The sequence below is a fragment of the Labrys sp. LIt4 genome, assembly GCF_017813775.1.
Classification (GTDB): Bacteria; Pseudomonadota; Alphaproteobacteria; order Rhizobiales; family Labraceae; genus Labrys; species Labrys okinawensis_A.
This window is the reverse complement of record NZ_JAGIPY010000004.1, coordinates 57,672-169,999: the sequence shown is the minus strand read 5'-3', so window position 1 is coordinate 169,999 and position 112,328 is coordinate 57,672. Positions and strand designations below refer to the sequence as shown.

Genomic DNA, 112,328 nt, shown 5'->3' with positions numbered 1-112,328 from the left:
GAATCGTAGTCGGTGATGGTGACCTTGACGTTGTATTTCTGCTCGAACTTCTTGATCATCTCCGGGCTGGTGTAATTGCCCCAGTTGAAGATGTTGAGCGCGCCCTCCGCGCTGGCGAGGCTCGTGGATGCGAGCAGCGCCAGGGCGGCAGCTGTGGCCGTCGATTTCCAGTTCATTCCTGTCTCCCGTTGCAAAGCCGGGGCACCGGCTTGAGCTCTTTTGCCCCAACCTGGTTGGTGATAGGGCAGCGGACGAGGTTCGATCCCCGCCCCGCCGCCGTCTCAGTCTTTCTTCCTGCTGATGAAGAAGAAAATCGTGACGATGACGACGGAGAGGAGGAGGAAGACCGTCGACAGCGCGTTGACTTCGGGTGTGACGCCGCGGCGCAGCTGGCCGAGCATGTAGGTCGGCAGCGTATCCTGGCCGCCGGACTTGACGAATTCGGTGATCACCACGTCGTCGAGCGAGGTGACGAAGGCCAGCATCAGGCCTGCGAGGATGCCGGGCCAGAGCAACGGCAGAGTCACCCTCCGGAAGGCCTGCCATGGCGTGGCATAGAGATCGGCAGCGGCGCGCTCCAGCGTGAGGTCCATGCCCTCCAGGCGGGCCCGGATCGGCAGATAGGCAAAGGGCACGCAGAAGGCGGTGTGGGCGGCGATCAGATAGGCCAGCCCATCATAACCGGTGACGATCTTGATGCGCGAAAAGAAGATCAGCAGCGCCACGCCCGTGACGATCTCGGGCACCATCAGCGGTTGGTTGATGGCCGAATAGGTGAAGGTGAGGCCGGGATAGGCTTCGGTGCGCGTGGTCGCGAGCGCTGCCATGGTGGCGCAGACGGTGGAGAGCACTGCGGCGATGGTGGCGATCTGGAAGGAGCGCAAGGTGGCGTCGACCACCTGGTCGTTGTTCCAGGCGGCCACGAACCATTTCAGCGAGAAGCCGCCCCAGGTGGAGACCGACGTCGCTTCATTGAAGGCATAGATCACCATCACCACGATCGGCAGATAGAGCAGCACGAAGCAGACGAGCGCGATGGTGGTGAAGCCGGGCTGGCGGCGGATGGAGAAGGGCTCAGCCATGTTTCACCCCCGAGCCGCCGGTGTTGCGCACATAGACCAGCAGCGCCACCATCACGATCGCCATCACCGTGATGGAGAGCGAGGCGCCCAGCGGCCAGTTGCGGCCCTGGCCAAACTGCAGCTCGATCAGGTTGGACAGCATCATGTTCTTGCCGCCGCCGAGCAGGTTCGGCGTGACATAGGCACCGAGCGCCGGGATGAACACCAGGATGGAGCCGGCGACGATGCCGGGCTTGGTCAGTGGAATGATGATGCGGCGGAGCACCTGGAAGCGGCTGGCATAGAGATCATAGCCCGCCTCGACCAGGCGAAAGTCGAATTTCTCCATGCTGGCATAGATCGGCAGCACCATCAGCGGCAGATAGACATTGATCATGCCGGCCAGGATGGCGGTATCGGTATAGAGGATCTGCAGCGGCGCCGAGATCACGCCGAGCTTGATCAGCACCGCGTTGAACAGGCCTTCGTTGCGGATGATCTGCTGCACGGCGAAAGTGCGGATCAGAAGGTTGGTCCAGAACGGAATGGTGATCAGGAACAGCCAGAGGTCGCGCCGGTGGGCCGGCCGCGTCGAGATGAAATAGGCGGTGGGAAAGCCGAGCGCCAATGTGGCCAGCGTGGTCATCAGCGCCAGCTTCACCGAACGCCAGAAGATGGTGAGATGGGCGCCGGCCAGCGACAGCGTGTCGTCGAACATGTCGCGTTCGAAGAACACCGAGGTCCAGGCCTCGGTGGAGAAGTTCCATTTCACATCGCCATAGGGGCCGGGTTCCAGGAAGGAATAGACCAGCACGATCAGGAGCGGGCCGGTGGCCGCGAGCAGAATCACCAGCAAAGCGGGGGTGGAGAGCAGCCAGCGATTGCGGATTTCATTCCGCCGGGCCTTGGATGCGATTTCGGCGGCCTCTGTCATCAGTCCCTCAACACCCGGGCTGTGCCTTCGGCGAAGGTGACGCCGGCGCGCTGGCCCGGCTGGAAGTTCTCGTTCGAGCCGGCGGAAGCGTGATGGCCCGCGGCCTGGGCGCTGGTATTCTGCCGGCGCACGGTGAAGCGGGGGCCGTGGTCGAGACGCAGGTGAAAATGCGTATCGGTACCGAGATAGACGACATTCTCCACCGTGCCGGCCAGGAGTGCGCCCTCGGCGCCGGTGAGCTGGGCATGTTCGGGGCGGACCACCAGCCAGGTCTTGTCGGCGGGCTGGTGCCCGTCGCTGAGGCCGGCGCGGATCTCACGTCCCGAGGGCAGTTTGACGCGGGCCTGGGCACCGTCGCGGCCGAGAAAATCGGTCTCTATGAAATTGGTCTCGCCGATGAACTCGGCGACGAAGCGCTCGGCCGGCGTGTCATAGATGTCGCGTGGGGCGCCCACCTGCAGGATCCGCCCCGACGACATCACCGCGATACGGTCCGACATGGCCAGGGCTTCCTCCTGGTCATGGGTGACGAAGATGAAGGTGATGCCGGTCTCGTGCTGCAGGCGCTTCAATTCGAGCTGCATTTCCTTGCGCAGCTTGTAGTCGAGGGCCGACAGGGGTTCGTCGAGCAGCAGCACCTTGGGCTGGGGCGCCAGGGCGCGGGCGAGGGCGACGCGCTGCTGCTGGCCGCCGGAGATCTGGCTGGTCTTGCGGTCGGCGAGGTGCTCCATGCGCACCAGGCGCAGCATCTGGGCGACGCGGGCGCCGATTTCGGATTTAGGCTTGCCGAGCATCTCCAGACCGAAGCCGATATTCTCGGCCACCGACATGTGCGGGAAGAGCGCATAGCTCTGGAATACTGTGTTCACTGGCCGCTTGAAGGGCGGCAGACCGGCAATATCCTCGCCATAGAGCAGGATCTGCCCGGATGTGGGAAAGTCGAACCCGGCGATCAGGCGCAGCAGCGTGGTCTTGCCGCAGCCCGACGGCCCGAGCAGGGTGAAGAACTCATTCTGGCGAATGGATACGCTTACCGTATCCAGAGCGACGAAGGCATTATCGCCAGCGCCGAAAACCTTCCGCACATCGCGAACTTCGATTGAATTGACAACCGTTCCGTCCGGCACGCACAACCCCTCATCTGCCATGGCTCGCGGCCAGGCTCGTCTCGGTTCATTTTTCTTGGCTTTTGATAATGTGATCACAATATCCGGCAGTTTGCAACGGTAGGATATGCAGGATTTTTAGGCGATCCCTGCGGCGCAAAGCAGCGATCGCGCGGCATTTTTGACCGTTCCCCTACGCAAATGCCGGATGGGCTGCTAAGGCAGGGCGGAAAACGGGATTTTCAGACGAATGAAAAAAGTTGACGCTCAGCTGCGGGATAAAGCCACCGGAGCGCCGCCGCGCTTCGTGCTGGCCTCCAAATCCGCCATTCGCGGCGATATGCTGCGAGCAGCCGGGCTCGCGATCGAGACCATCCCGGCGTCGATCGACGAGCGCGGCTTCGAACGTCGGTGGCAGGCGGACAATCTGGCTCCCGACCGGGTCGCCGAGGCGCTTGCCCGCGAGAAGGCCCTCGCCGTTTCCCGAGCCGAGCCGGGTGCCGTGGTGATTGGTGCCGATCAGACCATGGCCATGGGCGAGCAGCGCTTTTCAAAGGTGGCGACGTTGGCACAGGCCCGCGACAAGCTCCTCGCCTTGCGGGGACGGCGCCACGAACTCCATGCCGCCTATGCGCTGGCACGGGACGGCGAAGTCATCGCCAGCGGGGCTGCCAGCGCCCGCTTGACCATGCGCAACTTCTCCGATGCCTTTCTCGACGACTATCTGGACCGCGCGGGCAAGGGCATCCTGGGCAGCGTCGGTTGCTACCAGCTCGAAGGATTGGGCGTGACCCTGTTCGAGGCGATCGAGGGCGATTATTTCACCATTCTCGGCCTTCCCCTGCTGCCTTTGCTCGCCGCGCTGCGCGAGCGGGGCCTTGCGACTGCCTGAATCTTTACAGGACATGCCATGAAACGCGCCTTCGTCGTCGGCTATCCCATCGCCCATTCGCGTTCGCCGCTGATTCACGGCTTCTGGCTGAAAGAACTCGGCATTCAGGGCAGCTATGAGCGCATCGCCGTGGAACCGGCGGCTTTCGAGACCTTCGTCACGACTCTGGCCGACCGGGGCTTCGTCGGCGGAAACGTGACGGTGCCGCACAAGGAGGCGGCCTTCCGCCTCGCGAGCGTGGACGATCCTGTCGCGCGCGATCTCGAAGCCGCCAACACGCTCTGGTTCGAAGCCGGCAAGCTCAAGGGCATGAATACCGACGTGGCGGGCTTTCTGGCCAATCTCGACCAGGAAGCGCCGGGCTGGGGCGATAGTCTGCGGCGGGCGGTGGTGCTCGGCGCCGGCGGCGCGTCCCGAGCCATTCTCCATGGCCTCATCCAGCGTGGCGCCGGCGAGATCCTGCTGATCAATCGCACGGTGGAGCGCGCCGAGGCCCTGGCTCGCCATTTCGGCCAGAAGGTGAAGGCCCTGGCCTGGGATCAGGCCGAGGCTGCCCTCGAGGGGGCCGATCTCCTGGTCAACACCACTTCGCTCGGCATGAAGGGCCAGCCGCCGCTCGAGCTCGACCTCTCGCGCCTGCCCCGATCGGCGCTGGTGACCGACATCGTTTATGTGCCGCTGGAGACGCCGCTGCTCGCCGCGGCCCGGCGGGCCGGGCTCGCCACGGTGGACGGGCTCGGCATGCTCCTGCACCAGGCCGTTCCCGGCTTCGAGCGCTGGTTCGGCGCCAGGCCCGAGGTGACTCCGCAATTGCGGGCGCTGGTGCTGGCGGACATCGAGGCGAAAGCGTAGGATTTTTGGGGCGTAGGCGTTGCTGGTGATCTCTGCCAGTGCCCCAATGTGATCACGATGCGGGTGGACGCCCGTCCCCCTGGAGGCGATGATGACCTTCATCCTTGGCTTGACCGGCTCGATCGGCATGGGCAAGTCGGCGACGGCGGCGATGTTCCGGGCGCGCGGCATTCCCGTGCATGACGCCGATGCCACGGTCCACCGCCTCTATGCCGGCCCCGCCGTGGCAGCCGTCGAGGCCGCCTTTCCGGGGGTGACGGTGAAGGGCGCGATCGACCGCGCCAAGCTCGGCCGGCAGGTATTCGGCAATGCCGAGGCGATGCGAACGCTCGAGACCATCGTGCATCCTCTCGTGCATGCCGCCGAGCAGGATTTCCTCGCCGCGGCCCGCGCCAAGGGCGCGAACCTCGCCGTGCTCGACATACCCTTGCTCTTCGAAACCGGCGGCGAACGGCGCTGCAGGGCGGTCGCGGTGGTTTCGGCGCCTGCCCGCATCCAGCGCGAGCGCGTGATGGCGCGCCCCGGCATGGACGAGGAGCGCTTCGCCATGATACTGGCTCGCCAGGTGCCGGATGTGGAAAAGCGCCGCCGCGCCCATTTCATCATCGATTCGAGCAGGGGTCTCGACTTTGCCCAGAGTCAGGTGGATGCCATAATCGCGGCCCTGTCCTCCACCGCCTGAGGCGATGAGTGAGAAATGGTCATCTGCAGCGTCGCTTCGCTTGCCAAGACGAAAGTCTTGGCTACGCTCTCTCCTCCCATCTGACCATTTTTGACCTCATCAAATTCCAAACCATAGCTGACGACGGACCCTAAATGCGTGAGATCATCCTCGATACCGAAACCACCGGCCTCGATCCCAATGAGGGGCACAGGCTGGTCGAAATCGGCTGTGTGGAGATGATCGACCGCAATCCCACCGGCGCCACCTGGCACAAATATTTCAACCCCGAGCGCGACATGCCGGTGGAAGCCTTCAACGTGCATGGGCTTTCCGCCGAATTCCTCTCCGACAAGCCGCTCTTCGCCGAACTTGCCCAGGAATTCATCGATTTCGTCGGCGATGCCCATCTCGTCATCCACAATGCCGGCTTCGACATGCGATTCCTCAATGCGGAGCTGAAGCGGGTCAACCTGGCGGCCCTGGCGATGGATCGGGTCATCGACACCCTGGCCATGGCGCGGCGCAAGCATCCCGGAGCACGGGCGTCGCTCGACGAGCTCTGCCAGCGCTACGGCATCGATAATTCCAAGCGCGTCAAGCACGGCGCCTTGCTCGACGCCGAGATCCTGGCCGAGGTCTATATCGAGTTGACCGGCGGGCGCCAGACGGCGCTCAGCCTTGCTTCGGCTTCCGCCGCCATCATCGCCCGCGCGGGCGGCATCACGGTCAGGCCCCGCCCCAAGGCGCTGCCCTCGCGCATCCGGGCCGAGGAACTGGCCGCCCACGAGGCCTTCATTGCCAGCCTGGGCGAGAACGCCCTGTGGAAGAAATATGCCGATTAGCAGGGCCGCGGGAAAATCGATCCAAAGAGCGGCCTGTCATCGACCCTCGACGGCAAACAGCGCGTAGCCCGAGCCCTCGCGACCATTGCGGCGGACGGCCAGGCGCCCGCTGTCGGCCGACCATGCCGCTTCCGTAGCGAGCCCCGGGACGGGGGTGCCGATCAGGCGACGACCTGTCCGGATATCCCAAACCTGCAGGATGCCATCCTCCGCGACCGGATGCAGGATCAGGGACAAACGGCGCCCGTCCGGCGACAGCAGCAGCCAGTTGGTCGAAATCTGTTGCTTGGCGATGCCGAGATCATGGCTCGATCTGTGGCCGTCCGCCTGCACGAATTCGATCAAGCCCTTGTCGGGGCGGACCACCGCCGTGGTGCCGTCGGGCGTATTCACCGGCATGTCGCCGGAGCCGAAAGCCCTGTTCCAATTCACCTGGCTCCGGCCGATCTTTTCTCCCCCGATCGACCATGCGCCGGTGAAAAGCCGGAAGCGCTGGTTGTCCGGGTCGAACTGGCCGAAACCGGATCGGCTTACGGGAATGTCGTCCATCGGTTTTTCCCAGCCGGGATCGCCACCCGCCAGAGGCATGAGCTTGAGGGTCGCCGCGACCTGGTCCGCGGCGGCCGCCTTGCCCGGCCGCGGCGCGGCCATCGCGGCGTGGCGGCCATTCCAGGAGAGCAGAATGGCGCCGCTGAGGCGGCCTTCCTCGAATTCGCCGAGCGGGGTGCGGTTGAGGACCGAACCCGATTCGGCGGACACTTCAAGCAAAGTGTAGCGCTGGGGAATGACGCCGGCGGCAGTGGCCGGCTGGGTTTCGGTCATCGCCAGGGCCAGGCGATCGGTATCGCCCTCGAACGCCATGGCCGGATTGTTGAGGCTTGCGCCATCGAACAGATGCGGAAATTCATGGGCGACGATGCAGCCGCTGCGGCGGAGCCAGACATCGAGCAGACCGCAGCCGCGCAATTGCTGGCCGATGAGGTAAATGCCGCCGCCAAGAAGCACGGCCGCGGCAAGGCATCCGACGATCAGTCGCCGCATTCCCAAGCCAATTCCTCCTGTATCCGGTCCTTGCCGCGGAGCGAGGCCGGACGATCGATATCCGATCATAGCGCCGCTTCGGGATTGGCGCTTGTTTCACAAGATACCGGGCGGCGCTTCGAGTGTGCGCCGCCGGTCCTGTCCAGGAGAGTTTCTCGGTCCGGCGGCGATCAGGCCTGACCGACGGTCGGCTGGCTCTGGGCGAGGCGGTTGCGATAGAGCGCCACGAAATCGATCGGGTCGATCATAAGGGGCGGGAAGCCGCCATTGCGGGTGCAGTCGGCAATGATCTGGCGCGCAAAGGGGAAGAGCAGGCGCGGACCTTCGATCATCACCATCGCGTGGATGTTCTCTTCGGGGATGCCGCCGAGGCGGATCACCGCGCCATAGAGCAGCTCGAACTTGAACAGGGTGTTGGCGCCTTCGCCGGCGCCTCCTTCGATCGACAGCTCGACTTCATAGTCGGCGCCGCCCAGCGGCTTGCCGTTGACGTTGACGGTGAGCTGGATCTGCGGCGAGTTCTGCAGGTTGCCGAGCGAGCGCGGCGCGTTGGGATTCTCGAAGGAGAGGTCCTTGATATATTGCGCCAGCACGTTGAGGGAGGGCTGGATTTCCTGCGCCTCTTCGGGGCCGTTCTGCTGTTCGTTCGCCATGTCAGGTTCCTTATGGGTGTGCAGCCCTTGGGCCGAAGGAAAAAGCGTTCCGGGGCATCTCGTGGCTCGGCAAGGCCGCCGAGCCGGGCAACGACGCATCGGAACAAAGGGCTAGGGCAAGGCGCATTCCGGCTCGGACACACCATACTCTAGGAATCACAATCCAGCGTCAGCCCGATCGTGACTGGCCGCTGAGCCAGCGCGCGGGTACCACGCCAGCGCCGTGGCGACAAGGGGAGCCCTGCACTTGCGTTCCTGGAGGAACGCGTCGCGCCTGCCCGTTTTCAGGTCACGATTGGCGCAGGGCGTCGTCGATCTCGGCTTTGGTCGGGATCGACGACTGGGCGCCAGGCCGGGTGCAGGCCAGGGAACCGCTGGCGGCGCCGCGTGCCAGGGCGATCTCGAAGCCGAGGCCCTGGTCGAGCGCGGCGGCATAGGCGCCTGTGAAACTGTCGCCGGCGGCGGTGGTGTCGACGGGCGTCACCTTGAGGGCCGGCGCCGCGTGGCGCGCGCCCTTGCTCCAGCCGACCACGCCTTCGGCGCCCAGCGTGACGATGCCGGCGCAGCCGAAACGCTCGCTGATCACACGGGTGGCCTCGACCGGATCGGTCGCTTCGATGCCGGCAGCCTTGGCGACCACCAGGGCTTCGTGCTCGTTGACGACGAGATCGTCGACCAGCCGGAGAATCTCCTCGGGGAGCGGGCCGGCCGGCGCCACGTTGAAGACAATGCGGGCGCCGCGCGACTTGGCATGCTTGATCGCGGCGAAATTCTCGGAGTCGCGGATCTCGCGCTGCAGCAGCACGATGTCGCCCTCGGCGAGGTCGAAAGCTTCCAGCTGTTCGGCGCGCGTGGCCTGGTTGGCGCCGGAGGCGACGACGATGGCGTTCTCGGCCTTCTCGTCCACCGTGATCAGGGCGACGCAGGTCGGTTTGTCGACCGGCAGCACCGGCGCGACATCGACACCGGCTTCGCGCATCACCGAAAGGGCTAGATCGGCAAAACCATCATTGCCCCGGGAGCCGATGATGGCCGTCTTCGAACCGGCGCGTGCCGCCGACACCGCCTGATTGGCACCCTTGCCGCCGGGCACCATGAAATAGCCTTCGCACAGGACGGTTTCGCCGGGGTGAGGGATGTGGCTGACATTGGTGACCAGGTCCACGCCAAGCGAACCGAACACGACGATCATAGGGCGGTTTCCTCGATTGTTTTGGAAAGCATAACGTGAAAGGCGGGGCGCGCAACTCGGCCTTGACGGGAGAGGTTCAGGCCGTGCGCTCGCCGTTGAGCGCCCGGATCGCGGCCGTGAGGGCAGCTGCGCGCTCGCCGACTTCGGCGGCGCCGCGGCCGGCGGCATAGAGGTCCGAACCCACGCCGAAACCGTCGACGCCGACGGCGAGATAGGGCGGAATGGTCTGGGGCGAGACGCCGCCGACCACCAGCAGCTTGGTGCTGCGCGGCAGCACGGCGCGCATGGCCTTGACGGCTGCCGGCGAAGCCATCTCGGCCGGGAACAGCTTCAACGCGTCGGCTCCCGCATCCAACGCGGCGAAAGCCTCTGTCGGTGTGAAGAAGCCAGGAAGGGACAGCAGGCCGCGCGCCTTGCTGGCCCGGATCACCTCGACATTGGTGTTGGGCGAGACGATTACCGTGCCGCCCGCCTCGGCGACCCCGGCGACATCCTCGACGGTGAGCACGGTGCCCGCACCCACCAAGGCGCGCCCTGCGAGGCTGCGGGCGAGTAGGCCGATGGAGGTGAGGGGATCGGGCGAGTTGAGCGGCACTTCCAGGATACGGATGCCGGCGGCGACGATCGCCTCGGCGATGGCTTCCACCTCATCCGGCTTGACCCCGCGCAGAATGGCGACCAGCGGCATCTGCGCCAGGGCGGAGGCGAGTGTGAGGCTCATGGTTTGTCCTTGTCGTTGGTTCAGGAGGCCGGCTATCAGCGAGCCGCGGCCAGGGTGGAAAGACCATCGAGGAAAGCACGTTCGGGCGCGATGATCTCGATGGCGCTGCCGCGGGCTCTCAGCGCCGAAACATAGCGCTTGGCCAGCACGCCGTCAGCGACCAGAGTCACGAGATGGTCGGCGCCATAGCGCTTGAAGGCGCCCTCGATCTCGGCATTGATCAGCAGGCCGGAGAGATAGGGGCCAACTTTCTCGCCGCTCATCTCTCCGGCGAGCACGCGGGTACGGGCCTGGAACAGGCGGTTCAGCAGGCCACGCTCGTCGGTGGCCGCCTCCAGGCCGTCGTCGAAGCCGGTGAGATCCTCGGGCTCGGCGGCGAGGCGGGCGAGCAGGCTGTGCTGGCGATAGAGGGCATAGGTCTCGCCGGTCATGAAAGTGGCAAAGCCGGTGATGACGCCGTCCTCCACCCGCGCCCATTTGGAGTGGGTGCCGGGCAGGCAGACCAGGCCGTTGCGGACATCGGTGCCGAAGATCAGCGTTTCCTCGCCGCGCATCACATCCGGACCCGTTTCATCGTGTGCGATCACACCGGGAACGATCGAAATCCGGTCGTCGATCCGCAGCAGCGCCTCGGCCAGGCTCTTGGGCGAAGCGGGACAGGGAGCATAGGCAGCCTCCGCCCAGCCATTGCGGGCGCCGACCATGCCGGCCATCAGCACCGGAGCATCGGGGCTCGCCTTCATCCAGGCGCCGCAATGGCGCTCCAGCACGCCCGCGAAACCCCCGGCCGGGACGGTCGACATGCCGTCCTCCGCCGAGACGCGGTCGAGCACCTTGCCGGCACTATCGAGGCGATAGGCCCGGAAACGGCTGGTACCCCAATCCACGGCAATGAGTTCAGAAGTCATGCTGGTCCAATCCGGTTGAGCGCCAGGTGGCGAAATGCAGTTCATCTGAGCCGAAAGCACTCCGATTTGTCATGGCCGGGCTCGACCCGGCAATCCCGCCCCCACCAGGTGAGGGCATGATAGAGGGATAGCCGGGTCAGGCCCGGCCATGACAAAGGTCGTGCAAACTCGGCTGACGCACAGGCGAACCGCATTGCGCTTACATGCGCGTCCACCGGCCGCCGCGCAAGTCTCGGCTCAATGCCAGCCACCATCCACGATGATCTGCTGGTTGGTCATGCCCGAGGATTGCTCCGAGGCGAGGAAGAGCACCGCCTTGGCGATGTCGTCGGGCACCAGCTTGCGCTTGAGCACCTGGTTGCGCGCGATCGCTTCCTCGCCCGCCTCGTCGACCCAGAGCGCGAGCTGGCGTTCCGTCATGATCCAGCCGGGAATGACGCAATTGACGCGGATATTGTCCTTGCCGAATTCACGGGCCAGCACGCGGGTCAAGCCGTAGGCCGCCGATTTGGCGGTGGCATAGGCGCTCAGATCCTCCGAGCCCATCAGCCAGGAACCGGAACCGAGATTGACGATGGTGCCGCCGCCGGCGGCGATCATGTCGGGGATCGCGGCCTGGGCGGCGAAGAAGGCGTGCTTGAGGTTGACGGCGATACGGTCGTCGAAATAGTCCGGCGTCACCTCGAAGAATTTGTGGCGCTGGTCATGGGCGGCATTGTTGACCAGCACGGTGACCGGGCCGAGCGTGGCGCTGATATCGGCGATGGCGTCCTTCAAGGCCTCGATGTCAGTGATGTCGGCCTTTTTGAACAGGACGGTGGCGCCGCCTTGGTTGAGTTCGTCCGCCAGCGCCTGGGACGGCTTTTCGGCAATATCGATGAAGCCTACCTTGGCGCCCTGGTCGGCGAACAGCCTGACGGTGGCGGCGCCGATGCCCTGCCCGCCGCCGGTGATGACGACAGTGCGGCCTTTCAAATCTGGATAAATGGCATTCGCCATCCCTGGGACTCCCTGATGCTTCTCGGTCTGAACGTGGATTCGTCCTACATATTGCGCGGTTCGCGTGCGCCGTCCAGCGCATGTCGAAAGTCACGGCCCCGGTGCAGAGGCGGTCTTGCGCCGGGGACGCTGACAAAGGCGTTTGGAACGGTTAAGTAGGGCATCAATGATAGATCTGCAGCCCCGGCGCCCCAGGCCGGGCGCCCGTGCTCAAAGGTATCCCATGAACTGGATCGCCAACGTTGTTCCGCCACGCATCAAGGACTTCTTCTCGCGTCGCGACACGCCCGAGAATCTCTGGATCAAGGATCCCGAGACGGGACAGATGGTCTTTCACAAGGACCTGGAGCAGAACAACTACGTCATTCCAGCCTCGAATTATCACATGCGCATGACGGCGACGCAGCGTCTCAAGCTGATGTTCGACGATGGCAAGTGGGAAGACATCGCGCTTCCCGAGGTCGTACCCGATCCGCTCAAGTTCAAGGACGAGAAGCGCTATGTCGACCGCCTGAAGGATGCCCGCACCAAGACCGGCATGCAGGATGCGGTGAAGCTCGGCGCCGGTACGATCGACGGCCTGCCGGCCGTGATTGCCGTGCAGGATTTCGACTTCATGGGTGGCTCGCTCGGCATGGCGGCGGGCGAGGCGGTGGTCAAGGGCCTGCTCACGGCGGCCGACCGCGGCGTCCCCTTCATCATGTTCGCCTCGTCCGGCGGCGCCCGCATGCAGGAAGGCATTCTGTCTCTCATGCAGATGGCGCGCGCCACGGTGGCGATCCAGCGTTTCCGGGAAACCAAGAAGCCCTATATCGTGGTGCTGACCAACCCGACCACCGGCGGCGTCACCGCCTCCTATGCCATGCTCGGCGACGTGCAGCTGGCCGAGCCCGGCGCCCTGATCGGCTTCGCCGGCCCGCGCGTCATCGAACAGACCATCCGCGAAAAACTGCCCGAGGGCTTCCAGCGCTCCGAATATCTCCAGGAGCACGGCATGGTCGACATGGTCGTGCACCGCAACGAGATGAAAGCCACGGTGGCGCGCATCTGCCGCCTGCTGACCAAAACCCCGCCCAAGGAGATCCCGGCGGAAGCCGCCTGATCTTCCAGGAAGGCCAAGCCTTTCCTCAGGCGCGTTTCCGGGTGCACGGCATCTTGCCCGTGCCCTGGACATGCGGCGTTTGCAGGATCGGAAGAACGGGCAAGATGCCCGTGCACCCGGAGCAGGTTGCTGGATTGACTCCCTCGCCCATGACTGTTATTTCTGTTTTTACAGAAATAGGATAAATCATGCGCCTGCTCGACTACCCCGAAGCCAAGACCTTCGTGCTCCATTGGGGCGAGATGGGCACCTATTGGGGGGTCAACCGCTCGGTGGCGCAGGTGCATGCGCTGCTCTATCTGTCCGACAGGCCTGTCGACGCGGAAACCATCGTCGGGGAACTCGGCCTCGCCCGCTCCAACGTTTCCACAGCCCTCAAGGAATTGCAGGGCTACAACATCGTCCGCCGCGTGCATGTCGAGGGTGACCGGCGCGATCATTTCGTCGCGGAGACCGATCTTTGGGAGATGCTGATGCGCATCGCCATCGAACGCAAGCGGCGCGAGATCGACCCTACCATCCAATTGCTCGGCGAGCTTTCGCAAAAGCTGCAGCGCGACGGCAACGCCCCCGCCCATATCCGCGAGCGCGTGACACGCCTGCACGAATTCATGTCCACCCTGAGCGGCTGGTACGAGCAGGTCCGTGTCCTGCCCAAGCCGACGCTGGTCACGCTGATGAAACTGGGCGGCAAGGTCGCCCGCTTCATTCCCGGAAGAGCCAAGGAGTAGATCGGCAAGACGGGAAACCGGCTCCAATTCTTGTTCGCCATAATATTTCTGAAAATTCAGAAATAACGGATATAACGATAGGAAACGACATGACCGAGATCGTCTACCTGCTCTACCTCGTCATCACCATCGGCATCACCGTCTGGGTGGCGCGCACCTTGTCGCGCAGCGGGCTGGTCTTCCTGATCCAATGCTTCGGCCAGAACGAGACCCTGGCCCGTTCCACCAATCACCTGCTGATCGTCGGCTTCTATCTGGTCAATATTGGCTTCATCACCCTGACCCTCAGCCTGGGCGATGAACCGACCACCGTCACCGGCGCGATGCGCTTCCTGAGCGGCAAGGTGGGCCTCGCCGTGCTGGTGCTCGGCGCCATGCATTTCTTCAACATGGGCGCGATCGCCCAGTTCGGCCGCAAGGTGAATGGCTGGCTCGGAGAAGCACAGCGGCCGGCTGCTCGGGCTGCGCCGTCCGCCGCCGAAGCGGCACCCCTGCCTTGAAAGGAGGCGGCGATGCGCCACAGACCCGAGCAGAACCGCTATGGCGGGGTAAGTCTTGGGTGCTTTGCCGCAGGTCCGCTGGCGTTCATCGTCTTCGTGGTCCTGGGGTCCGATAATCTCAGGGAACTGGCCTTTACGCCGGAGGCCCGGTCCACCTTGACGTTCTTGGTATTGCTCGCCTTCGTTGTCGGACCCCTCACTGCGTTCCCATTCGCATTGCTCGGAACCACGGCACTGATGGAACTAGGCCAGCGCCATGCGCTCGTTCGCCGGCCGCTCGTCTGGACGGTGACAGGAGCGGTGATGGCAGGGGTTCCCGCCTTCATCGCGGCCGGAGAGGAGCCGGCCCTTTATCTGGCTCTCGCCTTTGCCTGCGCAGTCGTCGCGCGCATCTCCGCCGGGGCGTCGAATGGCAGGAGCCGCGAGAAATCCCGCTTGGGCAGCAAGGGGCGTGGCTGGCTTGGAGCCAAGCGGGCCGAGGTCGGCGGCCAATGATGAAACAATGCCTGCTCCACAACGGGCAGATCCGAGATCCCCATTGCAGTCTGATCGGAAAGGATGGTCGCCATGCTTGCCGCACTTGTCCTCCTCTGCCTGGTTTGCGCCGCCATCTTCCTGCTGAAGCGCCCTGGTAGCAGGCGCCCCTACTTCCCCGGTATCGCGCTCGGCGCGGTTGCCGCGGGCCCCGCTTTCCTCCTCGGATTGGGCCTGGGCGCATTGAGCTGGCGGCCCGAACGGACCGTTCCGCTCGATTTCGATCCGGATCTGCTGCCGGCCTTGATGGGGTTGATGCTGGCCGCCGTCATCGTCGGCGGCATCATTGCCGTCCCGCTCGCCATGCTGGGAGCGATGGCGCTGTCGGGACTCGGCCAGGACAATATCGGGCTGCGTCACCCGGCATTCTGGGCGTTGACGGGGGCGTTCGCTGCCGCAGGCCCCGCTGCCTGTATCGGCGTTGGAGACGCGGTGTTTCTCACCGCCTTCGCGTTTACCGGTGCGGTGGTTGCTTCGATCTGTCGCTGGCGTACCTCCTGGGTGACATAATGGCGTGCGAAAAAAGGGTCTGGCCCGCTGCCGGGGGAAAAGGTAAGGCTGACAATTCGCCATTTCCTCCCGGTTCTATCCGAACCAGGTCAATTCGAGGCCCTACCGCCGTCATGACGCAGTCCGACGCCTATCTCTCCCGCTTCATGGCGCTGCATCCGAAAAAGATCGATCTCTCGCTCGACCGGATCGAGAGGCTGCTGGCCAAGCTCGGCCATCCCGAGCGGCGGGTGCCGCCGGTGATCCATGTCGCCGGCACGAATGGCAAGGGCTCGACCATCGCCTTCCTGCGCGCGGCGCTGGAAGCGGCCGGCTATGGCGTGCATGTCTATACCTCGCCGCACCTCGTGCATTTCCACGAGCGCATCCGCCTGGCCCGGCCCACGGGGGAAGCCGGTGGCGGCACGCTGGTGAGCGAGGACAAGCTCATCGAGGCTTTCGAAGCCTGCGAGCAGGCCAATGACGGCGCGCCGATCACCTTCTTCGAAATCACCACGGCGGCCGCCTTCAAGCTCTTCGCCGAGAATCCGGCCGATGTTCTCTTGCTGGAGGTGGGGCTGGGGGGGCGCATGGACACCACCAACGTCATCGACAAGCCGCTCCTCAGCGTGATCACCTCGATCTCGCATGACCATGCCGATTTTCTCGGCAACGATATCGAGGGCATCGCCCGCGAGAAGGCCGGCATCCTCAAGCGCGGTGCGCCGGGCGTGATCTATCCGCAGATCGACGCTGTCAGGGCCGTGATCGAGAGCGTGGCGGCCAAAGTCGGCGCACCGCTGGTGATCGGCGGCCAGGATTTCGACATACATGAAGAGAACGGCCGCCTGGTCTACCAGGACGAGCGGGGCCTGCTCGATCTGCCCTTGCCGCGTCTTGCCGGGCGGCACCAGCATCGCAATGCCGGTCTTGCCATCGCCGCGCTGCGCAACCAGGGCTTGTTCACCGTCGAGGACGCCCATTTCGAAAAGGCGATGCAGGCGGTGGAATGGCCCGCCCGCCTGCAGCGCATCGCCCAGGGTGCCATTCCGGCCCTGCTGCCGGTGGGCTCCGAGATCTGGCTCGACGGCAGCCACAATGTCGATGGCGGCCGCGTGCTGGCCGAGGCCCTCGCCGAGCTGGAGGAGCGCCATTCCCGGCCCTTGGTGCTGGTGACGGGCATGCTGACCACCAAGGATTCCGACGGCTTTCTGCACAATTTCGCCGGCCTCGCCCGCGAGGTGCACACGGTGCCGATCGAGCACAGCGCGGCCGCCCGTTCACCCGAGGCCGTGGCCGAAGCCGCCCGCCAGGCCGGGCTCGCCGCCCGCGCCCATGGCAGCCTTCGGGCCGCCCTCGAGGCGATTGCCAGCGAAGCCTTCCCTGTGGCGCCCCGCGTGGTGCTCACCGGCTCGCTCTATCTCGCCGGCGAGATCCTGGCCTTCAACGGCACGACCCCGAAATAGATTCGATGGTGCTTTGCTGCCGAGAGGTGCGCCTGGGGCTCAGTTCCTGTCGGCATTGGCGAGGATGATCTCGCGCCAGATGCGGGTCGGGGTCACCCAGGCGTCGGCTGCGTTGTATTTGCCCGAATAGATCACGGCGGCGATGCCGGCGTCGGGCATCAGCCACAGCCGTTGGCCGCCATTGCCGAATCCGGCGATCCAGGGATGCTCGCCGCCGGGCAGGGCGCTCGTCATCGCCGCACCGATGAACCACAGCCGGCCATAGGCCAGCCCGTCGCCGGTTGGTATGACCGGCTTGAAGGAAGCCTCGATCCAGTCCTGCGATACGACCCTGCTGCCGTTCCAGAGGCCTTTGGCGAGGAGGAGCTCGCCGATCCGCAGCAGGTCGGAAGCGCGCAAGCGCAGGCCCGAGGCGGCCGAGGCGACGCCGTCGTCACCGCAAATCCATTCGAAGCTGCCAATGCCGAGCGGATCGAACAACGCTTCCCTGGCGAATTCAGGCAGGGTCTTGCCGGTTCCCCGCCGGATCAGCTCGCCGACCAGGGCTACGCTGCCGCCGGAATAGATCCAGCGCGTGCCGGGTTCCGCGACCACGGGTCGGTCGAGGACGAAGCGGTAGCGATCCAGCGCCCTTTCCATGGCGATCTCGCTGTTCAGCGGATCGGTATAGGGCCGCTCCTCGTCCCATTCGAGGCCGAGCGTCATGGTGAGGGCATGCTCGATCCGCAGCTTTTGCCGATCGGGTGCGGCAAGCAGGTCGGGATATTCCGGAAAATGCGGCAGCAAGGGTGCGTCCGGCGGCGGCACCAGCTTGCGATCGAGAGCGACGCCATAGAGCAGGCCGACGACGCTCTTGGTGACCGAGCGCAGATCGTGCAGCGTCTCCGGCCCGAAAGCGACCTCCCCGAGCGGCCGCCCCCAACTTTCGTCCAGCCCGGCCTGGTAATGTTCGAGAACGATGCGGCCGGCATGGCTGGCGAGGACCGCATGCAGGTCGCGCAGGAGGCCGGAGGCGATGCCTGCGGCGAGCTTGCCCGACATGGTCAGCCTGCCGTTGATGGTTCTTGGCGGAACGTCCGTCGAGCTCATGGCGGCTGGTTTCCTCTTCCCGAAGTTGCGAGCGTCCCGCCCCGATTCAGTCCGGTCTGACGATGCTGCGCAAGGGGCTGCCCGCCGCAGCGATGCGCGCGACGCCTTCGGCCAGGCCCTCGACCATCACGGTCATGGTATGGCCGGTGGCGTGGATCATGGTCTCGCCGTCGCGGACCATGGCGACATGGCCCTTCCAGAACAGGAGGTCGCCGCGCCGCATCTGCGAGAGGGGGCCGGCGGGGTCGAGCCTTACGCCCGGCAGCTCGCGTTCCTGCATGTCGCTGTCGCGCGGGCAGGCCAAACCACAGGCATGGCGTGCCGTCTGCACCAGCGCCGAACAATCGAGGCCGAGGCTCGATTTGCCGCCCCACAGATAGGGCACGCCGAGGAAACGCTCGGCGACCGCGACCGGATCGCTGTCATTGACGTCGATGGGCCTGGCATGGGCGGCGAAGACGAAGCCCCAATCCGCGAGGCGGAGGAATTGCCCTTCGCTGGCGGCCGCGCAAAGCGCGGAACCATGGCTCAGCGCCAGCATCACCGGTGCCTTGATCGACGGCACGGGGTAGACGAAGCTGCGCAGCGCGCTGATGCGATGGGTAGCCGGGCGCGGGGCCGCCAGCGCATTGGCGGACAGCCAACCGACATAACCGTCCCGGCCGGCCTGGCCCCAAGCCCAGCCCTCCATCTCGTCATAGACGGTGAAGGTCTCGCCGAAGAGCAGTTCGGTATCGATGGAGGCGGAAAAATCCGGTTCGGGCCGCAGCGGCACCGCCGTCTCGATCACGCGGCGTTCGCTGCCCTGGACATAGCGCGGCGCGGCGACGATGCCGCGCAGCGAGGCGGCGGCGAGATCCGGCCGGGCCGGGGTGATGCGACGGTCATGGGCAGTCAAAGAGGTCGGTCCTTGAATTGGGGTATGTCTTCAATGGAACAGCTCGGCGGGGGCTGCAAGCTCTTCGCCGCGGCTCCTCGGTTGTCTCAGATCGGATAGGGCCGAATTGGAGGGCCGACGCCTTGCCCCCAAGCCGTCTCGCGCCGGGCAAAAACGCGGATCACCATCATTCGACCCGGCACGCCGGGCGGGCCGCCTCCTTCACCGCGGCAGGTCCCGGCCGAGAGCAACCAGAATATCACCCAGTTTCTCGACATAGAGCGCGCCGTCCACCGTGCGCTGGATGATGACATTGCGCCGGTCGAACTCGTCGCGTCGCCGCGCGGTGAGCTTGAGCTTGGCAAGGCTGTCGAGGGCACGGGTGATCACCGGCTTGGTGACATTGAGCTTGGCTGCGAGACCGCGCACGGTGTGCGGCGGCGCCTCGAGATAGACGGTGAGCAGGATGGCGAGCTGCCGGCTCGACAGATCGGGCTGGGCATCGCGCACCAAAGTCAGCATGACGTCATGCCAGAGCCGCAACGCCTGCGCCGGCCGCATCTCCACCGCCATCGCCCTCTGTGCCTCCCCGCTGCTGGAAATTGGAGGGATCAGGATAGCGGTACAATCACGCAGATTGGGTTAATTCCATGCGAGGGCAGGAGTTGGCTTGAAATTTTATGCCGTTTAAATTCAACGCCGAGACTGTCCTTGGCCTTTAGAAGTACGCCTATCGTCTCCAAAATTAAAGATCCCTCAATAGATATCCTAATCAGGATTAGTAATCAAAATTAAGCCGTTTGAAAATTTATGCCGGCAAGGGAGCTTGTTTGTTTTAAAAGTAAACTAGATGGTATATCAATTCAAAGAATTGCCGTATTGCTCTTTCGAATATATCGATATATTCATCAACGCATTATGCGGTTGCGGGATGCGAGCCTCACGGCGCTCAGGAAAAGCCCATAGGAATTCATAATGCGAAGGAAAGACACGAGTGAATCAGCAGGGTCATGATCAATGCATATTGGAACTATATGCAAAGGAGCATGTATAGCTTTAGAAAGGTGTTATCGAACGGTAATCCAATGATATTCGAGCGTGATCGTGGAACGAGGTAATTGATATGCGTGGGATGTATAGGGACAAAGAGAGCCGGGAATCGATTAGGCAAAGATGGGCAACAGCCGATGTGCCAGGGTATATGCGTGCTGAGGTCGCGCCTTTGGTGCCACTCATCCCTCGTGCTGCAAAGCTCGTGGCATTGGACATTGGGGCAAACAAGGGCTTCTGGTCCAAGGCGTTTTTGAAGAGCTTTCCAGGAGCTGTCAGTCACATCTACATGATTGACCCGAGTCCCGAAAATGTCAGTGAGCTGGAGAACAAAAAAGACAATCTAATATTCTCGCCCGAAGATTTTCGGTTGCTGTCGGCACATAATTTCGCCGCTGGTGCAACTAATGGCGCTGCGACGCTTTATACCAATGAGGATGGCTCCCCGTTAGGATCACTCTATCCTCATAAAGTCAGCGGCCAAGCGGGCGCTAATATGGGAGTTATCCTGGACACGAAGATTTCAACAGCAGTCAAGACGGTAGATGATTTTATTGCTGAGCAAGGCATCTCACATGTCGATATAATGAAGATGGATACAGAGGGGCATGAATTTGACATTCTTACCGGATCTATTCAAGCACTCAAAAATCAAAAAATTGATTGTTTATTTTGGGAATTCGGAATGCATCAGGTTGAAAGCCGGCATTTCTTTATTGATTTCTATGAGTATTTGAATGATCTAAATTATGATCTATATTTTATCAAAAATGGCGCTGCGCAGATAATAAAAAAATATTCATATGCGTATGAAAATTTTACGACCAATTTTAATTTTGCTGCAACTCGTCGATCAGCTGTCCCGGAATGGTTTTCGGAAGAGAAATACCTCTCTGATCATCCAGATGTAAAAGCTTCTGTGGAGGCAAAGACAATACCATCCGGGCTTCATCACTGGCTTCATTATGGTAGAAATGAAGGACGGCGGCTTCGTCGCTAAGCTCGTACCCAACAGCTCTTTGCTTACGGACGATCCAAACCTGGATCGTCCGTAAGCCTAATGGCACTGGATAATTATGGTTTTCCTCTAAACAAACCTGTGTACCCGAAAATTCCAAAGAAATCGAATTCCTCTTTGGGCAGGTCGTCTCGAACGCTTTGATAGGCGCTATATCCACTCAATTCCGGGCAAATTGCGTGGATCGTTGCAGTCGTGAAATAGACAAAATGCTCCCGGAAGTGTCATGCTCGCCAAGTTCTAACAAACGCCCAGTACATGCTCGTAATTGTGGGAATGATTGATAAATACAAATGAAAAACGCTTATCTGCACCTGCGAAGTTTTTAACGAATTGCGTTCCTTCTTCTACAAAAAACTGATGGATTTCTCGATCCGGGACTTGTCTAAGCTTAAATCCGATCTTTGCCTCTGCGACACTCAACGGGTTCAGGTCGCACATCGCTATAGATCTCAACCGTCCGCTATTGAAAATGGCATTCGCCGTTATTGTTGTAGAAAGTCCCTCATAAGTTCCAATTTCAAGAATTTTGTCAGCAAAATATGCAAGCTCATAAAGCTTAAGTGCATCGGCGGGAAATAACCAGCCTTCAATCCCGATATCAATTAAATGATATGTATGCCTATTGCATCGATTAGCCAGGAATGATAGCCGTTGATGAATTTTCCCGGGAAAGGCTAAGTTTTCTTGTACGGCATCCGTAGTCGTAGATCTTCCGCGTTATCTGTAAGATAACTGAAGTTAAATGAGAAATCTTGAAGCATAATGAAACTCTTATTTAATCCATACATGCCATAACTAGGTTGTTTTTCCAAAAATGGCAACCTCCGTGTGTTAGTTGATCGGAGCTCCAGAATTTACTTCACCTTTTGGCGTTTTTCGAATATCGTGAGCCAATTCGGACTTTGTGCCTGTGGTGGCCATCAGCGAGAGGCCAGAACATAATTCCTCAATACTCGCTCGAGAACGAGTCCTCCTACCAAGGAAATGAGCCCGACTGCAATCGTATAGGGCTTGTCCAAAACGAGTTGACCATAGCCTGTATAATAAGCTGAGCGCATCCATTCCACTGTCTGAAGCGCGGGATTATAGGCCAGCATTGAACGATATGGTTCTGGGACCGTATCGGCAACGAAGACGACACCCGATGAGGCCCAGACTCCGATAATGAGCAGAGAATAGCCCGTCATCCACATTGGCACGGCGGCGACGATGACGCTGTTGATCACGCCCATACCACAGCCGAGTAGAATAGCTGCTCCTAAAGCACAGAAAGCTGTAGTAAAATCTTGCGGCACGATAGGAACATCGAAAGTTATTCCGAGAAAAATCATAAATATTATTACGAAAGCTGACGACAGTATTTCAAGAATTGCGCCCGCGATAAGAACGTCAAGCGTTCTCACACCGGGGAGGCTCAATAGCGGCCTGGTTGATACGAGATTCACCATCATGAAGCGAGAAAGGTATGAAAATACCATAAACGGTATCGTGCCAGTAGCAATGAACAAGACAACGCTTTCTCCATAGGGAGCTGCACGCCCTGTGATGGAAAAAATGGCGATAAGAAGCAGGATGTGGGAGATTGGCCAGCCCACCGCCACGATGTATCCAAGGCCGTGCCCGAAAAAACGCGTCCTGATATTTCTGAGAATGACCGCTGCCATGACGCGCCGCTGGCGCTTGAACGCAGCCACTAAGGTCGTAGAGGAAGTGTGAGTCAGATCCACTTTGAAATTCCATCCTGTGGCGGGCGATATAGCCTCTACGACGCTTCCTATATATTAGGCATAGCCGACGAATGATGAAACGGCGCGAAGCCACATTCCAGAGAGGTTGTTCGAACCTTGTGGGGATATGAGTATCATGTTGCTGTCGAGCGTCGCGATAAATTTCCCTTGAAGACGCGATCATCAACCCTGTACCGCTCTTGCCTGCTATGCAGCGGGTAAGAGCGGTACAGGGTATTAACGCGGCTCAATCGGCACCAGCCTGCTCAACCCCAGCAGATCCTCCAGCACCGCTCCTGCACCCAGCAGCGCTGCCTCGCCCCGTGGCCGGCCGATGAGCTGGACGCCCACGGGGCGGCCGTCAGTGGTGAAGCCGGCAGGCAAAGCGAGGGAGGGGCAGGAGGTCATGGTGACGACACTGGCGATCTTGAGCCAGTCGACATAGTTCTCGAACACCGTGCCTTCCACTTCGCGGACCCAGCGCTGCTCGATGGCGAGCGGCGGGGTGCAGGCGGCCGGAGCGATCAGCACGTCATAGCGTGAGAAGAAGGCGGCGATATCGTCATAGAGCCTGCTGCGGCGGAGCATGGCGTCGCCGATCGTATCGGCATCGAGGGAGCGGCCCTTTTCGATGTTCCAGATCACGTCGGGCTTGAGCTCGCTGCGGCGGGTCTCGAGCAGGTCGCGCATGCCGGCGGCGTAGGAGAGGGCGCGCAGCGTCTGGAAGGCTTCCGGCACGCCGGCAAAGTCGGGACAGGCCTCCTCGACGATCGAGCCGGCTTCCTCCAGGCGTCTTGCAGCAGCCTCGGCGATCGCCCGCGCCTCGCGATGCACCGGGGTGACGCCGAGATCGGGCGAGAAGGCGACGCGCCTGGGCGCCTGCCGGCGGCGGGCGCTCTCGCGAAAGCCGACGGCCGGTTCCTCCAGCGACAGCGGGTCCCCGATGTGCCAGCCGGCCATGGCGTCGAGCATCAGGCCGACATCCTCGACCGTGCGCGCCATCGGGCCGTTGACCGGCAGGGTCTCGAACTTGATGCCGTCCGGGCCGCTGGCAACCCGGCCGGGCGAGGGGCGCAGCCCGACCACCGAGCAGAAGCTGGCGGGGGTGCGCAGCGAGCCGCCGAGATCCGAGCCGGTCGCCAGCCAGACCTGCCCGGTGGCGAGTGCTACCGCCGATCCGCCCGAGGAGCCGCCCGCGTTGAGACTGGTGTTCCAGGGGTTGAGGGTATCGCCGAACACGGCATTGAACGTATTGGCGCCGGCGCCGAATTCGGGCGTGTTGCTCTTGCCGATGGTGATGGCGCCGCGAGCCTCCAGGCGCTCGACCATGATGTCGGAACGCTCGGGTATGTGATCCCTGTAGATCTGCGAGCCATAGGTCGTGCGCACGCCGGCGACGTCGTTGAGATCCTTGACGGCGAGCGGCAGGCCGCCGAGCCAGTGCGGGTCTTCGCTGGCCGGGGTGGCCATCAGGCGGCGGGCCTGGTCACGCGCCCGCTCGGGGCAGAGCGTGACCATGGCGTTGACCTTGCCGTCCACCGCCTCGATGCGGGCGAGCGAGGCCTCGACGAGATCGAGCGGGCTGACTTCGCGCCGCTTGAGGCGCTCGACGACCTCGCAGGCGGTGAGGCGAATCAGGTCGTCGGCATTGCTCATGGCACAAGTTCCCGAAGGGCTGGACTGGCTTTGGTTCGAGCCGGCTATGCTGCCGGCTCCGGTCGGTCTGTCGGCTGGCTTCAGCCGAACCGCGCCTTGAGATAGGCATAAAGCGCGCGGGCGCCCATCACCTCGGCTCCCTCGGGTCGGCCGGGCTTGGCGGAGGGCGTCCAGGCGAAGATGTCGAGATGCACATAGGCCCCGGCCTTCTCGACGAAGCGGTTGAGGAAGAGGGCGGCGGTGATCGCGCCGGCAAAGCCGCCCCCGGGGGCGTTGTTGAGATCGGCCACTTTCGAATCCAGCATGGCGTCATAGGGCGGCCAGAGCGGCAGGCGCCAGAGCGGATCGTTCTCGCTGGCGGCGTGGGCCAGGAGATCGGTTGCCACCTTTTCGTCGCGGCAGAACAGGGGCGGCAGGTCGGGGCCGAGGGCGACGCGGGCGGCGCCCGTCAGTGTGGCCATATCGACGATCAGCTCCGGTGCTTCCTCGTCGGCCAAGGCAAGGGCATCGGCCAGCACGAGGCGGCCCTCGGCGTCGGTATTGCCGATCTCCACGCTCAGCCCCTTGCGCGAGGCCAGGATGTCGCTGGGTCGGAAGGCATCGCCGGAAATCGAATTCTCGACGGCCGGGATCAGCACGCGTAGGCGCAGCTTGAGGCCGGCGGCCATGATCATGCTGGCGCAGGCGAGCACCGAGGCCGCCCCGCCCATGTCCTTCTTCATCAGGAGCATGCTGGCCGATGGCTTGATGTCGAGGCCGCCGGTGTCGAAGATCACGCCCTTGCCGACCAGCGTCACCTTGGGATGGGCGGCGTCGCCCCACGTCAGGTCGATCAGCCTCGGCGCACGGGAGGAGGCCCGGCCGACGGCATGGATCATCGGGAAATTCTCGGCCAGCAGTGCCTCGCCGATCACGACCCGGAACGCCGCGCCATGCCGCTCGGCCAGGGCGCGTGCCGCCTCGGCCAGTTCCGCCGGCCCGAGATCATTGGCCGGCGTGTTGACGAGATCGCGCCCGAGCGCCACGGCCTCGGCGATCGACAGGATCTCCTCGCGGTCGATACCATCGGGCGCGATCAGCCGTACAGCCTTGATATCGTTGCGCTTGTAGCGGGCGAAACGGTAGAGGCTCAACACCCAGCCGAGGGCGGCGAGCCGGTCGTCATGGCTGGCATTGGCGAATCGATAGGTGCCGACCGGCAGCACAGTGGCGAGCTTGCCGGGCAGGAAGCCGTCGCGATGGCGGGTCGATTCGCCCTCGAGGCCGAAGATCACCCCGGAGAGGCTGCCGTCAGGCCCCGGCAGAACGAGGTGGCGGCCGGGGCTTGCCTCGAAGCCATTGGCGGCGATCCAGTCCCGCTGTGCCTGCGGCAGGCGCTCCAGCACCGCGCCGGCGGTCTCCTTGGTGGCGAACCAGATCGGAACAGCCTCTTCGGCGGCGGCAACCAGATGCTCGGACATGATGGAACTTTCACGGTTCGGGGAAGATCTCGTCGATGCGCCCGCTCAGCCGGTAGGAGAGGAGGCCGATCCACTCGCGCACGGCGAGGTTCACCTGGCGCAGCCCGTCGCTCATCGCATAGAAGGGCCGCAGGCCATCCTGCGGGCCCGCCGTGCGATAATTGACGGGATAGGCCATTACATCGAAGCCGGCCTTGCGAAACAAGGCCATCGAGCGCGGCATGTGGTAGCCGGAGGTGACCAGCAGATAGGTCTCGCCAGGCCTGGGCTTGAGAAGGTCGTAGGTGAAGACGGCATTCTCATAGGTGTCGCGCGAACGGTTCTCGAACAGCATGCGCTCGTCTGGAATGCCGAAGCTGCGGAAAAGCTGCCGTGAGGCGTCCGCCTCGGTGATGTCGCCCCAGATCTGGCCGGCGAGCGAGCCGACGCCGCCGGTGAAGATGATGCGGGCATCGGGAAACTGGCGCGAGAGGCTGGCAACGGCGGTCATCCGCTCGGCCGAATCGGTGAGGGCGGTCTCATGCCGCGTGGTGGAGATGTGGGTGTCGACCGCGCCGCCCAGCACGATGATGCCGGCGATCCTGGTCTGCGGCGCGACCGCAGCCTGCGGGAAACGCTCCTCCAGCGGCTGGATCAGCCAATTGCCGAGGGGAGACCAGCCCATCACTGCAAAGGCGATAAGCGCAAAGCCCATCAGGAAGCGGCCGAAGCGCTGTGCGCGGCGGATGAAGCTCAGGAGCAGACCGAGAAGGCCGAGCACCAGGGCCGCGTTTGAGGGCAGGATCAGGAAGCCCAGGGTCTTGGCGAGATAATAGAACATGGGAAGCGATGTCAGGGTGGCAGGCTTGCGCTCCCTTACGCCGCATCGGCCTTCAGGAAGCGCTGGTCGGCGAGATCGAGCTGACGGCGCAGGCGCACGATGGTGAGGCTGTCGTCGACGGCGCAATTGTCATGGCTGAGCAGTTCGCCCTTGCGGATCGGCTTGGTGACGCGGGCCCGCTCGGCCAGGCCCAGCGGCAGCAGCCGCTCCCGCCTGGCATCGGCCCAGCGCATCGACCAGCCGCGATAATCATATTCGCCGATGCGGCCGAGCACAGTGCCGGGAGCGAGGTCGCGCTTAGCCACCGCCGCGGTCTCGGCCACGGGATGGTCGAGCGGCTGCAGGTCGGCGGTGCCGTAGAGCACGGCGCGGGCGGCGGTGAGCGGTGTCTCCAGGCTGGTGAGATGGTAGGGCCGGTGCAGGGTGAAGAAGGGGCCCTTGCCGACATGCAGGTCGGTCATGCGCTCGAGCACGCGCGGATGATTGGGCTCGACCACGCAGAACACACCCGGTGCCACGCCCTTGCCGATGGTGTAGTCGACGCAGCCGCGCTTGGAGAGCACGCCGCCATGGCTGACCGGGATCAGCACCTCGGCGAGTTCTTCCTTGCTGGCCCGCGGCCCATGCAGGCCGGGCTTGTCCGGCTCGAGGCCGGTGGCATTGGCGAGGGCCACCATTTCCACCATGGTCTTGGAGCCGTCGACGAATTCCACCAGCACGCGCGGGTTCATGTCGCGCGCCGTGGCCTCGGCGACATAGTCGTCGGGCACCGCATCGAAATTCAGGGCGTTGTTCTTGCCCTTGCCGGCGGCGACCACCGTCATGCCGAGGGTGCGGGCGAAACAGACCAGTTCGAGCGCGGCGGCAGGTTCGTCCCCTGCGGCACCGGTATAGATCACGCCGGCCTTCTCCGCCTCGGCCTTGAAATAGCGGCCGATGGTGATGTCGGCCTCGACATTGAGCATGACGATATGTTTGCCGTGTCGGATGGCGGCCTCCGCCACGATCGCCCCGGATTCGGGATGGCCGGTGGCGTCGATGATCACCTCGATGCGGCCGGCGGCAGCCAGTGCCTCCAAATCGGTGGTGATGGCGATGCGCCCGGTCTCGATGGCCCGGTCGATCGCCGAGGCATTGGCGACCTCGACGAGCTCGTCGGGCCGGTGGCCGGCGCTCAGGGCGGCCGCGATGGCGTTCTGCGGGCGCGAACGCACGGCGACGGCGCCGATGCGGATGCCCTGCATCAGCGCGATCTGCACGATGAGGTCGGTGCCCATCTGGCCGGCCCCGACCAGGCCGATGGTAACGGGGCCCTTGTCGCGGGCACGTTCCATCAGATCGGCAGCAAAAGAGGGGTTCATCGGGGGCTCCGCAATCTTATCATGCACCGTCTAACCACCAAATCGTGGCGCTGCAAAGGGAAATGGCCATGTCCTTTTGGTGCAAAGAGTCGCCTTTCTGGATGAAGGACGGCCCCTGGAGCAAAGCGCGTTGAGACGGAAACACTGGTTTGCCCTCACTCCTTGGCTCGACGCGTCTTTGCGTTTCCTGGCGATTCCGCCAGATCGCAAAACGCTATGGCGCTAAGCACCGAAGCGTTCCGCGCGGTAGGGCGACGGATCGATGAAGGGTTCTTCGCCAGTCATGATCTCGGCCAGGAGCCGGCCCGTGACGGGCCCGAGGGTGAAGCCGAGATGCTGGTGGCCGAAGGCCAGCCAGAGGTTGTCGTGGCGTGGTGCCTTGCCGATGATCGGGCGCGAATCGGGGAAGATCGGCCGCGAGCCCATCCAGGGCTCGGCCTCGGCGCGTTCGCCGAGCGGGAAGAGCTTGCGGGCGAGTTTTTCCGTGCGCTCGACCTGCACGGGCGTGCGCGGGGCATCGCGCCGCGCGAATTCGGCGCCGGTGGTCAGGCGGATGCCGCGCGCCATCGGGGTGATGACGAAGCCGCCCTGTTCGTCCAGCACCGGGCGGCTGAGGCCGGCATTGCCCTCGGTGCGGTAATGCATGTGGTAGCCGCGCTTCACCGCGAGCGGGAGGCGATAGCCGAGCGGGGAAAGCAGGTCCATCGACCAGGGACCGAGCGCGACGACGGCCTCGCGCGCCTCGACCGGACCGTCTGCCGTGGCGAGGCTCCAGCCGGAAGGCCCCGGACGCAGGCTTCGGGCGTCCCCGGTCAGGACCTGCCCCCCGAGCGCCTCGAAATAGCCGGCATAGGCCTTGGTGACGCCGCCGGGATCGGAGACGCTGTGCGGATCCTGCCAATGCACCGCCGCGGTGAAATCGGCCCGAAGATTGGGTTCAAGCGCCGAAGCTTCACCAGGTGTCAGCGCCTTCACCTGGTAGCCGAACTCGGCGGCGAGGGGAAATTCCCGTTTCTCGGCTTCAAAAGCCTTCTCGCTCCGATAGACTTTGAGCCAGCCCGTGTCGCGGAACAGGCCATCGGCGCCGGCCTTGGCCGCCAGGGCGCGGTGCTCGGCCAGGGTGGCGCTGAGCAGAGGCTGCATGAGCCGGGCGGTGGCGAGGAGGCGGTCGGGTGCGGAGTTGCGCCAATAGGCGAGCAGCCAGGGTGCCAGGGCCGGCAGGGCCGACCAATGATAGTTGGCGCCGGGATAGCGCTTGAGCACGACATCAGCGAGGGCGGAAAGGCTGCGCGGGAAGGCGACGGGTAGCAGGGCGGAGCGCTCGACCACACCGCTATTGCCGTAGGAGGTTTCCTCGCCCGGGCCGCGCCGGTCGACCAGCACGACGGAGCGGCCGCGCTGTTGCAGATGCGCGGCGATCGAAGTGCCGACGATGCCGGCGCCGAGAACCACGACGTCGTGGCGCATGGAAAACCCCGTTTGTGCTGAAAAGAACTTTGGTATCGCATGCGGTTCGGTTGGAGCGGCCCGCCGTCAGCCGAGCCTGCGCCCGTTCTCGTCCAGCAGCAAGATGTCCTGGGGCGCGATGGTCAGCGCGACGGTCTCGCCGTCATGCCAGACCCTGTCCTCGATGGTCGCATTGGCTTGCAGCCTCAGGCCATCGAGGTCGAGGATATAGGCGGCCGTGCCGCCGAGATAGGAAGCGGCGACGATGGTGGCGCGCAATTCGCCGGCATGGCCGCCGGGCGGGCCGAGCCGGATGCGCTGGGCGCGCACCACGCCGGTCGCCGTCGCGCCGGCGCGTGCCGTCGCCGGCGCGATGGCGACCAGTTGCACGCCATTGTCGAGGTGCAGGGCAAGGCGGCCCTCGGATACGCCCATGATCCTGCCCTCGATCAGGTTCGACTGACCGAGGAAGCTGGCGACAAAACGGGTATCGGGAAGCTTGTAGACCTGCTCGGGCGTGCCCTGCTGCTCGACCACGCCCTTGTTCATCACCACGATGTGGTCGGACATCGCCAGGGCTTCTTCCTGGTCGTGGGTGACGAAGATCGAGGTGATGCCGATCTCGCGCTGGATGATCTTGAGTTCGGTGCGCATTTCCTCGCGCAGATGGGCGTCGAGTGCCGAAAGCGGTTCGTCGAGCAGGAGCACGTCCGGCTCGATCACGATGGCACGGGCGAGTGCGATACGCTGCTGCTGGCCGCCGGAGAGTTCGGAGGGCAGCTTGCGCTCGACGCCGGGCAGGCGGACCATGTCGAGGGCGCGCTTGACCTTGGCGGCGATGGTGGCCTTGTCGGCACCGCGATATTTCAAGCCGAAGGCGATATTGTCGTACACGTTCTTGTGCGGAAACAGGGCGTAGTTCTGGAACACCAGGCCGATATTGCGCTTATGGATCGGCATGGTGTCGATGCGCTTGCCCGCCACCACGATCTCGCCGGCCGTCGGCTGCACCAGGCCGGCGATCGAGCGCAGGATCGTGGTCTTGCCGCAGCCGGACGGGCCGAGCAGGGTGACGAAGTCGCCCTTGCGAATGGAGAGGTTGACGTTCTTGACGGCAACGAAATCGCCATAGGCCAGATTGACATTGGTGAGTTCCACGGCCGTCGGCTTGGTCATCAGTTACGCTCTCGTTCTTGACACCGGCTGCGAATGCAGCCGGGCCGGCGAAGCTCGCCGGCCCGGAGTTCAAAGGGCGATCAAGCACCCTTGGCGATGCGGTCCCAGGTCTTGGTCCACTCGTCGGTGTGCTTGTCCCAATAGGCGGCGTCGGCGAAGGTCAGCGAGGCCATCTTGCCGGTGGGGTCGAAGGCCGGCAGAGCCTTGACCTTGTCGGTCAGCTTCACCTTGGTGGGATCGAGCGCGGGCGGATAGCTCTGTCCTTCCGCCACGGCGATCATCACCTCGGGCTGCAGCATGAAGTTGAGCAGTTCCTCGCATTCGGCCATCGGGGCGCCCTTGAGCACCAAGAGGTCCTCCATCCAGGCATAGGAGCCGGGCGGATCGAGATAGCCGATCGGCGCGCCCTGGGCCTGCAGGGCGGCGACGCGTCCCGACCAGGCGTCGGTGACCACCACCTCGCCCTTGGAAAGCAGGTCCATCAGCTCGGCGCCCGACGACCAGTATTTCTTGGCGAGGTCGCGCTGCTCGCGGACCTTGTCCCAGACGGCATCGATGTCCTTGATGGCATTGGGGTCCTGCCCCAGGGCGAGCGCCGCATACCAGACGCGGGTGATCATGTTGCCATAGCCGCCGATCTTGTCCTTGTATTTGGGATCGAACAGCAGCTGAACGCCCTTCTCCTTGGCTTCGGCCTCGGAGATCACCTTGGTGTTGTAGGCGATGCCGGTGGTGCCGTAGTCGTAGGGGACGCAGGACAGGTCCGGCGAGATCTTGCGGAACGGCTCGTACATCACCTGCATGATGTTGGCCATGTTGGGGATGTTGGCTTCGTTGAGCTTGGTGGTCAGCCCGGCATCGACATAGCGCTTGTAATATTCGACCCCGGAGGAATGGATCACCTGGAACTCGCCGGGCGAAGCGGTCTTGACCTTGGTGATGATCTCGTTCTCGTCGCCGAAGGTGCCCTGCACCACATTGTTGCCGGTCTTGGCCGTGTAGGGCTTGAAGGCGTATTTATCCATCGCCTCCTGCACGCTGCCGCCCCAGCCGTCGAAGCGCACGTCCTTGGCGGCGGCGAGTGCCGAGCCGCCCCATTTCAGATTGATGCCGGCAGCGGCGGCCGCCGCCGCGGTGAGGCCGAGGAAGGTGCGCCGGCTCATGCCGCCATCGAGATAGCGCTCCTTAAGGCGCTCCAGGCGCCTGGTCTGCGACATTTTCATTGGTTCGGTTCCCCTCCTCATGGTGGTTTCAACGGATGCCGCGGGCGAGATAGCGGGCAAGGCCGCCGCCGATCAGCGGCACGCCCACGGTCAGCAGGATCATCAACGCGCCAAGGGCGTTGATCTCCGGGCTGATGGACACTTTCAGCATCGACAGGATCTGAGTCGGCATGGTCTCGACGCCCGAGGGGCGCCAGAACAGGCTGGCGGTGACGTTGTCGAAGGAAATGGTGAAGACGAGCAGCAGGCTGGCGATCACCGCCGGCATCAAGAGCGGCAGGGTGATCTCGCGGAAGGTGTGAAAGCGGTTGGCGCCGAGCGACAGGGCCGCCTCCTCATAGACCCGCCTGATACCCACCAGCCGCGACTGCACCACCAGGATGACATAGGGCAGCGCCAGCATGATGTGGCCGAGCACCAGCAGCACAAGCGTGCGCGGCTGCTGGGCCCAGCGCATCAGGAGCAGCAGGCCGACGCCGAGCACCGTCTCCGGCACCAGGGCCGGGGCGATCAGCAGCGTGTTGATGAACTGTTTGCCCGGAAAGTCGTAGCGCACCAGTGCCATCGCCCCCATGATGCCGAGCACCGTGCAGATCACCGCGGTGATCAGGGCGACCCAGAGCGAGGTCTTGAAGGCGCGGATCACCGCCTCGTTCTCCATCAGCTTGCCGTACCAGCGCAGGCTGAAGCCGGTCATCGGGAAGCCGCCGAACTGCGAATCGTTGAAGGAAAGGATCACCACCACCAGGATCGGCGCGAACATGAAGATGTAGACCAGGACGGTGAACACTTTCACCGCCCGCCAGGACCAGTCCTTTTCCGCGCCGGGCAGGTCGCTCATTGGCTCAACCCCTTGAAGATGCGCGACAGGCCCATATAGCGGCTGTAGATCGCGGCCACGATGCCGAGCAGCACCAGCAGCACGAGGGAGAGCGTCGAGCCGAGCGGCCAGTTCAGCTGCGTCATGATGGTGTCGTAGATCAGATTGCCGAACAGGGCGTCGCGGGTCGAACCCAGAACTTGCGGGGTGACGTAGCTGCCCGCCGCCAGCACGAAGCAGAGCAGGAGGCCGGCCATCAGGCCAGGCAGGGACAGCGGCAGCACCACCTCCCGGAAGGCCTGGCCCTGGGTGCAGCCGAGCGTGCGCGCCGCCGAGATCAGATTGCGGTCGATGCCCTCGAGGCTGACATAGATGTTGAGGATCATATAGGGCAGCAGGAAATGGATCATGCCCATGATCACTGAGCCCTGGGTGTAGAGCATGCGCAGCGGCTCGGAGATCAGGCCGAGCTTCATCAGCACCACGTTGATGATGCCCTGTTCGCCCAGGATGTGGATCCAGGAGAAGGTCCGGATGGTGAAGCTGATCCAGAAGGGCACGATCAACAGGAGCAGCAGCAGCCATTTGTGCCGCGTGCGCGTCATCGCGATGAAATAGGCCGGCGGATAGCCGAGCAGTGCGCAGAGGATGGCGGTGATCGCCGCCACCTTCACCGTCTTCCACAGGAAGAGGTGATAGAAGCTGTCGGTGAAGAATTCGTGCCAGTTCGCGGTGGTGAAGACCTGTTTCTCCACCCCGGCCGTGACAAACTCATAGAAGCTGTACACCGTCATGATGACGATGGGGACCACCATCAGCACGGTGAGGACGATCAGGGCCGGGGAGAGCAGATACCAGGGGCGCAGCCGGTCGCGTGCAGAAAGCTGCTGGCCTGCCATCATGTCCCCACGCTGTTCCCTGGAAGTAATATTTGTTTCGTTCAGGGTGGATCTTCTCTAGGCATGTGTCAATTGCCGGACAATCAAATCCGGCCGTGAACGCCCCCGCCATGAGGCTCGTCCGATGCTGCTGTCCGACTATCTCGCCCAAGCGGTGCCGCCCGGCCTGCCGGGATTGAAACCCTTCATCAAGATGCATGGCCTCAGGAACCATTTCGTCATTTTCGACCAGCGCGTGCATCCACGCGCCTTGCCGGTGGCCGATATCGTGCGGCTGTGCGACGTCGAGGCCGGGGTTGGGGCCGAGCAGGTGCTCACCATCGAGGCGCCGACGCCGGCGGGTACGGCGGGGGGAAGCTATGCCCGCATGCGCATCTTCAACATAGACGGGCGTGAGGCCGGGGCTTGCGGCAACGCCACCCGCTGCGTCGCCCATATCCTGCTGGAAGAAAGCGGGAGGGATGAACTGGTGCTGGAGAGGGGCGGGGGCCTGCTGGCTTGTCGCCGGGCCGGCCCCATGGCCGTGGCCGTGACGTTCGGGCCGATCGTGATGGGATGGGAGCAGATTCCGCTCGCCCGCGAGGCCAACACCGCCCATCTGCCGCTCGCCAGCGGGCCGCTCCGCGATGGCCTTGCCCTGAATATCGGCAATCCGCACGCGGTGTTCTTCGTTAGGGACCTCGATGCCGTCGATGTCAGGGCGGTGGCGCCGGTGATCCAGAACGATCCGCTATTTCCGGAGGGGGTCAATGTCGGCGTGGCCGAGGTGGTGGATTCAGCCACGCTGCGCCTGAAAGTCTGGGAGCGGCCGGGCATCCTGACGAAAGCCTGCGGCACCGGCGCCTGCGTCGCCGCTTATGCCGCGCGCCTGCGTGGGCTCGTCGACGGCAACAGCATCACCGTGCATCTGGCGGGCGGAGCCCTCTCCGTCGAACTGCTGCCGGACGGGTACGCCGTGATGACCGGGCCGGTGGCTCTGTGCTGCCTCGGCTATGCATAGGTTCCAGGGAGCGCGGACGTCCTCGTCCGCTCTTGGAAACGCCGCGCTTGGGGATCAGAGGGAGCGGACGAGGACGTCCGCGCTCCCGGGGAAAACCGGCTGGCGACGGCTTACCCCTCAAGCATGGCGCAGGCGCGAGCTGAGGCCTGAAATCTCGATGACGGTGGCCGCCACGGCCCCCTCGGCGCGGGGCCGAGGCGGCGGCATGCGCGTGCCGATGGTGAACATCACGGCGCTGGCCGCGGCGAAGGCGGCGAAGGTCAGGAACATGCCGGCGCCCCCGAAGGCGCCGAGCATCACGCCGCCGATCGCCGGACCGAAGAAATTGCCGATGGTCGAGAAGGAATGGGCGCCGAAATAGCTGCCCCGGTTGCGGGCATTGCAGATACCGTCGACCAGCAGATATTCGGACGGCACCACCAGGATCTCGCCGATGGTGAACAGCACCATGAAGAGCGCGAAACCGCTGAAGCCGGTGGAGGCCAGGAAGCCGAGTTCGCTGGCCAGGATGAGGACGCAGCCCAGCACCATGGCGTGGAGGGCGCCGACCTTTTCTATCAACCGGCGGGCGAACAGATTGCCGGCGAGCACCACCATTCCGTTGATCGAAAGGAGATAGGCGAAGAGATCCACGCCGCCTTCCAGCGTGGCGCTGAGATAGGGCGCCAGGGTGGCTGACCATTGGCCGTAGACGGCGATCAGCAGCGTGCCGCCGCCGACGAAGAAGGTCAGGCGCGGATCGCGGATCGCGGCGCGGATGCTGGCGATGATGGAGACGCGTTCCTCCGTTGCCTCGCTCCCGGCGGCTTTCGGTTCCGCCGGCACACCGACCAGATGCAGCGCGAAGGCGAAGGCGGCGTAGATGCAGCCGGCCAGCGTGAACAGCAGGCTGAAGGCGGTGCCGGCGGCCACTCCGATCAGCGGGCCGACGGCCCAGCCGGCATTCACCGCCATATAGCGCCAGGAGAAATATTTGAGGCGCAGCTCCGGCGGGCAGATGTCGCTCATCAAGGCGCGCGAGATCGGCTCATAGACCGCGATGGAAATGGCGGCGACGATCTGGGCGGCGCAGAAGGCGGTGACGGATTGCGCAAATCCCATGCCGATCAGCGAAAGGGCCGTCAGCACCAGCATCAGGACCAGCATGAATTGCCGACCGACGCGATCCGACAGCGATCCGGCGACCGGAGCGGCGATGGCGCCGAGGAGCGGGCCGGTGCCGAGCAGGACGCCGATGGCGGCCGGTCCAAGCCCAAAGGATTGCTGCAGTTTCACCGCCAGGAAGGACAGACTCATCGCCCGGGCGACATTGACGAGGCCCGATCCGGCGACCAGGAAATAAACGAAGCGCAGGCGGCGCGAATCGGGATTCATCTGACAAATCCGAGGGATCGGGAAGGCCATACTATGATCGGAGTGCGGACTTCCAGTCCGCTCTTCCGTCACGTCTTGAAGAAGGCGCGGATCTGCGCCAGGAACTGCGCCGGCGGGCCCGGCTGCGCATAGACGGCTGCCGCTTCGTCGCGGGCGAGGAAGGCCTGGCCCCGGCGAACGGCGGCCTCGAATGCCTCCGCCAGGCCGGGTTCGGCGGCGAGAACGGGATCGAGATCCTCCTTGCGAAGTTCGAAGACGATGCAGCGGGTCAGCGCCAGAATCGTGCCCGGATTGGGGGCGCCGGTAATCACGCCGAGCTCGCCGAAGTGATCGCCCGGCCCCAGACGTCCCACCACATGCGAATGGTCGCGGATGGTGCGGCTCGCTTCCAGCACGCCGGAGGCAACCACGATCAGGGAGGATAGGGACCCGCCTTGCGATGCCAGCGTCGCCATCGCTTCGAGATTGCGCTTGATCATTTTCGTGGACAGATCTGTCCGCTGCTTCGGCGAGAGTTCGCGGAAGAGCGGAATGTCGCCAAGGAGCTGTTCGGGCGGCAAGGTCTCCAGTGGACCGAGATTGACCTGGACCGGCCCGATCGGGGTCGACATCGCGCCTGGATTGACCAGCCGGATGCCGTGATAATGAAATTGCCGCAGCACCTGGCCGAGCAGGGCACTCTTGACCTTGCCGAGATGGTCGGTATGCGCCACCGAAAAGCTGATGTCGTAGCTGTTGGTGCGGGCGCCGATCCGCGCCAGCGAAGTTCCCGGAGCGGGACTGGCGAGCACCTGCGCCGTCAGCAGGGCCGCATGGCGCAGATATTCCAGCACGAGGTCCGGCCGGGCCGTGGAATCGCAGGCAACCTGGATCGAATCGTCGCGCCGGGTGCTCGGCCGGCTGCGATTGATCACGCGCGACTTGGAGATCAGGCTGTTGGGGATGGTGACGATGTCGTTGCCGTCGGTGCGTACATGGATGGAGCGCCAGTTGATCTGGACGATCACGCCCTCGAAGGAGCCGTCTATGGTGATGCGGTCGCCGACCACATAGGGGTGCTCGATGCCGACAGCGATGCCGGCGAAGACATCGGCCAAGGTGTTCTGCAGCGCCAGGGCGAGCACCACGGCGATGATGCCGGAGGTGGCCAGGAGGGCGCGGACCGGCAGGTCGAACACGAAATTGACGGTGGCCAGCACGGCCGCGACATAAGTGAGGCCGGCCAGCAGGTCGGAAGCGATCTTGGGCTGGCTCGATTCGCGCTTTTGCCAGAGGATCAGCGGCAGGATGCCGACTGTCAGCCGCGCGCCCAGCAGCCACCACAGGGCGATCAGGCCACGCTGCCAGGTGGCGATGCGCGTGTCGGCGTCGAGCACCGGTGCGGCCGGCATGCCGCCGACCCGCAGGATCAGCAGGGTGAACAGGCAGAACAGCCCCGCGGCGACGCCGATACGCAGCCAGGCTGGCTGCCAGCCGATCCGCCAGTTGAGGATGATCACGGCGGCGAGGACCGTGGCGAGGATCAGTTCGGAAAACAGCGACAACGGAGCCACGCAGCTGGACGAAAGGGCGGCATGATTGCATCACTCCGCGCTGCATGCCAGAGCGGGAATGCGGCAGGGCCATGAGGAAGCCAAACATGGCAAACATCCGGCTCCTCGGCGCTTGCCCGACTGGTCACACAGGAAGGAACGGCCTTGGAACTGAAATGGCTTGAGGATTTCCTGAGCTTGGCTGAGACGCGCAGCTTTTCGCGCTCGGCGGCGGACCGCAACATCACCCAATCGGCCTTCAGCCGGCGCATAAGGGCGCTCGAGGTCTGGCTCGGCACAGAGCTCTTGGACCGCAGTACCTTTCCGATCACTCTGACCGCCGACGGCAGGCAGTTCCGCGAGACGGCGGAGGAAACGGTGCGCCTGCTCACCCTCAGCCGTTCGCAGTTCCGCAGCCGCCAGGAGGGCAGCAACCTGCCGGTTCTGGCCGTCACGGCGCTGCATGCCCTCTGCCTGACCTTCCTGCCGGGCTGGCTCACCGAAATCCGGCGCAAGGTCGGCCCGTTGAGGAGCCGGGTGCTGCCGGAGAATTTCCACACCTGCATCCAGGCCCTGGTGGAAGGGGGCTATGATGTCCTGCTCACCTTCCATCATCCCAATATCTCGGTGCCGCTCGATCCGGAGCGCTTCGCCTTTCTCACGGTGGGGCGCGACAGCCTGGTCGCGGTGGCGGCGCGCCCGGAACGCCGCAGCTGGCCGGCCGGCGACGACCGGGTGCCGCTCCTGCACTACTCGCGCGGTTCTTTTCTGGGCCTGCTCGCCGCCATCGCGCAGGCCCGCGAGGGCGCACCGGCGACCTATCTCGCCCATACCAATGAGGGCTCGATGGCCGAGGCCTTGAAGTTCATGGCGCTGGACGGCCATGGTGTGGCCTGGCTGCCGCGCAGCCTGGTTGCCGACGAGATCGCCGAGGGTTCCCTGACGGTGATCGCGCCGGAAATGCCGATGGATATCCGGCTCTACCGAAGCGCGGACCGCTCCCGGCCGTTCGTCGACCGTGTCTGGAGTGCGGCAACGGGGGCTTCCGGCTGAAGGTTATGCAGATTTGGAATAGGCTTTGCCGCGATAGCATTGGCGGGGAGTCCCGCTCAGGCGTATGAGCCTTTCCAGCCCGGCGGAACGGAGCCGGCAAAACAAGATCTGCCTCGTTCCGCTCCGCTCTTTCACCATTCACTGACGCGCGCCTGCGCGCCGCGCTGCAACTCGCCATGGCCTGGGGAGACCCTGGCGCATGGCCGGAGGAAACCTGCCTTGTCCGAGACCGCATTCCGCCTCGAGCACGATCTGCTGGGAGACCGCGAAGTGCCCGCGCACGCCTATTATGGCGTTCATACCCTGCGGGCCGTCGAGAATTTCCCGATCAGCGGCCAGACGCTCGCGACCTGCCCGGACCTGATCCGGGCCCTGGCCTCGATCAAGCAGGCGGCGGCGCTGGCCAATCGCGAACTCGGCCTGCTCGACGACAAGCGCACCGCCGCCATCGTGGCGGCCTGCGAGGAGATCAGGGCCGGGGCGCTGCACGACCAGTTCGTGGTCGATCTCATCCAGGGCGGTGCCGGTACTTCCACCAACATGAATGCCAATGAGGTGATCGCCAACCGGGCGCTCGAACTCCTCGGCCATCGGCGCGGCGATTATGGCCGGCTGCACCCCAACGAGCACGTCAATATGGGGCAGAGCACCAATGACGTCTATCCGACCTCGCTGAAGATCGCGGCCTGGTTCGGCATCGGCCGGCTGATCGAGGCGATGGGAGTTCTGCGCCGCGCCTTCGAGGCCAAGGCGGAGGAATTCGCCGACATCATCAAGATGGGCCGCACGCAGCTACAGGACGCCGTGCCGATGACGCTGGGCCAGGAATTCGGCACCTATGGGCTGATGCTGGCCGAGGACGAGGCGCGGCTCGCCGAGGCGGCCGGCCTGATTCGCGAGATCAACATGGGCGCCACCGCGATCGGCACCGGCATCACCGCCCACCCGCTCTATGCCGGTATCGTCTGCAGGCGCCTGGCCGAGATCACCGGCATCGACCTGATCACCGCGCCCAATCTGGTCGAGGCCACGCAGGACTGCGGTGCCTTCGTGCAGCTTTCGGGCGTGCTCAAGCGCGTCGCCGTGAAGCTCTCCAAGACCTGCAACGATCTGCGCCTGCTCTCCAGCGGACCCCGGGCCGGGCTCAACGAGATCAACCTGCCGGCGCGCCAGGCCGGCTCCTCGATCATGCCGGGCAAGGTCAATCCGGTGATTCCGGAAGTGGTCAACCAGGTCGCCTTCGAGGTGATCGGCAACGACGTCACCATTTCCTTCGCGGCCGAGGCCGGGCAGCTCCAGCTCAACGCCTTCGAGCCGATCATCGCCTACAGCCTGTTCCGCAGTGTCGAACATCTGCGTGCCGCCTGCCTGACGCTGGAAAAGAATTGCATTACCGGCATCACCGCCAATCGCGAGCGCCTGCGTGCCGGCGTCGAGCAGTCGATCGGCATCGTCACGGCCCTCAATCCCTATATCGGCTACCGCCATGCCACCGAAGTGGCGATGGAGGCGCATGCCACCGGGCGCGGTGTCTACGAGCTCGTGCTGGAGAAAGGGCTGATGCCGCGCGAACGGCTCGATGCCGTGCTGCGGCCGGAGAACCTCACCCGGCCGCAGCCCTTGGAGATGAAGCTGGAGCCGTGATTGTCAAGGTCTGCCGGCATCAGCCGTTCAGCGTCTTCTGCATGAAGACGAGGTCGAGCCAGCGCCCGAATTTCTGGCCGACTTCGGGCATGCGCGCCGTTTCGGCGAAGCCGAAGCGCCGGTGCAGGGCGAGCGAGGGCTCGTTCCCGGCCTCGATGCCGCCCAGCATGACATGCTTGCCGGCATCGCGGGCCGTGCCGATCAGGGCGTCCAGCAGGGCGGCTCCGGCGCCCTGGCGGCGTGCCGCCCCGGCGACATAGATCGAGTGCTCGACCGTGTGGCAATAGCCGTCGAAAGGTCGCCAGTCGCCATAGCTGGCATAGCCGATCGCTGTCCCCTCGGCGTCGGCGACGAGGATGGGATAGCCCTGGCTCCTGCGCATCTCGAACCAGGCCCGGCGGTTGTCGAGGTCGACGGTGTTCCAGTTCCAGATCGCCGTCGAGTTCAGTACGGCGTCATTATAGATGGCGAGGATATCGGGCAGGTCGTCCGGGGTGGCGGGGCGGATGATCATCGATCCAAATCTTTCCAGAACAGGGTGGTGTCGCAATAGCCGCCCTGCGGCCAGAGCGCATAGCGCGGGATGACGCCGGCCTTCTGCCAGCCGAGCCTGTGATAGAGCCGCTCGGCCGAAGAGCCGGTGGCGGTGTCGAGGCAGAGCACGATGCGTCCTTTCGCCCGGGCGCTCTCCTCCAGGGCAGCCATCAGTGCGCCGGCGATGCCGAGATTGCGGCCGCGCCGATGCACCATCAGTTTCTGCACGTCGGCGCGATGGGGCTGGTTCGGGCGGTTTTCCGGGCTCAGCAGCACGGTGCCGACCGGCTGGCCGTCAAGATAGGCGACATGCAGCAGCGTGCTGCCCTCGGCCACCCGTGCGGCGACGCCGCGCCAGAAGGCCTCGGCTTCCTCACGGGGGAGCGGCAGCATGAAGCCGATGGAGGCATCCCCCTCGACGCAGTCGATCAGGATCTCCGCCAAGGCGGGAACGAGCGCCTCGGCCTGTTCGGGGGTTGCGATGGCGATATGAAGGGCGGTCATCGGGAAACCTGTCGCGAGGGGCAGAGCATGACGCAGTAATGCGCCGGCCCATCGCCCGGATTGTGGAACATCACGAGCTTGTCGAGGCGCATATGCAGACAGTCGCCCGTCTGGAGCGGAAAGGTTTCGCCATCGACCGTCATGGTGAGGCTGCCCGATTGCAGCCAGACCAGCTGATCGAAGGGCGTCGCCTGCGGTTCGAAGGGAATCAGGGCACCGGCGGGGAGCTCGACCTCGACAAGGTCGAGGATGCCATTGGCCGTGGCGGGTGAAACGGAGCGGCGCAGATAGCCGGTGGCCGGATCGCGCCAGAGCGGCTGCTCGGCCCGGCGCGCCAGCGGCGAGGCGGCAGGCTGGGCTGTCGCGAACAGGGTCGACAGGCTCACGCCGAGGCCGCCGGCGAGGCGGGCCAGCAATTGGGCGGTGGCACTCGACTCGCCGCGCTCGATGCGCGAGATCATGGCACGGCTGACGCCGCTGGCCGCGGCGAGCTGATCGATGGTCAGGTGCATCCGGCCACGCAACGCCTTGATGCGGCCGCCCAGCTCCCTGTCGATGGCGGTATCGGTCGATTCCATAATGTGAGATTATTTATCCAGTATAGTGGAGTCAAGGCGGAAGAGCCTGTTGCGGATCGTCCGGGACGCGCCTAAACCTTCGTTCGTTTTCTTAAGCAACAAATTGGACCTGCCATGCCTGCCATGACGGAGACCATTCCCGCCCTCAGCCTGCGCGCGCTCGATGATCTTGCCGCCGTTGTGAAGGCCCTTCCTGCCGAGGCTGCCGACGGCCTGATCGAAGCACTCGCCACGGCGGGCCGCATCGCCATCTACGGCGCGGGCCGCGAGGGACTGCAGATGCGCGGCCTCGCCATGCGCCTGTTCCATCTCGGGCTCGACGTCCATGTCGTCGCCGACATGACCGTGCCGCCGATCGGTCCGGGTGACCTCCTCTTCGTGTCGTCCGGGCCCGGCGCTTCCAATGTCGGCGATGCCTTGATCGGCGTAGCCCGCACGGCCGGCGCCCAGGTTGCGGTGGTCACGGCCCAGCCCGAGGCGCGCACGCCCAAGCTCGCCGACATCGTCTTCACCATTCCAGCCCAGACCATGGCGGATGACCGGGGCGGCGGGGTTTCGGTGCTGCCGATGGGCTCGCTGTTCGAGACGGCGCAGATGCTGGTGTTCGAGATCATCGTGCTGAAGCTTCGTGATCGTCTCGGCGAAACCGCCGAGACGATGCGGGCGCGTCACACCAATCTGGAGTAACGCCGTCAAGCCGCCGGCGAGGCCTGGTCCTTGAGAAAAGCAGTGACGGCGTCTGAAAAACCATAGCCGTCGAAGGCGGGAAGCGGCACGCCGTGCTCGATCAGGGCCCGTGCGCAGCCGACATAGTCCTGCGGTACGGTGCCGGCGATATCCTCCGCCTGGCTGGCATAGGAGAGCGTGCCGATGACGTTGGCGCCGAAGCCATGCTCGGTGCGCCAGTCGGCTCCCTCCTCCAGGAGCAGGCGCAGCATGGCGGCATCGCCCTGGAACATCGCCTTGTTCAGGGCCGTCGCCGACCATTCATGCTCCTTCACCTCGCGGGGCCAGCCCAAAGCGAGCATGACGCGAACGGCCTCGATCGCACCATTGCCGGCCAGCAAGGGCAGGGTCCGTAACTGCCTCTCGCTGAGGCGGGCAAGAATGTCGGGCTCTCTGGCGAGGATTTTGGCGGCTGCCGCCCGGTCTGCCCTCGTGCAGGCCGCGACGAAGGCCTCTTCCTGCGTGAGGTCCTCGTGAACACCCAGCGCCTCCAGCATCTCGACCACGTCAGTGCGGCCCTGCTCCTGGGCAAAGCGATAGAGGCTCATGCCGTCATCGTTGGTCGCGCGCGGGTCGGCGCCCGCGTCCAGCAAGGCCCGGACATGGGCGCTGGAGCGTCCGCGCAGGATGGCATGGTGGATCCAGGCCCGTTCGTTGGCGTCGCCGCCATGGGCGAGCAGCAGCCGGAGCGTGTCGAGCTTGTCGAAATCGAGCACGCGGCCCAGCGCATTGGTGCCGGTGACGCGCGCCCCGGCCGCGAGCAGCAGGCGCGTGCAGGTGTCGCTCGGGCCTTCGACAGAATGATAGAGCGATTCATTGTCGTCGGGATTGGCGCCGGCCTTGAGCAGCAGCCGGGTCATCGCCTCGTCATGGGTGCGGCCGGCTGCGCCATAGAGCACCGAAAGCGGTGAATCCGGCCAGCGCGGATCCGTCCAGCTGGCGTTGACGTCGGCGCCATGGGCGAGCAGCAGGCGGGCGCAGGCGAGTAGCGGCTCCCTGAAGCCGGGTTCCCGGATCAGGCCGGAGTGGGTGACGCCGATCAGCGGCGGCATGGCGAGGGGGCCGCCGCTGCGGTTCACGAAGGCCGGGTCTTCGGCGATCGAGGCCCTGAGCCGGACCTCGTCGCCGGTAATGCAGGCGAGCCAGGGATCCTGCGCGAACAGGGCCGGCTGTTCGGCGAGGGTGCGGCGCGCCAGCTGACGCTGGACGGCATGGCCCTCCAGCACCCAGGCGAGCCAGGTTCGCAGCCTTTCCGCCGTGGCGCTGCGCGTCCACTCGACATAATGCTTGAGCTCGCTCCAGGACCGGAAGCCGTAGTCGCGCGCGACCACGGACTGCGCGTCGTGCAAGGTGAGTTCCTGGACGGCGAGCGTTGCCGGGTCGACGCCGCGCGCCGAAGGCAGGATCGCGGCGAAATGGCGAAGGGCCTCGGCCTCGCCATTACGGGCCGCGCGCAGGAGCTGCTTGGCCCGGTTCTTGAGATGCGAAAGGGCCGGCGAAGCCGGAAGGGTCTTCATGGTGCCTCCATGTGCGCAGGGCCGAAGACCCGCAATCGGCTGCACAGGGGCAGGTCGTCTGATGTCGATGATGGTGAGGGGGCTGAGCCCTTCCCGCGGGTCCGGTGGCGTCTCGCAGCGCCGAAGCGGAGCTTAGGATTTTTCCAGCCCGGATGGAAGTCTCGCCCAGCCAGGGAGCGGCGGGCCGGCGGCCCGAAGACGACGTCCTGTCCGCAGGGCCGCGGTCTCGCCAGGATTTCGAAGCGTCCTGGCCTGCCCTTCCAGCCGACAAATATGCAATTCAAACAATTTGAATAATAATTATGGCTACAAATCGAGCCCCTAAGCCTATTGTTGATTGCCATGACCTTCAGTCTCGATAATATGAAGGTATGAGTGACGGAAGGTAGTTGCGTGTCGACGGCCCGGGCGGGATCGATCAAAGTGTCAACCGTCTCGATCGAACAAGCGGCGTATTGGTAACTGGGCAAGCCGGTGCCAGGCGGAATTGGAGGAAATAATGTCCTGGTTGGTTTGCATCCTCCTATACTGTTCATCTTCCTTGATCATGGCTTCCTTGCTCGGGCAATTGCTGCGGGAGGAACGCGTGTCCTGAATGCAAGAGCATTCAAAGTTTTCTTTCCTTCTCGAAGGCACAAGCCAGCCCATCTCCACGGCAATTGCATGAATCACCGCGCCTGCCTTTGATGGTGGCAGGGCGCGCCGTCGGTGTGCCGTCACCCGAACAGCCTCCAGGTATCGACATGGCACATCGCTTCCTCATGGATGGACCCGAGGATGCGGGGATCACCCTCCTGCTCGCGCACGGTGCCGGCGCACCGATGGACTCGGCCGCAATGTCTGCCAGCGCCGGAGCGCTCGCTGCAGCCGGATTGCGGGTTGCCCGGTTTGAATTCGACTATATGGCAGCCCGGCGCCAATCGGGCGCGCGCAAGCCGCCGCCGCGGGCCGAGACGTTGGAAGGCGAATACCACGCCGCCATCGAGGCCTTGGGGACGGCGGGGCCTCTCGTCATCGGCGGCAAATCGATGGGCGGCCGCGTGGCCAGCATGATCGCCGACGATCTCCATGCCAAGGGCCGCATCGCCGGCCTGCTCTGCCTCGGCTATCCCTTTCATCCCATCGGCAAGCCCGCGCAATTGCGCACCGCTCATCTGGCGGAAATGCGCACACCGGCCTTGATCGCCCAGGGAACGCGCGATCTTTTCGGCACGCGGGAGGAGGTCGCGACCTATGCCCTGTCGCCCCGTATCGAAATTCTCTGGCTGGAGGATGGCGACCACGACCTCAAGCCGCGCAAGGCGGTCTCCGGCTTTTCGGCCGCCGACCATCTTGCGACCCTGGCGGCGGCCGTTTCGGCCTGGGCTTCGCGCCTTAACGCCTGATCGGGCCGGTCAGGAAGGGAGCTTGCCGAGGAAGTCGAGCACCGCCCGGTTGAAAAGCGCCGGCCGCTGCAGCGGTGCGAAGTGGCTCACGCCCGGCAGAATGGTCAGCCTCGCGCCGGGAATGGTGCGGGCGAGATAGGCGGCATGCTCGGGGCGGATGAACTCGTCATGCTCGCCCAGCACGATTTCGACCGGCACATCGATCGCGGCTAGATCGTTCGCGCTATAATTCGGCTGGCTGGCCATCATCTCGCTGACGGCGGCGACGAAAGGCTCGAAACTGTCGGGCGTGGCCGAGAGCGCGGCATAGTCATGGCGGTGCCGGGCAAAGCAGCGATCAAGCGCTTGGCTCGGCTCCATCTCCTTGGTGCCGCTGGGGTCCATGTTACAGGCGAAGAAGAACACGCCTGCCGCACGCTCCGGATGCTCGGAGGCCAGGACCAGGGCGATGCAGGCGCCATCGCTCCAGCCGACGAAGCGGGCCTGGCCGAGGCCGAGCCGATCCATCACGGCCAGCACGTCCGAGGCCATCAGCTCGTACGAATAGGGCCGGTCGTCACGCGTGCTGCGGCCATGGCCGCGGCTGTCGGCCAGCACGACGCGATAGCCGGCGGCTCGCAGGTCCCGCAGCTGGTAGCCCCAATTGCCAGAATGGCCGAGGCCGCCATGTAGGAGGATCACCGGCGGCCCGTCACCATAGGAAGCATGCCAGATGCGGACACCGTCATGATCCAGCCATCCCTCGATGTCACCCTTTGGCAAGGGTGGCGCGCCATGGGCGTGAAAATGGCTGAGATCGTCGTCTTCCATATGCCTTGCTCCCGCCAGACCCAAAATCTGATTGCAATATGAAAGCAGATGGCTAAGATGCACTGCTTGTGAAGCGCAATCACTCTAACCAGGGAGACGATGATGTCCAGCCTCTCTGCTCATAAGCCCGCCGAGTACGATCCGATCACGGTCGTGCGGAAGGTCTACAAGGCCTATGTCGACGGCAACCGCGCTGCCATCGAGCCGTTGATCGCGCCCGATTTCCATTTCTCCAGCCCACGCGACAACCGGCTCGATCGTGACACCTATTTCCAGCGCTGCTGGCCAAATAGCCAGGCCATCACCGGTTTCGATTTCGTCCATCTGCTCGCCGACGGGGATCGGGTCTTCGTCACCTATGAGGGCCGTGGAAACCAGGGAGGCTTCCGTAATACCGAAGTCCTCACGGTGCGCGGCGGACAGGTGGTCGAGGCAGAGGTCTATTTCGGCTGGTCGCTGCCGCACAGGGCGCCGAAAGGCGGCTCCCTGCCGTCCTGAGGCCTCATTCACTCAGCAGGCCGTGGCGCCTGTGCCATTCCTCCAGCGATTCGGCTGGCCAGGTCTGGCAATGGATATGGCCGGCGCCGCTGGGGACGTCGACCCAGTCAGGCGCATAGGCGAGGGCTGCCTCGACCACCTCGGGCGGCCTGGGCAACGGGGTGTCGATCGCCGAGGCATGCGGATGGATCAGCTCCGGCCAGCGCGGATCCCACAGCCAGAGCGCGCTGCCGCATTCCCCGCAGAAATTGCGTTCGGCCGGCGAACGCTGGTCGGGCTGTCCTTCCTCGCGCAGGACGGCGTGATAGATGCGCAGATGTTCGCGGCCCTCGACCTTCAGGCTCTTGGCATGGGCACCGAGATTGATGGCATAGCCGCCCGACCCCGCCGTCTTGCGGCAGATCGAGCAATGGCAGTGCATGAAGGGGGCGGGGCTCATCGCCTCGACGCTGAACGTCACGGCGCGGCAATGGCAGGATCCTTTCAGCAGCATGAGCGTTTCCCTAATCTGTTTGGTTCAAACCGATGGCAGGCCATGGGGTTCCAGCCGGCGCCCCGCCGCCATCAAAACCGGAAAGGATGACCCTTGAAAGGCAGATTCCTCATCATCGCCACGGTCGCGCTGCTGTTCCCCTGCGTTGCGCAGGCGGGGGACTACGCACCTCTCGACTGCGCCAAGGCGGCTTCCCCCGCCGAAAAGGCCGTCTGCGGCAACTATGCCCTGGGCCAGGCCGAGGCCCGCATGGCCACGCTCTATGGCATCTCGATGTCCCTGGTGGCCATGGGGCAGCGCGGCAATATCGGAGAGGCCCAGCAGGCCTGGATCAAGACGCGTGAAGCCTGCGGCGCCGATACCGCCTGCCTCGACAAGGTCTATGGCGAGAGGATCGGCGCGCTGGACGAGGTCATCCGCAACATCGCGTCGCACGGCCCGTTCTAGAACAGGGTTTGGCAGGCCAACAGAGCCGGCAGGCCCCGCAAACGGGGCCTCCAGCGGCCTGATGCCCCATTTGCCCTTGGCGCGCTCATCCCTTCCTGCTATTGCGCGCGGATGAGCGAAGAACTGATCGAAAATATCCGGAATTTCTCCATCGTGGCCCATATCGACCACGGCAAGTCCACCCTTGCCGATCGTCTGATCCAGGCCACGGGCACGCTGACCGACCGCGAAATGGTCGAGCAGGTGCTCGATTCCATGGATATCGAGCGTGAGCGCGGCATCACCATCAAGGCGCAGACCGTGCGCCTGAACTACCGCGCCCAGGACGGCAAGGACTACGTTCTCAATCTGATGGACACGCCCGGCCATGTCGACTTCGCCTATGAGGTCTCGCGCTCGCTCGCGGCCTGCGAAGGCTCGCTCCTGGTGGTCGACGCCTCCCAGGGGGTCGAGGCGCAGACGCTCGCCAATGTCTATCATGCCATCGACGCCAATCACGAACTGGTGCCGGTGCTCAACAAGATCGACCTGCCGGCGGCCGAGCCCGACCGCATCAAGCAGCAGATCGAGGACGTGATCGGCATCGACGCCTCCGAAGCCGTGCCGATCTCGGCCAAGACGGGCCTCAATATCGATCAGGTGCTGGAAGCCATCGTCACCCGCCTGCCGCCGCCCAAGGGCGACCGCAACGCCCCGCTCAAGGCGCTGCTGGTCGATAGCTGGTATGATGCCTATCTCGGCGTGGTCGTGCTGGTGCGCATCTTCGACGGCACCCTCAAGAAGGGCCAGCGCGTCAAGATGATCGGCACCAATGCCCAGTATGAGGTCGACCGCCTCGGTGTCTTCAGGCCGAAGATGCAGAACATCGCCGAACTCGGCCCGGGCGAGATCGGCTTCATCACCGCCTCGATCAAGGAAGTCGCCGATACCCGCGTCGGCGATACCATCACCGACGACCGCAAGAACAATTCCGTACAGCCGCTGCCGGGCTTCAAGCCGGCGCAGCCGGTGGTCTTCTGCGGCCTCTTCCCGGTCGATGCCGCCAATTTCGAGGATCTGCGCGCCGCCATGGGCAAGCTGCGCCTCAATGACGCCAGCTTCTCCTTCGAGATGGAATCCTCGGCCGCGCTGGGCTTCGGCTTCCGCTGCGGCTTCCTCGGCCTGCTCCATCTGGAAATCATCCAGGAGCGCCTGGAGCGCGAGTTCAATCTCGACCTGATCGCCACCGCCCCCTCGGTGATCTACAAGATCAACATGACCGACGGCTCGCAGATCGAGCTGCATAATCCCGTCGACATGCCGGATGTGGTGAAGATCGCCTCGATCGAGGAGCCCTGGATCCGCGCCACCATCCTGACGCCGGACGACTATCTCGGCTCCATCCTCAAGCTCTGCCAGGAGCGCCGGGGCATCCAGGTCGATCTCAACTATGTCGGCAAGCGTGCCATGGTCCAGTACGACCTGCCGCTGAACGAGGTGGTGTTCGACTTCTACGATCGCCTGAAGTCGGTGTCGAAGGGCTACGCCTCCTTCGATTATCACCTTACGGACTATCGCGAGGGCGATCTCGTCAAGATGCAGATCCTGGTCAATGCTGAGCCGGTGGATGCGCTCTCCATGCTAGTGCACCGCGACCGGGCCGAAAGCCGTGGCCGCGCCATGTGCGAGAAGCTGAAGGACCTGATCCCGCAGCACATGTTCGTCATCCCGATCCAGGCGGCCATCGGCGCCAAGATCATTGCGCGAGAGACCATCCGGGCCCTGCGCAAGGACGTCACCGCCAAGTGCTATGGCGGCGACATCACCCGCAAGCGCAAGCTTCTGGAGAAGCAGAAGGAAGGCAAGAAGAAGATGCGGCAGTTCGGCAAGGTCGACATCCCGCAGGAAGCCTTCATCGCCGCGCTCAAGGTGGACGGCTAGGGGGGCGCGTGCTGGGATCGCCGGCTTTCCAGCCGGCTCTTGGAAACGAAGTGCGCGCTGACTGAAAGGCAGGCTGGAAGCCTGGCGGCCCTGAAGGACAAGCATGAGACCCTTGCCCGAGTGGCATTCGCGAGGCTATCTGCCGCATTGGGAAGCGGGCGAAACACCGCAGTCCATTACCTTTCGCCTTGCCGATTCGCTGCCTCGGCACGTTGTTGAGAAATGTCTTCAGGATATTTCAGACCTGCCGGATGATCAGGCAAAATTCGAGCGGCGCAAGCATTTGGAGGAGGCCCTGGACCGGGGATATGGTGAGGCCTTTCTGACGGGTCATTCGATCGGGCGAATAGTGTCGGATGCTTTGCTTCACTTCGATGGTGAGCGCTACCGGCTCCACGCCTGGTGCATCATGCCCAATCATGTACATGTCCTGGCCACCCCTTTGGATGGCGCTTCGGTCGCCGGTTTGGCTCAGTCATGGAAAGGGTTCACGGCAAGGCATGTCAATCAGTATCTCGGTCGATCGGGACCGGTCTGGTTCCGCGACTATTTCGACCGCCGAATTCGTAATGAGCGGCATTTTGAGGCAGCGCGTTTCTATATCGAGAACAATCCCGTGAAAGCGGGACTATGCGAACAAGCACATAACTGGCCGTGGTCAAGTGCGTCTCATGCCCGGATGATCGGCCATACAGCCGGCTAAGATAGCGCGATACTCCAGAGCGTTTTGCGATTTGGCGGAATCGCCAAGAATCGCAAAGACGTGTTCAACCAAAAAGTTAGAGTAAATAAGTGTTTCCGTCTAAACGCGCTTTGCTCTAGGACCGCCGGCTTTCCGGCCGGTTCCTTCTTCGTGAAACCCCGCATTTTCAAGGGCCGGCTGGAAAGCCGGCGGTCCCAGGCGTTTTCACTCGCTATAGCGCTCTTCCCGCCAGGGATCGCCGCGATTGTGATAGCCGCGCACTTCCCAGAAACCCGGCTTGTCGTGGCTTGAGAATTCGATGCGGGTCAACCATTTGGCGCTCTTCCAGAAATAGAGCCGGGGCACCACGAGCCGCACCGGGCCGCCATGGTCCGAGGTCAGCGGCTTGCCCTCCCAGGCATGGGCGATCAGGACGTCCTCGGCGAGAAAATCCTGCATCGAGAGGTTGGTGGTGTAGCCGTCGGCCGAATGCAGCACGACATGGCTCGCCTCCGGCTTGGGACGGACGATTTCGGCGAGAGCCAAGGCAGGCAGGCCCTCGAAATGATTGTCGTAGCGCGACCAGGTGGTGACGCAGTGGATGTCGCAGACTTGCGTGACCTGGGGCTGCGCCGAGAATTGGGCGAAGTCCCAGACGACCGGATGTTCGACCGCCCCGAAGATGTCGAGCTGCCAGCGCGCCTTGTCGATGCTGGGCAGCAGGCCGAGATCGAGCACCGGCCAGTCCCTGACCAGATGCTGGCCCGGCGGCAGGCGGTCGCTCTCGGGCCGGGAAGGCCGGCCCGTGAGGAACTTGCCGGCCTGGGCCCAGAGCTGCTTGGTGCGGGTGAGCTTGGAATCGGCCGGCGTCGCCGGGTCGTTTTCATCGGCCATGGTGCCCTCCAAAATCAAAAGATAATGCATATTTCGATGGAGGGAAGGTCGGCTGCTATAAGGGCCGTACCCGAATCGAGGCTCTTGCATGTCCGCTGATACCAATCCCCTGCTCGCCCGCTGGTCCGCCGCCTTCGACGCCCCGCCTTTCGCCGAGATCCGCACCGAGCATTATCGCCCGGCCTTCGAGGCGGCGCTGGCCGAGAACAGGGCCGAGATCGATGCGATCGCGGGCAACGCCGCCGAGCCGAGCTTCGACAACACGCTGGCGGCGCTGGAACGATCGGGCCGGGCGCTCGACCAGGTCGCCTCGGTGTTCTTCAACCTGGCGGGCTCCGATACCAATGACGAGTTGCAGGCGATCGAGCGCGAGATGGCGCCGGTCCTGTCGCGCCACCATACCGCGATCTATCTGAACGATGCCCTGTTCCGCCGCATCGACACCGTCTTCTCCAGGCGCGGCGAGCTCGGCCTGTCGCCGGAGCAGGCCCGGGTGCTCGACCGCTACCACACCGCCTTCCGCCGAGCCGGCGCCGGCAAGCCGGAAGCGGTCAAGCAACGCCTGGCCGCGATTTCCGAGCGCCTTGCCAGCCTCGGCACCCAGTTCGGGCAGAACGTGCTGAAGGACGAGAAGGCCTGGTCGATGAAGCTCGACGGCGAGGCCGATCTTGCCGGCCTGCCCGATTTCCTGCGCGCCGCCAGCGCCAGCGCGGCCGCAGATCGCGGCGAGAGCGGCCATGCCGTCACGCTGTCGCGTTCGCTGATCGAGCCTTTCCTGCAGTTCTCCGCCCGCCGCGACCTGCGCGAGACGGCGTTCAAGGCCTGGCTGGCTCGTGGCGAAGGCGGCGGCGAGACGGACAATCGTGCCTTGATCGCCGAGATGGTGGCGCTGAGGGCCGAGCGTGCCAAGCTCTTGGGCTACCCGACCTTCGCCCATTATCGGCTCGACGATTCGATGGCCCGCACGCCCGAGGCGGCGCTCGATCTCCTGCGCTCGGTGTGGCAGCCGGCGCGTGCCCAAGCCGAACGCGAGCGCGCAGGCCTCGAAGCCCTTGCGGCCGGTGAAGGCGACAATATCGCGCTTCAGGCCTGGGACTGGCGCTATTATGCCGAGAAGAAGCGCCGCCAGGAATTCGACCTGGACGAGGCCGAGCTCAAGCCCTATCTGCAGCTCGACAAGATCATCGAAGCGGCCTTCGACACGGCCCGGCGCCTGTTCGGCATCACCTTCACCGAGCGCAAGGACGTGCCGGTCTATCATCCCGACGTCAGGGCCTTCGAGGTGACGGATGCGGGCGGCGCAAGCATCGGCCTGTTCTATGGCGACTATTTCGCCCGGCCCTCCAAGCGCAGCGGCGCCTGGATGAGCGCCTTCCGCAGCCAGGAGCGGCTGAACGGCGCCATCAGCCCGATCATCGTCAATGTGATGAATTTTGCCCGCGGAGCGGATGGGCAGCCGACCCTGCTGTCCTTCGATGATGCCCGTACCCTGTTCCACGAGCTCGGCCACGGCCTGCACGGCCTGTTGTCGGACGTGACCTACCCTCTGCTCTCGGGCACCAGCGTGCCGCGCGATTTCGTCGAATTTCCCTCCCAGCTCTACGAGCACTGGCTCGAACAGCCCGAAGTGCTGCAGCGCTATGCCGTGCACTACAAGACGGGCGAGCCGATGCCGAAGGCGCTGCTCGATCGCCTGATCGCCAGCCGCACCTTCAACCAGGGCTTCGCCACCGTGGAATATGTCTCTTCCGCCTTGGTCGATCTGGAAATGCATCTTTTGGCGGAAGCCGAGGGTTTCGACGTCGGCGCCTTCGAAGCCAAGGTGCTGGCCGAGATCGACATGCCCCGGGCCATGGTGATGCGCCACCGCCCGCCGCATTTTCAGCATGTCTTTTCAGGGGAAGGCTACTCCTCGGCCTATTATTCCTATCTCTGGTCGGAGGTGCTCGATGCCGACGGCTTCGACGCCTTCGTCGAAAGCGGCGACATCTTTGATGGCGAGACGGCCCGCCGGCTCAGAGAGTTCGTCTATGCCGCCGGCAACCGGCAGGATGCGGCGCAGGCCTATCGCGACTTCCGCGGCCATGATCCCAAGCCCGAGGCCTTGCTGAAGAAGCGCGGGCTGGCGGCGTAGTGGTGTGCCGGTCTTCAGACCGGCTTTTACCCCTTTGTCGATCGTCTTGGAGATGCCGGCCTGAAGACCGGCACACCACTACGCTGCGTGGCGCTCGGCGCCGGCGCCGAAATGATCGACATAGCGGGCGCTGATCTTCTCGACCGGCAGGACCACCAGCACATCGGTGGTGCCGAACTGGTGGTCGACCACCGCACCGTCGCCGAAGGTGGCGCCCAGGCGCAGATAGCCCTTGATCAGCGGCGGCAAGGCATGCAGGGCCCGCTTGACGTCGATGCCCTCCTTGGCGATGCGGTTCATCGAGACATAGCGCTCCGGCACGGCCTTGACGCGCCATTCGCCCTCAGCGGCAGCATGGTGGTGCAGGAAGGCCAGCGGCAGGGCAAGGCGGCTCGGGTCGGTGCCCTCCAGGCTGGCGCAACCCAGCATCACGTCGATCTTGTGGTGCAGCACATAGGTCCAGATGCCGTGCCAGAGCAGTTCCACCGTGCGCTTGTTGCGATAGGCCGGCAGCACGCAGGAGCGGCCGAGTTCGAGGAAGCGGCGGCCGGGGTGGGCCGATATCAGCGGCTCGATGGCGTATTCGGCCGCCGAATAGAAGCCGCCATGGCGTTCAGCCACGTCCTGGCGCAGCAGGCGATAGGTGCCGACGACGCGGCCGCCCGGTTTGCCCAGCTTGGTGGGAGCGTCATGGTCGATGACCAGCAGGTGGTCGCACAGCGTGTCATAGTCGTCGCGGTCACGCCTGGAGATCAGGGACAGCGCATCGGGAATGGCCGCCATCTCCTCGTAGAACACCTGATAGCGCAGCTTCTGCGCCTTCTTCACGTCCCTTGCGGTCTCAGCCAGCCGCACTTCCAGGGAACCGATGCGTCCGAGAGTCATCGGCAAACCGATATTCTCGATGCGGCGCTGGCGCAAGGCGGGCTTGAGCCGGCGGCGCGGCGCCAAGGGCACGATGCCGGCCGGCAGCTTGCTGCCCCAGCCGCGCGGATTGATCATTGCAAACAAGCCTTTCGGCGTCGTGCTCGGCATATGGCGCCCCTGCCCAAATCCCCATCCAAGAAGCATCATCACAATTTTCGTACGGATTTGTGACAACAGGCCGCAGTATCGTCTTACCCGGTCACGTGCTCCTTGCCGGCGCCATGGCGCGGTCGATCGCCACCACGATCATTCCCAGCACCAAGAAACCCGCCAGGATGAGCAGGCCATTGGCAAGCGCGCCGCCATAGCCGAGAACCGAGACGTCACCGAAGGGATAGAGATAGCGGCCGCTCAGCGCGCCGTAGAGCAGCGAATAGGCGACATAAAGCAGAGGGTAGAGCATCCACGCCACGGGATCGCGCCAGCGCAATTGCCCCTTCGGCACGAAGAGGAGCCAATAGAGCACGAAAAGCACCGGCACGACGCGATGCAGGGTGTCGTCCGCCAGGCGATCCAGGCCATGAGTCTCGCGCAGCCCGGTGAGGAGGGCAGCGAAGATCGCGCCGACCACGAAGATGTAGATGGCCGCGGCGGCCCGGGTCCCCGGCCGGGTCAGCAAGCCGTTCCGCTCCCCGAGAAGGGCACTGGCGCCGGCCACGATCGCCACCAGCGTGTTGGTGAGGACGGTGAAATAGCTGAAGACGAGGACGACGCCATCGAGAGCGCTGCGTCCCTGCGCCTGCACGCTCTCGACGCCCAGCAGCACCTGCAGCACTACGGCGCCGCCGGCAAGGAGGGCGATCATCCCGGCGAAGAGACGGCCGAGCCTTGGATTGCCTGTCACGCCGCACCTCTTTCCAGCCGGAATCGGGGCCGGTGCTGTCGGTTCCTGTTGCCGCATCGTTTTTCCCGAAAACCGGCGCCCCTTTTTTGGCCGGTACTCCAGCAGAAAGAGGTGCCATCATGATACCTCTGACGGTCAGGAGCGCAACTGGACGGCAGACCTCGCCAGGGCGCGATCGATCGCCACCAGCACCAATCCGACGAGATAGAAGGCAAGGAGGATGAGGGCGGCATTGCCGAGGGCCCGGGGATAGCCGAGCACCGGCACGTTGGAGAAGGGGTAGAGATAGCGGCCCGTCAGCGCGCCATAGACCAGGGAGTAGACGACGTAGAGTGCCGGGAAGATCAGCCAGGCCAACGGATCGCGCCACGCCAGATGACCCTTCGGCACGAAGAGAAGCCAATAAAGCGTGAAGAGCACCGGCACCACCCGGTGCAGAGCGATGTCGACGGGGACGGCAAGGCCCGTCAGCTGCCGCAATCCGGCGAGAAGCACGGCATAGATCACGCCGACGATGATGATGTAGACGGTGACCGCCGCCCGCGTCGACGGTTTGGTCAGGAAGCCTGCTGCCTCGCCGCACAGGGCGCAGGCGGTGGCGACCACGGCCAGGATCACATTGGTCTGCAACGTGAAATAGCTGAACACGGTGACGAGGCCGTCCAGCGCCGTGCGGCCCCTCGCCATCACGGCTCCGACCACGATCCAGGCGCGCAGGGCCACGGCGAGCCAGGCGGTGATGGCGATCAGCGCCACGAAAAGGCGTCCGGTTGCCTGGCTGCCCGTCATGAATCACCTCGATCGCTGCTGCGGCTGGCAGCTCAGTCTAAGCCGCATCGGCCGAGGCTGGCCAGCCCGCTGCGATCAATAGGGATCGCTGCGCTCGAGGATCTCCTGGCCCATCAGCACGCAGTCGCCGGGGATCTGGGCATAGATCAGGCGCATGCGGTAATTGCCCTTGTAGATCGAGCCCTCGACCTCGATCACGTCGAACCGACCCTTGCCGGCCAGGGCGCCCACGGTGCCGACCGCCTTGACGCTGCCGGGGTCGACCGTGGCGCGGTCGTCATTGTCGGAATGGAAGGCGAGCAGTTTCTGGGCCTGCTTCACGGCGGCATCGGCGCAGCGAGGGCGCGGAGCGGCCTGGGCGGCAACGGTGCCGGCGAGCAAGGCGAGGCAGGCGAGAAAGACGGGATGGCGCATGAAATGTCTCGGGTGAACTCGGCTGGGTACCTGCAGATAGCGGCTTCGCGGCCGCGTCGCCAGTCTGTCGCTGCTCGCGATGCCGCGGTGGTGAAGGTCGGACCTATGCCAGCACCGTGGCCCTGTCCGTCCGCGCCCGGTAGCTGAGCGCCTCGGCGATGTGGATGCGGCCGACATCGGCCTCGCCGTCGAGATCGGCCAAAGTACGCGAGACCCTGAGCACGCGGTGGAAGCCGCGGGCCGACAGGCGCATGGCTTCCGAGGCGTCGCGCAAGAGTTTGGTCGCCGCGGCATCGGGGCGGGTGACCTCCTCGACCACACTGACCGGCACGCTGGCATTGGTGGAGCCGTCGGGCAGGCCGAGCGCACGATAACGCTGGGCGGCGCGGTCCCGGGCCTCGGCCACCCGGGCCGCGACCTCGGCCGAACCCTCGGCGGGCGGCGGCAGGATGAGGTCGGCGGCCGAGACGGCCGGCACCTCGACGACGATGTCGATGCGGTCGAGCAGCGGGCCGGAGATGCGGGCCTGGTAGTCGGCGGCGCAGCGCTCCACCGGCCCGCGCCGGCAGGCGAAGCCGGGATCGTTGGCCTTGCCGCAGCGGCAGGGGTTCATTGCCGCCACGAGCTGGATCCGCGCCGGATAGGCGACGCGGGCATTGGCCCTGGCGATCACCGCCTCGCCCGATTCCAGCGGCTGGCGCAGGGCATCGAGGGTCTGCGGCGCGAATTCCGGCATCTCGTCCAGGAAGAGCACGCCGTGATGGGAGAGCGAGACTTCGCCCGGCCGGGCATGGATGCCGCCGCCGATCAAGGCTGCCATCGAGGCCGAATGGTGCGGGGCGCGGAAGGGCCGCCGGCTGGTGAGCTCGCCGCCGGCGAGCTGGCCGGCCACCGAATGGATCATCGAGATCTCCAGGAGCTCGGCCGGCATCAGCGGCGGCAGGATCGAGGGGAGCCTGGCCGCCAGCATCGATTTGCCGGAGCCGGCCGGACCGATCATCAGGAGATTATGCGCGCCGGCCGCCGCCACCTCCAGCGCACGCTTGGCGGTCTCCTGGCCCTTGATGTCCTTGAGGTCGGGCAGGGCGGCCGGCGCGGCGGCGATGCGCGGCTGCGGGCGGGAGAGCAATTGCGTGCCCTTGAAATGATTGACGAGCTGGATCAGCGAGCGCGGCGCGAGAATGTCCATCTCGGGGCTCGCCCAGGCCGCTTCCGGCCCGCAGGCGGCCGGGCAGATCAGGCCGAGCCCGCGGCCGTTGGCCGCGACGGCCGATGGCAGCACGCCGGCGACCTTGGTGATGGTGCCGTCGAGGCCGAGCTCGCCCAGCACGCAATAGCCTTCCAGCGCGTCATGCGGAATGGCGCCGATGGCCGCCATCACCCCGAGGGCGATGGGCAGGTCGAAATGCGAGCCTTCCTTGGGCAGGTCGGCCGGGGCGAGATTGACGGTGATGCGCTTGGCCGGCAGGGCCAGGCCGGCCGCGGTCAGGGCGGCGCGCACCCTTTCGCGCGCCTCCGACACCGCCTTGTCCGGCAGGCCGACGATGGTGAACACCACCGAACCGGTCATGATCTGGACCTGCACGTCGACCTGGCGCGCTTCCACGCCCTCGAATGCCACCGTCGCGACGCGCGATACCATCTCGTTTCCCCGTCAGCCTGCCCGACGATAGCGAGGAAGCGCGGCATCGCCAAGCGGAAATGAGAACAAAGCGTGATTCTGGGGACGCGTAGCCCCATGGCGATCGCGGCAGCCGCCCGGCGGGGAATCGGGCGGCCATTTTTGTCTGCGGAACCGCTCTCACCAAACGCCCGGGGCAATCGTCACGGGGCGGCAGTCGTGCGACGATGCTCTTGGATGGAATGGTCCGGATCGCGTGCACAGCTGCTGCGATCGGCGAGGCGCAATTCGCGCACCAGCAGCGAAACTACGGACAAACGTCGGCGCTATTGTCTCGTCTCGTGTCATGCAGTTCAACGCGGGTTTTGCAGGTTACGTTCCGGATGAAGTCGCGAAGAAGTTCAGGCATTGCTTTTGTTGGCTGCGACGGCGGATCATCGGACCTCAGGTCCATATAGATGTCGATGGATGCCTCAATGGCCCTCTGAACGGACGAGGGGTTGTTCTCGGCGATGGTTGCAGGAAGTCGCCCGTGCTCGTCCAATCCGAGCGCTTCGAGGCGTCTCACACCCCGCTGGTTTTTGCCTGCGCGGCGATACAATAACGGCCCCAGAACCTGCTCGCGGAAGAAGGCAAGCATACCAATTGCCTCGTAAAGTTCGCCGCGAGCAAGTTTGGTGGCCGCATAGTGCAGCCAGATCCAGGTCCGCGTCTCGAACCACTCCGAGGGATGATTGGGCCATGCTACCGTCCCGGCTTGAACACGGGCCTCGATGCCCGCCGGTTCCCTGGCAAACAAGATTGCCCGCCTCTCGATCTGATGATCGAGGTCAGATTTCAAAACAAATTTCAGGTCGACATGCAGAAGCGGGGGGCCGTAGAGGCAGATGAGAAGACGCGGCTCGCCGACGTGCTCGCCCGTGAAGGCGTTGACCAGATCAGGCAGGGCGTTGGCGAAGGCCAGTCGCGTCGCCATGACGTCCGCATAGCTTTCGTCGTTGACTACAATGACGAAGTCCAGGTCGGAATGCTCATCGAGGCCGCCATGAATGTACGATCCTCCTATCAGAAGGGCGCTTAGTCGATTGTCGGACGCTACCGCATTGCGGACGCGTTCGAGGTAGTTCGCATGAGTTTGAGGAAGATTGCTGGGCATCTGTTTCTCCTTGCCAGCACCTCAGGATAGAACAGGCGGCGCGCCTATCACAACTCGCTTTTCGAGCTGGCATCATCGCTTTACGATGGCGAACGCGCCATTGGGTCGAAAGACGACAAACGGGATCGTGCAGCTCTGTGTGCTGTTGGCGCATTGTTGCGGTCAATTCTGCAGCCGCAGCTTTCGGAGCGGTCCGCCGCGCTGCTCCACATTCAGTCGCAGCTACTTCGATCGGCGAGTCGCAATTTATTCGATCGAGTCGCATCTATTTCGAGAAATGACATCTGGATTATTGTCGTTGGCCGCAACGGGACGGTTCCCGGCTTTCGCCATTCGTACCTCTCAATGGATGTGGAAAAAAATCACGAGGCCCTATCCGGGCTCTTCATTCTTGGCCGGGGGCTCTCCTCATGAGTGAGGCGCGACATACTGAAATTATATTGTTCAATTGCAGATTAATTGAAGTTTTTCTGAATATCCTCTTATGTGAAGGCGCTTTTCTCTGAGGACTTCGGCTGTTCAAGTTTTGTTACAGAGAATTTTTTCGAACTGTTGCTCGTTGGCAACATGATTCCTATGAAATCGAGGCTATTGATAAGGAAAGTTCATATTTGGAATCTTGCTATGCGTAAGTTTCTCATTGCCTCTTCCTCGTTTTTTTGTCTCACTGGCGCAGCTATGGCCGCCGATCTTGCCCCGGCTGCTGTTGAGCCGCTTGCACCGGTAGCAGTTCCGTTCAGTTGGACGGGATTTTATGTGGGCGCCAATGCCGGGTATGGCTGGAATAACGATGACGCTACCCTGGATGGCCTCGGCGGTCCCGAGTGGGACCCTTACTATTCGGATGCGCTCGGCAAGAAAGACCTGTCAGTAGACGGCTTTGTTGGCGGCGCTCAAGTCGGATACAATCGCCAGATTGGCCAGTTTGTCGTCGGCGTCGAAGCAGACTTCAACTATTCCGACATGACGGATAAATCCACGATGCGGAATCCAAACGGACGTGCCGGTGCCTACACCTATCGTCAGTCGTCCTCCATCAAGTGGTTTGGAACCGTCCGCACACGTGTCGGTTATGCGTTCGATCGCTTCCTGCCATACGTCACCGGCGGTCTATCTTACGGCAAAGTCGACGTCGCACACGACGAGCAATTCTTCGGCACGCGCTACGCGGGCTCTGCCAGCACGACAAAAGCAGGCTGGACTCTTGGCGCGGGCCTTGAATATGCGGTAACGGACGCCTGGACGGTCAAGGCCGAGTATCTCTATTTTGACCTCGGTGAGGTGAAGAGTATCGCCCTCCCTTCCCCCGCCAACCCACCATTTTCTCAGCGGTATTCTCAGGATGTTACCGGGCAGATTGTGCGCCTCGGGGTCAACTACAAGTTCTGATCGCATAGCTGACGCTCCCGCCGGCTGGCGGGGAGACCGCTACCGCCGAACATAAATTCACGAGACAGCGACGGATTCGACTGCACACCACGTTGAAGGTAGTTGAGGGAGCGAACCGCTGCCCTCGCGTGTGTACACGATCATGGAGTGTTGCGTTGATCCGAACGATAGCCATATCCGCCGCCTTCCTAAGCGGCCTTTTACTGACGAGCTGCGCCCCGCCAGTCGCGCGAACGATGGTCGTGGGCGCTCCCGTAGGCTGCGGCCCAGGCTGGCGCCCGAACATCTGGGGGCGCTGCGTGCCCAATACGCCAGTCTATTATCCGTACCGGCGGCCAGTTTACCTCGGATACGGTGGATATCGCCGGTACAGCTGGTAGCATTTCAGGCCCGGCCGATACTTCCCCCGATCAGACGGCCGGGACATTGTCGCAAAGCGCTGCGCTAACAGGAAGACGAACGCCCTATCCCCGATGGCCTGTTGGGTGCAATATAGTCAGTTCATCTGACAGAGCCAGATTGCGCCAGACCATTACCCTCAACGTAAACCCCTACCTCTCTGAACGGGAGACACGGAGAAAATGGCCCGCAGATCAGACCACAACGGCGATGCCTTCGATCTCGATCAAGAAGTCTTCCCCGTAGAGCTTTGACACCTCAACCAGAGTGACAGCAGGCGCTGCCGGAGGTGTCGTCGTGGCGAAGAAACGGTTGCGGCTCTCGCGATATGCGCCGAGATTACCCATGTCGCGGAGAAAGACTGTCATTTTTACAAGGTGGCTTGCGTCGCAGCCGACAGCCTGAAGGGCCGCATTCAAATTGCGAAAAACCTGATTAGCTTGGGCGATGAAGTCGCCTTTGCCAACCAATACGCCGTCTCGGTCGAGCGCAGTCTGACCCGCTATGAAGATCAATCGGCTCGCCTTGACATCTACCACCTGCGAATAGCCCGATGGTGCCCCCAGGTCCGGCGGGTTTAGACGATGGATTGCGCTTCCTTTATCAATGGTCACAAACCCTCGCATTTTTTGATAGCTCACCGGATTGTCAGCTAGCGTACGATTTCGCCCCCCTTCCTGTAAACGCCCCGGACTAGCCGAACGGGGCGCTCTACTGGACCCTCGACAAACAGCAGTGAGTGTGATCGCTTCTCCCATTGAGTCGCAGCTATTTCGTCCCGCGAGTCGCAATTAATCCGGCCGAGTCGCTTTCAACTCGAGAAATGACGGTGAATGCTGCAGTTGCGCCAGCACGGCCAGGAGGCGATGTTCGCGTGTCGGCTTGCCCACATTGGGGACCCCGGCCAGAACATCCCCGCCGATTTTCTCGGGCCTTTCATATGCGCTCGCCAGGATGAAGGGTATACCTCGCGCTTTCAAGGTTTCTGCAACCGGCGTGACGAGTTCGCGCCCAAGATTGACGTCGAGGAGCGCGACCAAGGGCAACTCTTCCTCCAACAGGCGTAGCGCATCTCGCACGGTGGCCACGGGCCCCATAACGCGCCACCCGTGGCGCTGGAGCAAGAGCTCCAGGTCCAATGCGATCAGGAACTCATCCTCGACGATTAGAATGGTCTTCTGCAAGCGATCGGCTTTCAGCTCGCGAGAAAGGCACCCCCGAGCGGAATGACGATCTCGACCCTCAAACCGCCTGCCGCATATTGTTGTTCCACCTCACCGCCGAGACTGTAGGTTGTCGTGGACTGGATCAGTCGCGTTCCGTAGCCGGTCGTTGTTGGCGGCGCAACGGGCGGCCCGCCGCTCTCCACCCACTTCAGCCGGAGGCGGCTATCGCCTTCCTCGACCTGCCACGCGATCGTTATGCGACCGCCGGCGAGAGACAAAGCGCCATACTTGGCGGCATTTGTCGCAAGTTCGTGAAGGACGAGGCTCAGCGACATCAGCGCGCGAGAACCGAGTTGAATATCGGCGCCCGGCACGATGACGAGGGATTCGGGGGCGGTGGCATAAGGTCTGAGATTCCGTTCGATCAGCGCCCCCAGGCCGGTGTCCCCTTCCTCGGTGAAGGCAAGATCTTGCGATTCCACCAAGGCGCCGAACCGGCCCAGAAAGTCATCGCGGTATTCTTCGGCCGAACGTCCCTCCGTCGTGGTTTGGCGGGCGATTGCTTCGGCAACGGCAAGCAGGTTTTTCATGCGATGCCGCAGTTCGCCGAACTTCAGGTCCTTTGCCGCCTCCTCGTCGTATCGATCGGTTACGTCGACGATAGATACCAGCATGGTGTGACTTACATCGTCAGGGTGATGGAGCCTGCGGGCCGTCACGAGCATGATCTTCCGGCCGAGACCGGGAAAGTCATGCTCGACTCGGTAATCGATCACGGCGGTCGCTTTCGGGATCACCTCTACAAGCAGCTGTCGCAGCGCCGGAATATTCCATTGGCCGCCGCCCAATTCATAGAGAGGTTTGCCGATGGTCTCGTATCGATCCACCTTGAATGTTTCAAAAAAAGCACGGCTGGCAGTCTGCACGCAGAGGCTTTCGTCCAGCACAAGCAACGGATCTGGAACGGTATCGACGATCCCCTGCGCCTGAACGTGGCCGGCGCGCAGAATGCGATAAAGGTCTTCCATATGCACCATGCCGAGTTCTTCCTTGAAGGGGTAAAATAGGAGGGAAATGAGCCGTCTGCAATTGCATGATGCTCCCTGAGCCTCGGGTCTCCGTCCTTCGCCGGCCAGCCGCCTGGACGGGACGAGCAGCGGCTGTAAGCGCTTTCACTCATTGCGGTGCAGCTATTTCGTTCGCTCTCGAATCCAGTCGCAGCCAATCGTCGCCAGTATTGCTGGATTGCTTCGTCTGGGCCGCAATGACATAGGACAAATCATCCGGAGACCGGAATTGCGGCTGTAGCGCTACGGCGCCACTGAAGCTGGCGTGCCGCCTTCGGGTCTTTTCTCCAGCCGGCCCGCAGGCTCATGGGCGCGAGGAAGCGGGGCGTCTGCCGATGAACGAGAATCGCATACATAAAGCTTTCCAGATCGGCGTTTTGCTGAAGGGTGCGCATGCATTATTGGAATGCGCCGGAGGCATCGGGCTTGCCCTGGTCAGTACGAATTCAATCTCGGCTTTCGTCAACCATTTCACGCAGGAAGAGCTGATCGAAAATCCTGGAGACTTCATCGCCACCCATATGCTCGCCTTTGCGCAGAATTTCAACGTCGAGACAAAGCACTTCTATGCGTTCTACCTGTTGAGCCACGGTCTGGTGAAAATTGCTCTGGTCATCTGCCTTCTGAAAGGAAAGCTTTGGTCATATCCAGTTTCACTGGTGGTGCTTGGGCTCTTCATTGCCTATCAACTTTATCGCTTTTCTTATACGCATGGCCCGGGGCTGATCATTCTCACGATGTTGGATATCGTAGTGATGATGCTTGTCTGGCGCGAATACAGGCTTGTGAGAAGCCATTTGCCGACAAATTAGCGAGACTTCCTGCGGCAGGCATCGTTGACACGGACTGAACTCGCGGCAGGCACCGACCGACCATTTCGGGTCCGCTCGCAGCTATTTTTTCGAGTCGCATTCATTTGAAAAAATAGGCCAGCCCGGTTCGGCGGGCTGGGCGCTGCTGATGACGAGACGCGCCTAAAAACGGCTGTCGGCCGTGCAGCCGGCGACATCGATCGACTTGATGTTGTCCTTCATGTCCGTGAAGGCCTGGATGTTGCACAGGTAATCGACGTTATCGACCTGCACCATGCGGTTCTCGCCGACCGGCGTTTCGACATCCTGCGTGTAGATCGTCGCCGCCTGGCCGTTTCCGCCCTGTGTCATGCCGACGACCTGCCGGCTGGTCGATGTGCCGGTCTGCACCCATCGGCTCTGCCACTGTCTTGAGATGCGCGTGTTGTTCCAGGCATATGTCCCGCCATCCGTGCAATAGGAGCATGGCGGCAGGTTCAGCGTTGGCGGGCCAAAGGCATTGATCGCCACGGAGATCGGCTTGCCGATCATCGTGCTTGCGGCCTTCTGGACCGGGTTCGATTGCTGAGCCGTCGTCACGCAGCCGGTGAGAAGCAATGTTGCGATGATGGCGGTGCCAAGCTGCACGACACCAGGATTCAGTCTAGCCATGCAGCTATCCCCCTATGTTGCCCGGGGCCAAATTACGCGTGGGCACCGCATCGAACCATAGGACAGGTGTGCTAGTCGCTCGTTGCGCTGGCCCGTATCTGGAAAGGGAGGCCGCGGCTGATTTTCAGCATTTTGACGATGTCGGCCGGCATGCGGGTGGCTCGCACGGGGGCGCTTATGGCGTGGGGACGACGGGTCTTCGCTCGAGCAAGGGTTTGGCGCCACGGCGTTCGACCTGTCATGGACGCAAGCGTGCCGACGGTGCGAGTTCACTTCCTGAGAAAAATGCGGGAGAACCGCAGGATGCGCCGTATCATGACCGCCCCCAGCCGGCTTTTCGACCGCTTGCGCCGCAAGCCCGGGAATGACGATGCCGAATACGGCCAGGCCGTCGTTCGGCTGATCCTCGTTCCGCTCTACAGCCTCTATTTCGCCGGGGTCACGTTCGTTCAAGGCTTCGGGCTGTACGACAGCCCGATCTTCACGACCCTGTATTTCATCTACCTGGCCGCGGCGCCCGGGCTCTTTGTCTGGATTGTCCGCGCGCCCGGCTACAATTTTTCGCGCCGCGTCGCCGCGATGTCGGCCGACTACCTCATCATCACGGCCTCGCTCGCGGTCGGAGATCAGATTCTGCTGCCGGTCTACGCCGTTCTGCTATGGGTGACGGTCGGCAACGGTATCCGCTACGGCGCTCGCTATCTCGTCGCGGCGACACTCGTCGCGCTCGCCGCTCTTGCGGTCACGGCCCTGCTCAATCCCTATTGGCGGGCCAATCCCTACATCACGGTGACGCTCGTACTGACCACCATCCTCGTACCTGCCTATATCCTGTCGCTGCTGACACGATTGCAGAAGGCCTATGCCGAGGCTTTGGAAGCGAATCTCGCCAAGTCCCGATTTCTCGCCCAGGCAAGCCATGATCTGCGCCAACCCATCCACGCGATGAGCCTCTTCACCGCGATTTTGCGCGATGCCGGGTTGACGGAGGAGCAGCGTTCGATGGTCGATAACATCGACCGCTCCCTGGAAAGCCTCGGCCGGTTGTTTCGCTCGCTGCTGGACATTTCTACCCTCGACAGCGGTTCGGTCGAGCCCAAGCCGGCGAGCATGGCGATGGCCGAGCTCTTCGATGACCTCCGCCGGCAGAACCAGCAGCCGGCCCAATGGGCCGGTGTCGATCTGCGATTCATGCCGTGCAGCCTCCACGTGCACGCCGATCAAACGCTTTTGACCACGGTCCTCCAGAATCTGATTTCCAACGCTTTGAAATACGCGCCCGGCAAGCCTGTACTCATCGGCTGCCGGCGACGCGGCGAAACGCTCGCGATCTGCGTGCACGACCGCGGCGACGGCATCGCCGCGCATCACCTTCCGCTGCTGTTCACGGAGTTCTATCGCGTGCGCGAGCGCGGCGACAAAGATGTCGACGGCGTCGGACTCGGCCTTGCCATCGTCAAGCGCTTGACGGCCCTGATGGACCTGAACGTGACGATTCGCTCGGAGCGCGGACGCGGCACGAGCGTGGCCATCACAGGCGTGCCAATCACCAAGGCAAACGCCACGGCGGCCACCACAGCACGGCAGCGCCTGCTGCTTCAGCGTTCCGCAATGGAAGGCCTGCGCATTCTCCTCGTCGAGGACGATGCGGACATATTGGAGGCGACCCATACCCTGCTGAAGAAATGGGGCTGCATCGTTCAGGCCGAGCTTGCCCCACCCAAGACCGTTGCAGCCTGCGATCTCGTCGTCACCGACTACGACCTGGGGGGCGGCGTGACCGGAAGCGATTGCCTGGGCCATGTGCGACGGGCGCTCGGTCGCGAAGTTCCCGCCATTGTCCTCACCGGGCATGATGCGAGCCGCATCCGCGCCGAGCTGGCCGATCCGCGCATTCCAATCCTGTCGAAGCCCGTGCGGCCGGCCGAGCTGCGCTCAAATCTCATGGCGCAGAAGATCAAACTGGACCGGCTGGCGCGAATGCCGGGCGAGCGCGGCTAAGGCGCTTTGCCCTAGAGCAAAGCGCGTTCAAGCGTGAACGCTATTTGCTCTAACTCATTGTTCTGACGCGTCTTTGCGATCCCTGGTGACTCCGTCTGATCGCAAAACGCTATGGGTCAGCCCGGCAAGGGCCGCCTTCGCCGCCGCCGCCGCTCGCGTTTCCACATCGAAAAGGCGAAGCAGCGCCGATACATGGATACGCACGGTGAAGGGCGAAATATCGAGCATGCGCCCTATTTCCTTGTTCGACATGCCTTCCGCGAGCAGCCGCAAGACCTCCGCCTGCCGTGGTGTCAGCGGCGGAATGGGATCGCGCTCGGCTCGCGCCGACGACGCCATGTGCGACGAGGCTTTCAGCACGACGAAATCGCCGTCCCTGACCCTCTTGATGGCCTCGCCAATCTCCTGCGGCGGCACAGCTTTGCATATGAAGCCGTCCGCTCCGCCGGCCATCACCTTTTCGATGACCTCGTCATCATCGATCATCGACACCGCGACGATCGAAGCGTTGGGAAATTCCTCGCGCAGATCGGCGATCGACACCTCGACCGAAAAGCCTGGGAACAGCAAATCGAGGAAAAACATGCCGGGTGCGGGCTCTGTCCGCGCCAAGCCGAGCAACTCGTCGAACGTTCCAGCTTCTTCGATCACTGCTGCCGGGCACAGGCGCTGCACGATGCGCCGCATACCCTCGCGGAATACCGGATGATCGTCGGCGATGGCGATGCGTTCCTTGCGCACATTCATTGCGATCGAGTGCGTTTCCGTTCCGTTTTGGTTCAATCCGCCTAATTGAAACGGGTACGCGCCCGGGTTGGCATCGTCAAGCCGCCTTGCAGGGGTACGCGGGCCCTGATGGCGCGCTTGCCGCCGCCGGGGCATCCGACACGCCGCATCCCGATGTGTCTTCGGTATGCTGAGAGCCAACGGCGCTCGACGTCAGAGGTCATTGCGCATATCGCCATGGCTGCCAACATTGAAGTCGCCGCAGCCAATCAAGCGCGCCTGCGTCTGGGCGTATTCATCGCGACCGGCGAGTCGAGCTTGATTCAATCGAATCGCAACCTCGAGAAAGCACACGCATGTCGAAATCAAATCCCCCGCTTGTTCCGACTACGCTGTGCGAAATCCTGCAACCGTACCCCGAGCTGATTACCCGGCTGCAAGAGACGCTCGATCAATTCGCTGAATCAAAGCCCAGGCTTCAGCCTTTCGACGAAGCGGTTTGGGCACTGAAGAACAGGCTCGGCGTCTTCCTGGCGGAGTCGGCGGACGAATTGGATGCTGCCACAACCAGCGGCGACTTCAGGGTCATCAAACAGGCTAAAGACAAAAAGGCGACGATAGGACGCGCGCTCTTATGTTTTGATCGGGATCTGGATGATCTCTGGAGTTATTTCGAGGAAAACAAGAGGGCTTACGAATAACCCCTCCTGGCAGCCGGCATGAAGAAAGCCGATGCACGTGCGGAACGCCCGCTTCGGCGTTCGGCACGGGCTCCATTGGGCTTCGGATGTCTAGTCCGGCGCCATCTGACAGTTGGGGCCCACCCATTTGTTGTTATAGGTATCGAGCTCGTTTTCCATCATGGTGGCATTGCAGACCGGATAGCGGCCATCCCCACGCCGCGCCATGCTGAGGTCGCGATATTGTTGAATAAGGGTGTCGCGATCCGGCGGGTGACGGCGTCCCTGCCGCAGCGACAGTTGCATGACGCATTTGGCGAAGGCGTCAGTTCCTTCCCTAAAGCCGAAGCTGGCGCACTGGGCCTTATTCTCCGAGATCTGGTCTGCGCTTGCGCTGCCTGTCGCGAAGCCGACGATCAGACAAACGAGGCCGGCGATCGGTAGAAGGGTCAGATTGCGCATGACATGTCACTCTCTCATCGTGCAATGCCTCTACAAATGCCCGGGATTGCTGGCAAGCGTGATATTTCGTTCCGTAAGCCGCAAATGTTGCGATCGATCGCAATCAATTGGAGGAACGCCTCAGTTCGGCATGAGCCCCTGAAAAGCGACGGCGCCGGAAGCTCAGTCGACAGCCTAGCAGCGCGCCGGGTAGTGAACCGGTGTATTGACGCCATTCCAGATGACGGCCAGATGCAAGCTCACCAATGTGTCGAGCAGCTGCCGGAGGCAGGGGCGAACTTCGACGGCGTTGCCGGCCTCGGCGTGAAGGACGACCAGATCCTTTTCAACCAGAAGATGCATCACACGCCGGATCTGAATCCGGGGCACGTCGAGCTGCTGGGAAGCCCAGCCGTAGTTGAAATATACAGTCAGTGCTGTCCGTAGGTCGGAGTTTCCCTCGGCGATCATCAGCAGCAACAGGATTTCGTATCCTCCAGCCTTTTCAAGTATGATTGCAAGATCGGGCGTGAAGATTGAGATATACCGAAACTCCAGGATGGATCGATAGGAATACTCTACGATCCTATTGAGCAATCGATCATCTCTGTAAAGATCTGTGACAGCGGTCGGATTTTCGGTAAGGAGCGAAAGAGGGAGCAAGAAATTCTTGTAAATTCCTTTCGCCGTCTCGATTGCTTTCGGGGTGGACTCCAGACGGATGTAGCGGCGATCAGAGCCGCGTTTTGCAGATTTGAGATATCCTCCGACCTGAAGCAGCCGAAGATATGTCGCAATTCTGGTTCTGCCGGCGATGCCTGCGTGCTCGGCGAAGTGAAGTGCGCCGGCCAGCGTCGTGCCATGCTCTTCTTCCGAGCTGCCATAGGCGAAATTGCTCCGCAAGACATAAACGCCCATCAAATGTCGGACTTTTTCGGTTGCGAAATGCGACAGTAAGAAATTACCAGCGAGCATCGAGCAATAGCGCTTCGCAAACATTCGAGCCGCGGCCCTGAAATTATGATGCCGCCGCAATTCGGCAGCAGTTGCCTGTACTTCTTCCGCAAGCATGTTTTCTATCATTGTTGTTTAGTGATATGCGGCTGTCCAAGCAGGAGTACAAATCACTAGCAGCCGCCAGATTGAGCGCTCAAATTGTAGGCAAAAACAACTATACTATTACTTCCCTAAGGGAGGTTGCCGATTGAATGCGCCACATCTGCTTACTCAGATTCGAAAGCAGTGCAATAAATGGCACACGTTTTGGCCAAGCTTTTCGTAAAGCTGTGACTCGAAAGATACAGACACAATTACTACGTGCGTGTCATAACGTAAGAACATGGAGAGGTTCGAAAAATAACAGAAAATATCCCTGAAGAGAGATGGAAATGAAAATGAAGTCTAAGCAATCATTAGCATTGCTAACCACAACTGCGCTCGTTTCTGCCGCAACGGCATGTATTGTTGCTTGGCAACCGGCATACGCGGCTAATGAATGCGGTATAGCAGTCAGCGGCGGCGCCGTCATTTGCAACGGAGATGGAGCACCAGCCACGGATCAGGCAGCGAATACAACCGGCATTCACTATACAACTGACGGTGTTTCGGTGACGGCCGATGGTACTGTGGCACCGCTGTCAATTACCCCGCCGGCTGGCACCGCCGGCATTCGCAATGAAGGGGCGAGCACGGGAACCCGCTCGAGCACCGTGCTGGGCAATACGACGATCACTGTGTCGGGAGGGGCGCCCGGTGCCGAGGTCTACGGGGTTATTTCTCGCGTAACCACGGGAGGCGGCGATGCCGCCGCGACCCTGGATGGCGGGACGATCAAGGCAACCGGCGATTACGGTTACGGCATGGTCGCGCAGACGAACAGCAATGGCGATGCCTCGGCCACCATGAACGCCGGCTCGATCTCCACCACAGGATTGGGAGGATCGGGCGTCGGCCTGTTCGCGGAGGCATTCGGTTCGACCAATACGGGCAACGCCACGGCCACCATCAATGGCGGCACGATCACCACCCTGGGATCGCATGCCGTCTACGCCTTGACCCGCGGCAGCGGCGAGGCCTTGGCCGAGATGAACGGGGGCTCGGTCACGACGGTCGGATTCAGCAATGCCGGTATCGTCGCGCAATCCCTCGGCGTGGGGGATGCCATTGCCCGTCAGACTGCTGGAACCATTGCCGTCCAGGGCACATCCGTGGGAATGCTCGCCCTGGCGAGCGGCAATGGGGACGCAATCACCGAGCAGACCGCTGGAACGATCAGCGCGACCGGCACTGGCGCCACGGGTATCGCTTCGGTGGCGGACGGCAGCGGCAACGCCATTTCGACACAAGGCGTCAACGGCGTGGTGAACTCCACGGGTGCTAATGGCGTGGGTATCGCAACCCTTGCCCGCGGCACCGGTACATACGCCCTCACGACGGCGGGCCAGGTGACGGGTGGCAGCGGAACCGGGTCGGGCTTGCTGACCTCTGGCGCGGCAGGCGGGACGATCGACATTCTGTCGACGGCCAGGGTTGACGGTTCCGCGTCGGGCGTGGCTGTGAATGATGGCGACGGTGCCGTTACACTCACCACGAATGGTACGGTCATCGGGGATATCCTGACCCATGGCGGTGCCGACACGATTCAGCTCGCGGGCGGCACGGTCACCGGAAACGTCGACGGCGGCATCGACAACGACACCATCAATCTGGTGGGGGCGAGCGTCTCGGGAACTCTGCTGGGCGGCGACGGCAACGACACCATCAACTGGACATCGGGCACGCTTGGGGTCGGCCTGAATGGGGGCAACGGCTCCGATACGGCCCTAGTGACGGCCTCCGGCTATAACGGCACCCAGAAGCTGGACGGCGGCGACGATGTTTCGACGGCTGACGGTTACATCGATGCATTGACGCTTCGAGGTTACGCCCTGTCGGTGCCCGGTGCGAACCTCACCAATTGGGAAAAGCTGACTCTCGACAGCAGCACGATCTCGCTGAGTGATTCCACCATCACCTCGAGCACGGAAGACGGCTATGGCGTGTTTCTCGCCAACGGCACCACGCTGACCTCTCCCTCCACGCTGACGGTCAATGCGGATCTCACCATCGATGGCAGCTCGGCCCTTCTGGCCATGAACGGTGCCACCATCACCGGCGATCTGCGCAATGCTGGCCTGGTGGACATGCGCAATGGCTCGGCAGGCTCCACCGTAACGGTCAACGGCAATTATGTCGGCAATGGCGGCACCGTCGGTCTGGACACCGTCCTTGGCGCCGATGGCTCCCCCACGGACCTGCTCGTCATCAACGGCAATGCCAGCGGCTCCACGACGCTGCAGATCGCCAATGTCGGGGGAACCGGCGCCAAGACGATCGCCGACGGCATCAAGGTCGTGCAGGTGGATGGCACTTCGACCTCCGACGCCTTCCACCTGGGCTCTGCCTTGAGCGCCGGTGCCTATGACTACAACCTGTATTTCGGCGGGGTCGCCGATCCGGCCGACCAGGACTGGTATCTGCGTTCGGTCGGCATCAACGCCCCGTCGCAGGAAGTGACGCCCTATGCCGAGATTCTCGGCAATTTCGCCTATGCCACGTTGGGCACCCTGCAACAGCGCACCGGCAATCGCATCTGGCCGAACGGTGCACCGGCTGCCACCATATGGTGCAAGGACCCGACCCAGAACTTCCAATGCAAGCCGAGTGCCGAGCAGGATGCGGTCTATGCCGATGGCAAGCCCCATCTCGTCGGCGCCGGGGCCTGGGGGCGTGCGGGCGGCGAATATTCATCCTACAGTCCTCGCGTCGGCTCGGCCTATACCCAGAAGCTGGGCTATCTGCAGGCTGGCTATGAGGGCGTCGCCTATGAATCGGCGTCAGGCGAACTGACGGTCGGCGCGTATGGCACGGTCGGCAGCTCCGTCGCCGACATCGCCATCACCCCCGATCCTGTCACCGGCGCCAGGCGCAAGGGCAAGATCTCGACCACGGGCTACGGCGTGGGCGCCAATCTGACCTGGCTGGGCAATAACGGCCTTTACGCCGATGGCGTCGGCCAGTTCACCTGGTACCAGAGCGACCTCAGCCGGAAGCCGGGCGGCGACAATTCCGGCTGGTCCTCGGTCCTCAGCCTGGAAGTCGGCAAGCGCTTCGAGATGGGCTCGGGATGGGCAATCGTCCCCCAGGCTCAGCTGGCCTGGACGCATGTCGACTTTGACAGCTTCAACGACCTCAACGGCACCAAGGTCTCCCTCAACAAGGGCGACAGCCTCAAAGGCCGCGTTGGAGCCCGCATCGAGAACCTCAGCAGCTGGGCGTCCGACTCCAACACGTTCGACCGCCTGCAGGTCTACGGCATCGCCAATCTCACCTACGAATTCCTGGACGGCACCAAGATCAATGTCGGCGGGACCTCGCTGAGCCAGCAGGGCAAACGCCTGTGGGGTGAAGTGGGACTGGGTGGGACCTTCACCAGGAAAGACAAATGGAGCGTCTACGGCGAGGCCGACTATGCCATGGCCTTGTCTTCGGGAGGCGGTGACAACTACCGCGTCAAGGGTGTCGTCGGGGTCCGCTACAACTGGTAGCCGAGCGCCTGCGCCTTGGCGGGTCCGTCCGTGGACGGGCCCGCTCCTGCCGGACTCGGCGTTTCCACGGCCACGATTCATCAGCGAAGGAATACCCATGAGCACGCAGGAATTCGTGGATGCTCAACACAGCGCAAGGGTTCTCAGCTGCGAATTCGCACTCGAGGAGCATCTGTTCGCTCTCGCCAATATCGCAAGGGACGCAGGCTGGCGTTACGACGAGGTGACCGAGGCTCTCATCTCCCTGGCCAAATACTACAAGATGCACTGCGAAAGCCAGGGCCCCTCCTCGCACAAGGCTGCGCTGCGAATTTCCTATAGGAAGCTGCGCTTCCAGCCGTCAACCTCGAGCGAGAACAATCCGGAGCGCTAAGGTCTTGTCCAAACCAATTTCACCGGTGTTTCTGGTGTGTCTCCTGATCGGCGGCTGCTCACCCGGTCGCGAGCTCGCAGCCAAAACCGCCGTCGACAGTCAGTTCTCCGCCTCTGACGCCCAGATCAGACCGATCGATCGATCGATGTTTCCGGCCGATTTCGCTGTTTCCACCGTCTCCTACCCGTCTCAGGAGAAGCCGGGAACGATCGTGGTGAACGTGAACGAAAGGAAGCTCTATCTCATCGAGGGGCAGGGGCGCGCCCGGCGCTATGCCATTGCGGTGGGCCGGGCGGGATATCGCTGGAATGGCGTGGCGCAGCTCGAGCGAAAGTCAGCCTGGCCTTCCTGGTATCCCACCGACGATATGGCGAAGGAAGCGCCCGGAATCCCGCGAATGATTCCGGGTGGTCGTGCCAATCCTCTCGGGGCAAGAGCGCTTTACCTCTACGCCAATGGGAGGGACACCCTGTACCGCATCCACGGCACGAGCGAACCCTGGACGATCGGCACGCAAGCGTCCTCGGGATGCATCCGCATGTTCAACGAAGACGTCATCGATCTCTTTGAACGCGTATCGGTTGGAGCCAAGGTGATCGTCTCGTGATCACCGATAGACGCGCCTTTCCGATCCAGCCGGATTGGAAAACGCCATAAAATCTCGCGCTCGAAACGTCTTCCGTCCGGCCTGAGCCTTGCCGTCATCATCCGACATAGGCGGCAAGCTCCTCGGGAGTCCCTCGAGGAAAGGCTTCCCTGAGATAGTCCAAAAATGCCGACACCCGGGCGCTGAGCAGCCTTCGTGTGGGATAAAGCGCCCACAGGGCGGTTTCCGGTCCTTCCACATCCCCCCACCGTACAAGCCTGCCGGCGGCCAGATCCGGGCTGACCAGCGAGAGCGGCAGGCGCGCTGCCCCGACGCCCATCCGGGCAGCGTCGCGGACCATCAGCAGCGATGACAGGCCGAGCACCGGTTTGACGGCAACGCTCGACGCGCCGGCCGGCGTAATCAGCTCCCATGTTTCGGTCTGGTTGATCGCGCCGCGCACCACCGCTGGAACAGGTTCGAGGTCTGATGGCCGGGCGAGGTCCGGACCTGCCACGACGACCTGTCTGTCATGAAGGAAGACGCGGCCGACGAGGCCCGCATCCGACTGCGGGTTGACGCGGATCACCAGGTCATAGGCCTCCTCGATCATGTCGACCGGCCGGTCTTCCGCTGTGACCTCAAGCCGGACCTCCGGATATTTCCGCGCAAAGCCTGCGGCCAGTTTCCCCATGGCGGTCTGCGAAAAGAGCAGGGGCGCGCTGATCCGCAATCGCCCGCGCGGACTGTGCCCGCCCGAGGCGATCGCAGCCGAGGTTTCCTCGAGCTCCGTCAGCAATTGGCCCGTTCGCTCGAACAGGGCGCGGCCCTCCTGCGTGAGCTTGAGCGTTCTTGCGCCCCGCTCGAACAGGCGCAGGTCGAGGCTTGCCTCCAGCTCAGCTACGCGGCGCGACAAGGTCGCCTTCGGACGGCCCGCTGCGCGCGCGGCCTTGCCGAACCCGCCGTGGCGGGCGACCAGGTTGAAATCGGCGAGGGCAAGCAAATCCATATGTTTCACCTACGAGACGGTCTGTCTAAATTTGGTGCCTATCGGTATTAATTTGGATCACTAAATTGGTGGATGTCAATTGAACCCCAAGCGGAGCAACCACCATGACCATTCTCGTTACGGGCGCCACGGGCCGCGTCGGCCGCCATGTCGTCGATCAACTCCTCCAGCGCGGCGCCAAGGTGCGCGTGCTGACCCGGGACCCGGCGAAGGCCGATTTTCCGGCCGGCGTCGAAGTCGCTCAAGGCGACCTGCTCGACATCGACGCCCTGCGGAGCGCCTTCAAGGGCGTGCGCACCCTCTTCCTTCTCAACGCCGTGACGGGTGATGAATTCACCCAGGCGATCATCACCCTCAACATCGCTCGGGAGGCAGGCGTGGAGCGGGTCGTCTACCAGTCGGTGTTCGATGCCGATGGCGCGGTGAACGTGCCGCATTTCGCGGTGAAGTCGGGCGCCGAGCGCATGCTTCAGCAGATGGGTTTCAGCGCCACCATCCTGCGTCCGTCCTACTTCATCGACAATGAGCTGATGATCAAGGACGCGATCCTGGGCCATGGCGTCTACCCGATGCCGATCGGCAGCAAGGGGGTCGCCATGGTCGATGCCCGCGACATCGCGGAGGTCGCCGCGATCGAGCTGATCCGCCGCGACCAGGCCCCCGGCAAACTGCCGATCGAAACCATCAATCTGGTCGGACCCGACACCCTGACTGGTCCGGACGTGGCGAAGATCTGGTCGGAGCTCCTCGATCGCCCGGTCGTTTATGGTGGCGACGACCCCAGCGGGTTCGAGCAGAACATGGCCAGCTTCATGCCGAAGTGGACGGCTTACGAGATGCGCCTGATGGCCGAGCGCTATGTCAGCCACGGCATGCTTCCCGAAGCCGGCGACGTCGAGCGGTTGACCGAAATCCTGGGCCGCCCGCTGCATAGCTATCGCGACTTCGCGGCCGAGATCGTACGCGCGGCCTGAGCGTTTTCCAGGAAAGCCGACCGGTCTGTCGAACAAGAAAACGCGTCAATACAAAGAGTTATGCCAGGTCGCGAAATCCCTGACCGTCATCTCCGGCTGAGCTGCTGCACCGTCATTGCGGGCGTAGCGAAGCAATCCAGGCTCATAGACGCTCTGGCCATGGCTCCTGGATTGCTTCGCTACGCTCGCAATGACAGGTGAGTCAAACATCGCGACCGGCGGTATTATTCTTCGACGCCTCTTTCGCTGGACGCCAGCGCAGACGGGCCTGCTTCCTCGACAGCATCCCCGGCCGGCCCGTCCCAGTCACGGCCGGCCACGAGCGCCCACAAGCGCTCCGCAGCCGGGCTTTGCCGCGCCCGGGGGCGGTAGAGGCGAATCTCTATCGGGATGTCGTTCTCGGCACTGGCGGCTCGCACCAGCCGTCCGCGCTCGAGGTCGTCGGCGACCACGCTCAGGGGGGCCCATGCGATGCCGCGGGCCTCGCGCGCCATGGCCACGAGCACCGAGGTGAGATGCGAGGCGAACACCGGTTTCACCACGGCCTCGCTGCGCTCCAGCGCCCGTGCGCCGGCGAGAATGCGACCGAGCCCGGACTCTTGTGTGTAGGACAGCAATGGCAGTGGCGCTTCCGGTTCTCCCGGCAGGGCAAAGAGCGCTCCCGCCCCATCCGGGCGCGGGACGCTCACCGGAAGCAGCACGTCCGCCCCGACATGGATCGAACGAAACTGGCCCGAGGCCAGCATATGCGTGGTGGCCGGATGGTCATGGCAGAGCAGGAACTGCGCCTCGCCGCGCAGCATCATCTGCTCGCAGGCGGCCATATGAGCGGCGGTCAGCTGGATCGTCCCCTGAACGCTCTCGAAGCTTTCCACCGTCCTCAGCCAGTTCGGGAAGAAGCTCACGGAGAGCGTCTGCGTCGAAGCGAACCGAACGGTCTCGGCCGTTATGCGCGCGGCCTCGCGCGCCGCTTCCCGCCCCTGGTAGAGGCGCCGAAGCGTCTCCTCGGCCACCGGCCGGAAGCGTTCGCCCGCCGGCGTCAGCGTGACCGGCAGGACGTCGCGCGTGAAAAGCGGCGTGCCGACCCATTCCTCGAGGGCGCGGACGCGTCGGCTGAAGGCGGGCTGGGTGATGCAGCGCTGCTCCGCGGCGCGCGAGAAATGCCCCAGGTCCACCAGTGCCAGGAAGTCTTCGAGCCATGCGGCGTCCATCCGTCGAGCCCTTCTGCCGAGTCCAGCCCCTTCAAGGCGCAGGTCCCCCGCGAGCCGGGTTGGGAAAGATCGCGAGTCCCTGCATGGCGGTCAACGGCGGCCCGGCATTGCCTGATGCAATAACGGCATTAGCGGCATCGGCCGGGTTCTGGCTCTCTGCTGGGGAACGCTGCGGCCGACAGCCAGGATGACGGCCCAAGAAAAGCTACAGGGAGAAACGCCGTGCAGAGAGCCAATCAAGCGCAAGCGAAACCGCTTTACAAGAGCCTCTACGTCCAGGTCATCGCCGGCATTCTACTCGGCGTCGCGGTCGGGTGCACGGCGCCCACCCTCGGCGTCGACATGAAGCCGCTGGGCGATGCCTTCATCAAGATGATCAAGATGGCCATCGGGCTGGTGATCTTCTGCACCGTCGTCGCCGGCATCAGCGGCATGAGCGATATGAAGAGGATGGGCCGGCTCGGCGGAAAGGCCCTGCTTTACTTCGAGGTGCTGTCGACGCTCGCCCTCGTAATCGGGGTCGTGGTCGGCAACCTCGTGCGGCCCGGCGCCGGCATGAACGCCGACCCGAGCAAGCTCGATACCGGGGCGGTCGCCAAATATGCCGGTGCCGCCCAGGAGCACGGCACGGTCGACTTCCTGCTCAACCTCATTCCCAACACCGTCTTCGACGCGCTGACCAAAGGCGAGATCCTGCCCGTCGTCTTCGTCGCCGTGCTGTTCGGCATCGTGCTGGCGAAGATGGGCGAGCGCGGCAGGCCGTTGCGCGATCTCGTCGATGCGGCCTCGCACTGGATCTTCGGCGTCGTCAACGTGCTGATGCGCTTCGCGCCCTTCGGAGCGTTCGGCGCGATGGCCTACACGATCGGCAAGTTCGGCCTGGGCTCGCTCGGCCAGCTCATCGGCCTGATCGGCACCTTCTATCTCACCGGCGCGATCTTCGTGTTCGGCGTCCTCGGCATCGTTTCGATCTGGGCCGGCTTCAGCCTGTTCAAGCTCCTGCGCTACCTCAAGGAGGAGCTGCTCATCACCCTGGGCGCAAGCTCGTCGGACGCGGCTCTGCCCTCGCTGATGGAGAAGCTGGAGCACCTCGGCTGCTCGAAGTCTGTCGTCGGCCTCGTCGTGCCGACCGGCTACATCTTCAACGCCGACGGCACCTGCATCTACATGACGCTGGCTGCCCTGTTCGTCGCGCAGGCCACCAATATCGATCTCACTCTGACCCAGCAACTCGCGATCTTCGGCGTGTCCCTGCTGACCTCCAAGGGTGCGAGCGGCATCACCGGGGCCGGCTTCATCGCCCTTGTCGGCACACTCTCGGTCGTCCCCGCGATTCCGCTCGCCGGCATGGCGCTGATTCTCGGCATCGATCGCTTCATGAGCGAGGGGCGGGCCATCGTGAACATCATCGGCAACGCCGTCGCGGCCGTCGTGATGGCGAAGATGGAGGGCGAGCTCGACATGGCCCGCATGCGCGACGTGCTCGATGGCCGGCTGGTCGAGGACTACCCGGTCGGCGGCGACGTGGACGCGGCGCCCCGTGCCCCCCTCGCAGCCAACACGACGACCTGACCGACGCTGAACCCGAGACGCGGCGAAGCCGCGCCTCTCCATCTCCGCAGGACTGAGACGATGTCACCCCGAACGCTCTACGACAAGCTCATCGACAGCCACACGGTGGCCCGCCTCGACGATTGCACCGGCCCGGGCTCCGAGATTCTCCTCTATATCGATCGCACCGTACTGAACGAGTACACGAGCCCCCAGGCTTTCAGCGGGCTGCGCGAAGCAGGCCGCCGGGTCTGGCGGCCGGGGGCCGCGCTCGCCGTCGTCGATCACGTCAATCCGACGGCGCCGAACCGCGGCGCCGCCATGCCGGATGCGGGCGGGGCGCAGCAGGTTCGCTATTTAGGGGAGAACTGCCGCGACTTCGGCATCGAACTCTTCGACGTGCTGCATCCGCTGCAGGGAATCGAGCACGTTGTCGCGCCGGAGCTCGGCTTCATCCTGCCCGGCATGATCGTGGGCGCGGGCGACAGCCACACGACGACCTATGGCGCGCTGGGCGCGCTCGGCTTCGGCATCGGCACCTCGGACATCGAGCACTATCTCGCCACGCAAACCCTGCGGTATCGCCGGATGCGAACCATGCGTATCATGCTCGACGGCATCCTGTCGCCGGGCGTGACCGCCAAGGACGTGGTGATGGCGCTCATTCGCACCATCGGCGCCTCGGGCGCGACCGGCTATGCCGTCGAATTCGCCGGCAAAGGCATCGCGGCCCTTCCTGTCGAGGGCCGGATGACCATCTGCAACATGGCGGTGGAGGGTGGCGCCCGCGGCGTCATCATGGCCCCTGACGAGGCAGTATTCAACTACCTCACCGACAAGCCGAGGGCGCCGAAGGGAAATGTCTGGGAGGCTGCCGTCCAACACTGGTCGACCTTGCACAGCGACCCGGATGCCGTGTTCGACCGGGAAGTGCGCCTGCAGGCTGAGGAGATCGAGCCCCTGGTGACCTGGGGCATCAGCCCGGACCAGGCGGCTCCGGTGGGTGGGCGTGTTCCCGACCCTGGCGCGGAACCCGATGCCGACCGTCGGCGCGACATGGCGCGCGCGCTCGCCTATATGGACCTCGCACCTGGCACCGCGCTCGAGACGGTACGCATCCAGCGGGCCTTCATCGGCTCCTGCACGAATGCCCGTCTATCCGACCTGCGCGAGGCAGCCGGCGTCCTGCGCGGCCGTCGCATCGCGGACGGTGTGCGTGGTATGGTGGTGCCCGGCTCCTCGAGCGTGCGGCGTGCCGCCGAGGCCGAGGGGCTCGACCGCGTGTTCATCGAGGCCGGGTTCGAGTGGCGCCAGTCGGGCTGCTCGCTGTGCCTTGCCATGAACGACGACATGCTGGCCCCCGGCGAGCGCTGCGCGTCGAGCACCAACCGCAACTTCGAGGGCCGTCAGGGGGCGGGCGGGCGCACCCACCTGATGAGCCCCGCCATGGTTGCGGCCGCTGCCGTGACCGGCCACCTCACCGATGTCCGTCGCTTCGCCCGGGAGAACTGAGCCATGCAGCCCTTCGACACCGTGGCCGGCCCGGCCATATGCCTTCCGGCCGCCAATGTGGACACCGACGTCATCATGCCCAAGCAATTCCTGAAGGGCATCGACCGCAGCGGGCTCGCCCGGGGTGCGCTCCACGACCTGCGCTTCGACGCGCAGGGCAGGCCGCGCCCGGACTTCGCACTCAACCGCCCGGAATGGCGGGGCGCGCGCTTCCTCGTGGTCGGCCCGAACTTCGGTTGCGGCTCCTCGCGCGAGCACGCTGTCTGGGGGCTGCTGCAACTCGGCATCCGCGCCATCATCGGCACGAGCTTCGCGGGCATCTTCGCCGACAACGCGGCCAATAACGGGCTCCTCCTGGTCAGCCTCGACCCGGTGCAGGTGGGCACCCTCGCGGCCTTGGCCGCCGACCCGGAGTGGAACCGCCTCACCGTCGACCTGCCTCGTCAGACCATTCTCGCAGCCGGTGGCGTGCGCGTGACGTTCGAGCTCTCGGCGGCGCGCAAGGATGCCCTGGTCCGCGGGCTCGATACCGTCGGGACGACGCTCGGCCGGGCCGGGGCGATCCGCGCCTTCGAGGAGCGGTACCACGCCGCGCAACCCTGGCTCGCCTGCTGAGGAGCGGAACATGGCGATGATGGACCCGTTCCTCGCGGGCTTTGAACTTCGCGACGTCCACGCCGACGGAATCCGCATCCGGGCCGCTATTGGCGGCTCGGGACCACCTCTCCTGCTGCTGCACGGACACCCGCAGACCCACGCGACCTGGCACGCGGTTGCCCCGAGGTTGGCCGAGCGCTTCAGCGTCGTGGCGATGGACCTGCGCGGCTACGGCGATTCCGAGAAGCCGGGCGGCGGAGAGGGGCATGCGCACTACGCCAAGCGCGCCATGGCGGCCGACGCGGTCGCGGTGATGCGCCGCCTCGGGCACGGGCGCTTCGCGGTGATCGGGCACGACCGCGGTGGGCGTGTCGCCCACCGCATGGCGCTCGACCATCCCGGCGCGGTGACGCGCCTCGCCGTGTTCGACATCGCGCCCACCGCCACGATGTATGCCCGCACCGACAAGGCGTTCGCCACGGCCTATTTCTGGTGGTTCTTTTTGATTCAGCCCGAGCCGCTGCCGGAGCGCCTGATCGGCGCAGACCCGGAGTTCTTCCTGCGCACGCACCTCGAGGGGCAGTCGAAGACGCCCGGCGTGCCGGGGCCCGAACTCTTCGCCGAATATTTGCGGGTCTACAGCGATCCGGCGACGCGCCACGCCATCTGCGAGGATTACCGCGCCGCGGCCACCATCGACCTGGAGCACGACGCTGCCGATGCGGATCGCCGGGTCGAGGTGCCGCTCCTGGCGCTCTGGGGCGCGAAGGGCACGGTCGGGCGAACCTATGACGTGCTGGCGACCTGGCGCGAGAAGGCCACCGATGTGCGCGGCCACGCCATCGCATGCGGCCATACCCTGCAAGAGGAGCGCCCGGACCTCGTGCTTGCCGCCCTCGGCGATTTTCTCCGTTGAGCGCAGACCCGCCTCGTTTTCCCCGCCGGCCCGCTTGGCGCTGGCGGGACGTGCCCACCGCCCAGGCAAATGGGGACAAGCCGATGTCCATGCTCGACAGTTCGGCCGATACCGAAACATTCCGTTTCGGTATCGGCTAGGCAGGAGGGCCTCAGCGAATAAACGAGCCTGGAACAGGATGGCCGCCAAGGCGAACATGATTACGCAATCGGCGCTGCTTGTGGCCCTTTCCACACTCTGGGGCGCGTCCTACGCCTTCATCAAGGTCGGCGTCGAAACCATTCCGCCGGTCACGCTGATTGCCGCCAGAACCTTGATCGCCGGGGCCGTGCTCGTCGCCTTTCTCCGGCTGCGCGGACTGAGACTGCCGAGGGATCGGCGGATATGGGGACGTTTCGCGCTTCAGGCCTGTCTCAACAGCGTCGTTCCCTTTACCCTGATCGCCTGGGCCGAGCAGACGACCGATGCGGGCCTTGCGACCATCCTGAATTCCACCTCCCCCATCTTCGCCTTCCTGCTGACCGCCGCGGTCACGCGCCACGAGGCCGTCACCGGCCGCAAGCTGTTCGGCGTGGCGGCTGGGCTGATCGGAACATGCCTGATCGTCGGCATGGAGGCGCTTGAAGGCTTCGGACGTGAAATCTGGGCGCAGCTCGCCATCATCGGCGCCACGCTCTGCTATGCAGGCGCGGCGATCTTCGGCAGGAGCTTCAAGGGGCTCGAACCGGTGATGCCGGCCGCCGGCTCGCTGATTTCGGGTGCGGCGGTGCTCGTGCCGGTCAGTCTCATCCTCGATCGCCCCTGGACCTTGGCCCCGAGTGCCCAATCCGTGCTCGCGCTCCTTGCGCTTGCGGTTTTTTCGACGGCGCTGGCCTTCGTGATCTATTTCCGACTCGTGCAAACGCTCGGTTCCGTCGGCACGACTGCGCAGGCCTATCTTCGGGTTCCGGTCGGCGTGGCGATCGGTGTGCTGTTTCTGGGAGAAACGCTGTCTCCGACGGCGTGGGCCGGCCTGGCGTGCGTGGTCGCCGGGGTTATCGCCATGACGCTGCCTGGCCGCAAGCGCTGAGGAAGTTCAAAAAAGCGCCGAACTGGCCGAAGGCCGCCTGCGATCGCCCTTCGCCAAGCCGCTCAAGGTTTCATGCTCTGCAATAGGGAGGATAGCCCCGGCTCCTCGACCACGAGAGCCGCATCCGCCGGCAGGACCCAGCGCACCTGACGCTGGCCGATCTCCTTCCAGGTCGGCAATGTCGCATTCACACGCAAAGGGTACACGCAGACTTCAACCAGATCGAAATGCTCGGCGCGGCGTTTCCAATAGATGAAGCTGCCGCAGGGCTTCTTGCCGACGGTCCCGACCAGGCCGGCTTCCTGCTCGGCCTCGATGCGCGCTGCCTCCCAATCGTTGCGCCCCTTCATCGGCCATCCCTTCGGGATCGACCAACGGCTGGTCTCGCGCGTGGTGATCAAGCAAACTTCGAGGCGTCCGTCCCGCTCGCGCACGGGAAGCGCACCCACTTGATGCTGCGTATCGGCCTGGCGCTTCTTTTTGTCTTTTCTGGACATTGCTCGACACTATAGCCCAATCGGGCGCATTTTATGTCAGATATTCGACGCAGATTGTTGTTTTGGCAACATGTAACGATCGAAAGCGGCTTGCCGGTTGACAACGCGCCGGTGAGGGGAGCGGTTCCTAGGGGCAAAACGCGTTCCAGTGTGAACGCGCTTTGCCCTAACTGCTTGTTTCGAGCCGTCTTTGCGATTCCTGGTGGTTCCGCCTAATCGCAAAACGCGGTAGCCGGCGCAGAAGAAGGAGGATTGGTCATGGACCCCAAGGCGGAATGGCTCCGATATAGCGGCTGGGACGCCACCGAGCATGACCGCTGGCTGCGCGACAGGATCGCCTCGCTCTTCGACCTGGAGACCCCGACGCCGAAGCAGCAGCATCTGTTGCAAATGGCGAGCTTGCGGCTGACGCTGCAGGACCTGCCGGCCGCGGCCTATCCTGGCCATGAGGCCGAACTCCGGGCCTTGGCGGAAAGCGAGTTCAAGGACTCGGACTGACGGCCTGGCTTGTTCAACGGCCGGATACCCTTGCCTGCGCAGGCGGTCGCTGGCGGGCGTCAGGCTGTCTCCACGCTGGCCGCCGTCGTCAGCGGGGGCCCGTCATAATGGGCGCGCGGGCGGATCAGGCTGCCCCTGGCGGTCTGCTCGAGCATATGGGCGATCCAGCCGACCGAGCGGGCGAGGGCGAAGAGCGTGAAGGGCGTGCTCGCCGGCAGGCCATGGCGGTCGGCGAGGGCGGCGAGGGCGAAGTCGACATTGGGAGGCTCGTCGCCGTGCTCGGCCACGGCCTCACGAATCCCCTCATAGATCTCGCTGCAGGGAAAGCAGGCCAGAAGGGCAGTCGCGCGGGGATCTCCGCCGGGATAGAGCGGATGGCCGAAGGCCGGCAGGCGATGGCCCCGGGAAAGCCAGTCATGCACGGCGCGCCGGGCGCCGATGCGCCGGGCCGTCTCCGCCAGGGCCTGCATGCTCACGGCGGCGGTCCCGTGCAGCGGGCCGGCGAGGGTACCCAGCCCTGCCAGCAGGCCGGCGGCCAGCGGAGCGCCCGTCGATGCGGCCGTGCGGGCCGCGAAGGTCGAGGCGTTGAGCTCATGATCCGCCAGCAGCACCAGGGCGCGCCGTATGAGGTCGGCGGCGTCGGGCGCCTGCCAGGCCTGCGCGGCCTGCTGGTGCAGCGGCAAGGCACCATCGGCGCCCCCGCCGAGCATGGCGGCCGCCATGGTGCCGACCAGGCCCGCCGCTTCCCGGCAGAGCACGGCATGCGAGCGCCCGCCGGTGGGAAAGTCATGGCTGGCCCGTCTTGCCAATGCGAGCAGCGCGGCTTCGAAAGGATTGGCCGGGACCGGGGTGCCCTTGACGGTGGGCGGAAAGGCGAAATCGACCCTGCCGACCTGCCAGAGCAGTCGCGCGATCTCTTCGAGGCTCGCCCGCTCTGCCAGGCCGGCGGCATCTTCGCCGCGATACCACAGGCGGCCGTCGACGATGGTGGAGAGACCGGAGGCCAGCACGGGCTCGCCGAAGGAGATGGTCTGCGTGGCGACGTCGGCGACACTGCGGCGCCCGGCATGGCGTCCCGCCAGCCTTTTGACGTCCTCGCCATGATAGAGGCTACGCCGCACGTCCTGCGGATGCGGCCTGGTGCGGATCCGGCCGCGGCTGACATTGGCATAGAGCGTCTGCGGCTGGACCTTGAGCAGGGCGAGAGCTTCTTCGGAGGTGATCCAGGACATCGGCGCAACCGGGCAGATACATTGATGATTTCGATCAAGATTGACGTCAATGCTAAAGCGCCCAAATGCTTGTCGCAACTTTGATAAGGAGATTGCGATGAACAATGGATTGGATGATGTCATTGCCACGGAAACCGTGATGTCCGACGTGGACGGCCTTGCCGGCCGGCTCGTCATTCGCGGTCATTCGCTCGACGACCTGGCCGGGCATGTCGGCTATGAGGACCTGGTCGCCATCCTATTGGACGGTTTCTTCCAGGATCTGCCCAGCCCGGCGGCACTGGCGTCCCGCCTTGGCATGGCCCGCCGCGACGTGTTCGAAATGCTGGTCGCCGGGGGAGCGCCGGATAGGGAACTGCCTGCCACCGATGCGCTGCGCGCCGCCATGGCCCGGCTGGGGGATGGCGAGGACCTTGACGTGGCGCTTCGGCTGATCGCCGCGCCCGCCATACTGACCCCGGCCATCATCCGGCAGCGTCGGGGCGAGGCGGCGATCGCGCCGGATCCGACGCTCGGCCATGCCGCCGACATGCTGCGCATGCTGCACGGGACGGTGCCCCGCTGGGAGGCCGCCGCCGCCCTCGATACCTATCTGGTCACGGTCAGCGACCACGGCCTCAATGCCTCGACTTTCACCGCTCGGGTCGTCGCTTCGACACAGGCCGGCCTGACCTCGGCGGTGCTGGCGGCGCTCAGTGCCCTGAAGGGGCCTTTGCATGGCGGTGCGCCGGGCCCGGTGCTCGACATGCTCGACGGCATCGCCGCGGCGCAGACGGCTGAGGCCTGGCTGGAAGCGGCTCTCGACCGCGGCGACAGGCTGATGGGCTTCGGCCATCGTGTCTACCGCGTGCGCGATCCCCGGGCCGAGGCGCTCAAGCGGGCCGTTGCGGCGTTATTCGGGCCCGGCACTAACGACAGGAGCCGCCTGGCCTTGGCCGAGCATGTGGAGGCGGCGGCGACCAGCATTCTGGCCCGCCGCAAGCCGGACCGGTCGCTGCAGATCAATGTGGAATTCTATACGGCCTTGCTGCTCGAAGCCCTCGGCTTCCCCCGCGAGAGCTTCACCAGCGTCTTCGCCACCGGGCGTGTGGCGGGGTGGATCGGCCATGCCCGCGAGCAGGTGCTCTATGGCCGGCTGATCCGCCCGCAGTCCCGCTATGTCGGCCCCCGGCCGGATCAGGCGGCCTGACGCACGTCATCCCGGACGCGAGGCGGCACGGAGTGCCGCTTCGCAGGTCCGGGATGATGTGATGTTCTACGCCGCCGCCGTTACCAGGCGCGAGCCCACGCCGGCGAGAATGAGCAGGACCGCCAACAGGAGAACCAGGCCTGCCCCGACGAACACGCCGCCCGCTCCGCTGACGTCGAAGATCGTGCCGCCGCCGGCGGCGCCGAGGGCGATGGCTAGCTGGATCACCGCCACGATCAGGGCCGTGCCGCTTTCGGTTTCATCCGGCACGGCGCGGGTGATCCAGGCCGTCCAGGCCACCGGCACGGCACCGAAGGCGAGGCCCCACAGGGCGATCAGCACGGCATCGGCCACTGGCGCGCTGCCGAGGCCGGCAAGCACCAGGCCGAGCACGCCCATCGCCAGGGGCATGGCGGCCAGGGTCAGCCTGAGGCTGCGCTCAAGCAGGAAGCCACCGAGGAAGGTCCCGAGGAAATTGGCGATGCCGAAGCCGAGCAGGATGGCCGACATGGTGCTCACGCCGACCCCCGTCACCGTCTCCAGGAAGGGCCGGATATAGGTGAAGAAGGCGAAGTGGCCGGTGAACACCAGGGTGACCGCCACCATGCCGAGGCCGATCTGCGGCCGCATCAGCACCTCCCACAGCGTGCGCAGGCGGGCATGCCCGCGCGGTTCCAGGCGCGGCAGGGTGGCGAATTGCACCACCAAAGCGAGAAGGCCGAGACCGGCCGCCATGAGAAAGACAGCCCGCCAGCCGGCGATGTCGCCGACATAGCTGCCGACGGGGGCGGCGAACACCGTCGCCGCCGAGACGCCGCTGAACAGGATCGACAGGGCGCGCGGTACCAGTGCCTCCGGCACCAGGCGCATCACCGTTGCCGCCGACATGGTCCAGAAGCCGCCAAGGGCGATGCCGAGCAGCACCCGTCCGGCGATCAGGGCCGGCAGGCTCGAAGCGGAGGCGACCAGCAGGTTGGAAGCAACCAGCAGGATCGAGAAGGCCAGCAGCACGAGACGGCGGTCGATGCGCCGGGTCACCGTTGCCACGAGCAGGCTGGTGATCAGCGCCACGGTGGCGGTGGCGGTGACGGCTTGGCCGGCCACGCCTTCGGTTACGCCGAGATCGCGCGCCATCGGCGTCAGCAGGCTGGCCGGCAGAAATTCGGCCGTCACCAGGCCGAAAACGCCGAGCATCATGGAGACCACGGCGCCCCACAAGGCGTTCTGCGAGCCCGGCGCGACTGCGGTGGGGATGTCGTCCTTGTAGGCCCGGTGCGGGCCGCGATCGGCCTCGATCGCCTCAAGCGACGAGGCGCTCTGCAACGCTTCGCTCATCTGTCTGTCCTGTCGAATTGATCCGGAGCAAAACGCGTTTAGGCGAAACGCTGATTTGCTCCAGTTCTTTGGTTTGACGCGTTTTGCGATTCTTGGCGTCCCGCCAAATCGCAAAACGCTATTGCGTTGCAGCAACATAGGGTGGACATTTCGGACGATCCATGTCATCAAATCCGGAATGCTTTACCATTCGTCCGGACTTGAGCGTACACGCCGCGATAACCCGCCAGCCGACCTGATGAGCGAGCTGCTCCTCGGGATGCGGCTCAACGGCGTGCAATATCGGCGGCTGCATGCCGCGCCGCCGTTCGGCGTCCGTTTCGGCACGGCCGAAGGGCGGGCCCAGTTCCATTTCGTCGCCTGCGGCACGGTCTATCTGCGCATGGTCGGCGGGGCGGTGCACAGCCTCGGACCGGGCGATGCCGTATTGCTGCCGCGCGGCGGGGAGCACGATCTCGTTTCGGCGCCGGACCTGCCGAGCCAGGATGTCGGCACCTATGAGGCGGTTCCGCTCTGCAAGAGCGTCAGCGCAGTCTCGGCCTGCGTCGAGGAGACCTGCCCGACCAAGCATGCCCATGTCTTCAGCGGCTGCATGGAGTTCGATCTCGGCGGCATGCGTCCGCTGGTCGCCCAGATGCCCGAGGTGATGCTGGTCGGCACGCTCCTGGAACGTCAGCCCGAGATCGAGCCGATGCTGCGGGCGATGGAGCGCGAGGTGCTGACCGAGCGCGTCGGCTCGGCGGGCATCCTGGCGCGGCTGGCCGACGTGGTCTCGGCCTCGATCGTGCGCGGCTGGGTGGAATGCGGCTGCGGCGAGGTCGGCGGCTGGCTTGATGCGCTGCGCGATCCGCGCCTGAGCCGCGCCATCGGCGCCATGCACCGCGATCCCGGCCGGGACTGGACGGTGGCGGAGCTTGCGCAGGAAATGGGGGCCTCGCGCTCGGTCTTCGCCGAGCGCTTCCTGGCGGTGACCGGCCAGACCCCGCTGCGCTATGTCACCGAGCTGCGCATGCGCTTGGCGGCCGAATGGATCGGGCGTGACCGCATGTCGATCGACACCGCCGCCCAGCGCCTCGGCTATGCCTCGCAGGCTGCCTTCAGCCGCGCTTTCAAGCGTGTGACGGGCATGCCGCCGGGGGCTTTGCGGGCGGAAGGGCCGCACGCGAGGGCGTGAGCGCAGGCAGCCGAGAGACGCGATATATCCAGCACGGCCTCGCAGCCAGGATGAAAGACGATCGCTCCATTCCCCATTTCGGCCCGGTTGCCGGCCTGCCGGAAGTGTGTCAGAAATTTGGTACAGAGGACGTCGCCCCACAGAAGGGAGCCTCATGCCGGCTGGTGAGCCTGTTGTCGCCTGGTTGAGCCGTCGCACGCATGTTGCGGCCGTTCGGAGCGCGACGACGGCACCTGAGACAGGCGCCCTTCCGGCATCCCGCCGGTTTTCCTTCGCCGCTATCGCATGGGACGATGGTGCGCTCTTCGAGCCCCGCGCTTCGCCTCTTCGGCCCAACAGGCCCCTGCCACAACGACAAACCCTGCAGAGAATGGGATCCCCACCATGAGCGGACGCGAGAAGCTGCGCAGCCTGAGCGATATCTATCGTTTCCTGCGCATGAACGAGACGCCGATCTATGTCGTCACGCCGACGCCCTTCAACCTGCTCGGGCTCGACGAGTGGGTGGGCGGGCTGGAATTCATCAATTATTTCGACATTTTCGACGGCAGGCATCCGCGCGTCTTCGTGCCGCCGCGCACCGGGCCGGTCGAGTTCAAGTCGATGGAGGACGTCGCCAATTACCTGGTGGCCCATCCCGCCTTCCGGGCCCGCATCCGCAAGAAGCCGCGGGGCAAGGCGATCTTCGTGATGTTCGACGAGGAGACCGAGGAGCTCTGCGCCGAGGCCGGGGTCGACGTCGCCCTGCCCAAGGCCGCTTTGCGCACCCGCCTCGATTCCAAGATCGAGACGACGCGGCTGGGCAACGAGGCTGGGGTGGCCAGCGCCCCAAACACCATGGGTTTTGCCGGCAGCTATGAGGAGCTCGGCGCCCTGGCGGCCGCGGCGGGGCTCGGCAGCGACCTCGTGGTGCAGACGCCCTATGGCGACAGCGGGCGTACCACCTTCTTCGTCAAGAGCCAGGCGGACTGGGACAAATACGCCGCCAAGATCATCGGCCAGGAACTGAAGGTGATGAAGCGCATCAATCACCTTCCCGGCACCATCGAGGGCTGCTGCACGCGCCACGGCACGCTGGTAGGCCCCGTCATGACCGACATCACCGGCTTTGCCGAAATCACGCCCTATAAGGGCGGCTGGTGCGGCAACGACGTCTCGCCCACCATCTTGCCGGGCGATGCCCCCGACCGGGTGCGCGAAATGGCCCGCAAGCTCGGCGACCGGCTCTATGCCGAGGGCTATCGCGGCGTGTTCTGCTGCGACTTCCTGCTCGATACCGACACGCACGAGGTCTATCTGGGCGAGCTCAATCCGCGCGTTTCCGGCGCCTCGCCGCCGACCAATCTGATCACCACCATCTATGGCGGCTGCCCGCTCTTCCTGTTCCATCTGCTCGAATTCCTCGACGTCGATTACGACCTCGACGTCGAGGCGGTGCAGAACCGCTGGAAGGAATATGACCACTGGACCCAGCTCATCCTCAAACAGACCGAGGACAAGGTGGAAATGCTCACGCGCGTACCGCAATCGGGCATCTGGCGCATGAATGACCGCGGCGAGATCGCCTATCAGCGCTCCGCCCTCGATCTCACCAGCGTCGGCGACGAGAACGAGGCCTTCTACATGCGCGTGTACGGCGTGGGAGAATATTGCTACCATGGCGCCGATATGGGCTGTCTGCTGGCGCGAGGCCGGATGCAATCGGACAGCCGCGAATTGCTGGCGCGTGCCAAGAAATGGAACGCCGGCATCAAGGCGCAATTCGAGTCGGTGCCGCTGTCCGCCATGACCGCTATCGTGCCGCCGGTGGACATGGCCTCGGCCAAGTGGATCTAATGGGTTTGACCGAAAGAAACGTAAGCACCTCGAGCTTTGTCGTAGCCGGGCTCGACCCGGCTATCCAGAGGCACTGCGTGCGGTCGGACCCAGGGCTGGATTGCCGGGTCAAGTCCGGCAATGACAAGATCCGCGCTGTCGATAATTGCGCCGCGAGTTTCGAATCAGGCTCTGACGGCATGAGTGGAAAGAAATGAACGTAGGCTTCCGCAGCTTGCGGGAACAGGAGCCCGGCCTGGCCTGGAACGCGGTGTTCCAGGCCGGCTGGCCGGGATGGCGGCAATGGTTTCTGGAACGGGGCGGCGCGCAGGCGCCGAGCCTCGTCGATGCCGCCCGAGCCGTCCGCCGCTTCATGCCGGAAATGGAAGGGCTGTGGTCGGGACTGGTGGCGGCGGTGCCATCGGACGAGGACGTCGCCCGTTTCCTGAGTTTCTGGACCCCGCCGCGCTACCTCGTCCATTGCAGCCAGGCCGTGCTGGTCGATGACCACGGTCCCATCCTGGTGCGCAATTACGACCTGGCGCCGGAATTGAACGAGGGTACGCTCCTGCGCTCGCGCTGGCGCAGCCGGGACGTGATGGGCATGGTGGACGGGCTGTCCGGCCTCGCCGACGGCATGAACGATGCCGGCCTCGTCGTCTCGCTCACCTTTGGCGGCCGCGCGGTGGCGGGCCGGGGCTTCGGCGCGCCCATGATCGTGCGCTATCTCCTGGAGGTCTGCTCCGATACGCATCAGGCTGTGGAGGCGCTGCGCTCGGTGCCCTGCCACATGGCCTACAACGTCACCGTGCTCGACCGCCAGGGCCGCTGGGAAACGGTCTATCTCTCGCCGGACCGGCCGGCGATCGTCTCCGGCAAGGCCTTCACCACCAATCACCAGCTCGGGGTGGAATGGCCGAGGCATGGCCGCCTCTCCCGTACCGTCGAGCGCGCGTCGGCGCTGGAGCGGATCCTGGCGAACCCCGGGCTGGACGGGGACGGACTGGCTACGGCCTTCCTGACGCCGCCCCTGCTGACGACGAGCTATGCGCACGGCTTCGGCACGGTCTACACGGCCTGCTATCGACCGGCCGCCGGCGCCGTCACCCTGCTCTGGCCCGGCCAGGCCGCGAGACACTGGACCTTCCAGGACTACGGCCAGATCGAGTTCCAGGTGAGCTATCCGGATTGAGGCGCGACAAGCCTTCTCCCCTTGCGGGAGAAGGTGCCCGAAGGGCGGATGAGGGGAGATACGCAACGATGGAGGGTGGTCGCCGTCACCCCTCATCCGTCATTGCATTCGCAATGCCACCTTCTCCCGCAAGGGGAGAAGGCTTGTCGCGCCTCACCGCACCGGCTGCAGCATGGCCTCGAGATCCGGCAACTCGCTGTGATGGACGAGAAGCACGCCGAGCTTGCGGGCGAGCTGCTCGGCGGCATTGGTGAAATCCCGGTTGGAGACCACCACGGCATAGTCGGCGTCGACGAAGCCTGCGGCGGCATGGGCTTCCTGCACGGCCTTGTTGCCGACCGGATTGCCGAAATAGAGCTTGCACTGCAGGGCGACGGAGAGGTCGTCCCGCCGCGCCAGGATGTCGACGCCCTGATCGCCCGATTGCCCCGTGACCTCCGCTTCCCAGCCGGCCTTGCGCAGGAGGTCGGCGCACAGATGCTCGTAATCCTGCGGCGAGATCTCCTCCATGGCGTCGGGAATGCGGGCATCGGGCTCCACGGCCGCCCATTTGCCCACCATGCGGGTGGCCAGGGCATCGAAGCGGGCGACATCCTTCTCGTCCAGGGAAAGCTTGGTGGAGGCGCGGAAGCGCACCAGCTCCTCGTGCCATTTGTCGAATTCTTCGGCGCCATAGGCGTTGACGCGCACGAGCTGGCGATAGCGCCTGGTCAGGGCCTGGTCGTGGCGGCGGATCAGGCGCCGCCATTCCGCGCTGTCCCCGCCGACCGGCAGGAGACCGAGCCGCGTCAGCAGCCAGACCAGCACGAGGGCGGCGAGGGCAAGGCCGGCGGCGATGCCCGTGAGGCGGTCGAGACGCGCCAGATTCATCGCGACGATGAAAACGATCGCGAATTTGGTCAGGTTGACCCATGTCGACGCGCGAAATATGCCGAATCCCCGAAACATGGGCTGGTTCTAGCGCAAATATCTTGCCAAGAAGTTGGATGAGAAAGCCGAAAAGGGGCGAAGCGTGGGCGGCATCATTCGTGTTATCATCGCGGTGGCATTGTTGTGCAGCCTGCCTGCCGTTGCGCAGGCGGGCATCCGCTTCGGCCCGGCGACCTGCCCGGTCCCCGCCGATGCGGCGTTCAAGGTCCTGGGCGCCAGGGGCGAGGTCGACGGCGTTGCCTCCGAATATGCCTGGTTGCGCAAGAACAGGCCCGGCTGGCGGCGCGACCGGCAGGTCCTGTTGAACCGGAACGGGCGCCTTTACGACGTGCTGGATATTTCCAAGGGCAGCGCGAAACAGGCGATCTGCTTCGATATCAGTGATTTCTTCGGCAAGATGTGAGGGGCCATGACCGAGATCGAGACGCTCAATGCCCGCATCGACGCGCTGGAGACGCGCGTGGCCTTCCAGGACGAGACCATCGAGGATCTCAACCAGGCCATCATCGCGCAATGGAAGCAGATCGAGGCGCTGAACCGGTTGCTCGCCCAGCTGCAGGATCGTGTCGAGATCGGCGAGCAGCGCGCCGATCTCGCCGGTTTGCCCGAACCGCCGCCGCCGCATTATTGAGGATCGAGACAATCATGCCGGAACCGACCGTGACCGAAGATCCGCAATCCTCCTCCCCGATATCGCTTGCCCAGGCGGCCCGGCTTCTCGGGATGGAGACCAAGCCTCTTGCCAATGTCGCGCGCCAGCACGGCTTCTTCACGGCCATGGGCCGGGACGTCTTCTTCACGCAGGAGCAGCTCAAGCAGGTGAAGGCGCTGTTGGCGGACAAGGCGCGAGCCGAGAAGAGGGCGGCTTCGCGCAAGAGGAAGCCCGTCTCCACCTTCGGCGTGCATGAGAGCACGGAGCTGCGCAAGCTGCGTCGCCGCACCAAGAAGCGTCAGGCCAAGAAGGAAGAGTAGAGTTCCGGGCCCGCGGACGTCTCGTCCATAGGCACTAACTTAAGGCCAGAGGCGCGACGCCGGCCACCCCTTCGCCCCGTTCTTACGGGGAGAAGGTAAGGATGACGGGCGGCGCGACCTCACAAACTGACGCCTTGCGTAGCCCCTCACCTCCATCCTCTCCCCGTAAACGGGGCGAGGGGGCTCATATGTCGAGCTTCATCTCCAACCGCCTCATCTCGCCCAACCTCTTATCTTAGCGCCTATGGACGTCTCGTCCGTATCTTCCTTGCCGCAGGCGCTGCGTTTCCAAGAGCGGACGAGACGTCCCGCACCCGGAGAGATTTACGCCAGATTCGACCGGCTGCCCTCCAGTCCCGCCACCGCCGGCGCGTTCTCTTCCCTCACCCCGAAATGCCGGCGCCTGCCGAGCACCTGTTCGACGATGGCGCGGGTGAACAGGCCCGGGCCACTCGAATAGATGCGCCAGCCGCCATCGACATCGATGGTCCCGGCCCGCACCCGGCCCCATTCCGCGCTGGCGGCATAACGGTCGGGGAAAGCGGCATCGGAAGAGGAGAAATAGGTGTTGCGCTGGCGCAGCGACGCATTGGGCAGGCGCTGCGTCACCGCGATCGGATTGATCAGGGCAAGGCCGTCCCAGGCCTTCTGCGCCTCGCCCTGCTTGGCCAGGGCCTCGCAGTAGCGCAGATGGGCGTGCACATACATCAGGCCGATCTCGCGCCCGAAGAAGGATGAGGATTCGGCGCGGCGGAACAGCTTTTCCGGGCCGCCATTATAGACGACGGGACGGTCCATCAGATGGGCGCCGTCCGGCAGCAGCAGATGCTCCTCGATCAGCCTGAGATGGTGGCGGGCTTGGGCCTGGGTGAACAGGCCGCCGATGATGGGCTGCGTCATCGAGATCAGCGAATAGGACAGGCCCGTCCTGACATCGCTGGGATGCAGCAGCAGTTCGACGCCCCCTTTCTTCACATCGACGGGGGCGATGTCGGTCTCGGCGGGAGGCGCCTCCGGCTCGCCGAAGATCCCGGGATCGAACAGGCCGTAGCCGGCCACCACTCCATCGCGTATCAGGTGCTGGTTGAAATCGCCGCGCATGCGGGCCGCGAGATCGGAAAGTTCGGCGCTGCGGGCTGTCTCGCCCCGGCGCTTGAGGATGGCCGAATAGCGCACGATTTGCTCGTAGAGCAACGCCACCGTCCAGCTCGACACCATCCAGTCGCGCAGATGCGGATCGGCGGGCTGGAGCGAATCGTTCCAGTCGCCCTCGCCATAGCGCACCAGATGGGTGCCGGGGATGAAGCTGGCCGAAACGGTTGCGAGGAGCTTGTCGACGTGATCGGCCAGGCTGGAGAGCTCCGGGGTCGCGGCATTCTTGTCGTCGCGCCAGGGCGCCTGGGCGTCGAGCACGGCGAGGTCGCCGGTGGCTTCCACATAGTCGCACAGCGCCTTCAGCGGCCAGACGATGACGTCGCCATGGCTGTCGCCCGCCCGGATATAGGGATAGGGATCGAGCATGAACCATTGCGGCCAGTCGCCCCGACTCTGCGACTGCTCGCCGAAGAGAGTGAGGAGAATGTGGCGCACCTCGGCGTCATGTTCGAGAGCCAGCATCAGCTCGACCGGGCCCTGGCAGACGTCGCGGGTGCCCCAGGCGGCGCCGGTATATTGCTCCAGGCCGTGCGGCACGGTGAGATGCATCATGGCGTCGTGGGCGAGCCAGGGCAGGAAGAGATTCTGGGCCTCGACATCAGGGCCGCTGCCCTTCAGGCTGAGGTCGCGGGTGAGAAGGCTCCAAAACCGGCGCGCCGGGGCAAGCAGGCTCTCGGCATCCGGGCCGGCGGCAAAACGCGCGGCCAGTCGTTCGCCCTCGGCGGCCGACGTCATCGAGCCGGTGACCGCGAAGACGAGTTCATTGGTGGCGTGGGAGCGCAGGGCGACATAGGCGCCGCCGCGGGGGCGGCCGTCCTGGTAGATGAGCTCGTCGCCGCCCATGGCTTCGACGGCAGCCGGCGTGGAGGTGACGAGGTGATAGGCCGCCTCCTTGTAGGTCTGGCCCCACAGCCAATCCGAGCCGGGGCTGAGGCTGATGCGCTTGGCTGAAACATCGATGGTGACGGTGCCGGTCTGCTCATAGTCGCGCTCGCCCATCACCACATGGCCGAACACCAGGAAGCGGCAGGGAGCCCCGTCGACGGTGACGCGCCACTGCATGGCCGGCGCGTCGCCGGCGGCCACGGCGCGCACGGTGATCGTGCGTTCGGGCAGGCGATAGATCCAGCGGGCATCGCTCAACCCGATGTCGAAGGCGCTCGGCACGGCCAGCAGCTCCCAGCCGCCACCCAGGTCGACGAGGATGCGCAGGCCGCTGCCGCGCGTGATGTTGTAGGGGTCGCGCGAGACCGAGAACAGCTTGTGGAAGGAGGTGTTGCCGATGGTGAGCTGCGCTCCGAACACGCCATGCATCCAGGCGGTGGAGCACAGGGTCGCGTCGTCGAGCCGCATGCTGGCGCCGCTGCGCAAGAGGGCGCCGTGGCGGCGCGGCACCTGGGCTTCCTTGGCGGCGAGCACGACATGCCGGTTCTGCTCGCCCTCCGGCACGAAGAAGGAGAGCAAGGTGCCGTTCCGGGTCTCTTCCGCCCGGCGCTCGGGATAGAGCGCGGCGATCTCGCCCGCCTCGAGCGGCAGGGCCGCCAGGGGAGCGGCATCCTGCACCAGGCTGCGCGCCGTCCCGGCGGGCGAGGGCATATCCGTGCCGGCTTCTCCCGCACGGGCGGCTGCGGCGGCGGCCACGGGCAGGTCGGCAGGGCCGGAAGCGGCCCGATGATCCCGCGACAGCAGGCCGAAGAAGGTGATCTCGGCCCTCGTGTCCTGCCCGACAGTGGCGGCATCGGACTGCAGGGCGATGCAGCCGACCTCGTGCTGGCGGCGCTGCGAGGGCAGATCGGTGCCGAAGGGGGCGGCGAACACGCCGGTCATGCGGTAATCCGGGCCGAGGACCTGGATCGCGTCGGTGGCGAAGCCTTTCGCGCCGCTGGCGCAGCCCTGCGCCAGCCAGGGGAACTTGCCGCCCTGCGACAGGTTCTGCCGGCTCATCAGCACCGGGCCGAGGGTTTCGTGCGTCTCGACATGATGGTCGAGATATTGCGAGACATAGGCTTCGCTGTTCATCAGGAAGCCGCGGCTGCCCAGGCCGACATCCTGGATGAGGACGAGGTCGCAGGAGCGGGCCGGCCCCGCGCCTGACAGCTCGGCCTGCCAGAACCACAGTGCCTCGCTGGGATGGAGCGCCAGCCTTACCCGATAGGCGATGCCGCCGGCCTCGCCCTGCCAGACCGCGCTGGAGCCACCGGCCGCAAAAAGGCCCTTGGCGCCGGGGCCGACCAGTTCCTGCACGAAGGGATTCGCGCCGCCGGCGCGCAGATAGAGCCGGCCGATGCCGCCATGGACCGGCGATCCCAGCACCTGGTTGAGGGTGATGCGGTCCTTGCCGTCGTCATGGTCGATTGAAAAGACGGTGCTGTTCTCCAGGAAGGAGACGCTGAGGCCGCCGGTGTTGCGGATGGTCCTGAGCTGGAGATCCTTTTCGCGCGGGATCGAAAATTGGCGCGTGCTGCCATCGGCCATGGCCTGTCTCCTCAAGCTGGCCGGCCGATAGGCGATACCCGCGAATCGCAGGGCCATCGGTCGACCTTGTCAGGACGCTACTCGGGAGGCAAAAGCGGGTCCTGTCAACGGTTCCGGAATGACACATTCCAACTACGCAGAGTGCACGCTCGGGGCCAGGAACGCGACGCCGGTCACCCCTTCGCCCCGTTCTTACGGGGTATCGTCAACTCTCTTGAGTTGACTAGAGGTAAGGATGAGGGGCAGCTCGACCTCTTAAATTGAAGGCATTGCGTAGCCCCTCACCTCTATCCTCTCCCCGTAAACGGGGCGAGGGGGCGCAAGTGTTGGGCCTTTTCGGCGGCCGGTCATCTCGCCCAACCCCTATCTACCGCCTGGACGTCTCGTCCGCATCATGCCCCCGAGCTGGCCGCACATCTGAGGGAAAAACAAGACAGAACAGGGCGAGATAGGCTTGTTGCGCGAGACATGTCTGCGCTATAATTTATTCTCAAGAAAAAAATTCCACTACCCGTAAACAAATCGAAAGCTTGCCATGACCGACTTGATCGACGGCAACGTCCATGCGGCCAATGTCCGCGCCCGCACCAAGGTTCGCGCCGAGGCCTTCGCCGCCGCCCATGGCCGCAAGCCGCGCCTCGACGTAGTGATCGTCGGCAACAACCCGGCGAGCCGGGCCTATGTGAACACCAAGGCCAAGATGGCGCATGAGACGGCGATCGACGGCCGTCTGATCGAACTGCCGGAGACGGTTTCCAAGGAAGAACTGCTCGGTGTGATCGCCGGCCTCAATGCCGATGCGGGCGTTGACGGCATCCTGGTGCAGCTGCCGCTGCCCGACCATCTCGACGGCCAGATGATGATCGACGCCATCCATCCGGCCAAGGATGTCGACGGCTTCCATCCGATGAATGTCGGCAAGCTCTTCACCGCGTCCAGGATCGATCCGGAAGCGATGCTGATCCCCTGCACCCCGCTCGGCTCGCTCCTGATGCTGCTCGACACCGTGGGCAAGGAAGGGCTTTCCGGCAAGAAGGCGGTGGTCGTCGGCCGTTCCAACATCGTCGGCAAGCCGATGGCGCAGTTGTTGCTCGCCTATGACTGCACGGTGACCATCGCCCATTCGCGCACCAAGGACCTGCCAGCCGTCTGCCGCGAGGCCGATATCCTGGTGGCCGCCGTCGGCCGGCCCGAAATGGTCAAGGGCGACTGGATCAAGGAGGGCGCCGTGGTTATCGATGTCGGCATCAACCGCGTGCCCACCGAGGACGGCAAGGGCCGCATCGTCGGCGACGTCGCCACGAACGAAGCCATGGGCAAGGCCTCCTACATCACCCCGGTTCCCGGCGGTGTCGGCAAGATGACCGTGGCCTGCCTCCTGCACAACACCATCGTGGCTGCGGAAGCCAGGGTGAAGGGGTAAAAGCGCAACCAGCCTTCTCCCCTTGCGGGTATCGTCCACTCCACTTGGAGTGGACTGGGTGCCCCGAAGGGGTGGATGAGGGGTGAAACTCGACATGGATGGGGGGCGTCAACACCCCTCATCCGTCATTGCTTCGCAATGCCACCTTCTCCCGCAAGGGGAGAAGGTTTCTAGCGCCGCTCGTTGCTCAGCCGGCCCTCCAGCAGATCGAGCACGGTGCGGGCCGCATCGAGCACCGGCGTGCCCGGGCCGAACACGGCTGCAACGCCGGCCTCGTGCAGGAAATCATAGTCCTGGCGCGGAATGACGCCGCCGCAGACCACGGCGATATCGGCGCGGCCGCGCGCCTTCAGCCTTTCGATCAGCTGGGGCAGCAGCGTCTTGTGACCTGCCGCGAGCGAGGAGATGCCGACCACGTCGACCTTCTCGGCCAAAGCAAGGTCGACAGCCTCGTCCGGCGTCTGGAACAGCGGGCCGGAAACCACCTCGAAACCCATGTCGGTGAAGGCCGATGCCACCACACGGGCGCCGCGGTCATGGCCGTCCTGGCCGAGCTTGGCCACCAGGATGCGGGGCTTGGCGCCGCGTCGCGCCGTGAAACCGGCGATGCGGTCGGCGAGGACAGCCACTTCCGGTCCCTCGCCGAAAGCGGGGCGATAAATATCCGTCACCACCTCGGGGCGGGCGCTGTGGTCACCGAACACAGCCCTGAGCGCGTCGGAGATCTCGCCCACGGTCGCGCGGTGGCGGGCGGCTTCGACGGCCGCCTCCAGGAGATTGCCGGTGCCCGTGCGTGCCACCTCGGCGAGGACGGCGAGGGCCTTGGCGACCGCCTGCGGGTCGCGCCGGCGCCTGATATCCTCCAATCGCCGGATCTGCGCGGCCCGTACGGCGTGATTGTCGATGTCGAGGCTGTCGATCGCAGGCTCGTCCTCGAGCTGGTAGCGGTTGACGCCCACCACCACCTCGTCGCCGCGGTCGATGGCCGCCTGCCGCCTGGTCGCGGCCTCCTCGATCAGGCGTTTGGGCAGGCCGGCCGCCACCGCCGCCGTCATGCCGCCCATTGCCTCGACCTCCTCGATCAGGGTCCAGGCCTGGCTGGCGAGGTCATGGGTGAGGCTTTCGACGTAATAGGAGCCGGCCAGGGGATCCACAACCTTGGTCACGCCGGTCTCGTGCTGCAGGATCAGCTGGGTGTTGCGGGCGATGCGGGCCGAGAATTCCGTTGGCAGCGCGATGGCCTCGTCGAAGGAATTGGTGTGCAGCGACTGTGTGCCGCCGAGCGCCGCCGCCATCGCTTCATAGGCCGTGCGCACGATGTTGTTGTAGGGGTCGCGCTCGGCCAGCGACACGCCCGAGGTCTGGCAATGCGTGCGCAGCATCAGCGATTGCGGGTCCTTCGGCCCGAACTCGGTCATGATGCGCGACCACAGGAGGCGGGCCGCGCGCAGCTTGGCCACCTCCATGAAGAAATTCATGCCGATGGCGAAGAAGAAGGAGAGCCGGCCGGCGAAGGCGTCGACGTCGAGCCCCTTGGCCAGCGCCGCCCGCACATAGTCGCGGCCGTCGGCCAGGGTGAAGGCGAGCTCCTGCACCAAAGTCGCCCCCGCTTCCTGCATGTGGTAGCCGGAGATCGAGATCGAGTTGAAGCGCGGCATCTCCCGGGCGGTGTAGGCAATGATGTCGGCGACGACACGCATCGAGGCTTGCGGCGGGTAGATATAGGTGTTGCGGGTGATGAATTCCTTGAGAATGTCGTTCTGGATCGTGCCCGATAGTTTCGCGCGCGATACGCCTTGTTCCTCGCCCGCCACGATGAAGAAGGCCAGCACCGGCAGCACCGCCCCGTTCATGGTCATGGAGACCGACATCTCCTCGAGCGGGATGGCGTCGAACAGGATCTTCATGTCCTCGACGCTGTCGATGGCGACGCCTGCCTTGCCGACATCGCCTTCCACGCGGGGATGATCCGAATCATAGCCGCGATGGGTGGCGAGGTCGAAGGCGACGGAAAGGCCTTTCTGCCCGGCCGCCAGCGCCTTGCGGTAGAAGGCGTTCGAGGCTTCGGCGGTGGAGAAGCCGGCATATTGGCGGATGGTCCAGGGTCGGCCGGCATACATGGTGGCGCGCGGCCCGCGCAGAAAAGGCTGCTGGCCCGGCAGGGAACCGAGATGGGCGATGCCGTCGAGGTCGGCCTGCGTATAGAGCGGCTTGACCGCGATGCCCTCCGGGGTCTGCCAGGTAAGGCTGCCGGGATCGGCCTTGACCTCCTTTTTCGCGAGCCTGCGCCAGTCTTCGAGCGCGGTGGCTTGGGATGTGGAGGATTTCGACATCGCTGGGTCTGACATCATTTGCCTCATACTCGGTAATTGCTCACCCTCCCCCTCTAGGGGAGGGTGAATTGTTCTCTCATTCGAATTCGAGGATGAGTTCGTCGACGGCGAGGCTGGCGCCCTCGGCCACGGCGATGCGGCGGATCGTGCCGGCCTTCTCGGCGCGCAGCACGTTCTCCATCTTCATCGCCTCGATGGTGGCGAGCGCCTGGCCCGCTTCCACGGCCTCGCCCTCGCTGACGGTGATCGCGGCGACCACGCCGGGCATCGGGCAGAGCAGCAGCTTGGAGGTATCGGGCGGAATTTTCTCGCGCATCAGGCCGGCGAGCTCGGCGACGCGGGGGCTGCGCACCTGCACGAGGACGTCGCGGCCATGCCAGCGCAGGCGCAGCCCGCCGGGAGTGACGCCAACCTTCACGGCCATGGCCTCGCCGCCGACGCTGAACTGGCCAAGGGGCTGGCCCGGCGTCCATCGGCTGCCGACGGCGAGCAGCGAGCCGTCGGCGAAGACGACATGGTAGCCGCCATCGACGGCATCGATGGTGAAGGGCAGGGCCTGCCCCGCCAGGGTGGCGACGAAGTCGCGGCCGATGGCGCGGCGGTGATTGTCCATGGCGCCGGAGATGGCGCTGTCGCGGTGCTGGCGGATATGGCTCACCACGGCGGCTACGGCCGCCAGGCGCGGCAGGTCGGCCTCCGTCGGCGTCACACCCGTGAACCCGCCCACATATTCCTCCGCGATGAAGGCGGTGGTCAGCCGCCCGGCGCGGAAACGCTCGTGATCGGCGAGGGCCGCCAGGAAGGGCAGGTTATGGCCGATGCCCTCCAGCTCGAACCGGTCGAGGGCGCGGGCAAGGGCGTCTATGGCCTCCAGGCGGGTCGGCGCATGGGTGCACAGCTTGGCGATCATCGGGTCGTAATGGATCGAGATCTCGCCGCCTTCCTGCACGCCGGCATCCACCCGCACCAGGCCGCCTTCGCCATCCGGCCCTTCGGCCGGCGGACGATAGCGGGTCAGGCGCCCGATCGAGGGCAGGAAGTTGCGATAGGGATCCTCGGCATAGACGCGCGCTTCCATCGCCCAGCCGGAGAGGCGAACCTCGTCCTGGCGGATCGGCAGGCGCTCGCCGGCGGCGACGCGGATCATCGCCTCCACCAGGTCGATGCCGGTGACCAGCTCGGTCACGGGATGCTCGACCTGCAGGCGCGTGTTCATCTCCAGGAAGTAGAAATTGCGGTCCTTGTCGACGATGAATTCCACCGTGCCGGCGGAGTGGTAGCCGACCGCCCGGGAGAGGGCCACGGCCTGTTCGCCCATGGCGCGCCGCGTCGCCTCGTCGAGGAAGGAGGAGGGCGCTTCCTCGATGACCTTCTGATTGCGACGCTGGATCGAGCATTCGCGCTCGCCCAGATAGATCAGATTGCCGTGGCGGTCGCCCAGTACCTGGATCTCGATATGGCGCGGCTCGGTGACGAACTTCTCGATGAAGATGCGGTCGTCGCCGAAGGAGGACTTGGCCTCCGAGCGTGAGGCGCGGAAGCCCTCGCGGGCCTCGGCGTCGTTCCAGGCGATGCGCATGCCCTTGCCGCCGCCGCCGGCGGAGGCCTTGATCATCACGGGATAGCCGATCTCGGCTGCGATGCGGGCGGCCTCGGCGGCGTCCTCGATCAGGCCCATATGGCCGGGCACCGTCGACACGCCGGCTTCGGCCGCCAGCTTCTTCGACGTGATCTTGTCGCCCATCGCCTCGATCGCCCTGGGGGGCGGGCCGATGAAGGCGACGCCCTCCTCGGCGAGCGCCTGGGCGAAGGCGGCGTTCTCCGACAGGAAGCCATAACCCGGATGCACCGCGTCGGCACCCGTCTGGCGGACCGCGGCGAGAATGGCGTCGATCACCAGATAGGATTGGGAAGAGGGCGGCGGGCCGATGCGCACGGCTTCGTCGGCCTCGCGTACATGCACGGCGTCACGGTCGGCATCGGAATAGACCGCAACGGTGGCGATGCCGAGCCTGCGGGCGCTGCGGATGACGCGGCAGGCGATCTCGCCGCGATTGGCGATCAGGATCTTCTTGAACAGGGGGGATTTCGTGTTCATGGGCGCCAATCAGGGTTTGCGTAGCACGGTTCCTTACCCTCCCCTCGATGGGGAGGGTCGACGCGAAGCGTCGGGGTGGGGTGACCCGCTCGCAGAAGCGTATGACATTCATCATCGCCACGGGTGCATCCCACCCCACCCCGGCCTTTCAGGCCGACCCTCCCCATCGAGGGGAGGGTAAAGCGATACGTCCTTGTCGTTCTCACCATCACCCTCATCCCACCCTCATAGCGGCATGGTGTCGTGCTTGCGCCAGCGCGTCTCGGCCGCCTTGCGGCGCAGCGCCGCGAAGGCCCGGGCGATACGCTTGCGCGAGGTGTGCGGCATGATCACCTCATCGATGAAGCCGCGCTCGGCCGCGATGAAGGGATTGGCGAAACGGGCCTCGTAGTCCCGGGTGCGCTCGGCGATCTTGTCGGGATCGCCGAGTTCGGCCCGGTGCAGGATCTCGGCCGCGCCCTTGGCGCCCATCACCGCGATCTCGGCCGTCGGCCAGGCATAATTGACGTCGGCGCCGATATGCTTGGAAGCCATGACGTCATAGGCGCCGCCATAGGCCTTGCGCGTGATCAGCGTCACCATCGGCACGGTGGCCTGGGAATAGGCGAAGAGCAGCTTGGCGCCGTGCTTGATCACCCCGCCATATTCCTGGCCGGTGCCCGGCAGGAAGCCGGGCACGTCGACCAAAGTCAGGATCGGGATCGAGAAGGCGTCGCAGAAGCGCACGAAGCGCGCGCCCTTGCGCGAGGAATCGATGTCGAGGCAGCCGGCCAGCACCAGAGGCTGGTTGGCGACCACGCCGACGGTGCGGCCCTCGATGCGGATGAAGCCAGTGACGAGGTTGCGGGCGAAGGCCTCGCCGACCTCGAAGAAATCGCCTTCGTCGGCGACGGCCAGGATCAGCTCCTTCATGTCGTAGGGCTTGGTGGAGCTGTCGGGCACCAGCGTATCCAGGCGCATCTCCAGCCGGGACGGATCGTCGTGGAACGGGCGCACCGGCGGCTTGTCGCGATTGTTGAGCGGCAGGAAATCGAACAGGCGCCGGATTTCCTCCAGGGCCTCGACATCATTGTCGAAGGCGCCGTCCGCCACCGAGGATTTCTGGGTGTGGGTGCGGGCGCCGCCGAGTTCCTCGGCGCTGACCACCTCGTTGGTGACCGTCTTCACCACGTCGGGCCCGGTGACGAACATGTAGGAGGTGTCGCGCACCATGAAGATGAAGTCGGTCATCGCCGGCGAATAGACCGCGCCACCGGCACAGGGCCCCATGATCACCGAGATCTGCGGCACCACGCCCGAAGCCTCGACATTGCGCTTGAAGACGTCGGCATAGCCGGCCAGCGAGGCGACGCCTTCCTGGATGCGGGCGCCGCCGGAATCGTTGAGGCCGATCACCGGCGCGCCGTTGCGCAAGGCCATATCCATGATCTTGCAGATCTTCTGGGCGTGGGTCTCCGACAGCGAGCCGCCGAGCACGGTGAAGTCCTGGCTGAACACATAGACGAGGCGGCCATTGATGGTGCCCCAGCCGGTGACCACGCCATCGCCAGCGACCTTCTGGTTCGCCATGCCGAAATCCACGGCGCGATGGGTGACATACATGTCGAACTCCTCGAAGGAGCCCTCGTCGAGCAGCACTTCCAGGCGTTCGCGCGCCGTCAGCTTGCCCTTGGCATGCTGGGCTTCGATACGCCTGGTGCCGCCGCCGAGCCTCGCCTCCTCGCGGCGGCTTTCCAATTGTTCGAGGACGGCGCGCATCGGGTTTGCTCCATACGGTTCGACATCGCTCGGATCGATATCCCCCGCTGCAGGCAGTGCCCGTGGCGGCATGAAACGCGGCCTTTGTCATGCCCGGGCCTGACCCGGGCATCCAGCAACTCCCGCTTCGTTGTCTCGAGAAGGGCTGGATTGCCGGGTCAAGACCGGCAACGACAAGGTCGAGCCAATTCGATCCTTTTCATGGACAGACCCTTAGCTTTTCCCGGCCTCTCCTTCCTGCTTGAAAGAGTGCGAATGCATGATTTATGCTACTCGCAATTGCAAATTGCGAAATTGCGAACATGGCCGGCAAACTCTTCATCGGCGCCCGCCTCAGGGCCATTCGCGAGGCCGCCCATGCTACCCAGGCGGCGTTCGCCCAACGGCTCGGCATCTCCACCTCCTATCTCAACCAGATGGAGAACAATCAACGCCCGCTTTCGGCCGCGGTCCTGCTGGCCCTGGCCGAGCGTTTCGACATCGACATCGCCACCATCGCGCAGAGCGACGGCGACCGACTGCTCTCGGCCCTGAACGAGGCCCTGGCCGATCCGCTCTTCGACGCGCTGGCGCCGAGCCTGCAGGAATTGAAGCTGGTCACCCAGAATGCGCCGAGCTTCGCCCATGCCCTGATCACCGCGCACCAGGCCTACAGGCGCAACTCCGAACAGCTGGCCAGCCTGGACGGGCGGCTGGCGGGAGGCCTGTCGGAGCCGACGCCCTATGAGGAGGTGCGCGATTTCTTCCACTTCCTCGACAATTACGTGCATGAGCTCGACACCGCCGCCGAGGCCCTGGCCGAGCGCCTGGGGCTGCCCCGCCGCGAGCCCGGCGCCGCCTTCACCGCTCATCTCGAAAGCCGCCATCAGGTCAGGGTGATGCAGGCGCCGGCCGAGGAAGGCATCATCCGCGGCTTCGACAAGGAGGCGCGGGTGCTGCGCCTGCACCCCTATTCACCCGCCGCCACCCGGCATTTCCAGCTCGCCTTCCAGATCGCCGCCCTGGAGGCGGAAGCCGAGATCGCTGGCATCCTGGCCGGGGCAGACTGGCGCAGCACCGAGGCGGTGGAAATCGCCCGCATCGGCCTCACCAATTATTTCGCCGGTGCGCTGACCCTGCCCTACCGGGCCTTCCATGCCGCCGCGCGGGAACTGCGCCATGACCTCGAACTCCTGGCCGCGCGCTTCGGCGCAAGCCTGGAACAGGTGGCCCATCGCCTTTCCACCCTGCAGCGGCCGGGCTTCAAGGGCGTGCCGGTGTTCTTCGCCCGCATCGACCGGGCCGGCAACATCACCAAGCGCCACAGCGCGGCCAAGCTGCAATTCGCCCGCTTCGGTTCCGCCTGCCCGCTCTGGAACGTGCACCAGGCCTTCGAGGCGCCGGGCCGCATCATCCGCCAGCTCGCCGAGACGCCCGACGGGGAGCGCTATCTCAGCGTCGCCACCGAGGTCGCCAAGGGCGGCGGCGGCTTCAATGCAGCCCAGCGGCGCTATGCCATCACGCTGGGCTGCGAAATCGCCTATGCCAGGGACTTCGTCTACGCCGACGGCCTGGATCTTTCCAATCGGGCGGATTTCGATCCGATCGGCATCTCCTGCCGCATCTGCGAGCGCCCGCATTGCCACCAGCGCGCCATGCCGCCCTTGAAGGCCCATCTGGCGGTGAACCACGACCGGCGCGAAATCGTGCCCTATCGCATCGTCTAGGCCGGGGGCGGGGATGGGGTGGAGCCTGAGGGCCCGGCTGTTCCACTGGCTCACGGCCATCGCGATCACCGCACAATGGGCCATCGGTCTTTTCCTCCTCGACGGCATGGCCATGGCGGGCAATGTCTGGCTGACGATCCATCTGTCACTGGGCCTCGTCATCCTGGCGCTGACCCTGCTTCGCTTCGGCTCGCGGATATTCGACCGCGCACCACGCCGCCTGCGCTTGCCGCTTGTCGCAATCGTGACAGCCCTCGGCCATGCGGGCCTCTACGCTTTGCTCCTCCTCGTGCCGCTGACGGGCTGGCTTGGCTATCGTCCCGCGCCGTTCATGCCGCCCCCGCTCGCTTTTGGTCTGCTGCCCATGCCCGTGCTGACGGGGTTGGAGGGAATATCGCAGCGCACGATGCTGAGCCTGCATGCCCTGCTGACCTGGGCTCTCGTCGCCCTCGTCGCATTGCATGCGCTGGCGGCCTTGTTCCACGCGATCGTGCTGCGCGACGGAGTCCTCGGCGGCATGCTGCGCGGCCGGGATCGTGGCGATGGCGATCGGCAACCGTAGGCGCCGGCCGGAATCGAGCCTGGCATGCCTCTCGACATCGTCTCCCGGAATCGCTACGCGAGGACACCGACATCAGGAAAGGCGCCGCCATGCTATTCGTCATCCAATGCGAGGACATTCCCAACGGTCTCGAACTCAGGCAGGCGACGCGCCCGGCTCACCTCGATTATCTGAAGACGCAGGACGCCCATATTCTCGGCGCCGGCCCGTTCCTGGACGCCGAGGAGAAGATGGTGGGCTCGCTGCTGATCGTGGATTTCCCCAGCGAGGCCGAGGCCCGGACCTTCGCCGAAAACGATCCTTACGCCAAGGCCGGCCTGTTCGCCTCCACGAGCATCCGCCGCTGGCGCTGGGGCATCAAGCCCCCGGCCGGCCTCTGATCGCGGCGGGGCAATCGACATGGCCCAATGGCTGATCAAGTCCGAACCCGAAGTGTGGAGCTGGGACCAGCAGGTCGCCGCCGGCGACAAGGGTACGCCCTGGGACGGCGTGCGCAACCATGCCGCCAAACTCAACCTGATGGCGATGAAGAAGGGCGATAAGGCCTTCTTCTACCATTCCAATGAAGGCAAGGCCGTGGTCGGCGTCGCCGAGGTGGTGCGCGAGCACTATCTGGACCCGGCCACGCCCGGCCAGCCCTGGGTGCTGGTGGATTTCAAGGCGGTGGCGCCCTTCCCCAAGCCGGTGACGCTGGCCGACGTCAAGGCCGAGCCCAAGCTCGCCAACATGGCGCTGGTGAAGCTGTCGCGCCTTTCCGTGCAGCCGGTGACGGACGAGGAATGGCAGATCGTCTGCGCCATGGGTGGCTATAAGGGCTGATAGCTGAGCCGCCAGATGAACCGGACTCGTGCCATCAAGGCCGTTGCTTTCGACGCGTTCGGCACGGTGGTCGAGATCGTAGACGAGCGCCGGCCCTATGTGCAGATCGCGCGGGGCCCGCGGGCTGGCGTTTTGGCCTCGTCAATCACGCGGCCGCTCGATCTCGCCGCATTTGCCGATCTGTGCGGCGTGCAGCCGAGCCTCGAATGGAAGGCCGATCTCGAAGCGGAATTGGCCTCCATCCGCGCTTTTGCGGGAAGCCGTGAGGTTCTTATCGCACTGCGTCGGGCGGGCTATCGCGTCGCCCTTGCCTCTAATCTTGCGCAACCCTATGCAGCTCCGCTGGAGGCTCTCTTCGCTGATCTGTTGAACTGTGCCTGCTTCTCATTCGAGATCGGCGCTGCAAAGCCCGATCCTGCTTTTTATCGGGCCCTATGCCTCCAACTGGACTGTGTGCCACCTCGATCGCTGCGGCGTGGGCCGGGCGGGGCGAGAGGGCGCTACCATCACGGATCTCCGCCGTCTGCTCGACATCCTGCCGGCATGAATGTCACTTTATTTGGACTTGCTTGTCATGATCACCCTTCGCTCCTCGCGTCCTACGGACGTGCCCCATCTGCTCGAGATCTGGCGCGGGTCCGTCAAGGTGACGCATGATTTCCTGTTGCCCGGCGATTTCGAGGCGATCGACAAGCTGGTCGCCAACGATTACCTGCCGGCTGCTCCCCTGCATGTTGCCGTTGATGGCGACGACCGGCCGCTCGCCTTCATGGGGATGTCCGATCGCCATATCGATTCGCTGTTCATCGATCCCGCCAAGCGTGGCCAGGGCATCGGCACCTTGCTGGTTCGCCATGCCAAGGAGCAAAGCGAGGGGTCGTTGACCGTCGACGTCAATGAGCAGAACACGCAGGCCGTCGGCTTCTACCGCCATCTCGGCTTCGTCGAGACAGGCCGCTCCGCGCTCGATGGCGACGGACGCCCTTATCCGCTGCTGCATATGCGCCTGGATTAGGTTCTCGCTGCCTTGCCCTGCTTTGCCGCAACGAAGTCGAGGAAGGCCCGCAGCGGCGGCGCCATCTGGCGGCGGCTGGGATAATAGAGGTGGAAGCCCGGAAAGGGCGGTGACCAGTCCGCCAGGAGGTGGACCAGCTCGCCGGCATCCAGCCCGCGGCGGACCTGGTGCTCGAACAGATAGGCGATGCCGACGCCGGCCAGCGCCGCCTGGCAGGCGACCTCCGGTTCGTTGACGATCAGGGGGCCTTCGACAGCCGCTTCGAGCGGGCGGCCTTCGCGCTCGAATTCCCAGTGATAGAGGCTGAGGTCGGTCGGCCAGCGGAAATTGATGCAGCGATGGCGGGCGAGATCGTGCGGCGTCGCGGGCGTGCCGTTGCGCGCCAGATACGCCGGGGCGGCGACGGCCATCAGCCGGAGCTCGCCGCCGAGCCGTACGGCGATCATGTCCTTTTCCACCATCTCGCCGAGGCGCACGCCGGCATCGAAGCGGTTGGCCACGATGTCGATCAGCCTGTCCTCGCTGACGAGATCGAGCGTGATGTCGGGATAGGCTTCGAGGAAGGGGCCGATCAGCGGCCCGATGACATGGATGGCGGCGATGCGCGTGGCATTGATGCGCAGCAGGCCGGAAGGGCTGTCGCGCAGGCTCCTGAGATCGGCGACGGCGGCGTCGAGATCGGACAAGGCCGGCCGCAGCCGGGCGAGGAAGCGCTCGCCGGCCTGGCTCGGCGCCACGCTGCGGGTGGTGCGGTTGAGGAGGCGCACGCCGAGCCTCTCCTCGAGCGAGCGGATGGTCTGACTCAGGGCGGAGGGAGAAAGCCCGAGATGGGCGGCCGCCTTCACGAAGCTGCCATGCTCGACCACGGCGACGAAAGCCCGCAGTTCCGCATGGTCGCTGCCGCGCATTATACAAGCCCTTCTTCATAACCCATGCGAATTCTACACCATTAACGCAGCAGTCGTCAGCCGCCATCTTCCGCCCAGCATCGCAACGGAGGATGACCCCCATGACGCTCGCTCTGGATGACTATCGCCTGCTCGGCCGCTCCGGCCTGAGGATATCGCCCCTGTCCCTGGGCACGATGACCTTCGGCACCGATTGGGGCTGGGGTGCCGACGAGGTCGAGGCCCGGCGCATCTTCGACGCCTATGTCGACCGCGGCGGCAATTTCATCGACACCGCCAACCAATACACCAACGGCACCTCGGAGCGCTTTGTCGGCGCCTTCGCCGCCGATCGCCGCGACCGGCTGGTGATCGCCACCAAATACACGCTGCCCTCCCGCCCCGGCGATCCCAATTCCGGCGGCAACCACCGCAGGAGCATGGTGCGGTCGGTGGAAGAGAGCCTGAAGCGGCTCGGCACCGACTATATCGACCTGCTCTATCTGCATGCCTGGGACTTCACCACGCCGGTGGAGGAAGTGCTGCGCGGCCTCGACGATCTCGTGCGGGCGGGCAAGATCGTCTATGCCGGCATTTCGGATGCGCCGGCCTGGCAGATCGCCCGCATGCAGACCATCGCCGATCTCCGCGGCTGGGCGCCGCTGATCGCCCTGCAGGTCGAGTACAATCTGATCGAGCGCACCATCGAGCGTGAGCTGGTGCCGATGGCAAGGGAAATGGGGCTCGGCGTCATTCCCTGGTCGCCGCTGGCCAGCGGCGTGCTCGCCGGCAAATATAGCCGGGCCGATCTCGACGACAGCGGCGGCTCGGCCGAAGCCTCCGGCACCCGCCGCAACGTCGCGCTCGGCAATGGCGCGCTCACCGAACGCGGTCTCGATATCGCCGAGGCGGTCAAGGTCGTCGCCGGCGAGACCGGGCATACGCCCTCGCAGGTGGCTTTGGCCTGGACGCTGATCAATCCGGCGGTTGCCTCACCCCTCATCGGCGCCCGCACCCTGGCCCAACTGGAGGACAATCTCGGCGCGCTCGAGGTGACTTTCTCGGACGAGCAGCGCAGCCGGCTTGAGGCGGCCAGCGCCATCGAACTCGGCTTCCCGCACGACTTCCTCAATCGCCCGCTGACGCGCAACGTGATGTTCGGCGGGCTGAAGATCCCGACGCGGGGGTAGGAGTTGTAGACTTCCTAGAGTCGTACTGCCCCTCACCCTTACCCTCTCCCCGTAAGGACGGGGCGAGGGGCGTCAGACGTTGCGCCTAGATGCGAGACAGGGCGCCCGCTGGATAGGGCGGGACATGGAAGTCCCCCTCGCCCCGTTTACGGGGAGAGGGTAAGGGTGAGGGGCAGCGCTACCTCAAGCCAAGCCTGCTGCCACCCCCCTCAATGCAGGGACGCCTCCCCGATATGCCTGAGCTTGTCAGGATTGCGGGTGACGTAGATGCCGACGATCTGGCCGTCGCGGATGTCGAGGGCCGTGGTCTGCAGCGTGTCGTCGCGCTCGATGGTGATGAAGCCCGGCAGGCCGTTGATATAGGTGAAGCGCACCAGTTTCGACATGGTCTCGGCGAAGTAATGTGCCAGGCCGGCCTGCAGCTTCATCACGTCCTCGATGCCGAAGATCGGCTTCATCGCAGCCGGCTTCTTGCCGCCACCGTCGGAATGCACGGCGACATCGGCGGCCAGCAGGGCCTGCAGGGCCGTCATGTCGCCGCTGCGCGAGGCCGCGAAAAAGGCGTGGGCGATCTCCAGCCCCCGCTCCTTCGGCATGTCGAAACGCGGCCGGGAGGCACGTACATGGGTGCGTGCCCGGCTGGCGAGCTGGCGGCAGGCGGCGGCATCGCGCCCTATGGTCTCGGCGATCTCGTCGAAGGAGACGCCGAAGACGTCATGCAGCAGGAAAGCGGCGCGCTCCAGCGGCGAGAGCCGCTCAAGCGCCAGCAAGAGAGGCAAGGTGACGTCTTCGACCTCGTCCTCGCCCTCCTCCAGCACCGGCTCGGGCAGCCAGGGGCCGACATAGGTCTCGCGCTGACGCCGGGCCGATTTGAGCACGTCGAGGCAGAGCCGGGTGACGGTGCGGGTGAGGAAGGCCAGGGGCTCGCGCACCTCGGCACGGTCGGTGTCGAGCCAGCGCAGGAAGGCATCCTGCACCACGTCCTCGGCGTCGGCGACCGATCCCAGCATGCGATAGGCGATGCGGATCAGGCGCGGCCGCAAGGGATCGAAGCTCGCGGCCGCATCGGCGTGGCTGGCGCCCGGCATCAGGCCGCCGCTTTCGCGCGCACCGGATGCACGGCGTTGAAGCCGACATTGACCCGGTTCCAGCCATTGATGGCGATGATCAGCAAAGTCAGCTTCACCTGTTCCTCCTCGGTGAACTGCGCCTTCACCTGCTCATAGACATCGTCGGGCGCGCGCTTGTCGGCAACCAGCGTGAGGGCTTCGGTCCAGGCCAGGGCCGCGCGTTCGCGGTCGTTATAGAGCGGCGATTCGCGCCAGGCGTCGAGCAGATAGAGCCGTTCCTCGCTCTCGCCGAGCTTGCGGGCGTCGAGGGCGTGCATGTGCAGGCAGAAGCCGCAGCCATTGATCTGCGAGGCGCGCATCTTGACCAGTTCCATCAGGCTCACCTCCAGCCCGTCGATGCCGGTCGAGAAGTCGAGCCACTGCTTCATGATGGCGGGAGAGGCGGCGAAGGGGTTCAATCTGGCTTTCATGATCATGTCCTCCTGATCGGTTTGCGCAG

General features: G+C 64.4%; 107 protein-coding genes (1 of these 107 only partly in view). 49 read left to right on the top strand and 58 right to left on the bottom strand.

Going from position 1 to position 112,328, the window contains the following annotated elements:
• From J8I29_RS09165 to J8I29_RS09150, 4 genes are all read right to left on the bottom strand, one after another.
• Nucleotides 1-176 carry the beginning of an extracellular solute-binding protein gene (locus tag J8I29_RS09165; RefSeq protein ID WP_105860944.1) on the bottom strand. The gene continues 859 nt to the left of window position 1, outside the view, so 176 of the gene's 1,035 nt are visible here — the first part of the coding sequence; it begins with the start codon at nt 174-176; the stop codon falls past the left edge of the window.
• 105 nt (nt 177-281) lie between these two features.
• Nucleotides 282-1,082 carry an ABC transporter permease gene (locus tag J8I29_RS09160; protein ID WP_105860943.1) on the bottom strand — a complete coding sequence of 267 codons (801 nt, stop codon included), beginning with the start codon at nt 1,080-1,082 and terminating at the stop codon, nt 282-284.
• Complete coding sequence (locus J8I29_RS09155) at nt 1,075-1,995, bottom strand: ABC transporter permease (RefSeq protein ID WP_209431419.1); 921 nt, start codon at nt 1,993-1,995, stop codon at nt 1,075-1,077. Before J8I29_RS09155 ends, J8I29_RS09160 begins: the two co-directional genes overlap by 8 nt.
• A complete protein-coding gene (locus J8I29_RS09150) occupies nt 1,995-3,143 on the bottom strand; it encodes an ABC transporter ATP-binding protein (RefSeq protein WP_209431418.1) in 1,149 nt (382 codons plus the stop codon). The genes J8I29_RS09155 and J8I29_RS09150 overlap by 1 nt, the downstream gene beginning before the upstream one ends.
• A 208-nt stretch (nt 3,144-3,351) precedes the next feature.
• Between J8I29_RS09150 and J8I29_RS09145 the strand changes: the two genes are divergently transcribed.
• The 4 genes from J8I29_RS09145 to dnaQ all read left to right on the top strand — a co-directional run bounded on the left by J8I29_RS09145 (nt 3,352) and on the right by dnaQ (nt 6,351).
• Nucleotides 3,352-3,993 carry a Maf family protein gene (locus J8I29_RS09145; protein WP_209431417.1) on the top strand — a complete coding sequence of 214 codons (642 nt, stop codon included), beginning with the start codon at nt 3,352-3,354 and terminating at the stop codon, nt 3,991-3,993.
• Between the two features lie 18 nt (nt 3,994-4,011).
• Nucleotides 4,012-4,845: a shikimate dehydrogenase gene (locus tag J8I29_RS09140; RefSeq protein ID WP_209431416.1), complete on the top strand. Its 834-nt coding sequence runs from the start codon at nt 4,012-4,014 to the stop codon at nt 4,843-4,845.
• Between the two features lie 91 nt (nt 4,846-4,936).
• Entirely contained in the window at nt 4,937-5,527 is a 591-nt protein-coding gene (coaE, locus tag J8I29_RS09135; RefSeq protein WP_209431415.1) for a dephospho-CoA kinase, read from the top strand.
• A gap of 134 nt (nt 5,528-5,661) precedes the next feature.
• On the top strand, nt 5,662-6,351 hold the full coding sequence (dnaQ, locus tag J8I29_RS09130; protein WP_209431414.1) for a DNA polymerase III subunit epsilon: 690 nt from the start codon (nt 5,662-5,664) through the stop codon (nt 6,349-6,351).
• Nucleotides 6,352-6,387: 36 nt separating this feature from the next.
• Here the strand turns inward: dnaQ and J8I29_RS09125 are convergent, their stop codons facing one another.
• From J8I29_RS09125 to J8I29_RS09100, 6 genes are all read right to left on the bottom strand, one after another.
• Nucleotides 6,388-7,392 (bottom strand): hypothetical protein, encoded by a 1,005-nt coding sequence (locus tag J8I29_RS09125; protein WP_209431413.1) that lies wholly within the window; start codon nt 7,390-7,392, stop codon nt 6,388-6,390.
• A 170-nt stretch (nt 7,393-7,562) separates the two neighbouring features.
• The gene (secB, locus tag J8I29_RS09120) at nt 7,563-8,045 is read right to left on the bottom strand and encodes a protein-export chaperone SecB (RefSeq protein ID WP_105860935.1); all 483 of its coding nucleotides are present in this window, start codon (nt 8,043-8,045) and stop codon (nt 7,563-7,565) included.
• Nucleotides 8,046-8,334: 289 nt separating this feature from the next.
• Nucleotides 8,335-9,237, bottom strand: a complete 903-nt coding sequence (locus J8I29_RS09115) for a ribokinase (RefSeq protein WP_105860934.1) — start codon at nt 9,235-9,237, stop codon at nt 8,335-8,337.
• A 76-nt stretch (nt 9,238-9,313) separates the two neighbouring features.
• The gene (locus tag J8I29_RS09110) at nt 9,314-9,958 is read right to left on the bottom strand and encodes a 2-dehydro-3-deoxy-6-phosphogalactonate aldolase (RefSeq protein ID WP_209431412.1); all 645 of its coding nucleotides are present in this window, start codon (nt 9,956-9,958) and stop codon (nt 9,314-9,316) included.
• Between the two features lie 35 nt (nt 9,959-9,993).
• Nucleotides 9,994-10,866, bottom strand: a complete 873-nt coding sequence (locus J8I29_RS09105) for a 2-dehydro-3-deoxygalactonokinase (protein ID WP_181161027.1) — start codon at nt 10,864-10,866, stop codon at nt 9,994-9,996.
• Between the two features lie 237 nt (nt 10,867-11,103).
• Nucleotides 11,104-11,865, bottom strand: a complete 762-nt coding sequence (locus tag J8I29_RS09100) for an SDR family NAD(P)-dependent oxidoreductase (protein WP_105860931.1) — start codon at nt 11,863-11,865, stop codon at nt 11,104-11,106.
• Between the two features lie 223 nt (nt 11,866-12,088).
• Here J8I29_RS09100 and accD point away from each other — a divergent pair, with 223 nt between their 5' ends.
• From accD to J8I29_RS09070, 6 genes are all read left to right on the top strand, one after another.
• A complete protein-coding gene (accD, locus tag J8I29_RS09095) occupies nt 12,089-12,967 on the top strand; it encodes an acetyl-CoA carboxylase, carboxyltransferase subunit beta (RefSeq protein WP_105860930.1) in 879 nt (292 codons plus the stop codon).
• A gap of 188 nt (nt 12,968-13,155) precedes the next feature.
• Complete coding sequence (locus J8I29_RS09090) at nt 13,156-13,698, top strand: MarR family transcriptional regulator (RefSeq protein ID WP_105860929.1); 543 nt, start codon at nt 13,156-13,158, stop codon at nt 13,696-13,698.
• 89 nt (nt 13,699-13,787) lie between these two features.
• The gene (locus J8I29_RS09085; RefSeq protein WP_209431411.1) at nt 13,788-14,198 is read left to right on the top strand and encodes a hypothetical protein; all 411 of its coding nucleotides are present in this window, start codon (nt 13,788-13,790) and stop codon (nt 14,196-14,198) included.
• A gap of 12 nt (nt 14,199-14,210) precedes the next feature.
• Nucleotides 14,211-14,693 carry a hypothetical protein gene (locus J8I29_RS09080; protein ID WP_209431410.1) on the top strand — a complete coding sequence of 161 codons (483 nt, stop codon included), beginning with the start codon at nt 14,211-14,213 and terminating at the stop codon, nt 14,691-14,693.
• 72 nt (nt 14,694-14,765) lie between these two features.
• Complete coding sequence (locus tag J8I29_RS09075; RefSeq protein WP_209431409.1) at nt 14,766-15,242, top strand: hypothetical protein; 477 nt, start codon at nt 14,766-14,768, stop codon at nt 15,240-15,242.
• Nucleotides 15,243-15,355: 113 nt separating this feature from the next.
• Nucleotides 15,356-16,687: a folylpolyglutamate synthase/dihydrofolate synthase family protein gene (locus J8I29_RS09070; protein WP_209431408.1), complete on the top strand. Its 1,332-nt coding sequence runs from the start codon at nt 15,356-15,358 to the stop codon at nt 16,685-16,687.
• Between the two features lie 39 nt (nt 16,688-16,726).
• Here J8I29_RS09070 and J8I29_RS09065 read toward each other — a convergent pair whose 3' ends face one another.
• The 3 genes from J8I29_RS09065 to J8I29_RS09055 all read right to left on the bottom strand — a co-directional run bounded on the left by J8I29_RS09065 (nt 16,727) and on the right by J8I29_RS09055 (nt 19,226).
• Nucleotides 16,727-17,776, bottom strand: coding sequence for a serine hydrolase (locus J8I29_RS09065; protein ID WP_209431407.1), 1,050 nt, complete (start codon nt 17,774-17,776; stop codon nt 16,727-16,729).
• 46 nt (nt 17,777-17,822) lie between these two features.
• The gene (locus tag J8I29_RS09060) at nt 17,823-18,674 is read right to left on the bottom strand and encodes an NlpC/P60 family protein (protein WP_209431406.1); all 852 of its coding nucleotides are present in this window, start codon (nt 18,672-18,674) and stop codon (nt 17,823-17,825) included.
• Nucleotides 18,675-18,875: 201 nt separating this feature from the next.
• The gene (locus J8I29_RS09055; RefSeq protein ID WP_209431405.1) at nt 18,876-19,226 is read right to left on the bottom strand and encodes a MarR family transcriptional regulator; all 351 of its coding nucleotides are present in this window, start codon (nt 19,224-19,226) and stop codon (nt 18,876-18,878) included.
• 559 nt (nt 19,227-19,785) lie between these two features.
• On the opposite strand from J8I29_RS09055, the gene J8I29_RS09050 reads away from it, so the two are divergent.
• A complete protein-coding gene (locus J8I29_RS09050; protein ID WP_209431404.1) occupies nt 19,786-20,703 on the top strand; it encodes an FkbM family methyltransferase in 918 nt (305 codons plus the stop codon).
• 941 nt (nt 20,704-21,644) lie between these two features.
• On the opposite strand, the gene J8I29_RS09045 is transcribed toward J8I29_RS09050, so the two are convergent.
• From J8I29_RS09045 to J8I29_RS09000, 10 genes are all read right to left on the bottom strand, one after another.
• Entirely contained in the window at nt 21,645-22,451 is an 807-nt protein-coding gene (locus J8I29_RS09045) for an ABC transporter (RefSeq protein ID WP_209431403.1), read from the bottom strand.
• Nucleotides 22,452-22,688: 237 nt separating this feature from the next.
• A complete protein-coding gene (locus tag J8I29_RS09040) occupies nt 22,689-24,107 on the bottom strand; it encodes an amidase family protein (protein WP_209431402.1) in 1,419 nt (472 codons plus the stop codon).
• 80 nt (nt 24,108-24,187) lie between these two features.
• Nucleotides 24,188-25,567, bottom strand: coding sequence for a leucyl aminopeptidase family protein (locus tag J8I29_RS09035; protein ID WP_209431401.1), 1,380 nt, complete (start codon nt 25,565-25,567; stop codon nt 24,188-24,190).
• A gap of 10 nt (nt 25,568-25,577) precedes the next feature.
• Nucleotides 25,578-26,387 carry a YdcF family protein gene (locus tag J8I29_RS09030; RefSeq protein WP_209431400.1) on the bottom strand — a complete coding sequence of 270 codons (810 nt, stop codon included), beginning with the start codon at nt 26,385-26,387 and terminating at the stop codon, nt 25,578-25,580.
• Nucleotides 26,388-26,422: 35 nt separating this feature from the next.
• A complete protein-coding gene (locus tag J8I29_RS09025) occupies nt 26,423-27,748 on the bottom strand; it encodes a homoserine dehydrogenase (protein ID WP_209431399.1) in 1,326 nt (441 codons plus the stop codon).
• 222 nt (nt 27,749-27,970) lie between these two features.
• A complete protein-coding gene (locus tag J8I29_RS09020; protein ID WP_209431398.1) occupies nt 27,971-29,215 on the bottom strand; it encodes an FAD-binding oxidoreductase in 1,245 nt (414 codons plus the stop codon).
• A gap of 66 nt (nt 29,216-29,281) precedes the next feature.
• Entirely contained in the window at nt 29,282-30,370 is a 1,089-nt protein-coding gene (locus tag J8I29_RS09015; protein ID WP_209431397.1) for an ABC transporter ATP-binding protein, read from the bottom strand.
• An 80-nt stretch (nt 30,371-30,450) separates the two neighbouring features.
• A complete protein-coding gene (locus J8I29_RS09010) occupies nt 30,451-31,593 on the bottom strand; it encodes an extracellular solute-binding protein (RefSeq protein WP_105860913.1) in 1,143 nt (380 codons plus the stop codon).
• 28 nt (nt 31,594-31,621) lie between these two features.
• Complete coding sequence (locus tag J8I29_RS09005; protein ID WP_105860912.1) at nt 31,622-32,434, bottom strand: ABC transporter permease; 813 nt, start codon at nt 32,432-32,434, stop codon at nt 31,622-31,624.
• Entirely contained in the window at nt 32,431-33,315 is an 885-nt protein-coding gene (locus J8I29_RS09000) for an ABC transporter permease (RefSeq protein ID WP_245196822.1), read from the bottom strand. Before J8I29_RS09000 ends, J8I29_RS09005 begins: the two co-directional genes overlap by 4 nt.
• Before the next feature lie 121 nt (nt 33,316-33,436).
• On the opposite strand from J8I29_RS09000, the gene dapF reads away from it, so the two are divergent.
• Nucleotides 33,437-34,312, top strand: coding sequence for a diaminopimelate epimerase (dapF, locus tag J8I29_RS08995; protein WP_209431396.1), 876 nt, complete (start codon nt 33,437-33,439; stop codon nt 34,310-34,312).
• A gap of 117 nt (nt 34,313-34,429) precedes the next feature.
• Here the strand turns inward: dapF and J8I29_RS08990 are convergent, their stop codons facing one another.
• Nucleotides 34,430-35,686: an MFS transporter gene (locus J8I29_RS08990; protein WP_209431395.1), complete on the bottom strand. Its 1,257-nt coding sequence runs from the start codon at nt 35,684-35,686 to the stop codon at nt 34,430-34,432.
• Nucleotides 35,687-35,754: 68 nt separating this feature from the next.
• Entirely contained in the window at nt 35,755-37,230 is a 1,476-nt protein-coding gene (locus tag J8I29_RS08985) for a mechanosensitive ion channel family protein (RefSeq protein ID WP_209431394.1), read from the bottom strand.
• A gap of 153 nt (nt 37,231-37,383) precedes the next feature.
• Here J8I29_RS08985 and J8I29_RS08980 point away from each other — a divergent pair, with 153 nt between their 5' ends.
• Nucleotides 37,384-38,271 carry a LysR substrate-binding domain-containing protein gene (locus J8I29_RS08980; RefSeq protein ID WP_209431393.1) on the top strand — a complete coding sequence of 296 codons (888 nt, stop codon included), beginning with the start codon at nt 37,384-37,386 and terminating at the stop codon, nt 38,269-38,271.
• A gap of 219 nt (nt 38,272-38,490) precedes the next feature.
• A complete protein-coding gene (gene aspA / locus J8I29_RS08975; RefSeq protein WP_209431392.1) occupies nt 38,491-39,915 on the top strand; it encodes an aspartate ammonia-lyase in 1,425 nt (474 codons plus the stop codon).
• A gap of 19 nt (nt 39,916-39,934) precedes the next feature.
• Here aspA and J8I29_RS08970 read toward each other — a convergent pair whose 3' ends face one another.
• Genes J8I29_RS08970 through J8I29_RS08960 form a run of 3 tightly spaced genes read right to left on the bottom strand, consistent with a single transcriptional unit; the run spans nt 39,935 to nt 41,531 of the window.
• Nucleotides 39,935-40,429 carry a GNAT family N-acetyltransferase gene (locus J8I29_RS08970; protein ID WP_105860907.1) on the bottom strand — a complete coding sequence of 165 codons (495 nt, stop codon included), beginning with the start codon at nt 40,427-40,429 and terminating at the stop codon, nt 39,935-39,937.
• Nucleotides 40,426-40,953: a GNAT family N-acetyltransferase gene (locus J8I29_RS08965; RefSeq protein WP_209431391.1), complete on the bottom strand. Its 528-nt coding sequence runs from the start codon at nt 40,951-40,953 to the stop codon at nt 40,426-40,428. The genes J8I29_RS08970 and J8I29_RS08965 overlap by 4 nt, the downstream gene beginning before the upstream one ends.
• Nucleotides 40,950-41,531: a helix-turn-helix domain-containing protein gene (locus tag J8I29_RS08960; protein WP_209431390.1), complete on the bottom strand. Its 582-nt coding sequence runs from the start codon at nt 41,529-41,531 to the stop codon at nt 40,950-40,952. Before J8I29_RS08960 ends, J8I29_RS08965 begins: the two co-directional genes overlap by 4 nt.
• Before the next feature lie 114 nt (nt 41,532-41,645).
• On the opposite strand from J8I29_RS08960, the gene J8I29_RS08955 reads away from it, so the two are divergent.
• A complete protein-coding gene (locus tag J8I29_RS08955; protein ID WP_245196821.1) occupies nt 41,646-42,218 on the top strand; it encodes an SIS domain-containing protein in 573 nt (190 codons plus the stop codon).
• A 5-nt stretch (nt 42,219-42,223) separates the two neighbouring features.
• Here J8I29_RS08955 and J8I29_RS08950 read toward each other — a convergent pair whose 3' ends face one another.
• The gene (locus J8I29_RS08950; protein ID WP_209431389.1) at nt 42,224-43,774 is read right to left on the bottom strand and encodes a hypothetical protein; all 1,551 of its coding nucleotides are present in this window, start codon (nt 43,772-43,774) and stop codon (nt 42,224-42,226) included.
• A 743-nt stretch (nt 43,775-44,517) separates the two neighbouring features.
• On the opposite strand from J8I29_RS08950, the gene J8I29_RS08945 reads away from it, so the two are divergent.
• The gene (locus tag J8I29_RS08945; protein WP_209431388.1) at nt 44,518-45,159 is read left to right on the top strand and encodes an alpha/beta family hydrolase; all 642 of its coding nucleotides are present in this window, start codon (nt 44,518-44,520) and stop codon (nt 45,157-45,159) included.
• A gap of 9 nt (nt 45,160-45,168) precedes the next feature.
• On the opposite strand, the gene J8I29_RS08940 is transcribed toward J8I29_RS08945, so the two are convergent.
• A complete protein-coding gene (locus J8I29_RS08940) occupies nt 45,169-45,969 on the bottom strand; it encodes an alpha/beta hydrolase (protein ID WP_209431387.1) in 801 nt (266 codons plus the stop codon).
• A gap of 102 nt (nt 45,970-46,071) precedes the next feature.
• On the opposite strand from J8I29_RS08940, the gene J8I29_RS08935 reads away from it, so the two are divergent.
• Nucleotides 46,072-46,467: a nuclear transport factor 2 family protein gene (locus tag J8I29_RS08935; protein ID WP_209431386.1), complete on the top strand. Its 396-nt coding sequence runs from the start codon at nt 46,072-46,074 to the stop codon at nt 46,465-46,467.
• Nucleotides 46,468-46,471: 4 nt separating this feature from the next.
• Here J8I29_RS08935 and J8I29_RS08930 read toward each other — a convergent pair whose 3' ends face one another.
• Nucleotides 46,472-46,960, bottom strand: a complete 489-nt coding sequence (locus J8I29_RS08930; RefSeq protein WP_105860901.1) for a GFA family protein — start codon at nt 46,958-46,960, stop codon at nt 46,472-46,474.
• 93 nt (nt 46,961-47,053) lie between these two features.
• Between J8I29_RS08930 and J8I29_RS08925 the strand changes: the two genes are divergently transcribed.
• From J8I29_RS08925 to J8I29_RS08915, 3 genes are all read left to right on the top strand, one after another.
• Complete coding sequence (locus J8I29_RS08925) at nt 47,054-47,407, top strand: lysozyme inhibitor LprI family protein (protein ID WP_105860900.1); 354 nt, start codon at nt 47,054-47,056, stop codon at nt 47,405-47,407.
• A gap of 111 nt (nt 47,408-47,518) precedes the next feature.
• Nucleotides 47,519-49,327 carry a translation elongation factor 4 gene (lepA, locus tag J8I29_RS08920; protein WP_105860899.1) on the top strand — a complete coding sequence of 603 codons (1,809 nt, stop codon included), beginning with the start codon at nt 47,519-47,521 and terminating at the stop codon, nt 49,325-49,327.
• 103 nt (nt 49,328-49,430) lie between these two features.
• On the top strand, nt 49,431-50,030 hold the full coding sequence (locus J8I29_RS08915) for a transposase (protein WP_209431385.1): 600 nt from the start codon (nt 49,431-49,433) through the stop codon (nt 50,028-50,030).
• Nucleotides 50,031-50,234: 204 nt separating this feature from the next.
• On the opposite strand, the gene J8I29_RS08910 is transcribed toward J8I29_RS08915, so the two are convergent.
• The gene (locus J8I29_RS08910; protein WP_209431384.1) at nt 50,235-50,903 is read right to left on the bottom strand and encodes a sulfite oxidase-like oxidoreductase; all 669 of its coding nucleotides are present in this window, start codon (nt 50,901-50,903) and stop codon (nt 50,235-50,237) included.
• An 88-nt stretch (nt 50,904-50,991) separates the two neighbouring features.
• Here J8I29_RS08910 and J8I29_RS08905 point away from each other — a divergent pair, with 88 nt between their 5' ends.
• Nucleotides 50,992-53,037, top strand: coding sequence for a M3 family metallopeptidase (locus J8I29_RS08905; protein ID WP_209431383.1), 2,046 nt, complete (start codon nt 50,992-50,994; stop codon nt 53,035-53,037).
• A gap of 78 nt (nt 53,038-53,115) precedes the next feature.
• Here J8I29_RS08905 and J8I29_RS08900 read toward each other — a convergent pair whose 3' ends face one another.
• The 6 genes from J8I29_RS08900 to J8I29_RS08875 all read right to left on the bottom strand — a co-directional run bounded on the left by J8I29_RS08900 (nt 53,116) and on the right by J8I29_RS08875 (nt 58,788).
• The gene (locus J8I29_RS08900) at nt 53,116-53,922 is read right to left on the bottom strand and encodes a GNAT family N-acyltransferase (RefSeq protein WP_245196850.1); all 807 of its coding nucleotides are present in this window, start codon (nt 53,920-53,922) and stop codon (nt 53,116-53,118) included.
• Nucleotides 53,923-54,163: 241 nt separating this feature from the next.
• Complete coding sequence (locus J8I29_RS08895; RefSeq protein ID WP_209431382.1) at nt 54,164-54,808, bottom strand: Pr6Pr family membrane protein; 645 nt, start codon at nt 54,806-54,808, stop codon at nt 54,164-54,166.
• Nucleotides 54,809-54,943: 135 nt separating this feature from the next.
• On the bottom strand, nt 54,944-55,597 hold the full coding sequence (locus J8I29_RS08890; RefSeq protein ID WP_209431381.1) for a Pr6Pr family membrane protein: 654 nt from the start codon (nt 55,595-55,597) through the stop codon (nt 54,944-54,946).
• Between the two features lie 75 nt (nt 55,598-55,672).
• Nucleotides 55,673-56,011 carry a hypothetical protein gene (locus tag J8I29_RS08885; protein WP_105860894.1) on the bottom strand — a complete coding sequence of 113 codons (339 nt, stop codon included), beginning with the start codon at nt 56,009-56,011 and terminating at the stop codon, nt 55,673-55,675.
• Between the two features lie 103 nt (nt 56,012-56,114).
• Complete coding sequence (locus tag J8I29_RS08880; RefSeq protein ID WP_105860893.1) at nt 56,115-57,653, bottom strand: YifB family Mg chelatase-like AAA ATPase; 1,539 nt, start codon at nt 57,651-57,653, stop codon at nt 56,115-56,117.
• A gap of 286 nt (nt 57,654-57,939) precedes the next feature.
• Nucleotides 57,940-58,788, bottom strand: coding sequence for a nucleotidyltransferase domain-containing protein (locus J8I29_RS08875; protein WP_209431380.1), 849 nt, complete (start codon nt 58,786-58,788; stop codon nt 57,940-57,942).
• A 486-nt stretch (nt 58,789-59,274) separates the two neighbouring features.
• Between J8I29_RS08875 and J8I29_RS08870 the strand changes: the two genes are divergently transcribed.
• Nucleotides 59,275-60,177 (top strand): outer membrane protein, encoded by a 903-nt coding sequence (locus J8I29_RS08870; RefSeq protein WP_348535995.1) that lies wholly within the window; start codon nt 59,275-59,277, stop codon nt 60,175-60,177.
• Between the two features lie 593 nt (nt 60,178-60,770).
• Here the strand turns inward: J8I29_RS08870 and J8I29_RS08865 are convergent.
• The 3 genes from J8I29_RS08865 to J8I29_RS08855 all read right to left on the bottom strand — a co-directional run bounded on the left by J8I29_RS08865 (nt 60,771) and on the right by J8I29_RS08855 (nt 62,776).
• A complete protein-coding gene (locus J8I29_RS08865) occupies nt 60,771-61,217 on the bottom strand; it encodes a RidA family protein (RefSeq protein WP_209431379.1) in 447 nt (148 codons plus the stop codon).
• Between the two features lie 150 nt (nt 61,218-61,367).
• A complete protein-coding gene (locus J8I29_RS08860; RefSeq protein ID WP_209431378.1) occupies nt 61,368-61,760 on the bottom strand; it encodes a response regulator in 393 nt (130 codons plus the stop codon).
• Nucleotides 61,761-61,771: 11 nt separating this feature from the next.
• Nucleotides 61,772-62,776, bottom strand: a complete 1,005-nt coding sequence (locus J8I29_RS08855; protein ID WP_209431619.1) for an HWE histidine kinase domain-containing protein — start codon at nt 62,774-62,776, stop codon at nt 61,772-61,774.
• A 368-nt stretch (nt 62,777-63,144) separates the two neighbouring features.
• Between J8I29_RS08855 and J8I29_RS08850 the strand changes: the two genes are divergently transcribed.
• A complete protein-coding gene (locus tag J8I29_RS08850; RefSeq protein ID WP_209431377.1) occupies nt 63,145-63,621 on the top strand; it encodes a DUF2127 domain-containing protein in 477 nt (158 codons plus the stop codon).
• Between the two features lie 162 nt (nt 63,622-63,783).
• Here the strand turns inward: J8I29_RS08850 and J8I29_RS08845 are convergent, their stop codons facing one another.
• A complete protein-coding gene (locus tag J8I29_RS08845) occupies nt 63,784-64,272 on the bottom strand; it encodes a hypothetical protein (protein ID WP_146126833.1) in 489 nt (162 codons plus the stop codon).
• A 315-nt stretch (nt 64,273-64,587) separates the two neighbouring features.
• On the opposite strand from J8I29_RS08845, the gene J8I29_RS08840 reads away from it, so the two are divergent.
• On the top strand, nt 64,588-66,273 hold the full coding sequence (locus J8I29_RS08840) for a hybrid sensor histidine kinase/response regulator (protein ID WP_209431376.1): 1,686 nt from the start codon (nt 64,588-64,590) through the stop codon (nt 66,271-66,273).
• A gap of 54 nt (nt 66,274-66,327) precedes the next feature.
• Here the strand turns inward: J8I29_RS08840 and J8I29_RS08835 are convergent, their stop codons facing one another.
• Entirely contained in the window at nt 66,328-67,020 is a 693-nt protein-coding gene (locus tag J8I29_RS08835; RefSeq protein ID WP_209431375.1) for a response regulator transcription factor, read from the bottom strand.
• A 335-nt stretch (nt 67,021-67,355) separates the two neighbouring features.
• On the opposite strand from J8I29_RS08835, the gene J8I29_RS08830 reads away from it, so the two are divergent.
• Nucleotides 67,356-67,700, top strand: a complete 345-nt coding sequence (locus J8I29_RS08830; protein WP_209431374.1) for a hypothetical protein — start codon at nt 67,356-67,358, stop codon at nt 67,698-67,700.
• Between the two features lie 90 nt (nt 67,701-67,790).
• On the opposite strand, the gene J8I29_RS08825 is transcribed toward J8I29_RS08830, so the two are convergent.
• Together J8I29_RS08825 and J8I29_RS08820 are read right to left on the bottom strand one after the other, a co-directional pair.
• Nucleotides 67,791-68,141, bottom strand: coding sequence for a hypothetical protein (locus J8I29_RS08825; RefSeq protein WP_209431373.1), 351 nt, complete (start codon nt 68,139-68,141; stop codon nt 67,791-67,793).
• Nucleotides 68,142-68,315: 174 nt separating this feature from the next.
• Nucleotides 68,316-69,191, bottom strand: coding sequence for a hypothetical protein (locus J8I29_RS08820; RefSeq protein ID WP_209431372.1), 876 nt, complete (start codon nt 69,189-69,191; stop codon nt 68,316-68,318).
• A 554-nt stretch (nt 69,192-69,745) separates the two neighbouring features.
• On the opposite strand from J8I29_RS08820, the gene J8I29_RS08815 reads away from it, so the two are divergent.
• The 3 genes from J8I29_RS08815 (at nt 69,746) to J8I29_RS08805 (ending at nt 73,686) form a co-directional block, all read left to right on the top strand.
• The gene (locus J8I29_RS08815) at nt 69,746-72,706 is read left to right on the top strand and encodes an autotransporter outer membrane beta-barrel domain-containing protein (RefSeq protein WP_209431371.1); all 2,961 of its coding nucleotides are present in this window, start codon (nt 69,746-69,748) and stop codon (nt 72,704-72,706) included.
• A gap of 97 nt (nt 72,707-72,803) precedes the next feature.
• The gene (locus tag J8I29_RS08810; RefSeq protein ID WP_209431370.1) at nt 72,804-73,079 is read left to right on the top strand and encodes a hypothetical protein; all 276 of its coding nucleotides are present in this window, start codon (nt 72,804-72,806) and stop codon (nt 73,077-73,079) included.
• A gap of 145 nt (nt 73,080-73,224) precedes the next feature.
• Entirely contained in the window at nt 73,225-73,686 is a 462-nt protein-coding gene (locus J8I29_RS08805) for a L,D-transpeptidase (protein ID WP_209431369.1), read from the top strand.
• Between the two features lie 97 nt (nt 73,687-73,783).
• Here J8I29_RS08805 and J8I29_RS08800 read toward each other — a convergent pair whose 3' ends face one another.
• Complete coding sequence (locus J8I29_RS08800; RefSeq protein WP_209431368.1) at nt 73,784-74,674, bottom strand: LysR family transcriptional regulator; 891 nt, start codon at nt 74,672-74,674, stop codon at nt 73,784-73,786.
• Nucleotides 74,675-74,778: 104 nt separating this feature from the next.
• On the opposite strand from J8I29_RS08800, the gene J8I29_RS08795 reads away from it, so the two are divergent.
• Entirely contained in the window at nt 74,779-75,648 is an 870-nt protein-coding gene (locus tag J8I29_RS08795) for an NmrA/HSCARG family protein (RefSeq protein ID WP_209431367.1), read from the top strand.
• Between the two features lie 224 nt (nt 75,649-75,872).
• Here J8I29_RS08795 and J8I29_RS08790 read toward each other — a convergent pair whose 3' ends face one another.
• Entirely contained in the window at nt 75,873-76,859 is a 987-nt protein-coding gene (locus J8I29_RS08790) for a LysR family transcriptional regulator (RefSeq protein WP_209431366.1), read from the bottom strand.
• 222 nt (nt 76,860-77,081) lie between these two features.
• Between J8I29_RS08790 and J8I29_RS08785 the strand changes: the two genes are divergently transcribed.
• The 5 genes from J8I29_RS08785 to J8I29_RS08765 all read left to right on the top strand — a co-directional run bounded on the left by J8I29_RS08785 (nt 77,082) and on the right by J8I29_RS08765 (nt 82,504).
• A complete protein-coding gene (locus J8I29_RS08785) occupies nt 77,082-78,431 on the top strand; it encodes a dicarboxylate/amino acid:cation symporter (RefSeq protein ID WP_209431365.1) in 1,350 nt (449 codons plus the stop codon).
• 60 nt (nt 78,432-78,491) lie between these two features.
• The gene (gene leuC, locus J8I29_RS08780; RefSeq protein WP_209431364.1) at nt 78,492-79,922 is read left to right on the top strand and encodes a 3-isopropylmalate dehydratase large subunit; all 1,431 of its coding nucleotides are present in this window, start codon (nt 78,492-78,494) and stop codon (nt 79,920-79,922) included.
• 3 nt (nt 79,923-79,925) lie between these two features.
• Nucleotides 79,926-80,537, top strand: a complete 612-nt coding sequence (gene leuD / locus J8I29_RS08775; protein WP_209431363.1) for a 3-isopropylmalate dehydratase small subunit — start codon at nt 79,926-79,928, stop codon at nt 80,535-80,537.
• 16 nt (nt 80,538-80,553) lie between these two features.
• Nucleotides 80,554-81,435, top strand: a complete 882-nt coding sequence (locus J8I29_RS08770; RefSeq protein WP_209431618.1) for an alpha/beta hydrolase — start codon at nt 80,554-80,556, stop codon at nt 81,433-81,435.
• A 196-nt stretch (nt 81,436-81,631) separates the two neighbouring features.
• Nucleotides 81,632-82,504 carry an EamA family transporter gene (locus J8I29_RS08765; protein ID WP_348535994.1) on the top strand — a complete coding sequence of 291 codons (873 nt, stop codon included), beginning with the start codon at nt 81,632-81,634 and terminating at the stop codon, nt 82,502-82,504.
• 62 nt (nt 82,505-82,566) lie between these two features.
• On the opposite strand, the gene J8I29_RS08760 is transcribed toward J8I29_RS08765, so the two are convergent.
• Nucleotides 82,567-83,001: an NUDIX hydrolase gene (locus J8I29_RS08760; RefSeq protein WP_209431361.1), complete on the bottom strand. Its 435-nt coding sequence runs from the start codon at nt 82,999-83,001 to the stop codon at nt 82,567-82,569.
• Nucleotides 83,002-83,259: 258 nt separating this feature from the next.
• Here J8I29_RS08760 and J8I29_RS08755 point away from each other — a divergent pair, with 258 nt between their 5' ends.
• Complete coding sequence (locus J8I29_RS08755) at nt 83,260-83,499, top strand: hypothetical protein (RefSeq protein WP_105860876.1); 240 nt, start codon at nt 83,260-83,262, stop codon at nt 83,497-83,499.
• A 59-nt stretch (nt 83,500-83,558) separates the two neighbouring features.
• Here the strand turns inward: J8I29_RS08755 and J8I29_RS08750 are convergent, their stop codons facing one another.
• Nucleotides 83,559-84,731 (bottom strand): citrate synthase, encoded by a 1,173-nt coding sequence (locus tag J8I29_RS08750; protein ID WP_209431360.1) that lies wholly within the window; start codon nt 84,729-84,731, stop codon nt 83,559-83,561.
• A gap of 97 nt (nt 84,732-84,828) precedes the next feature.
• Here J8I29_RS08750 and J8I29_RS08745 point away from each other — a divergent pair, with 97 nt between their 5' ends.
• Nucleotides 84,829-85,920, top strand: a complete 1,092-nt coding sequence (locus J8I29_RS08745; protein WP_209431359.1) for a citrate synthase/methylcitrate synthase — start codon at nt 84,829-84,831, stop codon at nt 85,918-85,920.
• A gap of 66 nt (nt 85,921-85,986) precedes the next feature.
• Here J8I29_RS08745 and J8I29_RS08740 read toward each other — a convergent pair whose 3' ends face one another.
• Complete coding sequence (locus J8I29_RS08740; protein WP_209431358.1) at nt 85,987-87,255, bottom strand: MFS transporter; 1,269 nt, start codon at nt 87,253-87,255, stop codon at nt 85,987-85,989.
• Nucleotides 87,256-87,493: 238 nt separating this feature from the next.
• On the opposite strand from J8I29_RS08740, the gene J8I29_RS08735 reads away from it, so the two are divergent.
• The 3 genes from J8I29_RS08735 (at nt 87,494) to J8I29_RS08725 (ending at nt 91,436) form a co-directional block, all read left to right on the top strand.
• The gene (locus J8I29_RS08735; RefSeq protein WP_245196816.1) at nt 87,494-88,429 is read left to right on the top strand and encodes an AraC family transcriptional regulator; all 936 of its coding nucleotides are present in this window, start codon (nt 87,494-87,496) and stop codon (nt 88,427-88,429) included.
• A gap of 384 nt (nt 88,430-88,813) precedes the next feature.
• Nucleotides 88,814-90,265, top strand: a complete 1,452-nt coding sequence (locus tag J8I29_RS08730; protein ID WP_105860871.1) for a biotin carboxylase — start codon at nt 88,814-88,816, stop codon at nt 90,263-90,265.
• Between the two features lie 193 nt (nt 90,266-90,458).
• On the top strand, nt 90,459-91,436 hold the full coding sequence (locus J8I29_RS08725; RefSeq protein ID WP_209431356.1) for a C45 family peptidase: 978 nt from the start codon (nt 90,459-90,461) through the stop codon (nt 91,434-91,436).
• A gap of 153 nt (nt 91,437-91,589) precedes the next feature.
• Here J8I29_RS08725 and J8I29_RS08720 read toward each other — a convergent pair whose 3' ends face one another.
• Nucleotides 91,590-92,384: a restriction endonuclease gene (locus J8I29_RS08720; RefSeq protein ID WP_209431355.1), complete on the bottom strand. Its 795-nt coding sequence runs from the start codon at nt 92,382-92,384 to the stop codon at nt 91,590-91,592.
• A 64-nt stretch (nt 92,385-92,448) separates the two neighbouring features.
• On the opposite strand from J8I29_RS08720, the gene J8I29_RS08715 reads away from it, so the two are divergent.
• Genes J8I29_RS08715 through J8I29_RS08705 form a run of 3 tightly spaced genes read left to right on the top strand, consistent with a single transcriptional unit; the run spans nt 92,449 to nt 93,338 of the window.
• Complete coding sequence (locus J8I29_RS08715) at nt 92,449-92,769, top strand: hypothetical protein (protein ID WP_068283662.1); 321 nt, start codon at nt 92,449-92,451, stop codon at nt 92,767-92,769.
• A 6-nt stretch (nt 92,770-92,775) separates the two neighbouring features.
• The gene (locus tag J8I29_RS08710; RefSeq protein ID WP_209431354.1) at nt 92,776-92,997 is read left to right on the top strand and encodes a SlyX family protein; all 222 of its coding nucleotides are present in this window, start codon (nt 92,776-92,778) and stop codon (nt 92,995-92,997) included.
• A gap of 14 nt (nt 92,998-93,011) precedes the next feature.
• Complete coding sequence (locus J8I29_RS08705) at nt 93,012-93,338, top strand: hypothetical protein (RefSeq protein WP_105860866.1); 327 nt, start codon at nt 93,012-93,014, stop codon at nt 93,336-93,338.
• Nucleotides 93,339-93,662: 324 nt separating this feature from the next.
• On the opposite strand, the gene J8I29_RS08700 is transcribed toward J8I29_RS08705, so the two are convergent.
• The gene (locus tag J8I29_RS08700) at nt 93,663-96,968 is read right to left on the bottom strand and encodes a cellobiose phosphorylase (RefSeq protein ID WP_209431353.1); all 3,306 of its coding nucleotides are present in this window, start codon (nt 96,966-96,968) and stop codon (nt 93,663-93,665) included.
• Nucleotides 96,969-97,503: 535 nt separating this feature from the next.
• Here J8I29_RS08700 and folD point away from each other — a divergent pair.
• The gene (gene folD / locus J8I29_RS08695) at nt 97,504-98,391 is read left to right on the top strand and encodes a bifunctional methylenetetrahydrofolate dehydrogenase/methenyltetrahydrofolate cyclohydrolase FolD (RefSeq protein WP_209431352.1); all 888 of its coding nucleotides are present in this window, start codon (nt 97,504-97,506) and stop codon (nt 98,389-98,391) included.
• A 170-nt stretch (nt 98,392-98,561) separates the two neighbouring features.
• On the opposite strand, the gene scpA is transcribed toward folD, so the two are convergent.
• The 3 genes from scpA to J8I29_RS08680 all read right to left on the bottom strand — a co-directional run bounded on the left by scpA (nt 98,562) and on the right by J8I29_RS08680 (nt 104,580).
• A complete protein-coding gene (gene scpA / locus J8I29_RS08690) occupies nt 98,562-100,724 on the bottom strand; it encodes a methylmalonyl-CoA mutase (protein ID WP_209431617.1) in 2,163 nt (720 codons plus the stop codon).
• Between the two features lie 76 nt (nt 100,725-100,800).
• Entirely contained in the window at nt 100,801-102,822 is a 2,022-nt protein-coding gene (locus J8I29_RS08685) for an acetyl/propionyl/methylcrotonyl-CoA carboxylase subunit alpha (protein ID WP_209431351.1), read from the bottom strand.
• A gap of 225 nt (nt 102,823-103,047) precedes the next feature.
• Complete coding sequence (locus J8I29_RS08680; RefSeq protein ID WP_209431350.1) at nt 103,048-104,580, bottom strand: acyl-CoA carboxylase subunit beta; 1,533 nt, start codon at nt 104,578-104,580, stop codon at nt 103,048-103,050.
• A 302-nt stretch (nt 104,581-104,882) separates the two neighbouring features.
• Between J8I29_RS08680 and J8I29_RS08675 the strand changes: the two genes are divergently transcribed.
• The 5 genes from J8I29_RS08675 to J8I29_RS08655 all read left to right on the top strand — a co-directional run bounded on the left by J8I29_RS08675 (nt 104,883) and on the right by J8I29_RS08655 (nt 108,682).
• Nucleotides 104,883-106,286 (top strand): short-chain fatty acyl-CoA regulator family protein, encoded by a 1,404-nt coding sequence (locus J8I29_RS08675; protein ID WP_209431349.1) that lies wholly within the window; start codon nt 104,883-104,885, stop codon nt 106,284-106,286.
• Nucleotides 106,287-106,299: 13 nt separating this feature from the next.
• On the top strand, nt 106,300-106,848 hold the full coding sequence (locus tag J8I29_RS08670) for a cytochrome b/b6 domain-containing protein (protein WP_209431348.1): 549 nt from the start codon (nt 106,300-106,302) through the stop codon (nt 106,846-106,848).
• Nucleotides 106,849-106,937: 89 nt separating this feature from the next.
• Nucleotides 106,938-107,228, top strand: coding sequence for a YciI family protein (locus J8I29_RS08665; RefSeq protein ID WP_105860858.1), 291 nt, complete (start codon nt 106,938-106,940; stop codon nt 107,226-107,228).
• 19 nt (nt 107,229-107,247) lie between these two features.
• Nucleotides 107,248-107,667: an EVE domain-containing protein gene (locus tag J8I29_RS08660; protein WP_209431347.1), complete on the top strand. Its 420-nt coding sequence runs from the start codon at nt 107,248-107,250 to the stop codon at nt 107,665-107,667.
• 574 nt (nt 107,668-108,241) lie between these two features.
• The gene (locus J8I29_RS08655) at nt 108,242-108,682 is read left to right on the top strand and encodes an acetyltransferase (protein ID WP_209431346.1); all 441 of its coding nucleotides are present in this window, start codon (nt 108,242-108,244) and stop codon (nt 108,680-108,682) included.
• Here the strand turns inward: J8I29_RS08655 and J8I29_RS08650 are convergent.
• Nucleotides 108,679-109,590, bottom strand: coding sequence for a LysR family transcriptional regulator (locus J8I29_RS08650; protein WP_209431345.1), 912 nt, complete (start codon nt 109,588-109,590; stop codon nt 108,679-108,681). The genes J8I29_RS08655 and J8I29_RS08650 overlap by 4 nt on opposite strands.
• 101 nt (nt 109,591-109,691) lie before the next feature.
• On the opposite strand from J8I29_RS08650, the gene J8I29_RS08645 reads away from it, so the two are divergent.
• Nucleotides 109,692-110,759 (top strand): aldo/keto reductase, encoded by a 1,068-nt coding sequence (locus J8I29_RS08645; protein WP_348535993.1) that lies wholly within the window; start codon nt 109,692-109,694, stop codon nt 110,757-110,759.
• 209 nt (nt 110,760-110,968) lie between these two features.
• Here the strand turns inward: J8I29_RS08645 and J8I29_RS08640 are convergent, their stop codons facing one another.
• Nucleotides 110,969-111,847: a sigma-70 family RNA polymerase sigma factor gene (locus J8I29_RS08640; protein WP_209431343.1), complete on the bottom strand. Its 879-nt coding sequence runs from the start codon at nt 111,845-111,847 to the stop codon at nt 110,969-110,971.
• Nucleotides 111,847-112,299 (bottom strand): carboxymuconolactone decarboxylase family protein, encoded by a 453-nt coding sequence (locus J8I29_RS08635; protein ID WP_209431342.1) that lies wholly within the window; start codon nt 112,297-112,299, stop codon nt 111,847-111,849. The genes J8I29_RS08640 and J8I29_RS08635 overlap by 1 nt, the downstream gene beginning before the upstream one ends.
• Between the last annotated feature and the right edge of the window lie 29 nt (nt 112,300-112,328).

Coding starts and splice junctions, on each gene's coding strand:
- J8I29_RS09080 (WP_209431410.1), top strand. CDS start 14,211: ATGCGCCACAGACCCGAGCAGAACCGCTATGGCGGGGTAAGTCTTGGG.
- J8I29_RS08660 (WP_209431347.1), top strand. CDS start 107,248: ATGGCCCAATGGCTGATCAAGTCCGAACCCGAAGTGTGGAGCTGGGAC.
- J8I29_RS09155 (WP_209431419.1), bottom strand. CDS start 1,995: ATGACAGAGGCCGCCGAAATCGCATCCAAGGCCCGGCGGAATGAAATC.
- J8I29_RS08710 (WP_209431354.1), top strand. CDS start 92,776: ATGACCGAGATCGAGACGCTCAATGCCCGCATCGACGCGCTGGAGACG.
- J8I29_RS08685 (WP_209431351.1), bottom strand. CDS start 102,822: ATGAACACGAAATCCCCCCTGTTCAAGAAGATCCTGATCGCCAATCGC.
- J8I29_RS08745 (WP_209431359.1), top strand. CDS start 84,829: ATGAACAATGGATTGGATGATGTCATTGCCACGGAAACCGTGATGTCC.
- J8I29_RS08950 (WP_209431389.1), bottom strand. CDS start 43,774: ATGAAGACCCTTCCGGCTTCGCCGGCCCTTTCGCATCTCAAGAACCGG.
- J8I29_RS09115 (WP_105860934.1), bottom strand. CDS start 9,237: ATGATCGTCGTGTTCGGTTCGCTTGGCGTGGACCTGGTCACCAATGTC.
- J8I29_RS09150 (WP_209431418.1), bottom strand. CDS start 3,143: ATGGCAGATGAGGGGTTGTGCGTGCCGGACGGAACGGTTGTCAATTCA.
- J8I29_RS08930 (WP_105860901.1), bottom strand. CDS start 46,960: ATGCTGCTGAAAGGATCCTGCCATTGCCGCGCCGTGACGTTCAGCGTC.
- J8I29_RS08635 (WP_209431342.1), bottom strand. CDS start 112,299: ATGAAAGCCAGATTGAACCCCTTCGCCGCCTCTCCCGCCATCATGAAG.
- J8I29_RS08725 (WP_209431356.1), top strand. CDS start 90,459: ATGAACGTAGGCTTCCGCAGCTTGCGGGAACAGGAGCCCGGCCTGGCC.
- J8I29_RS08675 (WP_209431349.1), top strand. CDS start 104,883: ATGGCCGGCAAACTCTTCATCGGCGCCCGCCTCAGGGCCATTCGCGAG.
- J8I29_RS08875 (WP_209431380.1), bottom strand. CDS start 58,788: ATGCCCAGCAATCTTCCTCAAACTCATGCGAACTACCTCGAACGCGTC.
- J8I29_RS09140 (WP_209431416.1), top strand. CDS start 4,012: ATGAAACGCGCCTTCGTCGTCGGCTATCCCATCGCCCATTCGCGTTCG.
- J8I29_RS09145 (WP_209431417.1), top strand. CDS start 3,352: ATGAAAAAAGTTGACGCTCAGCTGCGGGATAAAGCCACCGGAGCGCCG.
- J8I29_RS08655 (WP_209431346.1), top strand. CDS start 108,242: ATGATCACCCTTCGCTCCTCGCGTCCTACGGACGTGCCCCATCTGCTC.
- J8I29_RS09000 (WP_245196822.1), bottom strand. CDS start 33,315: ATGATGGCAGGCCAGCAGCTTTCTGCACGCGACCGGCTGCGCCCCTGG.
- J8I29_RS08900 (WP_245196850.1), bottom strand. CDS start 53,922: ATGACTCTCGGACGCATCGGTTCCCTGGAAGTGCGGCTGGCTGAGACC.
- J8I29_RS08765 (WP_348535994.1), top strand. CDS start 81,632: ATGATTACGCAATCGGCGCTGCTTGTGGCCCTTTCCACACTCTGGGGC.
- J8I29_RS09090 (WP_105860929.1), top strand. CDS start 13,156: ATGCGCCTGCTCGACTACCCCGAAGCCAAGACCTTCGTGCTCCATTGG.
- J8I29_RS09035 (WP_209431401.1), bottom strand. CDS start 25,567: ATGTCCGAGCATCTGGTTGCCGCCGCCGAAGAGGCTGTTCCGATCTGG.
- J8I29_RS08700 (WP_209431353.1), bottom strand. CDS start 96,968: ATGGCCGATGGCAGCACGCGCCAATTTTCGATCCCGCGCGAAAAGGAT.
- J8I29_RS08880 (WP_105860893.1), bottom strand. CDS start 57,653: ATGGTATCGCGCGTCGCGACGGTGGCATTCGAGGGCGTGGAAGCGCGC.
- J8I29_RS08650 (WP_209431345.1), bottom strand. CDS start 109,590: ATGCGCGGCAGCGACCATGCGGAACTGCGGGCTTTCGTCGCCGTGGTC.
- J8I29_RS08750 (WP_209431360.1), bottom strand. CDS start 84,731: ATGTCCTGGATCACCTCCGAAGAAGCTCTCGCCCTGCTCAAGGTCCAG.
- J8I29_RS09055 (WP_209431405.1), bottom strand. CDS start 19,226: ATGGCGGTGGAGATGCGGCCGGCGCAGGCGTTGCGGCTCTGGCATGAC.
- J8I29_RS08645 (WP_348535993.1), top strand. CDS start 109,692: ATGACGCTCGCTCTGGATGACTATCGCCTGCTCGGCCGCTCCGGCCTG.
- J8I29_RS09100 (WP_105860931.1), bottom strand. CDS start 11,865: ATGGCGAATGCCATTTATCCAGATTTGAAAGGCCGCACTGTCGTCATC.
- J8I29_RS09015 (WP_209431397.1), bottom strand. CDS start 30,370: ATGACCAAGCCGACGGCCGTGGAACTCACCAATGTCAATCTGGCCTAT.
- J8I29_RS08705 (WP_105860866.1), top strand. CDS start 93,012: ATGCCGGAACCGACCGTGACCGAAGATCCGCAATCCTCCTCCCCGATA.
- J8I29_RS09125 (WP_209431413.1), bottom strand. CDS start 7,392: ATGCGGCGACTGATCGTCGGATGCCTTGCCGCGGCCGTGCTTCTTGGC.
- J8I29_RS08740 (WP_209431358.1), bottom strand. CDS start 87,255: ATGAGCGAAGCGTTGCAGAGCGCCTCGTCGCTTGAGGCGATCGAGGCC.
- J8I29_RS08850 (WP_209431377.1), top strand. CDS start 63,145: ATGAACGAGAATCGCATACATAAAGCTTTCCAGATCGGCGTTTTGCTG.
- secB (WP_105860935.1), bottom strand. CDS start 8,045: ATGGCGAACGAACAGCAGAACGGCCCCGAAGAGGCGCAGGAAATCCAG.
- J8I29_RS08680 (WP_209431350.1), bottom strand. CDS start 104,580: ATGCGCGCCGTCCTCGAACAATTGGAAAGCCGCCGCGAGGAGGCGAGG.
- J8I29_RS08960 (WP_209431390.1), bottom strand. CDS start 41,531: ATGGAATCGACCGATACCGCCATCGACAGGGAGCTGGGCGGCCGCATC.
- J8I29_RS08940 (WP_209431387.1), bottom strand. CDS start 45,969: ATGGAAGACGACGATCTCAGCCATTTTCACGCCCATGGCGCGCCACCC.
- coaE (WP_209431415.1), top strand. CDS start 4,937: ATGACCTTCATCCTTGGCTTGACCGGCTCGATCGGCATGGGCAAGTCG.
- J8I29_RS08970 (WP_105860907.1), bottom strand. CDS start 40,429: ATGATCATCCGCCCCGCCACCCCGGACGACCTGCCCGATATCCTCGCC.
- folD (WP_209431352.1), top strand. CDS start 97,504: ATGACCGACTTGATCGACGGCAACGTCCATGCGGCCAATGTCCGCGCC.
- J8I29_RS09160 (WP_105860943.1), bottom strand. CDS start 1,082: ATGGCTGAGCCCTTCTCCATCCGCCGCCAGCCCGGCTTCACCACCATC.
- J8I29_RS09005 (WP_105860912.1), bottom strand. CDS start 32,434: ATGAGCGACCTGCCCGGCGCGGAAAAGGACTGGTCCTGGCGGGCGGTG.
- J8I29_RS08735 (WP_245196816.1), top strand. CDS start 87,494: ATGAGCGAGCTGCTCCTCGGGATGCGGCTCAACGGCGTGCAATATCGG.
- J8I29_RS08665 (WP_105860858.1), top strand. CDS start 106,938: ATGCTATTCGTCATCCAATGCGAGGACATTCCCAACGGTCTCGAACTC.
- J8I29_RS09070 (WP_209431408.1), top strand. CDS start 15,356: ATGACGCAGTCCGACGCCTATCTCTCCCGCTTCATGGCGCTGCATCCG.
- dapF (WP_209431396.1), top strand. CDS start 33,437: ATGCTGCTGTCCGACTATCTCGCCCAAGCGGTGCCGCCCGGCCTGCCG.
- J8I29_RS08670 (WP_209431348.1), top strand. CDS start 106,300: ATGGGGTGGAGCCTGAGGGCCCGGCTGTTCCACTGGCTCACGGCCATC.
- J8I29_RS08840 (WP_209431376.1), top strand. CDS start 64,588: ATGACCGCCCCCAGCCGGCTTTTCGACCGCTTGCGCCGCAAGCCCGGG.
- dnaQ (WP_209431414.1), top strand. CDS start 5,662: ATGCGTGAGATCATCCTCGATACCGAAACCACCGGCCTCGATCCCAAT.
- scpA (WP_209431617.1), bottom strand. CDS start 100,724: ATGTCGAAATCCTCCACATCCCAAGCCACCGCGCTCGAAGACTGGCGC.
- J8I29_RS09075 (WP_209431409.1), top strand. CDS start 14,766: ATGCTTGCCGCACTTGTCCTCCTCTGCCTGGTTTGCGCCGCCATCTTC.
- J8I29_RS08720 (WP_209431355.1), bottom strand. CDS start 92,384: ATGTTTCGGGGATTCGGCATATTTCGCGCGTCGACATGGGTCAACCTG.
- J8I29_RS08800 (WP_209431368.1), bottom strand. CDS start 74,674: ATGGATTTGCTTGCCCTCGCCGATTTCAACCTGGTCGCCCGCCACGGC.
- leuC (WP_209431364.1), top strand. CDS start 78,492: ATGTCACCCCGAACGCTCTACGACAAGCTCATCGACAGCCACACGGTG.
- J8I29_RS09020 (WP_209431398.1), bottom strand. CDS start 29,215: ATGCGCCACGACGTCGTGGTTCTCGGCGCCGGCATCGTCGGCACTTCG.
- J8I29_RS08915 (WP_209431385.1), top strand. CDS start 49,431: ATGAGACCCTTGCCCGAGTGGCATTCGCGAGGCTATCTGCCGCATTGG.
- J8I29_RS08640 (WP_209431343.1), bottom strand. CDS start 111,847: ATGCCGGGCGCCAGCCACGCCGATGCGGCCGCGAGCTTCGATCCCTTG.
- J8I29_RS08845 (WP_146126833.1), bottom strand. CDS start 64,272: ATGGCTAGACTGAATCCTGGTGTCGTGCAGCTTGGCACCGCCATCATC.
- J8I29_RS09085 (WP_209431411.1), top strand. CDS start 13,788: ATGACCGAGATCGTCTACCTGCTCTACCTCGTCATCACCATCGGCATC.
- J8I29_RS08835 (WP_209431375.1), bottom strand. CDS start 67,020: ATGAATGTGCGCAAGGAACGCATCGCCATCGCCGACGATCATCCGGTA.
- J8I29_RS08885 (WP_105860894.1), bottom strand. CDS start 56,011: ATGCGCCATCCCGTCTTTCTCGCCTGCCTCGCCTTGCTCGCCGGCACC.
- J8I29_RS08935 (WP_209431386.1), top strand. CDS start 46,072: ATGTCCAGCCTCTCTGCTCATAAGCCCGCCGAGTACGATCCGATCACG.
- J8I29_RS09010 (WP_105860913.1), bottom strand. CDS start 31,593: ATGAAAATGTCGCAGACCAGGCGCCTGGAGCGCCTTAAGGAGCGCTAT.
- J8I29_RS08805 (WP_209431369.1), top strand. CDS start 73,225: ATGTTTCCGGCCGATTTCGCTGTTTCCACCGTCTCCTACCCGTCTCAG.
- J8I29_RS08955 (WP_245196821.1), top strand. CDS start 41,646: ATGCCTGCCATGACGGAGACCATTCCCGCCCTCAGCCTGCGCGCGCTC.
- J8I29_RS08755 (WP_105860876.1), top strand. CDS start 83,260: ATGGACCCCAAGGCGGAATGGCTCCGATATAGCGGCTGGGACGCCACC.
- J8I29_RS09025 (WP_209431399.1), bottom strand. CDS start 27,748: ATGAACCCCTCTTTTGCTGCCGATCTGATGGAACGTGCCCGCGACAAG.
- J8I29_RS09050 (WP_209431404.1), top strand. CDS start 19,786: ATGTATAGGGACAAAGAGAGCCGGGAATCGATTAGGCAAAGATGGGCA.
- J8I29_RS09040 (WP_209431402.1), bottom strand. CDS start 24,107: ATGAGCAATGCCGACGACCTGATTCGCCTCACCGCCTGCGAGGTCGTC.
- J8I29_RS08770 (WP_209431618.1), top strand. CDS start 80,554: ATGATGGACCCGTTCCTCGCGGGCTTTGAACTTCGCGACGTCCACGCC.
- J8I29_RS09065 (WP_209431407.1), bottom strand. CDS start 17,776: ATGAGCTCGACGGACGTTCCGCCAAGAACCATCAACGGCAGGCTGACC.
- J8I29_RS08790 (WP_209431366.1), bottom strand. CDS start 76,859: ATGGACGCCGCATGGCTCGAAGACTTCCTGGCACTGGTGGACCTGGGG.
- J8I29_RS08905 (WP_209431383.1), top strand. CDS start 50,992: ATGTCCGCTGATACCAATCCCCTGCTCGCCCGCTGGTCCGCCGCCTTC.
- J8I29_RS09110 (WP_209431412.1), bottom strand. CDS start 9,958: ATGAGCCTCACACTCGCCTCCGCCCTGGCGCAGATGCCGCTGGTCGCC.
- lepA (WP_105860899.1), top strand. CDS start 47,519: ATGAGCGAAGAACTGATCGAAAATATCCGGAATTTCTCCATCGTGGCC.
- J8I29_RS09105 (WP_181161027.1), bottom strand. CDS start 10,866: ATGACTTCTGAACTCATTGCCGTGGATTGGGGTACCAGCCGTTTCCGG.
- J8I29_RS08795 (WP_209431367.1), top strand. CDS start 74,779: ATGACCATTCTCGTTACGGGCGCCACGGGCCGCGTCGGCCGCCATGTC.
- J8I29_RS08890 (WP_209431381.1), bottom strand. CDS start 55,597: ATGACGGGCAGCCAGGCAACCGGACGCCTTTTCGTGGCGCTGATCGCC.
- J8I29_RS09030 (WP_209431400.1), bottom strand. CDS start 26,387: ATGTTCTATTATCTCGCCAAGACCCTGGGCTTCCTGATCCTGCCCTCA.
- J8I29_RS08965 (WP_209431391.1), bottom strand. CDS start 40,953: ATGACCGCCCTTCATATCGCCATCGCAACCCCCGAACAGGCCGAGGCG.
- leuD (WP_209431363.1), top strand. CDS start 79,926: ATGCAGCCCTTCGACACCGTGGCCGGCCCGGCCATATGCCTTCCGGCC.
- J8I29_RS08760 (WP_209431361.1), bottom strand. CDS start 83,001: ATGTCCAGAAAAGACAAAAAGAAGCGCCAGGCCGATACGCAGCATCAA.
- accD (WP_105860930.1), top strand. CDS start 12,089: ATGAACTGGATCGCCAACGTTGTTCCGCCACGCATCAAGGACTTCTTC.
- J8I29_RS08910 (WP_209431384.1), bottom strand. CDS start 50,903: ATGGCCGATGAAAACGACCCGGCGACGCCGGCCGATTCCAAGCTCACC.
- J8I29_RS08945 (WP_209431388.1), top strand. CDS start 44,518: ATGGCACATCGCTTCCTCATGGATGGACCCGAGGATGCGGGGATCACC.
- J8I29_RS08830 (WP_209431374.1), top strand. CDS start 67,356: ATGTCGAAATCAAATCCCCCGCTTGTTCCGACTACGCTGTGCGAAATC.
- J8I29_RS08825 (WP_209431373.1), bottom strand. CDS start 68,141: ATGCGCAATCTGACCCTTCTACCGATCGCCGGCCTCGTTTGTCTGATC.
- J8I29_RS08730 (WP_105860871.1), top strand. CDS start 88,814: ATGAGCGGACGCGAGAAGCTGCGCAGCCTGAGCGATATCTATCGTTTC.
- J8I29_RS08820 (WP_209431372.1), bottom strand. CDS start 69,191: ATGCTTGCGGAAGAAGTACAGGCAACTGCTGCCGAATTGCGGCGGCAT.
- J8I29_RS08810 (WP_209431370.1), top strand. CDS start 72,804: ATGAGCACGCAGGAATTCGTGGATGCTCAACACAGCGCAAGGGTTCTC.
- J8I29_RS08990 (WP_209431395.1), bottom strand. CDS start 35,686: ATGAATCCCGATTCGCGCCGCCTGCGCTTCGTTTATTTCCTGGTCGCC.